The organism is Nostoc sp., assembly GCF_036917935.1.
In the GTDB taxonomy this organism is placed as follows: domain Bacteria; phylum Cyanobacteriota; class Cyanobacteriia; order Cyanobacteriales; family Nostocaceae; genus Nostoc.
Map to the genome: position 1 here is coordinate 57,672 of NZ_JBALEL010000040.1, position 83,455 is coordinate 141,126.

At 42.5% G+C, this 83,455-nt stretch carries 60 protein-coding genes; 34 read left to right on the forward strand and 26 right to left on the reverse strand.

What is annotated here, in order from left to right:
* Window positions 1-68 precede the first annotated feature (68 nt).
* Both V7K62_RS18580 and V7K62_RS18585 read right to left on the reverse strand, forming a co-directional pair.
* Window positions 69-815 (reverse strand): hypothetical protein, encoded by a 747-nt coding sequence (locus V7K62_RS18580; RefSeq protein WP_334866513.1) that lies wholly within the window; start codon window positions 813-815, stop codon window positions 69-71.
* Window positions 816-1,287: 472 nt separating this feature from the next.
* On the reverse strand, window positions 1,288-3,213 hold the full coding sequence (locus tag V7K62_RS18585) for an alpha-amylase family glycosyl hydrolase (RefSeq protein WP_334866516.1): 1,926 nt from the start codon (window positions 3,211-3,213) through the stop codon (window positions 1,288-1,290).
* 883 nt (window positions 3,214-4,096) lie between these two features.
* Between V7K62_RS18585 and V7K62_RS18590 the strand changes: the two genes are divergently transcribed.
* The 4 genes from V7K62_RS18590 to V7K62_RS18605 all read left to right on the forward strand — a co-directional run bounded on the left by V7K62_RS18590 (window position 4,097) and on the right by V7K62_RS18605 (window position 8,331).
* Window positions 4,097-5,146: a hypothetical protein gene (locus V7K62_RS18590; protein ID WP_334866518.1), complete on the forward strand. Its 1,050-nt coding sequence runs from the start codon at window positions 4,097-4,099 to the stop codon at window positions 5,144-5,146.
* Window positions 5,147-5,179: 33 nt separating this feature from the next.
* Window positions 5,180-5,428: a hypothetical protein gene (locus V7K62_RS18595; RefSeq protein ID WP_334866520.1), complete on the forward strand. Its 249-nt coding sequence runs from the start codon at window positions 5,180-5,182 to the stop codon at window positions 5,426-5,428.
* A 468-nt stretch (window positions 5,429-5,896) separates the two neighbouring features.
* The gene (locus tag V7K62_RS18600; RefSeq protein WP_334866522.1) at window positions 5,897-7,726 is read left to right on the forward strand and encodes a protein kinase domain-containing protein; all 1,830 of its coding nucleotides are present in this window, start codon (window positions 5,897-5,899) and stop codon (window positions 7,724-7,726) included.
* Between the two features lie 386 nt (window positions 7,727-8,112).
* Window positions 8,113-8,331 carry a hypothetical protein gene (locus tag V7K62_RS18605; RefSeq protein ID WP_163937100.1) on the forward strand — a complete coding sequence of 73 codons (219 nt, stop codon included), beginning with the start codon at window positions 8,113-8,115 and terminating at the stop codon, window positions 8,329-8,331.
* 39 nt (window positions 8,332-8,370) lie between these two features.
* Here the strand turns inward: V7K62_RS18605 and ribD are convergent, their stop codons facing one another.
* Complete coding sequence (ribD, locus tag V7K62_RS18610) at window positions 8,371-9,612, reverse strand: bifunctional diaminohydroxyphosphoribosylaminopyrimidine deaminase/5-amino-6-(5-phosphoribosylamino)uracil reductase RibD (protein WP_334866524.1); 1,242 nt, start codon at window positions 9,610-9,612, stop codon at window positions 8,371-8,373.
* A gap of 289 nt (window positions 9,613-9,901) precedes the next feature.
* Window positions 9,902-10,600, reverse strand: coding sequence for an HAD family hydrolase (locus tag V7K62_RS18615; RefSeq protein WP_334866526.1), 699 nt, complete (start codon window positions 10,598-10,600; stop codon window positions 9,902-9,904).
* 213 nt (window positions 10,601-10,813) lie between these two features.
* On the opposite strand from V7K62_RS18615, the gene V7K62_RS18620 reads away from it, so the two are divergent.
* Complete coding sequence (locus V7K62_RS18620; RefSeq protein ID WP_334866528.1) at window positions 10,814-11,593, forward strand: glucosamine-6-phosphate deaminase; 780 nt, start codon at window positions 10,814-10,816, stop codon at window positions 11,591-11,593.
* A gap of 13 nt (window positions 11,594-11,606) precedes the next feature.
* Here V7K62_RS18620 and V7K62_RS18625 read toward each other — a convergent pair whose 3' ends face one another.
* Entirely contained in the window at window positions 11,607-11,759 is a 153-nt protein-coding gene (locus V7K62_RS18625) for a hypothetical protein (RefSeq protein ID WP_334866530.1), read from the reverse strand.
* A gap of 153 nt (window positions 11,760-11,912) precedes the next feature.
* Entirely contained in the window at window positions 11,913-12,404 is a 492-nt protein-coding gene (locus tag V7K62_RS18630) for an orange carotenoid protein N-terminal domain-containing protein (RefSeq protein WP_334866532.1), read from the reverse strand.
* A gap of 991 nt (window positions 12,405-13,395) precedes the next feature.
* Here V7K62_RS18630 and infC point away from each other — a divergent pair.
* The 4 genes from infC (at window position 13,396) to V7K62_RS18650 (ending at window position 19,126) form a co-directional block, all read left to right on the forward strand.
* Complete coding sequence (infC, locus tag V7K62_RS18635; protein WP_334866534.1) at window positions 13,396-13,929, forward strand: translation initiation factor IF-3; 534 nt, start codon at window positions 13,396-13,398, stop codon at window positions 13,927-13,929.
* A 469-nt stretch (window positions 13,930-14,398) separates the two neighbouring features.
* Entirely contained in the window at window positions 14,399-17,404 is a 3,006-nt protein-coding gene (locus tag V7K62_RS18640) for an MFS transporter (RefSeq protein ID WP_334866537.1), read from the forward strand.
* 224 nt (window positions 17,405-17,628) lie between these two features.
* Window positions 17,629-18,306, forward strand: coding sequence for a potassium channel family protein (locus V7K62_RS18645; protein WP_334866539.1), 678 nt, complete (start codon window positions 17,629-17,631; stop codon window positions 18,304-18,306).
* A gap of 265 nt (window positions 18,307-18,571) precedes the next feature.
* The gene (locus V7K62_RS18650; RefSeq protein ID WP_334866541.1) at window positions 18,572-19,126 is read left to right on the forward strand and encodes a DUF3124 domain-containing protein; all 555 of its coding nucleotides are present in this window, start codon (window positions 18,572-18,574) and stop codon (window positions 19,124-19,126) included.
* 189 nt (window positions 19,127-19,315) lie between these two features.
* Here the strand turns inward: V7K62_RS18650 and V7K62_RS18655 are convergent, their stop codons facing one another.
* Together V7K62_RS18655 and V7K62_RS18660 are read right to left on the reverse strand one after the other, a co-directional pair.
* A complete protein-coding gene (locus V7K62_RS18655) occupies window positions 19,316-19,552 on the reverse strand; it encodes a hypothetical protein (protein ID WP_334866543.1) in 237 nt (78 codons plus the stop codon).
* A 51-nt stretch (window positions 19,553-19,603) separates the two neighbouring features.
* Window positions 19,604-21,157 carry a cation:proton antiporter gene (locus tag V7K62_RS18660; RefSeq protein WP_334866621.1) on the reverse strand — a complete coding sequence of 518 codons (1,554 nt, stop codon included), beginning with the start codon at window positions 21,155-21,157 and terminating at the stop codon, window positions 19,604-19,606.
* A gap of 537 nt (window positions 21,158-21,694) precedes the next feature.
* Here V7K62_RS18660 and V7K62_RS18665 point away from each other — a divergent pair.
* The 6 genes from V7K62_RS18665 to V7K62_RS18690 all read left to right on the forward strand — a co-directional run bounded on the left by V7K62_RS18665 (window position 21,695) and on the right by V7K62_RS18690 (window position 29,064).
* The gene (locus tag V7K62_RS18665; protein WP_334866545.1) at window positions 21,695-23,011 is read left to right on the forward strand and encodes a recombinase family protein; all 1,317 of its coding nucleotides are present in this window, start codon (window positions 21,695-21,697) and stop codon (window positions 23,009-23,011) included.
* Window positions 23,012-23,467: 456 nt separating this feature from the next.
* Entirely contained in the window at window positions 23,468-25,087 is a 1,620-nt protein-coding gene (locus tag V7K62_RS18670; protein ID WP_334866547.1) for an ArnT family glycosyltransferase, read from the forward strand.
* Between the two features lie 379 nt (window positions 25,088-25,466).
* On the forward strand, window positions 25,467-26,816 hold the full coding sequence (locus tag V7K62_RS18675; protein ID WP_334866549.1) for a PAS domain-containing sensor histidine kinase: 1,350 nt from the start codon (window positions 25,467-25,469) through the stop codon (window positions 26,814-26,816).
* 364 nt (window positions 26,817-27,180) lie between these two features.
* Window positions 27,181-27,618 (forward strand): RrF2 family transcriptional regulator, encoded by a 438-nt coding sequence (locus V7K62_RS18680; RefSeq protein ID WP_334866551.1) that lies wholly within the window; start codon window positions 27,181-27,183, stop codon window positions 27,616-27,618.
* A gap of 220 nt (window positions 27,619-27,838) precedes the next feature.
* Window positions 27,839-28,327 (forward strand): DUF2243 domain-containing protein, encoded by a 489-nt coding sequence (locus tag V7K62_RS18685; RefSeq protein WP_334866552.1) that lies wholly within the window; start codon window positions 27,839-27,841, stop codon window positions 28,325-28,327.
* Window positions 28,328-28,455: 128 nt separating this feature from the next.
* Window positions 28,456-29,064, forward strand: a complete 609-nt coding sequence (locus tag V7K62_RS18690; RefSeq protein WP_334866553.1) for a DUF4129 domain-containing protein — start codon at window positions 28,456-28,458, stop codon at window positions 29,062-29,064.
* A gap of 77 nt (window positions 29,065-29,141) precedes the next feature.
* Here V7K62_RS18690 and V7K62_RS18695 read toward each other — a convergent pair whose 3' ends face one another.
* Both V7K62_RS18695 and V7K62_RS18700 read right to left on the reverse strand, forming a co-directional pair.
* Window positions 29,142-30,422, reverse strand: a complete 1,281-nt coding sequence (locus tag V7K62_RS18695) for an aspartate aminotransferase family protein (RefSeq protein ID WP_334866554.1) — start codon at window positions 30,420-30,422, stop codon at window positions 29,142-29,144.
* A 1,097-nt stretch (window positions 30,423-31,519) separates the two neighbouring features.
* Entirely contained in the window at window positions 31,520-33,307 is a 1,788-nt protein-coding gene (locus tag V7K62_RS18700; protein ID WP_334866555.1) for an ABC transporter substrate-binding protein, read from the reverse strand.
* Between the two features lie 695 nt (window positions 33,308-34,002).
* Between V7K62_RS18700 and V7K62_RS18705 the strand changes: the two genes are divergently transcribed.
* Both V7K62_RS18705 and V7K62_RS18710 read left to right on the forward strand, forming a co-directional pair.
* Window positions 34,003-35,019, forward strand: a complete 1,017-nt coding sequence (locus V7K62_RS18705) for a potassium channel family protein (protein ID WP_334866557.1) — start codon at window positions 34,003-34,005, stop codon at window positions 35,017-35,019.
* An 89-nt stretch (window positions 35,020-35,108) separates the two neighbouring features.
* Window positions 35,109-35,936 (forward strand): leucine-rich repeat domain-containing protein, encoded by an 828-nt coding sequence (locus V7K62_RS18710; protein WP_334866559.1) that lies wholly within the window; start codon window positions 35,109-35,111, stop codon window positions 35,934-35,936.
* Window positions 35,937-36,035: 99 nt separating this feature from the next.
* Here the strand turns inward: V7K62_RS18710 and V7K62_RS18715 are convergent, their stop codons facing one another.
* Window positions 36,036-36,593: a methylmalonic aciduria and homocystinuria type D protein gene (locus V7K62_RS18715; RefSeq protein ID WP_334866561.1), complete on the reverse strand. Its 558-nt coding sequence runs from the start codon at window positions 36,591-36,593 to the stop codon at window positions 36,036-36,038.
* A 477-nt stretch (window positions 36,594-37,070) separates the two neighbouring features.
* Window positions 37,071-37,277, reverse strand: coding sequence for a glycogen debranching protein (locus V7K62_RS18720; protein WP_229498956.1), 207 nt, complete (start codon window positions 37,275-37,277; stop codon window positions 37,071-37,073).
* A 214-nt stretch (window positions 37,278-37,491) separates the two neighbouring features.
* On the opposite strand from V7K62_RS18720, the gene V7K62_RS18725 reads away from it, so the two are divergent.
* Window positions 37,492-37,716, forward strand: coding sequence for a DUF6887 family protein (locus V7K62_RS18725; protein ID WP_334866564.1), 225 nt, complete (start codon window positions 37,492-37,494; stop codon window positions 37,714-37,716).
* Between the two features lie 13 nt (window positions 37,717-37,729).
* Here the strand turns inward: V7K62_RS18725 and rsmH are convergent, their stop codons facing one another.
* A complete protein-coding gene (gene rsmH, locus V7K62_RS18730; RefSeq protein ID WP_334866566.1) occupies window positions 37,730-38,614 on the reverse strand; it encodes a 16S rRNA (cytosine(1402)-N(4))-methyltransferase RsmH in 885 nt (294 codons plus the stop codon).
* Between the two features lie 172 nt (window positions 38,615-38,786).
* Window positions 38,787-40,703: a M48 family metallopeptidase gene (locus V7K62_RS18735; protein WP_334866568.1), complete on the reverse strand. Its 1,917-nt coding sequence runs from the start codon at window positions 40,701-40,703 to the stop codon at window positions 38,787-38,789.
* Between the two features lie 284 nt (window positions 40,704-40,987).
* On the opposite strand from V7K62_RS18735, the gene V7K62_RS18740 reads away from it, so the two are divergent.
* The 7 genes from V7K62_RS18740 to V7K62_RS18770 all read left to right on the forward strand — a co-directional run bounded on the left by V7K62_RS18740 (window position 40,988) and on the right by V7K62_RS18770 (window position 52,347).
* On the forward strand, window positions 40,988-42,172 hold the full coding sequence (locus V7K62_RS18740; protein WP_334866569.1) for an NAD(P)H-quinone oxidoreductase subunit H: 1,185 nt from the start codon (window positions 40,988-40,990) through the stop codon (window positions 42,170-42,172).
* A 214-nt stretch (window positions 42,173-42,386) separates the two neighbouring features.
* Window positions 42,387-45,821, forward strand: coding sequence for a helicase-related protein (locus V7K62_RS18745; protein ID WP_334866571.1), 3,435 nt, complete (start codon window positions 42,387-42,389; stop codon window positions 45,819-45,821).
* A 730-nt stretch (window positions 45,822-46,551) separates the two neighbouring features.
* A complete protein-coding gene (locus V7K62_RS18750; RefSeq protein ID WP_334866573.1) occupies window positions 46,552-50,049 on the forward strand; it encodes an Eco57I restriction-modification methylase domain-containing protein in 3,498 nt (1,165 codons plus the stop codon).
* 350 nt (window positions 50,050-50,399) lie between these two features.
* On the forward strand, window positions 50,400-50,942 hold the full coding sequence (locus V7K62_RS18755) for a GAF domain-containing protein (protein WP_442937307.1): 543 nt from the start codon (window positions 50,400-50,402) through the stop codon (window positions 50,940-50,942).
* A 97-nt stretch (window positions 50,943-51,039) separates the two neighbouring features.
* Entirely contained in the window at window positions 51,040-51,429 is a 390-nt protein-coding gene (locus V7K62_RS18760) for a VOC family protein (RefSeq protein WP_334866575.1), read from the forward strand.
* 361 nt (window positions 51,430-51,790) lie between these two features.
* The gene (locus tag V7K62_RS18765; RefSeq protein ID WP_334866577.1) at window positions 51,791-51,937 is read left to right on the forward strand and encodes a hypothetical protein; all 147 of its coding nucleotides are present in this window, start codon (window positions 51,791-51,793) and stop codon (window positions 51,935-51,937) included.
* A gap of 59 nt (window positions 51,938-51,996) precedes the next feature.
* Window positions 51,997-52,347 (forward strand): hypothetical protein, encoded by a 351-nt coding sequence (locus tag V7K62_RS18770; protein WP_334866579.1) that lies wholly within the window; start codon window positions 51,997-51,999, stop codon window positions 52,345-52,347.
* A 464-nt stretch (window positions 52,348-52,811) separates the two neighbouring features.
* Here V7K62_RS18770 and V7K62_RS18775 read toward each other — a convergent pair whose 3' ends face one another.
* Window positions 52,812-52,997, reverse strand: coding sequence for a hypothetical protein (locus V7K62_RS18775; protein WP_334866581.1), 186 nt, complete (start codon window positions 52,995-52,997; stop codon window positions 52,812-52,814).
* A 3-nt stretch (window positions 52,998-53,000) separates the two neighbouring features.
* Window positions 53,001-53,216, reverse strand: coding sequence for a hypothetical protein (locus V7K62_RS18780; protein ID WP_334866583.1), 216 nt, complete (start codon window positions 53,214-53,216; stop codon window positions 53,001-53,003).
* Window positions 53,217-53,458: 242 nt separating this feature from the next.
* Here V7K62_RS18780 and V7K62_RS18785 point away from each other — a divergent pair, with 242 nt between their 5' ends.
* The gene (locus V7K62_RS18785) at window positions 53,459-54,718 is read left to right on the forward strand and encodes a class I SAM-dependent methyltransferase (RefSeq protein WP_334866585.1); all 1,260 of its coding nucleotides are present in this window, start codon (window positions 53,459-53,461) and stop codon (window positions 54,716-54,718) included.
* A 436-nt stretch (window positions 54,719-55,154) separates the two neighbouring features.
* Window positions 55,155-56,033 (forward strand): NAD(P)-dependent oxidoreductase, encoded by an 879-nt coding sequence (locus tag V7K62_RS18790; RefSeq protein WP_334866587.1) that lies wholly within the window; start codon window positions 55,155-55,157, stop codon window positions 56,031-56,033.
* 373 nt (window positions 56,034-56,406) lie between these two features.
* Here V7K62_RS18790 and V7K62_RS18795 read toward each other — a convergent pair whose 3' ends face one another.
* On the reverse strand, window positions 56,407-58,488 hold the full coding sequence (locus tag V7K62_RS18795; RefSeq protein WP_334866589.1) for a chromosome segregation ATPase: 2,082 nt from the start codon (window positions 58,486-58,488) through the stop codon (window positions 56,407-56,409).
* A 154-nt stretch (window positions 58,489-58,642) separates the two neighbouring features.
* Window positions 58,643-59,548 carry an Hsp33 family molecular chaperone HslO gene (gene hslO / locus V7K62_RS18800; protein WP_334866590.1) on the reverse strand — a complete coding sequence of 302 codons (906 nt, stop codon included), beginning with the start codon at window positions 59,546-59,548 and terminating at the stop codon, window positions 58,643-58,645.
* A 139-nt stretch (window positions 59,549-59,687) separates the two neighbouring features.
* Here hslO and V7K62_RS18805 point away from each other — a divergent pair, with 139 nt between their 5' ends.
* Entirely contained in the window at window positions 59,688-60,074 is a 387-nt protein-coding gene (locus V7K62_RS18805; RefSeq protein WP_334866592.1) for a hypothetical protein, read from the forward strand.
* 228 nt (window positions 60,075-60,302) lie between these two features.
* Here the strand turns inward: V7K62_RS18805 and V7K62_RS18810 are convergent, their stop codons facing one another.
* The 3 genes from V7K62_RS18810 to hisD all read right to left on the reverse strand — a co-directional run bounded on the left by V7K62_RS18810 (window position 60,303) and on the right by hisD (window position 62,987).
* Complete coding sequence (locus V7K62_RS18810) at window positions 60,303-60,890, reverse strand: Uma2 family endonuclease (RefSeq protein ID WP_334866594.1); 588 nt, start codon at window positions 60,888-60,890, stop codon at window positions 60,303-60,305.
* Window positions 60,891-60,909: 19 nt separating this feature from the next.
* Window positions 60,910-61,335: a universal stress protein gene (locus V7K62_RS18815; RefSeq protein WP_334866596.1), complete on the reverse strand. Its 426-nt coding sequence runs from the start codon at window positions 61,333-61,335 to the stop codon at window positions 60,910-60,912.
* 350 nt (window positions 61,336-61,685) lie between these two features.
* Entirely contained in the window at window positions 61,686-62,987 is a 1,302-nt protein-coding gene (gene hisD, locus V7K62_RS18820) for a histidinol dehydrogenase (RefSeq protein ID WP_334866598.1), read from the reverse strand.
* A 724-nt stretch (window positions 62,988-63,711) separates the two neighbouring features.
* On the opposite strand from hisD, the gene rpsT reads away from it, so the two are divergent.
* The 5 genes from rpsT (at window position 63,712) to V7K62_RS18845 (ending at window position 75,166) form a co-directional block, all read left to right on the forward strand.
* Complete coding sequence (rpsT, locus tag V7K62_RS18825; RefSeq protein WP_334866600.1) at window positions 63,712-64,008, forward strand: 30S ribosomal protein S20; 297 nt, start codon at window positions 63,712-63,714, stop codon at window positions 64,006-64,008.
* Window positions 64,009-64,092: 84 nt separating this feature from the next.
* A complete protein-coding gene (locus tag V7K62_RS18830; protein ID WP_334866602.1) occupies window positions 64,093-64,890 on the forward strand; it encodes a TatD family hydrolase in 798 nt (265 codons plus the stop codon).
* 826 nt (window positions 64,891-65,716) lie between these two features.
* The gene (rpoB, locus tag V7K62_RS18835) at window positions 65,717-69,016 is read left to right on the forward strand and encodes a DNA-directed RNA polymerase subunit beta (RefSeq protein ID WP_334866604.1); all 3,300 of its coding nucleotides are present in this window, start codon (window positions 65,717-65,719) and stop codon (window positions 69,014-69,016) included.
* Window positions 69,017-69,139: 123 nt separating this feature from the next.
* Entirely contained in the window at window positions 69,140-71,017 is a 1,878-nt protein-coding gene (locus tag V7K62_RS18840; protein ID WP_334866606.1) for a DNA-directed RNA polymerase subunit gamma, read from the forward strand.
* 102 nt (window positions 71,018-71,119) lie between these two features.
* Window positions 71,120-75,166, forward strand: a complete 4,047-nt coding sequence (locus tag V7K62_RS18845; protein WP_334866608.1) for a DNA-directed RNA polymerase subunit beta'' — start codon at window positions 71,120-71,122, stop codon at window positions 75,164-75,166.
* An 862-nt stretch (window positions 75,167-76,028) separates the two neighbouring features.
* Here V7K62_RS18845 and V7K62_RS18850 read toward each other — a convergent pair.
* The gene (locus V7K62_RS18850; RefSeq protein WP_334866610.1) at window positions 76,029-76,709 is read right to left on the reverse strand and encodes a uracil-DNA glycosylase; all 681 of its coding nucleotides are present in this window, start codon (window positions 76,707-76,709) and stop codon (window positions 76,029-76,031) included.
* 191 nt (window positions 76,710-76,900) lie between these two features.
* On the opposite strand from V7K62_RS18850, the gene V7K62_RS18855 reads away from it, so the two are divergent.
* Complete coding sequence (locus V7K62_RS18855) at window positions 76,901-77,599, forward strand: phosphoribosyltransferase (protein WP_334866612.1); 699 nt, start codon at window positions 76,901-76,903, stop codon at window positions 77,597-77,599.
* Window positions 77,600-77,626: 27 nt separating this feature from the next.
* Here V7K62_RS18855 and V7K62_RS18860 read toward each other — a convergent pair whose 3' ends face one another.
* From V7K62_RS18860 to glyQ, 4 genes are all read right to left on the reverse strand, one after another.
* The gene (locus V7K62_RS18860) at window positions 77,627-78,652 is read right to left on the reverse strand and encodes a tetratricopeptide repeat protein (RefSeq protein WP_442937308.1); all 1,026 of its coding nucleotides are present in this window, start codon (window positions 78,650-78,652) and stop codon (window positions 77,627-77,629) included.
* 619 nt (window positions 78,653-79,271) lie between these two features.
* On the reverse strand, window positions 79,272-79,742 hold the full coding sequence (locus tag V7K62_RS18865; protein ID WP_334866614.1) for an NADAR family protein: 471 nt from the start codon (window positions 79,740-79,742) through the stop codon (window positions 79,272-79,274).
* Window positions 79,743-79,786: 44 nt separating this feature from the next.
* Window positions 79,787-82,141 carry a ComEC/Rec2 family competence protein gene (locus tag V7K62_RS18870; RefSeq protein ID WP_334866615.1) on the reverse strand — a complete coding sequence of 785 codons (2,355 nt, stop codon included), beginning with the start codon at window positions 82,139-82,141 and terminating at the stop codon, window positions 79,787-79,789.
* 507 nt (window positions 82,142-82,648) lie between these two features.
* A partial coding sequence (gene glyQ / locus V7K62_RS18875) for a glycine--tRNA ligase subunit alpha (protein WP_334866617.1) occupies window positions 82,649-83,455 on the reverse strand: 807 nt, incomplete at its 5' end.

Below are 83,455 nucleotides of genomic sequence, written 5' to 3' on the forward strand. Positions count from 1 at the left end.
TACCTAGTGAGTTTCAGCAGTCTAACTTACAGGAATTCCGGATTAAGAACTTGTTCGCTAGTGAACAATTATTGCCTCCTCACAGCAATTGTGTAACTAGGTAGATGTGAGGCATCTGCTTGAGTTTTCACAAGTCGCCAGTCATTATCTATATATAAATGTTGAAACACTTGAGAAGTTGCTAAGGATGTTTTTTGAAATTCATTAGGATCATTTATCTCTAGATTTTCTGAGTTGAGAGCTTTAGGCAAAGCCACTTTTGATGCATTCAGTTTGACTTTAGTATTAACTACATTACTAAACCAGTTGTAGACTGATTCTAAAGTTAGAGGAATTTCTCTATTTTTAAAAGCCTGAAATCTATCAATGTTTTGAAGATACCATTTACCATTTTGAATTCCATATTTTTGGATTACCATGAAATCATAAGCTGGTAATTGTGATTGAAAGTTCTGGGATAAAGACGACTCTTTTCCCAGTATGTAGCGAGCTATACTGGCACAGTAACCATCTTGCTGGAAAATTTGGAAGGATTGCTCTTGTATTCTTTTTGGTAAACTTTCATGGAACGATATAGTAGACCAGATTGGTGTCCAAACACCCACTAAAAGCCTTAATTGCTCTGTAACACTGAAAATAGGATTTTGTTGGCTCAACTTGATAAAATAGGGAAGTAATTCAGTTTTATAAAATTTTATTTCGGCATTTAAAGGTTGTGGGTTTCGATCTTGAAGCCGTGCCAAAATTTCATTTTTAAATTTTAGTTTTTTGGGAGCGCTTAATTCATTTTTTAGTAAGAGTTCGAGCATTACCATTTACCTTTATTCTCATTTTTTTAGATGATTTGGTAAGAATTAAAAACTGGTGAGTTTAGCGTTCATAAAGGTATCATGCATTCTTTTCTCCTGTAAAAGGTAGAGCCTTTTAGCTCCTCATTCTGACAATTATTAAGTGTTTATCTGCTTGATATTATCTATCTTCAATCCCAAAATGGTGTGATCCAGATCACTGTAAACTAAAATATATTGCTCTACTTAATTATTCTTAAACAACGAGATCCCCGACTTCTCTAAGAAGTCGGGGATCTGAGGCTTGTGATTTGAGAAGAAGCATTTAGGAATCAGAGTATTGCATACATAGAGGTGTAGGGGCTACTCTACGAGTTCTCAAAACCTGAAACCTCGATCCCCCCTAACCCCCCTTAAAAAAGGGGGGATCTAAAAAGCCCCCAATTTATCGGGGGTTGGGGGATCTCTTATGCGTAAGTCCGATGTTTATCTGAAATTTCTAAGATTCTCTTCCCGATGCCCAGCTATCACGCCATTTAACGATGCCTTCTTTCGCAATCACCCAACGGCGATTTACGAGATTTTCACGCAGAGGCGATCGCCCTTCTCGCCACATAGCATATTTATAAGCAATCAGCTTACCGACACTCTCATCAAAGGGAATCTCAGCAGACCAGGTATTTGAGTTGATGTACTCTAAAGGATATGCTTTATTGATATCCCAGTTACCCAACTCTGGGCAATCTCCTGTCACCACAATGATTTCACCGGGTTTGGTATCGACGCCATTGAGTTGGACGCGGACAATTGTCTGTGCTTTGATCCGTTCGCCAACGTGACTGAAAACAAGCACTCCCCGTTCTTCTAGTAGCAAGTTATAAATCTTGCCGTCTTTCACCTCATACTTGTTGCGAGTCACCACGCAGGTATGTTCCCCATCGGGCAATTCTGTTTCTACTTCTGGCAGAGTAACTTCTCCTCCCCGGTTTAAAGCTACAAAACACAAAGAGTCACGATAGCGACGCACATAACAGTAAATGTCGGGGGTGAGATATTTTTGCCAGTGGCTACCCATTGATACGGCTGGATTCAGTCGCCGTAAGCCAGACAGCAGCCGAATGCAGCGATAAATCTCACTCTCAGTATCCCAATTTTCCATCATCGGGCGGTTATATGGGTCGTTACCGCCGTCGGTGTCGTCATGCAGATATTGTTCTGTACCGTAGTAAATGCAGGGAATACCGCGAGATGTCATAATTAAGGCGATCGCAACCTTCAACATCGCTGGATCGGGATTCAGCGATTGGAAGCGACACATATCATGATTATCGATGAAGGTAACTAACTCTGTTGCCCCGTTGTAGCGATAATCCTGATCGAAAATATATTGAATTGTTTGGAATCCCATTTCTGAACCTTGCCCTAGTGCGGCTCGAATTGCCACACACAAGCCAAAGTCTAGAAGTGTCATGCCTGAGTGGTTAACAAATTCCACTGAGCGATCGTCAGTAGGATTACTATAAATCCATTCACCAAAAATGAATACATCTGGTTTGTGATTGGTCATCTCGCCAGTGAATTCTTGCCAAAACCAAATCGGCATGTGCTTGACAGTATCCACCCGCAGTGCATCTACACCCCGATCTAGCCATTGTTTAATGGCTGACTTGATATACTCACGATATTCACTATTGTTTTCATTGAAGGTTGCTAAACCAGATAGTTCACAGTTCTGAACTTGCCAATCGTCTTCCCAGTTTTGCACTTCGCCATAGTGGTGATACCAACTATTGACATCATCATTGAAGTCAGCAATTTTCACTCCATCATTATACAATTCACCCTTACTACCGCTGGTATCAGGGCTGCTATGGTTGCAGACAATATCTAGCACCAGCTTCATATTGCGCTTGTGCAGTTCTGTAATTAAGCGATCAAAGGTCGTATTTTTTTCTTCTTGCGTAGCGTTTAAAGAAGGATTTTCCCCATCAGCAATGTAGCGAGGATTGAGCCGCTTAAAGTCTTTTGTCCAATAGCCATGTAGCGCTGCATTTCCAACAAATAACTCTTCAACCTGCTCGAAGAGTGGAGTTAGCCAAAGGGCTGTCACTCCCATGTTTTTGAGATAATCTAATTTGTCGATGACACCTTGCAAGTCGCCACCCCAGTACTTACCCCAATCTTTTCTAGTTGGATCGTACAATTCTGAGTTTGCACCTTCGCTGTTATCTGCATCGCCATCATAAAAGCGATCGACCACAAGAAAGTAAATGGTTTCTTGACGAAATTCAATATCTCTAGTGTAAAGAAACTCTAGGTCAATCTCAGCTTCTGGTGGTGTTTCTATAATAGCGTCTACTTTTTCTTGTGCAGAATCAACTTTATATTGATCTGGTGAAAACTGAGATGGAGGGGTTTGTACCATAAAAGAACTCAAAATTTAATGTAATTCATCAAAAAAATGGGTTGGAAACCCCGTGCTTCTAGCACGGCTTTATATTTCCATTACCGCCTTGGAGTTGTTCAATTCGGTGTACTTTTGTAATGTACTTTGAACGGGACAATTACCGTTTCAAATCTCCCAACTCTGTACGCATAATGTTTTGCTCAATTGAGCCTCCCTTACGGGGTAATGTTAGCTTCTCCCAAGGGGAGACGCAAGCGCGAACGACCTGTTATAAGAGCTTGTTGGGCTTGCAACACTGTTCCAGTGACCTTAGAACTGTTTAATCACAAGCGATAGAGCGGAAAACTAGCTACGGATTCTCCGGTATCGTGACTCAAATAACGTTTACTCGTTTTACCGAGTGGTCTGGTCAGAACGGCAAGAAGGATTACTCTTTCAAGCCTCATGCCTTAAGGCTGAGGTTCCTGACACTTGTAGAACCAACAGTACAACATTTCAAGTATTGTGTGTCACTACAAACTTCGGTATTTTGACATCCTGCCCACGGTGTAGGTATCTATCGCTAGCTAGTTTATAATTCTATCGGTAGACATAATTCATCTGCTAGAGGAATATAGCAGGTATTAACGATAATTGATTGATTACAAAAATTTACAATATTTAGTTAAGTTGACCTGGGGTAAATATTGAGCCTAGCTCGTGTTTAAGTGTATATTCGACAACAGATTTTAGAACACCTCAACTCCTGGCAGATTAGCTGTCAGTGTCGTTACATCTGAGCAATACTGAGTAAACCACGTATTAGCCAACTTTTTCTCTAGAAGATTCGCTCCATTGGTAAACTGACCATTGTCACTTTCAATCTGTTATTACTATCAAGGAATTAATTTAGGTAGCAATTATGACAAAATATGACAAGGTTTTTAACTCACCAAAGACATCAGAGGAATCACTAAGTCCAGAGGAAGCGGTGGCGGCGATCGCAACTGTGACTGCGATCGCTGATTCAATGATTGAAGATGTAGATGCAGAAAGTTTAGCGGGTATCCTCTGGGAATTCGAGGTTTTCGAGGAATACTCAGAAGATGAAATCGCCGAAATAGTTGATAGACTTCTAGCGATTGCAGAAGAGGAGGGAATTGGGCCCCTGTTTAATGTCGCTAAAGTATCTCTCTCAGATGAATTAGTGTTGGATGGTTTTGCAGCTGGGGTAATAGTGCTTTTAGACGATGAACTCGCGATCGCCAAATCGAAACAAGTTTACCTCAAAAAGCTACAAGCAGCCTTAGAACTAGAGGATGAAGAAGCAGAGGAAATCATCAAGGAGGTAATTGCAGCCTTTAAAGAAGCAGAAGATGAAGAATATGCAGAGGATGAAGATGAGACGGTAGTCATCGAAGATTTTAGTCAACAGAGCTATGAATCCCCTTTAGGTAATTTTACCGTGCCGATTCCGGTTGATCCGCAGCAGGGCGGTAGAATTCAAAGTCAGGAAGGAGTAGTTGGCTTTTCTGATGATATCGGTACTTTGCTGAGAATCGATTATTATCCTTTCCCCCTGGAACAGTTAGAAGAATTGGAGTCTTTAGGACAAGAAGAATATTTACAAACAATTTTAGTAGACAAGTATATACCTCAAGCGATTTTTGTCAATGTACCAGATGCTTCTGTGGAGTATACCGAATATCTGGAAAATACTTTGCGAGGCGCTTACTACGTCTTAATCGATATGCCCAACGGTTCCACGATTTCTAAGCAAGAAAATAATGGAACTGCAATCAGATTAGATGCGTACCGGGGGCTGCTCACCTTTATCAGTGGTGAATTTTTGTATATAGTTAGTAGTCAGCACAGCTTTATTAACGGCGAAACTCCTGATTCTGTTGAAGAAGAAGCCGAAGACATCAAGGAGAGTATTTTAGAGTTTGTTGAGACTATAGAGTTCACTTAGTACAGCATTTCATTCATTCGTAGCGAATTAAATTTGGCAATACCCTGCAATGCCAATGCGTCGGTTGACAATGCCAATGCGTCGGTTAACAATGCCAATGCGTCGGCTGACAATGCCAATGCGTCGGTTGACAATGCCAATGCGTCGGTTGACAATGCCAATGCGTCGGCTGACAATGCCAATGCGTTCCCTGGTATTAAAAACGTTACGCTTTTAGGCAAAACTGTACTTAATACATATCACCGCAAACAAGAGTCAGAAATAGAGGAAGATACTTTCTAGAAGTCATACCATTTCATTTGAATAATAATACAAATACCTTGGTAGGGGCACAGCATTGCCCATTGGTGTCAACTTAACTAAGACTTACGCATAAGAGATCCCCCCAACCCCCTTAAAAAGGGGGCTTTTAAGATCCCCCCTTCTTAAGGGGGGTTAGGGGGGATCGAGGTTTCAGGTTCTCAATGCGTAAGTACTGTTACCTCGTTCCCAGTCTCCGACTGGGAATGCCTATTTTGAGGCTCCGCCTCCCTGACTGATGCCTAGTACAAGAAATAATGCATCCTTGCTTCAGAGCAAATAAATTTATTTATGGGGTTCTCCCCCTGCTCCCTTTCCTCTTCTTTGGCGTTCTCAATTCAATCTCCATAACTCATCTGATGTACATTTAAAGGGCGATGTCTGATGACAAGCCTGGAGAAGACAGGAAATTTCCGGCTCCGCACTGGGTGTCTACGGTTATAATTTTTCATGACAATAACCCTGCTGAACAATCGCTATCAAGTTATCCAGGTAATCGGCGCTGGTGGGTTTGGCGAAACCTTTCTAGCAGAAGATGTCCATCTGCCTTCTCGCCGTCGCTGTGTAATTAAGCAACTAAAACCGATAACCAATAATGACTCGCAAACCTACCAACTTATCCAACAACGGTTTGAACGGGAAGCAGCAACTTTAGAGTATTTGGGTGAAAGCAGTCATCAAATTCCCAAACTCTACGCCTACTTTTCTGAAAACGGGCAATTTTACCTCGTCCAAGAATGGATTCAGGGCCAAACCCTGACAAAAATTGTCGAAGCCAAAGGATTTGAGAGTGAAACCGCTGTTCGGCAAATTCTCTTGAGTCTGCTATCAGTTTTAGATTATGTCCACAGCAAAGGCATTATTCACCGCGATATCAAGGCAGATAACATCATTCTCCGTTCTGTTGATGGCAAGCCTGTTTTGATTGATTTTGGTGCAGTCAAAGAAACAATCCGTTCTCTGGTGAATTCTCCAGGATACCCCACGCGATCGCTCATCATTGGTACACCTGGATATATGCCTAGCGAACAAGCCGTTGGCCGCCCAGTTTACGCCACTGATATCTACAGCTTAGGTTTAACGGCGATTTATCTGCTGACTGGTAAACACCCGCAAGAACTAGTAACTGATCTCAAAACTGGGGAAATACTTTGGCAAGATCACGCCTCTCATGTCTCTTCCGAATTGGCTTTGGTACTGAATCAAGCAATTAAGCCTCATGCTGGCGATCGCTATAGCACTGCCAGTAAAATGCTATATGCCCTGCAATCAGTTAGTAATATACCTCCTGAGTTAGCTGCAAATACTTCCACAGTCAGTTTTTCTCCCACTGCTACATCGACTCGACAAACCCAGCCATTATATTCTCCGCAAAACAATTCTGCGATTGCAAGGTCTTCCACTCCTGGAAACTGGCAAAAATCTGCTGTGATTATTGGTAGTTTGCTGGTAGGCGGCTTGATTGGGGCAGTAGCAATTCCTAGCATCATTCGTCAGCAACAACCAGAAACAACTATTGCCACAAGTCCCACCCCATCGCCAGAATCTTTGCCGACTCCTGCATCTAGCGAACCGCCCGTTTCTTCCCAAACTTCTCCAGTCCCAGTTGTACCGACATCACGACGACGACAGCGAGTAATTCCTGATCCTTTGCCAACCTCTAATCCCCCAGTTGTACCCATACGACAGCCAGAAAAACAGCCTGTCAGTTCAGATATTCCAGCACCACTAGCAGTATCAACACCACAGCCAGAACCAGAGAATATCGCAGTTCCCACACCAGAAGTCCGTTCCACACCACAAAACAAACCGCGCAGTAAATTAGCTGCCACTACCAGCAGAGAAAGCGTTCCCGCATTCCCTACAGGTACAGCAAGAAACATCGTAGAAGCTACCCTCGGCAAACGAAATAAAGATTTAAGAGGCTCATGGGGCAAGACTCGTGCTGTGGTTTACAAACTAGTACCAGACAAAATTGACCTTGGCTACTTATTTGATAGTAATTCTCAAGTACTGCGTCAAACTGAGGTATCTTTTGCCCAATCGGTAGACCCGCAGGTAATGGAGACTACCTTAAATGGATTGTTAGGAGGGGAAGCCACTGAAGAAATTAAGCAGGGACTTAAACAGGTACAACAGCGCCACTCTGATAATTTTAGTTTTAAGAATGGCTCAGTTAAAGGTCAGATTATCCGCCAAGAATGTGATTTTATTTACATCAGCATTTGGGATGCAGATTTACATAATTTTGTGAGTCCATCGACAGCCAAAAGGTGTTAATTTCCTGAGAAACATCATTCTCAAAAGTTAGATTTTTGTATCATAGAAGACAGATTCAGTCTTGAATATAGTGCTTACAAAACTAGTTTTGTTGGGCTACAATCAAGACAATTTCAGTCTTTTCAAGCACAAAAACCCAATTTTTAGAATTAGCAGATTTGTTTTCTAGGTTTTACAACTAAACCCATGAAAATCTATCTTTCCTATGCCCCATGCCCCATACCCCTTTTCAAACTGAGTTTCAAGTTCTTAATCTTCATAAAGTTATAAATACCATTATTAAGTTTTTAATAATACTTATCTCAGCTTCTACATTCATGTTGTAAAGTGCGATCAAAATTGTGTAATCTGAAAACAGCAAAGCTAAATTATTCAATTGAGGCCTGATGACTCCTACAATTATGCGTCAGCTTTGGTCAGTGGTTGAAACCGCCCAAGCCAAGCTCCTCTTACAACTGGATGATGCAAGCTTGGTGCAGTGGTTAGTGAAACAAACCGAAACGCAAGTGTTGTTAGATTCTAACGAAACTGATTTTCTGTGCCACTACATTCAATCTCGGCTAGCCCTTATACGTGATATTGCCCATGAACGTCAGTGTTCATGATAGCAAAATCACGATGAATTGATTGATAGTCAAGTGTTATTACTGTTGACTATTGTTTTTTTGAGGAAAATAGCCTTCCACTAAGCAGTCAGAGCCTACTACACGCCAACGAACACGTTCTAAAGACAACGCCTCAGTCATGGTAGTAAAACCTAAATCGCCCACTGGTGTGGGAGCAATACTACCACCAATAATTTTCGGGGCAATAAATGCCAAAACTTTTTGCACTGCTCCTTGAGCGATCGCACTAGCAGCTAAGGTACCACCACACTCCCACAACACGCTACAAAAACCCCGTTCATATAAATACGCCATTGCCTTATCCGGTGTAAGTGATGTTAATTCCACCACCTCCACCCCAAGTTTTCGCAACAGTTCTTGAAAATTGGGGTTAGCACCTTTCTGTGTCAACACCAAAGTTGGAGCATCCGCAGTTTGCCACAGATGGGCACTTTCCGGTAAGTTGAGATGGCGACTCATCACCACTCGCAGGGGATTATGTGCCCCTAGCTGATGGCTGGTTAAATAAGGATTATCTTGTCGAACTGTATTACCGCCGACAATTATGGCATCACAAGCCGCCCGCAGTTGATGTACTTCACTGCGGGCATCTTGGCTAGTTACCCAAGCGCTATGACCAGAGGTAGTAGCAATTTTGCCATCTAAAGTCATGGCATACTTTAAAATTCCCAAAGGTCGCTTGTAGAGAATGCGATGCACAAAAGCTTCATTTAGCTGACGACAAGCTGACTCTTCTACTCCTACCAACACTTCGATCCCCGCTGCACGTAAACGGGCGATACCACCTCCAGCTACCAGTGGATTGGGATCAACCATACCCACCACTACTTTTGCTACTCCTGCTTGAATCAATCCTTCCGAACAAGGGGGAGTACGTCCGTAGTGATTGCAAGGTTCGAGGCTGACATAGATTGTTGCACCACGAGCGCGATTCTCTTGGGGAGAGGCTGCGCCAGCACCTGCTGCCCTCAACGCAAACACTTCTGCATGAGGCTCACCTGCACGAGGATGAAACCCTTCGCCGACAATCTCACCATCCTTGACAATCACCGCTCCCACTAAAGGATTTGGCGAAGTACGCCCTAAAGCGCGGCGAGCAAGTTCCAAACACCGCAGCATCATGCGAGAGTCAAAGTCAGTTCCTACCTTTTCCTTCGGTGGTGAATTCGAGCCAACTGCTGACTCCACTAGAAGTATATTTTCCTGAGTGTAATTTGGTGAGGATGCATCTGGTTGAGCGACCACTGGGGAATTATCCATAATTTTAGGCAATACTGTAAATATTCTGCACGCGATCGCGCAGCCTCTCCACAAGAGAATCGCGCTTTGCTCCTGATAATTAAATCATTAATATCCAGGCGCTATTATTGGCTGCCTTAACTTGCATCAGCCTGTAATATTCACATTACAATTCAGGGTAACTGAAAGTTTAGCTTTTAAAACCCTTCACACACATGAAGGGTTAATAACATCAGGTAAAGACAATTATTTTACATAACTTTACACAATTCTGGGAAGAGTAGGTTAACTACCTTACTCATCACGCTAGCTATGGGGTTCTCTTGACTAATGAAGCGATCGCACTTGAATCTTGCTGAATGAGTGAGTTCAGCAATGTCCACAACTGCAAATCAGTAAAATCTGGAATTGCCATAAATGCGCCGACTGACTGCAAAACTTGTGGTTCGTGGGTGGACGCTATACCAATAGTGCGGATATCTGCGCCCACCGCTGAACGAATACCAGAGGGAGAGTCTTCTAAAGCGATCGCTTCTTCTGCTGTAATCCCCAACTTATTCAGGGCAACTTGGTAGGGTGCAGGGTCAGGTTTACCTGCAATACAATCATCAGCTAAAACAACTGTATGGAAAGCTTCTTTTATCCCCAAAACCTCTAGCATAAATTCTGCATTTAATCTAGGGGCATTAGTTACTAAGGCACGTTTTAATTGATGCGTCTCTGTCCATTCTAGTAGTTCAGAAAATCCATTTAGTGGTTTGAGATCCGGGGCGAGTTTGCGGAAAAGCGCTTCTTTTTCGTCTGCAAATTTTTGCCCTTCTGCTGCTGATAATTGTGGCAGAATGTTTTTAACGATTTCTGGATTTAGCCCCCCACTAATTCGGGATTTATAAAATTTTTCGTCAATTTCTATGCTGTAATTTAACAGCATTTCCTGCCAAGCTCGGTAGTGTATCGGGTCAGTGTTGACAATAGTGCCGTCTAGGTCAAAGAGAATTGCAGCCAGCATGATTTTTTGGTAAAATGTAAATAATTGTTAACTTAATTTAAATAGTTTACATTGTTTTTTACTCTGAGTGATTGTTCTTTGGTCAATACAGGGCAAAAAGTCACAAATTAATCTGCTAAATCCTAAAACCTATATTGGATAGAGGATGTAAAAACAGACAGGTAGAGCCTCTCAAAAAACTGCCGTATAATTGATAACCTTCTGTGTAAGCAAATGCTAGCCGCTACAAAATTTTTTCGCGTTGATGATCTACTAGTGCAGATTTATAACTCTGAAGTCGAAATGGCCCAGGATGTTGCCGAAATCGCGCAAAAGCATTTACAGCAAGTTCTCAAGCAACAGGATACAGCTGCTGTATTGTTAGCAACAGGTAACTCCCAACTCAAATTTCTCGATGCTTTGATTGCATTGGGTGGTGTGGATTGGTCACGGATTATTATGTTCCATCTAGATGAATATTTGGGTATTACTGCTGACCATTCTGCCAGTTTCCGGCGTTATATGCGAGAACGTGTAGAGAAGCGGGTTGTTCCTAAGCAATTTCACTATATAGAAGGTGATGCATCGCAACCAGTAGCAGAGTGCGATCGCTACACTAAATTATTGCAAGCACAACCAATTGACTTATGCTGTCTTGGTGTTGGCGAAAATGGACATTTGGCTTTTAACGATCCAGGGGTAGCAAATTTTCAAGATCCTTACAGCGTGAAACTGGTGAAACTGGATATGGTTAACCGTCAGCAACAAGTAAGTACAGGTCACTTTCCGAATCTAGAAGCTGTCCCACAGTATGCTTTTACTGTCACCATCGCAACGATTTGTTCAGCTAAAAAAATTATTTGTCTTGCTCCAGAAAAACGTAAAGCGAATATGGTAAAACAGATGCTACAAGGGTCTATCAGCACAGACTGTCCGGCTTCTATTCTCCGTCAACAACCCCAAGCGACATTGTTTTTGGATGTTAATTCTGCTAGCTTATTAGAAGCAACTTAAATTTATCTACGCCTCAATCTTCCCAGCTAATTATTGCAGCGATCGCTAGAATTGCATCAGTAGTTTCAGTATACAGTAACGCTATAAATATCAGGCGATCGTCTATATCCAAATTCGGAAATTTTGATCCACTTTGTTGTAAAAAATTGATGTTTAGAGAATTCATAAACATCTCGAAGTAATCAACTAAAAATTCCTAAAAACGCCAGTCATCAAAATTTAGCTTTATATTAAGCGACTGGCGGATCTTGCAAGCTTTAAGAGAAGGGTATAAATAACTTAATAGATAGCCTCAAGCAATCTAAAAAGTTCAAAAGTACTAAATTCCAGCACCTTGTTTTGCTTCAGTACCCATTGGCGAAACATAATCACGGAAAAGAGTCATCTGCTGTTCAAACTCTAATCCTTGAATTTTGCCAAATAACACTTTAGCTTCGGAAGGAAGTTGATAATCATCAGGTACAGGAATGATAGTGGCATTTTCCATACCTTGAGATAATCGATACCAAAACAGGAGTTTTGTAGTATCACCCAAAGAGCCATATTCACGAGAAATTTCGCTATCCGCTTTATTAATCAAATCACGCTGAACTTGTAATTGTTGTTCGTGAGATAATTCCTTAACTTGATTAAATAAACCTTCAGCTATTTCTGGAGAAGCAGTGCTGGCACCAGGGGCGGCTGGAGTAATTGAACCACCCATTTCTTTATAGATAAACCAAAACAAAGCAAGTTGTTGATCTACATTTAAATTTTGCCAAGCTTGAACATGTTCGCGAATAGTTGGATCGTTAGTTTGTGTGTATGTCATGATTAACCCCAATTGCAATTATTTATTTATTCTTAACAATGTTATCAAATGTATATTTGGAGTTTTACCCTACTGAAGACAGATGTCTTAAAATCATAATGAAGATCATCTACAGCCAAAATAATACTTGGCAAGTGCCAGATGAAAGAGTTAGCAATTATAAGTCTGCTGCAAAATTGCCAGATTGTCAGAAGGTATTTCTGTAGATAGATGTTAGCTATAATTATGATAGTGGGTAAAAAAGCACTACCCAATTCAGCGAGATTGATTTGTTAATATACAGGTAGGACTAGCCTTTTCAACATGGGTAAAAATGTTGGTCAATAAATTCTTTTTTAACCTCTGCAACTTTGTGTTAACTGCGTCTGTAGTGGTTAAATAAATTACTTTTAAACCGCAGAGGTACATAGAACTTAGGCAAAACTACACGCGGTAGGGGCAATTCATGAATTGCCCCTACTAAAAATCACTCTTTTCGGCTATTGTTAGCGTCAGTCTTGGAACAGAGAGAAAAAAGAGATTTTTCGAGTCGCCTTAAAAGGGCTAATGATTAGGACTTACACACTGTACAAATTAACCATAAGATGTGTTAAGCAAAATTTACATTTCAGGTGCTGACTGTAACCCTGATTTAGTCGCATATTTACTGTTTGGGGTGTTAGAGATGGCTCAAAAGCCCAAGTTTAATATAGTACATTTGTATGATGCCTAAGTCCTTGTGATGTTGCTCAAGGCGATCGCAAAAAATATTGCTAAATAATTGTAATAATATTTAACATAGTCTAGGTTGTGTGATTTAGATTAACTATTGCAAAGAAATTCTCTCAGAGTGAGTAGAATGACAAATACAATAACGCAAGTGTTTTTTGAATTAGCTACCCTAGAAGTGTAGACTATTTTTTCACGTCCTGAGTTATTTCAGTATTTTGCCTCTGAGGCATACCAATTTAGACCACACCAAATCCTTCATTAAGAGCTCCCAGAAATCATAATGGCTGTGATTGAGAAGAAAAGAACTCGCGAACTGCCCCAAATTAACGAGCGAATTCGCTTCCCGAAAATTCGGGTCATTGACACTGACGGTGCCCAACTGGGAATTATGCCCCCACAGGAAGCACTACAACTAGCAGAAGAAAAAGAGCTAGATTTGGTGCTAATCAGTGATAAAGCTGACCCGCCGGTTTGTCGGGTTATGGATTACGGGAAATACAAGTTTGAGCAGGAAAAAAAGGCGCGGGAAGCCCGGAAAAAGCAGCACACGGCTGATGTCAAAGAAGTTAAGATGCGCTACAAAATTGAAGAACACGACTATAACGTGCGTGTTAAACAAGCAGAGCGCTTTTTGAAAGATGGTGATAAAGTCAAAGCTACCGTGATGTTCCGGGGTCGAGAAATTCAACACAGCGACCTAGCAGAAGATTTGCTCAAGCGAATGGCAACAGATTTGGAGCCTTATGGTGAGCTTCAACAAGCGCCTAAAAAAGAAGGACGAAATATGATGATGCTCATCTCGCCCAAAAAATAATTCTCTAACTGTTTAATAGACCAAGTTTGAAAATCCCCTGGCTATAAGTCAGGGGATTTTTTCGTTTGGATGCAACATACGCTTTGGGCGCACAGATGTCATTGGTGTTAACTTAAGCTCAAACACTCAATTAAGCGTCGTTTTAGATCCCCCAACCCCCGATAAATTGGGGGCAAAAGATTCTAGTTCCCCCCCTTTTTTAAGGGGGGTTAGGGGGGATCTAAAATCTAGGTGGTACATCGAAAAATTTACACTCTTGTGATCAGACTAGGCTTTTGTGCGCCCTTACCTCCAAGGTGATTTAAATTTATCTAAAATCGATAGTCCTGAAGGCTGAGTGGGAAACATAATACTCAGTTGCTCAGGACTTTTGCTATTTCCAGGTGACAAAGGGGACAAGGAAGTATTTTCTTCCCCTATTCTCTCATCTTCCCCATTGCGCGGTGATACTACCAGAAAATAAAACTGCATGGAACTGAAAAATCACTGGTTGGCTGCACATAAAGTTGCTTTACCACGACTACTACAGTGGGTGAATCTCCGACCAGAGGAGAGCGAACGAACTCAGATAATGTTTCTTTTTTACACAACTGTATGTGTAGGATTGCGGTGGGCAGAAGACAGTACGGTGGCGCTGTTTTTAGATGAATATGGGACTCACCTACTGCCGTGGATGTATATTGCTAGTGCGGTGATGAGTGCCGGGTTGGTTTTTTTATACTCTTGGCTGCAAAAGATTTTTCCCTTACGCCGGGTGATTGTAGCGATCGCACCTTGCATGTTGATGCCATTAATTTTATTAATTGTATTACGTTGGGGATCGCATTTTTCCTACCTGGCAGTTATTTCGGCATTTCTGCTGCGGCTGTGGGTAGATGCACTTTATGTAGTCAATGACCTCAACACTTCCATCGTCGCCAACCAAATATTTAATATTCGGGAGATTAAGCGGACTTACCCACTGGTGAGTAGTGGTCTTTTGGTGGCAGATGTGATTAGTGGCTTTAGTTTGCCTTGGCTAGTGCAATACACGACGCTGAATAAAATCATCCTTATCGCCTGTATAGTGATTTTATTCGGATCGGGGATTCTATTCTATTTAACTCATCACTATCGAGCAGCTTTTCCAGAAACCCCACAAAGACTAGTTCCGGAACAACAAGCTTCACGAGAGCGTTTCATTAAAAGCCCGCTGAAGCGTTACGTCTTTTCGTTGTTTGCTTTTGTCGGTCTGTTGCAAGTCATTGGGTTGTTAATAGATTTTCAGTATCTGCGCGAACTCCAATCCAATTTGGGCGACCGAGAACTTGCCAGTTTCTTGGGTCTGTTTGGTGGGATGTTAGGACTGTGTGAGTTGTTGTTGCAGTGGTTTATTTCCAGCCGACTCATCGAACGGATGGGGGTGTTTTTCACTGCAACGCTTTTACCAATCACCGTCGGCTTTTCATTACCAGGAGTGCTGGTATTGCTGCATTTAATTCCAGCCATGCAATCGCAAAGCTTTTTTTGGGGTTTGATAATTGTCAAATTCTGCGATGAACTTCTGCGCTACACCTTTGTTATGAGTAGCGGCCCCATTCTGTACCAACCGATTCCAGAGGCAATTCGCAGCAGAATGCAGACTTTATCTGGCGGAACCGCCGAAGCGATCGCTACAGGTTTGACAGGAGCGCTAATTTTTGCAACTCTATTGTTTTGTGGGCGGTTTGTACCCGTACCACTGCAAAAGTGGGTGTTGGTAGCAGAAACAATGCTGATAGCTGGCACCTGTTTAACAGTAATTTGGGAATTGCGATCGCGCTATGTGGAACTGTTAGTCTTGAGTGTGGCGCGGGGTCAGTTGAGTGCAACCAATGTGGGCTTACGATTTTTCAAACAGGGAGTAGTCAAAGCTTTAGCAGAAAAAGGCAGTGAGGCTGATAAACGCTCTTGCATTGAACTTTTAGCCCAAATAGACTCCCAAGGATCTGCGGAAGTTTTAGCACCTCTACTAGTGAAGTTAACCCCAGATTTGCAGCGCCAAAGTTTGGAAGTGATGCTGATGGGAGGTGCAAATCCGATTTATTTAGCCGCCATCCGTCCTTTGTTAGAAGAATCCCAAGAAACTAACCCCGAAGTTTTTGCCTTAGCGCTGCGCTACGTTTGGCTGGCTGAACCAAATCCCAATTTAAGTCTGCTAGAAGGATATTTACATCCTCGCCAAAACTCACTCATCCGCGCTACCGCCGCCGCTTTAGTCTTACGCCAGGGAACGCCCATGCAAAAGGTAGCAGCCACCCAAACCATGCGCCGAATGCTGACTCATAAGAAAGAACGGGAACGCGTGAATGGAGTCAGGGCGCTTAGAGAAGCAGTTTATTTGCAAGCGTTGCGGATTCACATCCCGAATTTATTACAAGATGAGTCTTTACGGGTGCGCTGTGCGGTATTGGAAATGATTGCAGCAACTCATTTAGAAGAGTACTATTCGGCACTGATTGCAGCACTTTATTACAAATCAACCCGCAGCACAGCCATGTTAGCGCTAGTGCGACTAGAAAATGAAGCTTTAGAAATGTTGTTGCGGTTGGCTACTAATATTTATAAACCGGAAGTAGTGCGGATGTATGCTTGGCGCACCATTGCTCAAGTCGGCACCCAGCAAGCATTAGAGATTTTATGGGAAAACTTGGAGACATCTTGGGGTAGTACTAGGGATCATATTCTTCGGAGCTTAGTAAAAATACACAAACAACCAGGAATTACAGGTTTAGTGGATCGGTTTTATGAAAGTCGGGTAGAAAATTTAATTAAGCAGGAATTAAAGTTTTTAGGTGAAATTTACGCCGCATACATTGACTTCCAAACACTAGACCAAAAAGAAAATCATCAATCCAATCAGAGGATTGTGATTGTCTCTGAGTTACTGCAACGCGCCCTTCTAGAATTGGAATTGGATGTCAAAGAGCGGCTGCTACTATTACTGAGACTGCTTTACTCGCCAGAAAAGATGCAAGCAGCATCCTTTAATCTGCGATCGCTCTCAGTGGTAAACTTAGCGCGGGGGTTAGAAATCTTAGAGCATACCGTAACTTTGTCTTCAAAGTCTTTATTGCTGAATATCTTAGATAACCGACCGCAGTCAGAAAAATTGCAATATCTTATCGAAGCCAAGATCGGAGAATATGAGAATATGGTAATTAGCGATCGCCTCCACAGATTGCTGATGTTGGGTAACTTCCTTTCTGACTGGTGCCTAGCTTGCTGTTTTCATTATGCTCAAGTGACACGCATCCGACTCACCAGTTCTGAGATATTAGTGAGTTTGCGTCATCCCACCGGCTTTGTCAGAGAAGCTGCGATCGCATACTTGAATATGGTTTCACATCGCGTTCTCCTGCAAATCCTCCCCCAGTTACAAAAAGATTCACACCCTTTGGTGTCCGCTCAAGTTAAAGAGCTACTCGAAAAATACCAATTCAAAAATTACAATTGAAACCCCCCCCGCTCGAATAATTTTGTTATTTCCATTGCCACAAAATCCAACATTTCATTAAATTCTCCGCGTGCCTCTGCGCTTCCCTCTGCGACCCTCTGCGTTTAAATTTCAACCCTCAATCCACTACGATTTTACCTAATCCCATTTTCAAAAATCTTCACAACATCGCTTTTATTAACCTGTAAACTGAAGTAAAAATTCAAAGAATATCAGGAAGAGTCATGTACGTACTCATAGGTGGAGCAGGCTTAGTAGGCTTGAGTTTAGCGCAAAAACTGGTAGAGCTAGGACATACTGTTGCCGTAATTGACATTGATCCTATCGCTTGCCGCTACGCCCGTGAACAAGTGGGAGCAATGGCTTTTGAAGGTAGTGCTGTGAGTACAGAAGTCTTGCTAGAAGCGGGGATTCGCAAAGCCGGTTCCTTGGCAGCAGTTCTGAGAAGTGATGCCTTAAACTTAGCAATGGTAACTCTTGCTAAACACTACGGTGCCCCCCATATTTTGAGTCGAATGCGCCACCCCGATTTTGCCGTACCACTGCGGATAGCTGGAGCCAACCATATTATCAGTACTGTTGAACTATCAGTTTCAACAATGGTGAACGCCATTGAGTATCCACAAGTAGAATCAATGATGCATTTTGAGCAGGGACAGATTGAGGTTCTGAAACTTTCCATCCCCAACAATTGCTATGTTGCTGGTCGTAGCGTTGCCGAAATTGCTCAAGATCCCCAATTTCCTAGTGGTTCGCTAATTATTGGCTATCAATCCCATCCCCACGAAGATTTGATGATTCCTAACGGTAGTACAATACTGGAACCTCATTCAACTGTGCTGATTGTGACTAAACCAAGATGTTTACATCAAGTCATTGATTTTATTGAACAAAGATGTTGAGCGCAGTTCCTACCTAAACTGGTTATTAGAGGATGTTTTAAAAGTTCTCTGGTCGGTAGCAAAACGTTTTAGATCCCCCTAAATCCCCCTTAAAAAGGGGGACTTTTAGAGACTTTCCCCACTTTTTAAGGGGGACTTTGATTCCGGTTCCCCCCTTTTTAAGGGGGGTTAGGGGGGATCTAGAAGTGCCTAAAATTACAGCCGAACACTTTTAAAACATCCTCTTAGGTAGGGTTAGCTACACATATAAAATTGGTGAGTTTTGATGAAGCCGTATCCATATATTTATTTAGCGATCGCTGTTATTATTCTTGCATCTTGTGAATCACCACCCAAGTCACAACCCGATGCCATTCCAGCAACCCCATTGCAAAAAATCGTGACGCTGGATCAGAATTTTAAGATCGCCAGCGGTCAAACTCTTTATGTTCCGGTCTACTCTCATATCTATCATCACAATCGCCAAGAGATTTTTGAGTTAGCAGTTACGCTCAGTATTCGGAATACAGATTTGACCAATCCGATTATTATTACTTCTGTGCGCTACTATAACTCCGAAGGGAAACTAGTTAAACAGTATTTGGAGCGCCCTATTCAACTTGATGCACTAGCTTCCACAGATTTTTTTATCAATAGAAATGACAGCAGTGGAGGTTTAGGCGCAAACTTTATTGTCGAGTGGGTAGCCCAAACAGAAATATCCGAACCGATAGTAGAAGCAGTCATGATTGGTACTGACTTTCAACAAGGAATTTCTTTTATCAGTCCTGGTAGAGTAATTAAAAGTCAAAATAACTATAAGCGATCGCCTTTAAAATAATTCGTAATTCGTAATGACGCTCTCTACGAGACGCTAAAAGCGTAGCTTGCTTCCCTGAAAGGGTACGATAACTCGCTACCGCTTCGCCAACCTAATTTCCTCGTTCCTATTCCTCGTTCCTATGCTCCGCATGGGAATGCATTCATTGAGTCTCTGACTCAATCTCTTGCTGAAGGCAACAGTCCCTAATCAGCCAAAGCTCAGAGGTTCACTCACAAAGCTCAAAGGTTCATTCACAAAGCTCAAAGGTTCATTCACAAAGCTCAGAGGTTCATTCACGAAGCTCAGAGGTTCATTCACGAAGCTCAGAGGTTCATTCACGAAGCTCAGAGGTTCATTCACAAAGCTCAGAGGTTCATTCACGAAGCTCAAAGGTTCATTCACAAAGCTCAGAGGTTCATTCACAAAGCTCAGAGGTTCATTCACAAAGCTCAGAGGTTCATCAACAAAGCTCAGACTATCCCCAGTCCCCAATCCCTAATCATCTTCTAATTTCAATAATTGTTCATCAAGAGTTTGTATCCGCCCGCGCGCAATTTCTTCCGAGAGAATTCGCTTCCGCATTGCCTCATTGAGCGCTCCTTTTTCTGCCAACAGCAAACGCCGGCGAATGGCTTCAAGTTTACTGCTCTTGCCACTTCTACCTTCCACCTCATCAGGGCGACGATTATAAAGTTCCCGCAGTATCTTTTCTGCACCGGCAATTCGCACCTGATAACCTGAACGCATCTCTTCATAAACGGCTTTTGGTAACACCCCTGATTTCAACAGACTATCTAATTCATCTTGTGCCGCCTTACCCGTTATCAGCTGGGCTTGCAACTCTTCAACTTGTTGTTGAACTTCTGAAAATTTAGATAATTTTAAGCGTTTTACCACCCAAGGCAAACTTAAACCCTGTCCCACTAATGACACCAGCACACAGCCGAAAACTATAGCTATCAAAACTTCTCGCCCTGGTAATGTGGTGGGTAAGCTCAACGCCAGAGCCATTGAGAGAGAACCTTTGATGTTGCCGAAAAATAGTAAATGCTGCCAGCGCAGTGGAATTGGGCGGTCGAACCAACGAACCACAGCTAGCAGTGGATAGACCGTAAGAACTCGCCCGACTTGATAAGCCAAAACTGCAAGTAGAATTGCAGGTAAAGTCCTCCAGAGCGTTACTAGGTCTATTTCTACACCAATCAGCAGAAAAATAAAGGTGTTGACGGTAAAACCGGCATATTCCCAGAAACTCAACAAGGTGATGCGACTAGAAGCAGAAGTATTGCGAGAAAGCCCAAAATTCCCGAAAATTAATCCAGCTACAACTACGGCTACAGCACCTGATACACCGAGAAAATCTCCAGCCTGAAAAGTGCCTAATGCAACTGCTACAGTCAGCAATAGACTGCTAAGGGGATCATCCAAACGGGCAAATACAGGTATGCTCAAGTAGCCTAAGACTAAGCCCACGAGGCCGCCTCCTAGAGAGATAAATAGCGGTTGTTGGATTCCCTCTAGTAACGTGAGTGAACCTGTCGAATAGACTTGCAAAACCAGGTTGAACATAACTAGGGCCGCAGCATCGTTAAATAGGGTTTCTCCTTCAACGATGGTGGAAAGCCGGGAGGGTACTGGTATCTCCTTGAAGACGGCAATCATCGAAACTGTATCCGTGTTTGCCAGAATTACTCCTACAAATAAGGCAGGTATCCAACTCAATCCCAGTCCAAATTTCAACAGGACGGCAATAATACCACTGGAAAGTACAGCCCCTGGCCCAGCTAGAAGGGCAATTGGTTTAAAGGTGCTGCGTAGGCGACTGACATCTGTATTAATTCCAGCTTCAAACAGGAGAATTGGCAGGAAAAGATTCAAAACAAGGGTTGGATTTAAACCAATCGGACGAGATAATAGCTCAGTGATTGGCAAACCTGCTAATACTAAACCCATAACATAAGGGATTCGCAACTGCCGGGACAGCAAAGCCACACCTGTAGCAAGAAGCAAGAGAATAATTGAAACTTTGACTAATTCGGTAACATCCACTATTGCATTTTGGAAAATTAGTTTGACTTGACTGATAGATTCTCTCTTCATTCATGCCAAATTAGCAAGTTCAGCGTCTGGATCGAGGCAGTACCCATTGGTGTCAACTTCAGCTGAAACTCCTTTAAAACCTCGTTTCTAGCCAGAGGCTAGAAATGCTGCTCCTGGCGGCTCTGCCGCCAGTAAGAGAGGCGGAGCCTCAAGGACGAGCATTCCCAGTCTCCGACTGGGAACGAGGGAAGGAGGTAATCTAAAAGCTAGTTCTAGATTTGCTTTGACGTTAAGTTGACACCAATGGCCAGTACCTCGCTACCATAGCTGGGAAATCCCACCAGCCAACCCAAAATCAAGGTATGGCAAAGTTTGATTCTGAACAAGAGTAGGAAAATTTGACATATTTCGAGTCCGGTTTGCTGCGCCGCCCATTACGATAGTGCTGGAGGAAAAATAATCAACGAGGAAATAACTATTGGCGAAGCGATCAATCAGCTAGTAGTTACAACTGATACCATTTCTTTATGAGGCTGCGCCAAACTTTTGAAAATAATTGCCTACTCTTACACCGATCCGCTATTAGAATCTTCTCCCGATCAAGCCGATTGGGGATGGGAGGTGGATCGGGTTTATGAAGATTTGGGCAAGCAAGAGTCCTTTGGACACGCGACGCGAACGCAATTACAACAATTATTTAGCGATTGCCAAGCTGAACCAGCAGATTATCTCCTGATTCGTCGGTTGGAAGAATTGGGGGATACTGTAGAGGAAATTAGCGATCGCCTCAATCAACTCGAAGTCATGGGAATAGCAGTAATCGCCACTGAACAGCCCTACACTTCCGAAAATTACCCTCTGGGCGCTGACTTGCTGAATTTGCTACACGCAATCCAACGTCAGCAACGTAGTCGCCGCATCCGCCAAGGACACGCCCGTAATCGTCTTGATGTTGCACCGCCACCCGGCAAAGTTCCCTACGGCTATCGCAGAGGTAAGGGCAAATATACCATTGACCGCAGTACTTCACCAGTGGTCAAAGATTTTTTTGAACATTTTTTACTCTATGGTTCCCTGCGGGGTTCAGTGCGTTACTTGGCGAAAAAATACGGCAAGAAAATCTCTGTAACTACAGGAAGACGCTGGCTGACTAATCCAGTCTATCGCGGCAATACAGCCTACCAAAATGGTGAAGTTATCTCCAATACCCATATTCCGATCATTTCCAAGGAAGAAGCTGCCCAAGTTGACCGACTTTTACGCCGTAACAGCCGTTTACCATCCAGAACTGCTAGTGCTAAACGTTCTTTAGCTGGGTTGGTTGTCTGTGCTGAGTGTCAGTCACATCTGACAGTTACCCGTGTCACTCAACGCAACCAAGATAAAGAGTATCTTTATTTACGTTCTACTAGCTGTCCCCAAAGCCCCAAGTGTAAAGCTATTCCCTACCAAGAAGTGTTGGAACATACCATTGAAACCGTTTGCCGTGATTTACCTCTGGCGGTAGCAGGAATGAATTTTCCTCAGTTGGATGCAGTCAAGAATAGTTTAGGACAAGCGATCGCGATTCAGCAAGAAATACTTGCTCAGTTACCCGCTTTAATTGAAACTGGAATTTTAGATGCTGAAACAGCAAAGTTAAGGACTTACAAACTCCGCACAGAAATTTCTGCACTCGAAGCAAAGTTGGCAACTCTCCCTCCGGTTAACTTGCGTTCTGTTGCTGAAGCTGTTTCCATACCACAATTTTGGTTAGATTTGTCGGAAACAGAACGGCGATTTTACTTTCGAGAATTTATCAGGCAAATTGAGATTATTTTTCCGAATAAAGAATTACAACTCCGAGTTATTTTTATTTTTTAATTGAATGGAAACGCGATTGTAAGTGCCGCATCAACAAATGGATATCTCAAACCAGAGCCAGATGATTAACATTAGCTGTCATCCAACAATTTTTTCAACCCGCCATTTAAACACTGTAGCAATTAGTTACTAAATTTTGAATTTAGCTAATTTACAATTAAGTAGATAAAAATTCGACTCAGCGTCAAGTTAAAAATAAAATACAAGTTCATTTACGGACTAACAAACAGGTAAAAAATAATTAATCGCTTGTATTATTTTGCTCATTTATCGGATGAAATGTTATTTAAATAACCAATATAAATTTTAAAAAAATAGCGCTAATTAGAAAAAATTGAGTTAATCTTGGAAACTAGCAATTGTTAAGAATATACGTTGCTACTGGGTGTCAACATTGGAGATTCGCTAGATGTCTCTATGTAATCAAACCAGCAAGTAAAATGATTAACATAGAATATGCAAGAAGGAAGCTTTATTTGGAGTCATCTGGAAAGACAGCATCGCACGGTTGGGAAATGGATTGATTGGGTATGGCTAATAGTGTTGCTGTTGGCAGCAGTGTTACTATTTAGCATCAATCTGGGAGGCTTGCCGCTGCGAGATTGGGATGAAGGTACTGTGGCACAGGTTGCTCGTGAAATTTGGCACGCCCCAGCAGGTTCAATGCATTGGCTTTACCCAACGTTAGGAGGCGAACCATATCATGACAAGCCGCCTTTGATGCATTTGCTAATTGCTTGGGCTTATTCTCTAGGAGGCGAAAATGAGTTGACAACGCGTCTACCTGGAGCAATTTTAACAGCCACATCTGTGCCTTTACTGTATTGCATTGCTCGAGAGATATTTCGCCAACGTTGGGCGGCGATTTATAGCGCTTTGATTTACCTAACAATGCTACCCGTGGTACGTCATGGGCGGTTAGCAATGTTGGATGGGGCGATGGTAAGTTTTTTGATGGTGATGATGTTGTGCGTGTTGCGATCGCGCCGGGATTTACGTTATTGTCTCGGTGTTGGCATTAGTTTTGGGTTAATTTGCTTAACTCAAGGACTGCTAGGCATATTACTAGGTGCGATCGCCATTGTATTTCTATTTTGGGATACGCCACGACTGCTCACCTGTTACTATCTCTGGATCGCAATCTTAATTGGCATTCTACCTGTAGCTGGTTGGTATATTGCCCAACTAATTCACTATGGTTATACTGTTGCTGAAATTGGCCTGGCAAACCCATCATTAGGCCGAATTAGCTCAGTTGTAGAAGCGGATTCTGAACCACCTTGGTACTATGTGATTGAACTTCTCAAATACACATGGCCGTGGTTATTATTCTTACCACAAACTGTCCGCTTAACCTGGGAAAATCGTAACCTTAGCTGGGCAAAACTAGTAATGGCGTGGAGTGGTGTTTATCTACTGGTAATTTCTTTCATGATTACCAAAGTTCCCTGGTATCTATTCCCGATTTACCCTAGTTTAGCCTTAGCTTTTGGTATCCAGTTATCAGAAACGGAAAATTCGCCTTTACTCTCATCTTATCCCCGTGCTTGGGTTGCTGGTTTGGCAATACTTGCTGTGGCTGCTTCTGCTGGTAGCATTTATTTCAGTTCGGGTACAACACCGAAAGCAGACTTACAACTGATTTTTGCCGCAGTAGCTTTAACTATGACTTTAGCAGCTATTTTGGCAGAACGAGGCGACGGGCAATTTCTGAAGATTTTGTTTTGGGGAAGTTATATTTCGCTGCTGCTGTTAATGAAATCTGACTACTGGGTTTGGGAATTATCTGAAGCCTATCCAGTTAAACCAGTCGCCGCCATGATTGTGCGGGCAAATCCAGCTACGAGGAAGATTTACACCTCTTTTCCCTACCATCGTCCCTCGTTGGATTATTATAGCGATCGCACCATCATTCCCGCTTCTGTTGGTGAACTGGAATATTATTGGCACTACAACGGCCAACCCTACTTTCTGCTTCATGCATCTGCTTTCAACAATCTGGAACTAGAATCGATGAAGCTACTTGACCAAGCTGAAGGTTGGAAGTTAGTCACAAAAGATATTAGTCGATTGTAAATGTAATCTGGGGCATTTCTATTGAGCATTAGGGATTATTATTCTTCTCCTGCCCCTCTGCCTTGCCTGTGTTTAGGACTGTCATAGGTTTAATGTTGCAAAAAAATTGCTTTGTTGGGTGGAGGCTTTGCCTAACCCAACAAAAGTCTAATGCACTATTTTGCCTAGACAGTCCACTAGGTGCATTTCAAAAATCAAATACTAGTCTTATAACAGGGAACTCTTAACAGGCTTGAAAGTCTCTTGGTGTCAGTGTTTTCTGATTAGCTGATGTCAACCGCTACCTGGCAACTGCTATAACTGCTAAACTCCAAAAGCTAAGATCGTCCAAGTAGGGAATCTAAAACAAAACCCAACTTTAGAAATTAGGAGCAAGAGGGTGAATTTGGACGATTTAGCCTTGCAGATAGAGAATATACGTAAGCGTGTCGCCCTTTTGCAACGTCAGAGTGAACAGCAAAAAGTAAAGGAAGATATTGAACTCGTCACCGCAGTATTCAAAGAAATTCACCTAGCTTTGGAAGAACTCCGACTAGCGAATGAAGATTTAAAGCAGCAGAATGAAAAATTATCCAACACTCAACAGGACTTGGTAGCACAAAGTCAACGCTACCAAGAACTATTTGAGGAAGTACCAGACGCTTATTTTGTGACTGATACAAAAGGAGTAATTCAGGAAGCCAACTCAGCCGCCACCTCTCTGCTCAACATTTCTAAAAGTTTGTTGTTGGGCAAATCACTAGGGATTTTTGCGCTTGAGAAAGAAATAATTGCTTTTTATTTGAAACTGACTCATCTGCGCGATCGCGCCCAATTCCCAGACTGGAAAATGCAAGAGTGGGAAGTAAATCTGCGACCGCGTGACAAAACAGCTATTATTGCTGCGGTTAAGGTGGTTGCTATCCGTAATCAATATAGTGAGTTAGTTAGTCTGCGCTGGCTATTACGGGACATTAGCGAAAGTAAGCGAACCCAAGCCAAGCTGCAATGGGCAGAAGAGGCGATGCGACAAGCGCTTGCAAAAGAAAGGCAGTTTAGTGAACTTAAATCCCGCTTGCTCACCATCACCTCCCATGAGTTTCGCACCCCTTTAACTACCATCCACTCTTCTGCGGAACTACTAGAATATTATCGCCACCTCTGGAGCGAAGAGCGACAACAGACCCACCTACGTCGCATTCAAACATCAGTTATGCATATAACCCAGTTGTTGAATGATGTACTGTTCGTGAGTCAGGATGAAACAGCCAAGTTAAAGTTTAATCCAACACCCATAGATTTGGTGGAATTTTGCGGCGATCTTGTAGAAGAATTACAACAAAGCGATCGCTCACAACACGCGATCGCTTTTAGCAGTGAGTGCCTATGCATAAGAGCTAACTTAGACGCGAAACTACTGCGGCAAATCTTGAGTAATTTATTCTCGAATTGTCTAAAATACTCTCCCATTGGTAGTACAGTTAAGTTTTCTGTAACCACTGCCAACGATCAAGCTATATTTCAGACTCAAGACTCTGGAATTGGCATTCCTGCTTCTGACATGGAACACATCTTTGAACCCTTCCATCGCGCCACTAATACAGCCAATATCCCCGGAATGGGATTAGGGATGTCCATCGTCAAGCAAGCTGTAGATTTGCATGGTGGCGAAATTACGGTCGAAAGTGCGATCGGCGTGGGAACAACCTTTACAGTCATTCTGCCATTTTCGATAAATTTGCATGTATAGCGGCTTGCACTAATGCTGCTTTTATCTCTCATTGCTTTCCAATGGATGTGTAAACGCCCCAACGGGTTATCGTCAGACATCGCAATTTCAGGCTAACAAACTGTAAGAATCACTGCCAAAATTAGGTTGAAAGCTAGACATACTAAATTTTTAAGTGACTTTCCACTGAGAAAGACTGTACAACAATCAATCACTTCTATTTATTGAATTTAAAAAAAAAAGTAATTGCTTCTATCCTAAAAGGTCTTTAAAGTAGAGTTAGCCGGTCAACAATAAGTTGATTGTAAAGTTTTCTTAGCATTAGCTTAAGTAAACAGACTCCAAGACTTTGTATTTTTAGGTGTGAGTTGAAAATATTACGCCTGTGGTAATCTCTAATAAATCAGAATACGCGCTTCTAGCCCTGTTAGAGTTGGCAACCTGCTACCCTAACGGTGAAGCCCTGCAAATTCGAGAAATAGCAGTATTGCAAGATATACCGAACCGCTATTTGGAACAACTTTTAGCAACATTAAGGCGTGGAGGCTTAATTAAGAGTATACGCGGAGCCAAAGGTGGCTATGTTCTGGCACGAGATCCCGGAAAGATTACCGTGTTTGATGCTTTTAGCTGTATGGAAGGGTCAGATATTGTTGTTTCTCCTTGTGAGCCGACTCCCAACACGGTAGAAGGTGAGCTAATTCAGGAAGTCTGGCAGGAAGCGCGTCAGGCTGCTAACTCTGTTTTGGAAAAATATACACTCCAAGACCTTTGTGAACGAAGAGCAATCCGAGAACAGAAGGAACTAATGTATTACATTTAGGAAGAATGGCCAAATAATTACTAATTTTTAATCGCTGTCAAAGCAGCGAACCTGGAAAAAGCAGACTATAATCGCAGCACCCATTTTCCCCAAGATTTCGACCCATTAAATTTGAAGATTGATTAATTTAAGTTAAACGATCGTACTTGCCTCAAGATAGAAGATATTTCTCCTAAAAGAGTTGTATTTTGGTAAAAAAGCCTATCTTATGAGGTTGACAATGGAGGCGAAAAGTGAAACCCTCAACCGACGCGCACCCCTGATTACTGCTGGAATTTTTCTAGGTGTGGGTCTTGGAGGGTTTATTGATGGAATTTTACTGCATCAGATCCTCCAGTGGCATCACATGCTCAGTAACATTCGACCTCTGACCAACATGGCGAATATAGATTTGAACATGGTATGGGATGGATTATTTCATACCTTAAATTGGGTATTTACCGTGATAGGGGTTGTCTTGCTATGGCGTGCCGCAGGGCGTGATGATGTTCCTTGGTCATCACAGACTTTTATTGCGTCAATAGTGATTGGGACTGGTTTGTTTGACTTGGTTGAAGGTTTAATTGACCATCAAATTCTCGGTGTTCATCATGTGAAATCAGGCCCAAATCAGTTAGCTTGGGATTTAGGATTTCTTGCATTCGGTGCGCTACTTATTGTTATTGGCTGGATAATGATAAAAAAAGAGTCAGTAGTCAATAGTCAATAGTCATCGGGCAATTCAATTTTAGATTTTGGATTGACGATTTTAGATTAAATTTGAATCTAAAATCCAAAATCCAAAATCTAAAATTCTTACTCCCCTGCTCCCCCACTCCCCACTCGCCCCTCCCACCTATGCCTACAGATACTTTTGAAAAAACTAGCTGGAGTTGGCAGTTGTCTCAATTCCAACAACAAGCGGGTGAATGGTGGGAATACCAGTTTTACCGCTTTGAACAGGCAATGCCTGAATGGCCTACTCGCTGGTCGATTAACCCAAGGCTTGGTGAATTGCTGAAATTCCTGTTTTGGCTGGTAATAGGCTTATTTATAGCGTGGGTAGGTTGGCGATTATGGCGAGAATTCAGCCCTTATATTTATTCTTGGCTAAATAGAAGTGGCAATCTCACTGATTTTCGCGTAAAAAGTCGCTCTAGTGAGTCATCCATTGCCCTTTTGTTGGAGCGATCGCAAAAATTTTACCGTCAAGGTAATTATCGTGAGGCTTGTCGTTGTGTTTATTTAGCAATGTTGCAGCAGTTGGATCAAAAAGCGATTGCACCTCACAAACTCAGCCGTACAGATGGAGAATATCTGCAATTACTGCGATCGTCTGTGACTCCCATACAGCCTTATGAAACTTTAATTACCACTCACGAACAATTATGTTTTGGTAATGCCGAGATTTTGCCAGAAAATTATGAGCAGTGTCGGCAAGCTTATCGGGAAATTTCCCCAGAATGAAAAAGAGACGTTGCATTGCAACGTCTCTACACAAAACAAACAATATTATTCTATTTGGTGAGAATTGCGTAGACGACCTACGGCTTGTCGTTAGACATCGCCTGATCCACAGCTTGCAATGCAGTGTTTACTTCCGCCTCTGTGACAATCAGCGGTGGCACAAATCGGACTACTTTTGGCCCGGCTGGTACAAGCAATACGCCTTCGTTGATGGCAGCATTGACGACATCGGCTGCGGTTAGTTGAATATCGGCTCGCAACTCCAAACCGTTGATTAAACCCCAACCCCGAACTTCGCCAATGTGCTGAGGATATTTTGCTGCGATCGCCTTTAATCCAGATCGCAACTGTTCACCCCTGTCTTGCACATTCTGCAAAATATTTTCCCGTTCCAATGTCTGGCAAACACTGAGTGCTACACCACACACAAAAGGATTTCCGCCAAAGGTACTAGCGTGTTCCCCCGGTTGAAAAACATCGCAGAATTTCTTACTCATCATTGCACCGATGGGGATACCACCACCTAAGCCTTTGGCGCTGGTGAAAATATCCGGTTCAACGCCGAGATGCTCATAACCCCATAATTTGCCGCTACGCCCCATGCCAACTTGCACTTCGTCGAAAATTAACAAAACGCCAGTTTCATCGCAAATCTGCCGTAGCTTTTTGAAATAGGCAACATCTCCAGGACGCACACCGCCTTCTCCCTGCAATGGCTCGATCAGAATTGCTGCTACACGAAAATCGCCTTCATCCAACTCGCTAATTGCCACTTCCACAGCGTTAATATCGTTGTAATTTATGTAGTGGAAGCCAGGAACCAAGGGATCAAAGTACTTTTGATACTTCGGCTGTGCCGTGGCGGTAATCGTTGCCAAAGTTCGTCCGTGGAAACTGGCATGGGCGGTTAAAATAATCGGTTTTTCAATGTCTAATACTGTGTGGGCATATTTCCGCGCCAGTTTAATTGCGGCTTCGTTAGCTTCAGCTCCAGAGTTGCAGAAAAATACGCGATCGGCACACGAATGATCGACAAGCCATTTTGCCAATTCACCTTGCTCAGGAATGTAGTACAAATTAGATACATGGTGCAGCTTCTGGATTTGGCGTGTCACCGCTTCTACCATAGCTGGGTGGGCGTGTCCTAAAGTACAAGTGGCAATTCCCGCCACAAAGTCCAGATATTCTCGCCCCTGTGTATCCCAAACCCGGCATCCAGCACCCCGTTCTAGGGCTAAGGGAAACCGCGCGTAGGTGGACATGACAGCTTCATTAAAGCTATCTGCATCAAAGGGACTAGATGCTGACCCTGAATCTGGGGGGATGGTGGCTTGGTCAACGAGAGTTTGTAGGCTCACTACCGCTCCTCCTGAAAGTTTTTCATCAAAAAAATGGGTTGGAAACCCCGTGCTTCTAGCACGGCTTTATATTTCCATTACCGCCTTGGAGTTGTTCAATTCGGTGTACTTTTGTAATGTACTTTGAACGGGACAATTACCGTTTCAAATCTCCCAACTCTGTACGCATAATGTTTTGCTCAATTGAGCCTCCCTTACGGGGTAATGTTAGCTTCTCCCAAGGGGAGACGCAAGCGCGAACGACCTGTTATAAGAGCTTGTTGGGCTTGCAACACTGTTCCAGTGACCTTAGAACTGTTTAATCACAAGCGATAGAGCGGAAAACTAGCTACGGATTCTCCGGTATCGTGACTCAAATAACGTTTACTCGTTTTACCGAGTGGTCTGGTCAGAACGGCAAGAAGGATTACTCTTTCAAGCCTCATGCCTTAAGGCTGAGGTTCCTGACTATATAGTTATTTACTAGTTTCCTAGAAATCCCTAAAAAATACTTCTTCTTAGGCTAACGCTTATATAACCTCAAACGCTTGGCGGTGGTGAAAAAAAACTTTGTACTCAACACTTGAGCAAAAATATGAGTGACTGGCAATTTTCTTAACGTGAGTTCGACGACTTATGTGGTGTTCGCCTAATTAGCTTAAATATTGAAACCTCTCCCTGATTTTACTACGCAAAACCTTCCCTCTCCGAGTCGGAGAGGGACAGACTTGAACTTTAGTTTAAGTCAGGGAGAGGTTCATCGGATTCACGTTTGCTTAGGTGCAGCCCAATCTAGGCATCGCAAGTCTTGGGTAGAGTCCAGGGGTTTTCTCACTAGACTTCTTGCATAAATCAAAAATAAGAACCCGACCCCGCCAAAGCTACGCTTTGTCTCCCCTCCCCGCTTGCGGGGAGGGGACTTTTGCAAGAGGTCTACTGATGTTCAAGCCTGACTCGTCAAATGCTAGCCTGCGGTTTTGACGGCGCTAGGACAGATGACGAAATTCCCCTTGCTGTGTGCGGGAATACTGCAACGGAGCTAAGAGAGTTGGAAGTTATTGACGGTGATCTATACGAATTATAAATTTAGTTATGATGCCTTAAATCTCTGGTTGGAATTATTTTTCTGTGATTTTCAGTTCATCAATATTCCAAAAAGCTGACCCCAAGGCAGAAAACTTGATGGGATTGACACGTTCACGCACCGCCTGAAACGAGATTGGATTCACAAGGCAGAATATCGGCAACTGTTCAGCAACGATTTGCTGAAATCTGTCATAAATTGCCTTGCGCTTGCTCTGGTCTAGTTCTTTGAATCCGGCGCCAAAAAGACTGTCAATTTCTCTCTCCCATTCAGAAACTACCCATCCTTGGAATGGGGGTTTTCCTGGTAGAGCACCTTGGTTGAACTGATGAAATGAGCCTTGACTAGTCCAAAATAAAGATAGAAGATTAGGTTCAACATCTGCACCGGGAACACCAAACGCACCGACATAACAATCCCAATCTCGACGAGAGAGAAGCTTTTGCAATACTATGTTAAAACTGACTACCTCCATATCTGCTTTGATACCAATTTGACTGAAGTCTTGTTGGATTTGAACTGCGGCATCGATTCTTGATTGATCTTCCGATTTCACCAAGAGATTGAATTGCACCCGATTTCCATCTTGGTCTAACAGTTCTTTTTGGGAGTTGTACCTAAAACCAGCCTTTAACAACATCTGCCTAGCTCTCTGGGGATTATAATCATAAACTTTTAACCCTGCTGCTGGGGACAAGTAATAGGGACTTTGAATAGCAATTGACGAATGTTGTATTTCACCTAAACCGCGATAGATATTAGTTTTAATTCGGTTGCGGTCAATTGCATAGGCGACTGCTTGCCTAAAAACTAAGTTATTAAACCATCGAGATTTAATTGGGTCTATAAAAGGCTTACCTTTGGAATTACGAGCTCGGTTGAGATTGAAACCCATAAAGCTAAAACCCGCAGTAGGTCCACCATTGTAAATAATGAATTTTCCTCGCTTTTCCTCTTTCTTGAGTAACCCAAATACTGCTGGTGTTACATTCAAAGTATCCAGTTCGCCTGAGCGAAATCTTTGTAACTGATTTTCTGTAGAAGAAATAATTTGCCAGACAATCCGTTGAATATAAGGCTGAGGATGTTTTTGAACATCTTTGCGCCAGTAATAGGGGTTGCGTCGTAAAATTACCCGTTCAGCAGGAGTATAGCTTTCTATTTGGTAAGGTCCATTGGAGATAATTTTTTGCGGATCAGTATTGGTTCCCCACATTGAGAGAAACTGAGGATTACCATTGGCATCATTAGATAGTACAGAAGAACGCAAGGCATGAGATGGCAAAATTGCTAGTTTTTCAGCGTATCTCAAAAAAGGGGCAAAAGGTTCCACAAAAGTAAACTCAACTCGCCGCTCATCTAGTTTCTGCACTGACGGGAAAGTTTCTGTGTTGCCAATACGCAAAAAATCTCTATATAAAGTGGGAATTTTTTTATTCAGATAAATGTCCCGATAGGTAAAGACTACATCATCTGCCGTGAGAGGTTCACCATCTGACCATTTTAATCCTGTTTTTAAGGTAAAAATAATTCGCTTTTTATCAGCAGATATTGACCAAGATTCTGCCAGTCCCGGCTCCAACTTGGTAGTCATAACATTCTCATCGATCAATCCTTTGTAAATTAAAGAAAAAACACTGTATGGAGAGTCATTAATGGCATAGTTAAAAGTAGTCGGGTCATTTAGCGAAACTAGAACTAATTGAGCTACCTGAGATACTTTGCTTTTCATCTGTGTCGGGTGACAGCTTGTAAGCAAGAAACAACAAGATAGCAGCAAACCAATTACCAAATTCAGGGGTCGAATAACAGCAGTAATCATCTCTAGTTATCTACCTGGCAGCTACTATCTACACAGTACAGTATGGCGATTCATCAGTACTAGAACAATGTCAGTAGACCGAAAAATTCTGCGTTAGCGTTCGCGTTCGCGAAGCGTCTCCGTCAGGAGAAGCGTCTCCGTCAGGAGAAGCGTCTCGTAGAGAAGCTCACCGTTGGCGTAGCCTCTCCTAGAGAAGGTATAGCCTACGGTGAGCGCTCCACGCCATCGCTTTGGTGTCGTGACCTTTGATATCTGATTTTTACCCAAAAAACCGTATTGCTTAATACAGTTTTTTGATAATTACCTTGGGCTTGTATCATCAGTAAAGCTAATAAATTTAGGACTTACGCAAAACTACATACGGTAGGGGCAATTCATGAATTGCCCCTACCTGAAAATTAGGGTTTCGGCTATTGTTTGCGTAAGTACTGAAATTAATGGAACAAGCAATACCAACACTCTCTCCAAAAAAAGCTTCTGGCCATTAGAGCTTCATGTAAAGTTAAAGATGAATATTTTTAAGTCTTAGGAGTATTGAGTTTGGACTATTAGTTTAGATAACTTGTAGTTTAAATGTACTAAAAAGGACGAATGCTATAAAGTTAGTAGAAAACTAGAAAAATTAGGTTCAAAGTACTATTGTTACCTCATTTTCAACACTTGAGCAAAAATATCAACGTATCCAAAAGGAGTTAATGGCTGGGGCGATCGCTCTTGGCGGTGTTTTCTTCATTGGCACTTTGTGGTATTGGCTAGTGGAGGGCTGGTCATGGGAAGACGCAGCTTACATGACAGTGATCACTTTAGCGACTGTGGGATATGGAGAGATCCACCCACTGGGTAGCCGAGGACGGTTGTTTACAATTGCCCTGATTTTGTTGGGTGTAGTCAATATCGGTTACATTGTCAACAGATTTACAGAAGCGATCATTCAAGGCTACTTTCAAGAAGGAATTCGGCTACAGCAGCAGAGGCGGTTAATGGAATCCCTATCAGAACATTACATCATCTGTGGATTTAGTCGGACTGGTCGTCAAATTGCCAAGGAATTTCAGGCAGAAGGTGTACTTTTTGTGGTGATTGATTCGGAGATGGAATCTGTGCAAAGGGCGCAGATGGAAGGTTACACGGCATACCAAGGTGACGCTACCCTAGATGACACACTTTTAAAAGTTGGTATTGAAAGAGCGACTTGTATCGTTGCAGCACTTCCTTCAGATGCCGAAAATTTATATATTGTTTTATCAGCAAAAACACTGAATACGGGAATTCGAGCGATCGCACGGGCAAGTACAGAAGAAGCTTTGCAGAAGTTACGACGTGGTGGTGCAGATGAGGTGATATCCCCCTATATTACTGGTGGGAAGCGGATGGCTGCTGCGGCTCTCAGACCCCAAGTTTTGGACTTTGTAGACGGGATTTTGACAGGTGCAGACCGTCAGTTGTATATGGAAGAATTTTTACTCGACCCGGCTTTTTGTCCTTTTGTGGGTCAGAGTTTGCAAAAGGCTCGATTGCGATCGCAATCTGGGGCATTAGTTCTGGCAATTCGCCGCGTTGATGGCACTCTCATCGGTGGCCCCACTGGCGATACGGTGTTAATGCCAGGAGATCGGTTAATTGGTATGGGTACAGCTGAACAACTGCGGAGCCTTAACCAAATTCTCGGCCCAATTAATTCCAAGGAACTGCGGCGACCGAAAAATGGCTGATTTTATTTTTCTTTAATTACTTTTTTATACCAAACTTAGGTAATTTTTGCATAGTGTAATTCCATAAGTGGATAGTATAAGATTATGCAATGAAACTTACTTTAGCGATCGCCACAATATTTACTTTTACTTTGGGATTTTACACCACACAGACTATTGCTGCTCCTCTGGCAACTCCCACAAGCTTTACAGATTGGTGTCAGCAGAAATCAACTTTACCTCCACAGACAAAACATACTGTTGAGGTACTGTTAAAAATCGCCCAGACTCAAAATTGCAAGCAGGCTAACCAAAAGCTGACTAATTTGACTAAACTCTTCCTTGAATCAAATAAAATCAGCGATATCAAGCCTTTGTCCGCTCTTGCTAATTTAACTTCTCTGAATCTTAAATCAAATGAAATCAGCGATATCAAGCCTTTATCTGCTCTGACTAATTTGACTGAACTGTCCCTTCAATCAAATAAAATCAGCGATATCAAGCCTTTGTCCACTCTGACTAATTTGACTATTCTCTTGCTCGGCTCAAATAAAATCAGCGATATCAAGCCTTTGTCCGCTCTGACTAATTTGACTGGTCTCGGCCTCTACTTAAATGAAATCAGCGATATCAAGCCTTTGTCCGTTCTGACTAATTTGACTATTCTCTTGGTCAGCTCAAATGAAATCAGCGATATCAAGCCTTTGTCTGTTCTGACTAATTTGACTGAACTCTCCCTTAACTCAAATAAAATCAGCGATATCAAGCCTTTATCTGTTCTGACTAATTTGACTGAACTCTCCCTCAGATCAAATAAAATCAGCGATATCAAGCCTTTGTCTGTTCTGACTAATTTGACTATTCTTAATATTAAAAGTAACCCGATCGCACCCAAAATATGTCCTGTAAAACCAGAATCTATCTGTAAATTTGATTAGCCTCAGAATTGACAGCCGTCAGATTAACTCTGAAATAATAACCCAAATATAAAGGAAAGCGATCGCAATTAATTATCAAACGAGCGATCCAATGTCCAATTAATAATCAATTTCTTTCCACCCATGCATGGATGCTATACCTTTTGTAACCCATTCGATCACAATTGGGGGAGCTTCTGATATCAAAATGCTAGGGTAAACTGCTGCACCCCAATCGGGATGCACTAATACACGGCATTGATTTTTAATCACTGGATAGTTGAGCAAAGCTTTGACAACTGCTGTGTCATCGTGAGGGATTGCTCCGGGATGAGACAGTAAAGGATAACCTGTGCGAGGGTCGATTAAGTCTGTTAAATAGCCGCGATCGCGCAGATTAAATGCCAAATCGCAGCCAAATCTCATGAACTTTTCTCGCAACCGTTCTTTCTCTGTCTCCACTTCTGCCGTCTTTTCGACTAATTGATAACGCGATTGCTGTAAGACAATCACGACTCGTAAAAATGGCTGCCGCTTCCAATCTGGTAATATCCGTTCGCAGTTGGCACAGATATATTGACTGGGAGCATGAATCGAAATTTGAACTGCTTGTCCGGTTTCGCCAACTAAATTAATGGGACAGCCTTGCTCCGAAATGTAAACTTTGGGATAGTTCACTACATTTGTTCGGTTTTTGCAAAATTTCTAATTTAATATCCCGTATAGATGATAACTCTTAAAAGTTCCCAAAAATCATCAAAATTCTATAATATGTGACTTTTTTTGGAAGTAGTTGTTAATAATTTAATAATTTTAATCCGAATTTTATCCTTTATTAACCTGTTTTAATGGGATTTGCTGCGATCGCTGTAGACGTTGGCATATATGCAGTATCTGGTAGACAAGCGATGCCTATGGCGGGCTACGCCTACGCTCCTGAAATATCTTCGATCAAAATCCCAAAAAATGACCTCCATCTCAGAAAATTTGCAGTCAAAACCAAAATGGTGTAGCCTGTCACCAAAGCTTGATTAAACAGGTATCTGCTCAAGTAAAGCGCGTTAAAGTTTCGCCAAAGGCAAGTAGAAAAAACAAAGGTAATCGTGTCTGCTAGGAGATGGTTAAGCTATGCAGCATACTTTCCATAGCACCCAATTAATTGAGTTTTAAAGAATTCACCGGCACTTCATCCCAAGAATCGACTGTCCGCAATTGCGCTACCCAACCTGCTGCCTTTTGCGTCTCAGTCAAATTATTCTCAAAGGAATCATGACAATCTTTGGCTTGAGATTCATTACAAGTGGCAATACAGGCATGAATCATTCCAGACGGATCAATTTGCTCATTTACCCAAATAGTCATAGAGTATTCCCTCAAGAACTTTAACGAAAAAAGCTATTCGTCATTTTAGAATACTATTAGAGTCAAAAATTATAGAGCAAAATCGGTAACAAATAGTGAACTAATCCCAATTACCGATTACTAATTTACAATTACCCACTTCCGCTTCATAATGTACCACTACGCCATCTCCCTTTTATGAGATATACCCTAACGGTAAATGGAGATACATAGGATGAGCAAGCCTAATTTTCATGCAATGAGTCAGAAAGAGTTACATGATTACGTTCTTGCTCATCGGGAAGATCGGGAAGCCTTCTATGCTTATGTCGATAAGCTGCATCTCGAAGGTAATTGGATTGAAATGCCACCGTTACAGTCAGAACAGGATTTAGAAAATTATCCTAAGTTCATTGAGCGGATTCGCAGCAGTTCTGAGCCACGAGATGGAGCAGTTTAAGGCTGCATTGCAGTTACAGCAGCTTTTGGGCTATCCTCAGTTTGGCCGATCGCGATCGCATATTCCTCTGAATTTCCTCTTCTTGTGCAATAATCGGCTTTTTTGTCAAGACCTTTAATAAAGGTGAATTTCTTAAACCATGTTTCACCGGGCGATCTTCTAAACTGTGAAAACTGATAATCACAATTCTGCCACCAGGGACAAGAGCATTTGGTGCTTTATCCAAAAAGGTTTCTAAAGATTTTAACTCGTCGTTGACGACAATTCGCAGAGCTTGAAAAACACGGGTAGCGGGGTGAATTCTCCCATAACGGTATTTAGGGGGAACTGAAGAAGCGATCGCTTCAGCCAATTCTGTAGTTGTGTGCAACGGCCGCCGTTCTACAATGCGACGAGCAATGCGCCGCGATAATCTCTCTTCACCGTACTTAAAGAAAATATCTGCTAAATCTGCCTCATCCCAATTATTAATCACATCGGCAGCAGTTAGCGATCGCCCTCGATCCATTCGCATATCCAAATTTGCAGCTTGGCGAAAGCTGAAACCCCTTTCTGCTTGGTCTAAATGGTAAGAACTTACCCCCAAATCGGCGAGAATACCATCGAAAGTATTAGGGGGAAATTCGTAGTCAGCAAAATTGCTGTAAATGAATTGTACGCGATCGCCAAACTCTGCTAATTCTTTCCTCGCTGCTGCTAAAGCATCTTCATCTTGGTCAACAGCCGTTACTCGCACATCTGGCGCAGCTGCTAAAATCAAACGGCTGTGACCTCCACCGCCTACCGTCGTATCAAGATAATGACCTCCTGGAGATACCGCTAGACCTGCGATCGTTTCCTGCGGTAAAACTGGTAGATGGGAAAATATCGGTTCTTCAATAGCTAGCTGACGATTCATGAGACTTAGGCAAAAAACCAGAGATAAACTTTAATTATGTATTCTTTTCTTTGTGTCTTTGCGGGTTTATAGCTAAAAAATAGTTTTTAAACTACAAAGACACAAAAGGAAAATATCATAAATTCCACACCCAGCGTCAGCCTTGGATGTTGAGCTTTAAGCATCTGTGGTGCTATTTTTTACCTTTTTTCTGGTAAATCATCGAATTTGATATCCGTTTTAATTTTTTCTCCATACTTAAATTGCTATTTAAAATAAAAATGAATACATTATCGGTAAATTCATTTTCCTTTAATAAGCTCTGAACAATTTTAGAGTTATCAGTTTCATAAATACGACTACCTTCCCAAAAACTAAATCCACGCTTCACAGCTAGAACATAAAGTGGTTTTTCAGGAAAAGATTGCAGATTTTTTTGAACTAAATAAGCAGTTATTATCTGCGGATAATGAGATAACTGCTGACGAAGCTTATTTACCTCTATATCCGAAATATTATGAATTTTCAATTTATCATCTATTTTCAAATTAGAGCGCTCTTGCTGCGATTTTAAAATTAATTTACTATGATTGTCTGCACGTTCTTGATAAAACTTTGCTTCATTGTTTTTTCCTTGGTTTTTAAGAAAATGGCAAATCATCTGACAACCTCCTATGACTATACTTGAGTCTTGCTCTATTGCCATTTCAATGTATTTTATTCCAGTTGCATCTTGTTTTTTTAATAATATTTTACCTAGTAAATACTTAGCTGATGCAAGGTAAGTATCACGATGAATAATTTCTTGTAATAGAGGTATAACAGAGTCTTCACTCTCAAATTCTAATGTCAAAAGTGCTTGCTGAATAGCTTCTTCTAGGGTTAACTGTTGTTTTTGCGATTTGGGATTTAAATCTTTTAATTTAGCTATTTGTTTTTGAAATTCACCATATTTTTGTCTCCAAGATGTTGCTATTTTTTCTCGCCAATCTTGACTAAAACAATCAATAACTTTTTCTAATGTATCTCCTAAAAATTCTTGGGCAGCGCTAATTTCAATTGGTGCAAATATAGCTAATTCTTTCGGAACATCGGGGATATATCCCAAGGCTTTTAATCTATCTGTCAAGCAAGGGTGAGTATCAGTATTATTGGTTTTTTCTGTTAATGCTTCAATTAAATAAGTTCTTGTAATTTCCTGATTAAGTCTCTGGCTTAAAGCCTGTTGCATAGCCATATAAGTCATTTTTGGTGGTTCAATTTCTGTCTCTACCTGTTTATAGATACTAGACCAAAAATATCTTTCTAAAAATCTTGCTTTCACCTTTGTATTTATCAAAGCTTTAGCAGTATTATGTTCTCCCGTTAAATCAACAGCACATCTATCTGCTTCATATTCATTCATGCGTGCTAATACAAAAGAATAGGCATTAAAAAATGGGATGTACCATATCAAAAACAGTTGAAAAACTAACGATAATATTTCATGTCCACTTTGTCGGAGTCCTGTAACAATGCGATACCAAGTTTCGCGTTGGCGATAAATCCAACCACTAAAACGGCTGTGATTTCCTGATAAATGTCCCAGTTCATGGGCTAAGACGGGACGAAATTGTTCGGGTGGCAGTGCTAGCATGAGCGGTAGACCGACAATTAAGTAATTTTGCTGCCATCCCAGCAAACCTAAGCGTGGTCTCTGGACAACCCATGCATTAAAATCGTTGGTCAGGAAGATGTGGTGAAACTGTGGGGCTTGTAACTTCGATGAGATTTCGTTAATTAAAGAATAGAGATTGGGTACATCCTTGGGTTGTAGTGGTAAACCTGTAGGTGGAGGAAAAGAAACCCATAGCGATCGCAGTAATACGAATGCTAACGTCAGCAAAAACAAAAGACCTGTCAAAGATAAGTTAGAAATTGACTGAGCATTAACTATCCCAAAGATAATACCTACTAACAAAGTCAACGTTACAGCTAGAAACAAAAATATATATGCATAGCCCAAAGTAGCCAAAAAAGCAACATGCAATTTATAAAGATGCGGTTGTTTATTAGCAAAAACTTCTAACTTCTGAATTAGCTTATCAAAACGCTCTTGATTGAAAGTCATAGATATGTATCAGGGTCATAAAACTGTAATATAGCTGACACAATATCTCTATGACTTACGTAAAAACTCAGAAATTATTGGGCATTATGCATTGGGCATTGTCCCTTTGTTTGAGCACAATGAGGTGAAAAAAATCCGATGCCTCAATTAAGTAGATATCGAGCTTCCATATAATAGTTGAAGAAGTGCAACAAACTGAAACATTCTGGTTGGCATCTTGGCGGTTCAATTCAAAATTTTGGCTTCGGTACGCGACACCAACACAACAGGAGAACACGAAATCTATGACCAGACTAGAAACCCGCACTGAACCAATGGTGCTAAACATGGGGCCACACCACCCCTCAATGCACGGGGTTCTGCGGCTAATCATGACTTTGGATGGCGAGGATGTCGTTGACTGTGAACCAGTTATCGGCTACCTGCACCGGGGAATGGAAAAAATTGCTGAGAACCGCACTAATGTAATGTACGTCCCCTACGTTAGTCGCTGGGACTACGCTGCGGGAATGTTCAACGAAGCCGTGACTGTCAACGCCCCAGAAAAGCTTGCAGGTATCGCTGTCCCCAAACGTGCTAGCTACATCCGCGTCATCATGCTGGAGTTGAACCGCATCGCTAACCACTTGCTGTGGTTTGGCCCCTTCTTAGCTGACGTGGGCGCTCAAACTCCCTTCTTCTACCAGTTCCGGGAACGGGAGATGATTTATGATTTGTGGGAAGCCGCCACAGGCTATCGGATGGTAAATAACAACTACTTCCGTGTTGGTGGAGTAGCAGCCGATTTGCCCTATGGTTGGGTAGATAAATGTCTAGAATTCTGCGACTACTTAATACCCAAAGTTGATGAGTACGAACGCTTAGTAACCGATAACCCCATCTTCCGGCGACGTGTTGAGGGTATTGGTACTATCACCCGTGAAGAAGCAATTAACTGGGGACTTTCTGGCCCAATGTTACGCGCATCTGGTGTGCAATGGGATTTGCGGAAAGTTGATCATTACGAATGCTACGACGATTTTGACTGGGATGTACAGTGGGAAACTGCCGGTGATTGCTTTGCCCGTTATGTAGTGCGGATGCGGGAAATGCGCGAATCTGTGAAGATTCTTCGCCAAGCAATTAAAGGACTTCCTGGCGGCCCTTACGAAAATCTGGAAGCCAAGCGTTTAGCCGCAGGTAAAAAATCCGAGTGGGATGCATTTGATTATCAATTCATCGGCAAAAAAGTTTCCCCCACTTTCAAGATTCCCAAGGGTGAAATCTACTCTCGTGTAGAAAGTGGCAAAGGTGAATTGGGAATTTATTTGGTTGGCGATGATAACGTCTTTCCTTTACGGTGGAAGATTCGTCCAGCGGACTTCAACAACCTCCAGATTGTTCCACATTTACTGCGCGGAATGAAGGTTGCAGATATTGTGGTTATTCTCGGCAGTGTTGACGTAATTATGGGATCTGTAGATAGGTAGAAAATATCTATCTAAGTACTTTTTAGAGCAGTTGTATTATGCAACTGCTCTTTTTTTTTATAATTTTTGAAGACGCGATAAATCGCTACGAAAGACTAATTATTGTACAGACGGCGATTTATCGCGTCTCTTGTCTTGCACCCTTCACTAATCTGGCTGGAAAAATTTTTTACTCATATAACAGATGTACGAAATATTTATAGAGTTTTAAATAATGCCCCGGATATTTGACAACATTGATTTACAACTGCTACCGATTTTACGAGAAACTCTCAAAGTCTCTTATCGAGCAGATTTTTGTGTTGGTTACTTCAACCTCAGAGGTTGGCGAAGAATTGATGATTTAATTGAACAGTATGTTGGTAGTGAAAAGGCTTGTTGCCGTTTGCTAATAGGGATGCAAAGTTTGCCGAGTGATGAAGTTCATGCGGCATTTACCCTTAGTAGTGGTGATGGACGGATTGACAATAGTGCCATCGTGCGGTTGAAAAAACGTATGGCGGCGGAATTTCGTAAGCAGTTAACTATTGGTGCGCCGACTAATCAGGATGAAGCGGGGTTGCGGCGGTTAAGTCATCAGCTAAAAACTCAGAAACTAATTATTAAACTGTTTTTGCGCCATTCTCTCCACGCCAAGTTATATCTTGTGCATCGGAATGACCCGAATACTCCAACTGTGGGATTCTTGGGTAGTAGTAATTTAACTCTTCCCGGACTGGCGAAACAAGGGGAGTTAAATGTCGATATTTTAGATCACGATGCTTGCCATAAACTGCAAAAATGGTTTAGCGATCGCTGGCAAGATTACGGTTGTGTAGATATTTCTCAAGAACTAGCCGAAATTATCGATCAGAGTTGGGCTAGGGAGGAGTTAGTTTTACCTTACTACATCTACCTCAAGATAGCTTACCACTTATCCCATGAAGCGATCGCCGGACTTTCAGAATTTCGCATCCCTCGCGAATTTAATAACTTATTTGAGTTCCAAAAAGCCGCCGTGCAGCTAGCAGCACGTCATGTAACTAGGCGTGGTGGTGTGTTAGTGGGGGATGTGGTTGGTTTGGGTAAAACTTTAGTTGGAACCGCCCTAGCTAAGATATTACAAGAAGATTGTTATTTAGAAACATTGATTCTTTGCCCGAAAAATTTAGTACCAATGTGGCAAGAATATGTAAATAATTATCGGCTACTTGCCGAAGTTATGTCAATTAGTCAAGTAAAAAATAAGCTACCAAAACTCCGCCGTTACCGAGTTGTGTTAATTGATGAAAGTCACAACTTACGTAACCGCGAAGGTAAACGTTATCGAGCAATTACAGAATATATTGCTGCTAACGAAAGTAAATGTATCTTATTATCTGCGACTCCTTACAATAAAAGTTATCTTGACCTTTCTGCCCAACTCCGGCTATTTGTGTCAGAAGACGAAGATTTAGGGTTAAGACCAGAAGCTTTAATTAATGAACTGGGTGGCAGTTCTGTAGGAGAATTAGAGTTTATTAGAAAGCATCAATGTTCAGTACGTTCTTTAGCTGCCTTTGAGAAAAGCGAACACCCTGATGACTGGCGAGAATTGATGAAGCGTTACATGGTGCGACGGACTCGCTCTTTTATTAAAGATAATTATGCCCACACAGATGAAACAGGGCGGAAATATTTAGAATTTTCTGATGGCAGACATTCTTATTTTCCCCAGCGCATACCTCGGAGTCTCAAGTTTCCTTTACAAGCTTCTAACACAGACTTTTATGCTCGTCTTTACTCTGAGTTAGTCGTAGAAGTAATTAATCAACTGAACTTACCTCGCTATGGGCTAGGAAATTACATTATTGCTCAATCCAAACAGCCGCCTACAGACACCGAACAACGTTTTATTAATAGTTTATTTCGTGGTGGTAGGAGGTTAATGGGTTTTTCTCGGACTAATTTGTTTAAACGTTTAGAAAGTAGTGGTGTTGTTTTTATTCAATCAATTGAACGCCACATTTTACGGAATTTCATTTATTTATATGCTTTAGAGCAAGGGCTTGATATTCCGATTGGAACTCAAGATGCTGAGTTATTAGATACAAGTAATAATGATGAAGATGCCGATTCTGTGGCAGCAGCTTTGTTTGATACAGAAACGGAAGAAGATGATTCTACTGTTTTGCTACAAGTAGACAGCGAAGGAGAAGTAACTCTTTTTTCTAAGGAGGATGAGAAAGCATCTAAAACCGAAAAAGTTTTTCGTCAAAGAGCAGAATCAATTTACCAAGAATATACAACCCGATATCAACGAAGATTTAAATGGCTGCGTTCTACACTTTTTGACATTAAAAAACTCAAACGGGATTTACTAGAGGATGCAAAAGCACTGATTAATGTGCTGCAACAGTGTGGCGAGTGGAATCCTCAAAAAGATGAAAAACTTGCTGCCTTAATTGAACTGTTAACAAAAACTCACCCCAAAGATAAAGTACTAATTTTCACCCAGTTTGCCGATACAGTCCGTTACCTTGCAGACAATTTGCAGTTGAGCAATATTATTAATGTCGCAGGGGTCACAGGTCAATCTAAAGACCCGACAGTAATGACGGGAAGATTTAGCCCTGTGAGTAATGGAAAACGTGAGCAAATTTCATCATCAGATGAGTTGCGGATTTTAATAGCTACCGATATTTTGAGTGAAGGTCATAATTTGCAAGACTGTGCAATTATCGTTAATTGGGATTTACCTTGGGCGATTATTCGCTTAATTCAACGCGCCGGACGGGTAGACCGCATTGGACAAAATGCTGACAAAATTATCTGTTATTCTTTTTTACCAGCCGAGGGAGTAGAACGGATTATCAATTTGCGGGGACGACTCCGCAAACGATTGCAAGAAAATGCGGAAGTGGTGGGAACTGATGAAGCTTTTTTTGAAGATGATGATGCACAAGTGATTCTCGACCTTTACAACGAGAAATCTGGAGTTTTAGATGGCGAAGAAGATACAGAAGTTGATTTAACCTCAGAAGCGTTTCAAATTTGGAAAAAAGCCACTGATGGTAATCCAGTTTTGAAAAAAACGATTGAAGAAATGGAAAATGTGGTTTATTCTACCCGCGCCCATACTCCTCAACCTGTGCAACCAGAAGGGGTATTGCTTTATATGAAAACCAGCGAGGGAAATGATTCCTTGATTTATGTTGACCGCGATGGAAATAGCGTTACTCAATCACAATTAGCGGTTCTTCGGGTGGCGGCGTGCGAAGAATCTACCCCAGCGATACCTAGAGACGAACAGCATCACGAGTTAGTTAAAAAGGGTGCTGAATTAATTGCTGAAGAAGAGAAAAATGCAGGTGGCCAATTGGGACGACCATCAGGTGCAAGGTTCCGCACCTATGAACGACTTAAGGGTTATGTTGAAGATATGAAAGGAACAGTATTTGTTAGTGAAGAAATTTTAAAAGCAATTGATGAGATTTACCGTTATCCTTTGCGACAGTCAGCCATTGATACTCTCAACCGCCAACTGAGAAGCGGTATTAATAATCAGCAGTTGGCTGAGTTAGTGGTGGCGTTACGGATGGATGACCGTTTGTGTATTGTGACAGAAGAACTGGAGAAACGAGAACCTGAGATTATTTGTTCTTTAGGATTATTCGACGAGTCAACTTAACATTAAATCAGCGGTTAGAAACCGTATCTACACAAACAAAACCAACCTCCGTGGGTTTCAAACCCTCAACACCTCGTTCCCAGTCTCTGACTGGGAATGCCTATTTTGGGGCTGCCGCCTCCTTGACTCGCGGCAGAGCCGCAATGAGGTGCATTTCCAGCCAGAGGCTAGAAACGAGGTTTTAAAAGGGTTTTTTACCTCGTTCCCAGTCTCTGACTGGGAATGCCTATTTTGAGGCTCCGCCTCCTTGACTCGCGGCAGAGCCGCAATGAGGTGCATTTCCAGCCAGAGGCTAGAAACGAGGTTTTAAAGGGGTTTTAGCTTAAATCTTGTAGTTTGATTTATTCTCGCCGACTTATCTACTAAGAATGAGAAAGTCAAATGCCATTTTGAGTAAGTAAAAGGTCATTTTGTGAAAGCATTTCAGTATTTTATGAAAGTAATTAGGTGTTTTGATAAAGTAATCAGCAAATATACCTGACAATTAAAATCACGGTTACATAAATAAAGCCGACGCTTTGACAAACCCATAACTTTTCAGTAATATCTCTGAGCCTTAATTAAAGATAATAGATTTATAAAGGATCAAAAGCATGGTTAGAAATTTAACTCGTATAAATAGGGTTTCTTAAAGTCTGCACTGGCGGACTTTATTTTTAGAGTCACAGATTTATTTTCTGAGTGACATAAATTACCATGCTTGGGTTTTATTCTCCAAGCATGGTAATTTATGTCACTTAATTTTAAACGGACACGCGATTTACTTTATAACTTCCAATTTAGTGATTTGTTTATAGAAGAATTAGGTTGGTCTAAACCTTCAAGCCGAAAAGCTATAACCTTAAAGATTGAGAACAACACGTATAAATATCAGAGAATTGCTGAACTTTCAGGTGTTGCAATTTTTGAAGTCACCGCAACCGATGCAAAAATACCAGACGCTAAAGTTAGAGTTGCTATTCATCAAGAAATTACTAAACTGATAGCTGAAAATCTCATAATTTTTATTGCTCAAGAACGCACACGTAGTCTTTGGTATTGGGTGAAACGAGAAGGAAGTAAAAGCTTCGTTCGTGACCATTTATATGTGAAGGGTCAACCAGGAGACTTATTTTTAAGCAAACTTGGTTCTTTAGTTATTGATATTACTGAATTAGAACATAGGGAACCGACTGTTGTTGAAATTGCTTATAAACTACAACATGGGTTTGATGTTGAGCCAGTAACTAAGAAGTTTTACAAGGAATTTCAAGAACAACACCAGAAGTTTTTGCTGTTTGTTAAAGGAATTGATAATGAAACAGATAGACGTTGGTATACATCGGTAATTCTCAATCGCCTGATGTTTGTTTATTTTCTCCAGCGTAAGGGTTTTATTGATAACGAGGATTTAAATTATCTTCAAAATAAGCTTAAACAAAGCAAACAAAAAGCTGAAAATCATTTTTATGCTGAATTTCTCAAGGCTTTGTTTTTTGAAAGCTTTGCAAAACCTGAGTTTGAACGCGATTTATCTGTACAAAAATTGGTAGGAAAGGTTAAATACCTGAATGGTGGACTATTTCTCAAGCACCAGATTGAAGATAAATATGATATTTCTATAGTTGATGAGGCGTTTGAGCAAGTTCTAGATTTATTTGGGCGTTATTCTTGGAATCTGGATGATACGCCTGAAGGAAAAGACAATGAAATGAATTGTAGTATTTTAGGTTACATTTTTGAAAAATACATTAATCAAAAAGCTTTTGGAGCCTATTATACAAGACCAGAGATTACAGAATATCTTTGTGATAGAACTATCCACAAGTTAATTGTAGACCGTGTAAATGATGCGCTATCTGATAAATATAAACCATTTGAAGATATTAATGAACTTCTCATAAAGTTGGATACAAATGTTTGTCGTCTACTAATGGAAGATATTCTTCCTAATTTATCTATCCTTGACCCAGCTTGTGGTTCTGGTGCGTTTCTCGTGGCGGCGATGAAGACGTTGATTTTTATATATGCCGCTATTATTGGAACAATTGAATTGCAGGGAGATCAAAAATTAAAGGACTGGTTAATAAGTGAGAAAACCGAGCATCTTTCTATAGAATATTTTATCAAAAAGCGGATTATTAGAGATAATCTCTATGGTATAGACATCATGGAGGAAGCAACGGAAATTGCTAAACTGCGTCTTTTCTTAGCGTTGGTTTCTTCTGCTAAAGATGTCGATGAATTAGAACCGTTGCCGAATATTGATTTTAATATTATGGCGGGTAATTCCTTGATTGGACTGATTAAGGTAGATGATACCGCTTTTGATACAGTAGGAAATACTAAACAAGGTAATCTATTACAGCGTCTCACAGCAGATAATTACAAGGCTATTTTAGAAGAAAAAAATAAATCTATTGAACTTTACAAAAAACACGTTTTTATTCCTGGTGATGAAAAGCTTCCTGGTGGAGAAGTAGGAACGCATCAAGATAGTAGGTTGTTGAACCTACGCAAATCTATTAATAACCTTAATAAAGAATCACAAAAAAAGTTAAATCTTTTATTATTGGATGAGTTTAGTCAAAAGCTGGGTATTAAGTATGAGGAGGTTCAGCTAACTGGGAAATCACAGAAGCGTGTTTTGAAGGTTGAGGATATTGCAGCTTTAAAGCCGTTTCACTGGGGTTATCATTTTGACACGGTTTTAGAACGCGGCGGTTTTGATGCAATTATCACTAATCCACCGTGGGAAATATTTAAGCCACAAGCTAAAGAGTTCTTTGCACAGCATAATGAACTGGTGACGAAGAACAAAATGGATATCAAGGATTTTGAGAAAGAACAGAATAAACTATTACAAAATCCCATAATTGCAAGTACTTGGTTAGAATATCAAAGTCAATATCCTTATGTCAGCGCTTATTATCGTTCATCTGAACAGTATAAAAATCAGATTTCTGTAGTAAATGGTAAAAAAGCAGGTACAGATATTAATCTCTATAAGCTGTTTACAGAACAATGTTTTAATCTTTTGCGTTCAGGCGGTGAGTGTGGAATTGTAATTCCTAGTGGGATTTACACAGATTTGGGGACTAAGCAATTGCGGGAGATGTTGTTTAGTCAAACTAAAGTTACTGGTTTATTCTGCTTTGAGAACCGGAAGACAATTTTTGAAGAGGTTGATAGCCGTTTTAAGTTTGTTGTCCTAACTTTTGTTAAAGATAGTACAACAATAGAATTTCCATCTGCATTTATGCGTCATAATGTGCAGGAGCTTCAAAGGTTTCCTAGTGATCATAGTTTGCAGATTAATATTAATATGGTTCGTCAACTATCGCCTGATTCGCTGTCTGTGATGGAGTTGAAGAATAGTATTGAATATAGCATTGCTAATAAAGTGGCAAGTCATCCTCAGCTAGATAACAAGAGTTCTGTATTTGAACATATAAGATTTTCTCGTGAGTTAGCTCCTGACTCAAAATCTAATTTATTACAAAACTATACTGAAAAGGATTTTTTTCCTCTTTTTGAAGGAAGAATGATTCATCAATTTACACATAAATACTCGACAATATATAGATATTGGATCAAAGAAGTAGATGCAAGAAAAATAATTTTAGGAAAAGCTCAAGATAAAGGACAAAAACTCGATTATCAAACTTATCGCCTTGCCTTTCGTAAAATTGCCCGGAATACAGATGAGCGAACAATGATTGCAACGATTATTCCTCCATCTTTATGTATAGAGAATTTACAAACAGTACAAATGCTTGATGATAGAGGTAATCAATTTGTTTCCTACCATACAATTTTTTATTTATGCGCTGTTTTTAATAGCCTTACCTATGATTCATTGATTAGATTAAAAGTAACAGCAAATATCAACTATTTTTTTGTATACAGTACCCAAGTCCCACGTTTAACAAAAAACGATCGCTACTTCAACGATATTGTACAACGCGCCGCCAAACTCATCTGCACGACACCAGAATTTGACGAACTCGCGCAAGAAGTCGGTCTAGTTTCCCATGAACAAGGCGTTACCGATGAAACAGAACGCGCCAAGTTACGCGCCGAACTCGATGGGATGATAGCACACCTTTACGGCTTAACTGAAGATGAATTTAGCTACATCCTCACGACATTTCCGATTGTTAATGCAACTGTTAAGGAAGCAGCTTTGTCAGCTTACCGTAACTTTGTGCCAATGTTTGGAGACTCAAAAATATTAGCATCTATCTAATAGCAGAAGAAAACCTCACCCTGGTTATGCTACTCAAAACCTGTCCCTCTCCTTACTAAGGAGAGGGATGTTTGTTAGGACGGGGTGAGGTTCAATATTGCGTAGGTTTTGCCTATAAAATAAAAATGTGTAGGTTGGCTTGAGGCTTTGGGAAACCCAACAAACCACGCAAAATGTTGGGTTTCGTTCCTCAAGCCAACCTACGAATATTCTTAAGCAAGCAGTATTGGGGTGAGGTTTTAATGTTATGTTAGAAAAAATGAATTGCTGGTATAAATGCAAGAATGTGTTTATATAAGGTCTAATAAATTACTATATAAATTCAGCAGTATTTACTTAGTTGTAATTATATGACTGTGCAAATTAATTATCACTCAGATTTTAACCAGAGCCGCGATCGCCGCGAACAGGGTTTGCAAAATTTGCTCGATCGCCTTGTTAAAACAATGCAGCGCGATGAGTTAGTGCGGCAAACAACTAATCAACTCCGAGAATCGCTTCAGGTTGATCGGGTGGTACTGTATTATTTTTACGGGCAGTGGCAAGGACAGGTGACTTTTGAATCTTTGAGTTCTAAAGAATTCTCAATACTTGGCTCAACTGGCCCAGATGATTGTTTTAACAACGAGTATGCTGCTTTATACTTAGCAGGACGGGTAAAGGCGATCGCCAATATTGAATTAGAGCCAATCGAACCTTGTCACCGAGATTTTCTCCGCAATATGCAGGTTCGTGCCAACCTGGTTGTACCAATTTTGATTAAGAGAGGATTATGGGGATTGCTAGCGGCACATCACTGCCAAGGGCCTCATTATTGGTCGCCATCAGATATAGAAATGATGCAAACAGGGGCACAAACTCTAGCAACAGATCGAAACATTCTGGAGAGTTAGTTAACAAGGCGGTTAGAAACCGCGTCTAGATAGCCCAAACCCACCTCCGTGGGTTTAAAAGTCTCAATTTTATTTTTCTAGATAAGGAGAAAAAACTATGAAATTTGGTTACACGGTCATCTGGGTAGAGGATGTAGTTAAAACAGTTGAGTTTTACGAAAAAGCCTTTGGTCTAGTTCGTCGCACTCTCCAGGATAAAGGGCAATTTCTCTGGGCCGAAATCGAAACCGGAAACACCACACTAGCTTTCTCCTCTAGTAACGAAGCGCAAAAGTTATTCCCTGGAGGCTTCCATGCCAACGACGCCACACAACCACCGGCATTAATTCAGATATCATTTATCACTCCTGATGTTGGCAGCGCTTACATGAGAGCGATCGGGGCTGGTGCAAAAGCATTAGATGCCCCTAAAGCCCAGCCTGGGGGACAAAGTATTGCTCGTGTCCGCGATCCCAATGGTGTGCTGGTGTCGTTGGTAAGTGGCTAGATAGCAAATTGTTTTTTAACACGGTGGTTCAACAGGAAGCTGAAAAGTGTTTTAACCCTATGGGGTGCGCGATCGCTTTTTAGCAAGACGCAACCCACAAGGATAAATTACGATGCTGCGTTTCTTGGCTGACGCATTACGAATTAGTAATTATTTGTTGATTAGGGCATCAAACAAGCAAAGCTATAATTACCGTAGCCTCTAGCCACGTTACATTCTTCTATGACCCACCTTCTGACACTGGAACTGAACTGATCAGATTTTTACCGCGATTCAGCGACGGGCTGAGGCAATTGGCGTTCCTCCTGAACGGCTAGCTACAACGCTCCTAGAGCAACGGTTTGGGGAAGTTTTTAAATCGTTGCTGTCTGAAGCAGAAAAGGAGACAGCACGAGCCAGATTTGAACGCCATTTTGGGGCACTTAATCTTGAACACGTCATTGATTTGAACAATGAGAGCATTGATGCAGATTTGGTGAGAGAGTATGCCAGTAAAGTAGTTGGATAGTTAAACTGAGAATTTTGTAGGTATAAGTCAGATCTCCGACCAGTTAATTATACTAAGAGATGTCGAAGATTTTTGAGTTAACAGGACAGCAAAAAGCTCTGATTGCTGACTATAGAAAGAAGTGGTATTCAATGGCAATTTCAACTCAGCCAGTTGATCAACCAAGAGCTTTTTCCGCAATCGAGGCAGTTTACAACAAAATATCAAAAGCAGAAATACCTGAAATATACTATTTTGAAAGTCCGCGTAGTGTGGCTAACCTCAGCTTTATAAGCCGTATTTATGCGACTGCAAACTTATCCAACCAACATAAGCTGAACAACATAATTAGAAAAGTTAAACATCAATTAATCAAGCAGGGATTACTCCGTAATTCTTTTGCTCACCATATTGTTTTTCCTCTAATTTAAATTGTTGGACAGCAGTTTGATATTGAGCTATGGAACATTTTACAGAAGCAATTAACATTCTTTTCACCGCTCGGTGGTCTGATACCTGGAAGCCTACGCGATAGTGAAAAATCATCTTTAATCTGGAAATCAGGTAAACCCAATCAGCAAAGGGAAATAGAGCAACTTTGGTTCTATTTGGCAACAGGTTTAGTCTCACCAGATAACGAATGTAGTATTTGTGGATTGTTAGACTTCTGCACCTCTGAGCTAGGATGCTTTATAGAAGAAGACTTATGGAACACTCTAAGAACATACGTTTCTGAGTGTGGTTGGACATTCTTTTTTCAAGATTTCTGTTTCACCTGTCAACGTCCACATAAAGTGCTGCTTGATGAGCAAAATCGACTTCATGCAGAGAATTTTTAGATGGTTTTAGCGTATTTGCTAAGAATGGTAGGCTACTACTAAAAGTTACCCAATAATTAAGCGGCTTGTTGTTTTTTCAATTCTTGTATCAATGCTTGACATTGCTTACTAGCATCTCTGGCTTGTCGCATTAAATCAAGTCCTTGTTTCCGGTTTACTTTTGATACTTCTACGGATTGACGGCTTAACTCGGCTGCTCGTTTACCCAATTCCTTGATTTTGGCTTTGAGTTCTTCCATCATCTTTTAACCCTCTAGCTCTGAGATTACAGCATCCAAATTTTCCATTTGTTCATACAGTATATCCGCTCTAGTTTGGAGTAAACTAGCGTCATCAAAATCTTCTAACTCTAACTCAATTTCGGCAAGGTCGTATAATTCTCTTGTTATCACTTCGAGTTTTTCATACAGTCGTTTCAATGAGTTAAGCGTCGTTTGTTTCAACTCGGTACTACCTGACATTGTAAAAATTATTCCCACAGGTAGATTTTATATCGTGTAGATTATAAAAATCTTTCTGAAAAATACGACGGATTAGGCATTGAACCTGGAGACAGTATTTTACTCTTTATGTGATGCGTTGAGTTTTGTGCTAATGCGTCAGCGCGGGATTACAGAGGCATTGTCTACTGATCGGCATTTCGAGCAAGAAGAGTTTATCCGCTGACTGCGACCAGCAGGCTAATACGACAATGAAAAATTTTATGGATTCCAATGCTTTACTGTGTGCAGCGATCGCAAATCACATTACCACCACTCCTCAACAGCGAATTACTTTTGCTGAATTCATGGATATGGTATTGTACCACCCTGAATATGGCTACTATTCCAGCGATGCTGTCAAAATTGGCTTTCAGGGTGGTGATTTTTTTACCTCTCCAAACCTCTGTGCTGACTTTGGCGAGTTACTAGCAGAACAATTTTTGCAAATGTGGGAGATTTTAGGAAAACCTGTACCCTTTTCTCTGGTAGAAATGGGAGCAGGTCAAGGATTGCTAGCATTGCATATCCTTAAATATTATCAACTGCACTACCCAGATTTTTTTACGGCGCTGGAGTACATCATTGTTGAAAAGTCCCCAACTTTAAGACAAGAACAGCAGCAACGCTTACAAGATTTACCCGTGCGTTGGTGCAATTTAGAGGATATACCACCAAATGCGATCGCAGGTTGCTTTTTCTCTAACGAGTTAGTTGATGCCTTCCCAGTGCATCAATTCATCCTAGAAATGGGAGAACTACGAGAAATTTATGTGACAACACCACAAAACCTAACCCTCCAACCTCCTTCGGGTGAGTCCTCCTCCTCTCCCCGCACTTTGTGCCGCTACGCGAACATCGGGGAGGGGTTGGGGGAGAGGTCAAATTTGGCATTTATGGAAGTCACAGGGGAACCTTCAACGCCCCAACTAGCTGAATATTTGGATTTAGTCGGAATCGACTTGACCCAAAGTACATATCCAGATGACTACCGTAGTGAAATTAATTTAGCTGCTCTAGACTGGTTGAGTATAGTAGCAGACCGCTTGCAGCGCGGCTATGTGTTAACAATTGATTATGGCTACCCCGCCAATCGTTACTACAACCCCAGGCGATCGCAAGGAACGCTACAGTGTTATTATCATCATCGTTTCCATGACAACCCCTATATCAATATTGGAAGGCAAGATATAACTGCTCATGTTGACTTTACCGCCTTGGAACGCTGGGGCCAGAAGTGCAATTTAAAGAATGTTGGTTTTATTCAGCAGGGATTATTTTTGATGGCGTTGGGCTTAGGCGATCGTATTGCTGCCCTTTCTGATCAACAGCAACCCCTCTCGCAGTTACTACAGCGACGGGACGCACTACACCAACTTCTAAATCCCACAGGATTGGGCGGCTTTGGAGTCCTAGTTCAGAGTAAAGGTCTGGATAAGAAAGAAATTTCTCAACCACTAAAAGGATTGACCCTGCCAGAGTAAACGTAAAGAAAGAAAAGTTAAAACTCTATTTAAGAATGCAGTATCAGTCTTATTTAGACTAGCATAACAGTGATTACTGTAAAGTTAAACACACTACCAAAGCAATAATTATGTCTACTCATGACCTGCTAATGTTAGTAACACTACTTACTCCAGGTATTTTACTTTCAGTGATAATTATGGTTACTTTTGCTGCTGGTGGTTGATTGCCAGAGTTAGAGAGTAGGGAAACTGGAATTTGAGATTTAAGATCCAATCTCAAATAACTACTTCCCAATTAATTTGAATCAAACAATGCAAACGTGATGTCCACGATGGGCTGTGAGGCTCGTTCGCCCTTGCCGTCTACCTTTGGGAGATGACTTGCTCTAAGCGAAGCCATGCCGAAGGCTTTACGTTGCGCTATCGGTGACGTTGTATTAAAGGAACGTGAAAAATGAAGGTGGCATTTCTGGGAACTGGACTGATGGGACTACCAATGGCTCAAAGGTTATTAGCCGCAGATATGCAGCTAATTGCCTACAATCGCACCCCAGAAAAATTAGCACCACTACAAGCTGCTGGGGCTGAAATTGTCACACATCCCCGCCATGCCATTCGTGCTGCTGAGTGCGTAATTCTCATGCTTACTAATGCTCCGGCTATTTATAATGTGTTGCTTTCAGATACTGCTTGGCAAACTCTGGAAGGGCGCACGATCATCCAAATGGGAACAATTACGCCCACAGAAAGCCAGGAAATTAGAGATGCAGTTGTTGCGGGTGGTGGTGAATATTTAGAAGCGCCCGTATTAGGGAGTATCCCGGAAGCAAAAGCTGGCAAGTTGAGTGTTATGGTAGGTGCCCAGCCAGAACAATATGAACGCCACTTGAAGTTACTCCAAAATTTTGGGACAGAACCTTTACTTATAGGGCCAGTGGGATCGGCTGCGGCGCTCAAATTGGCACTAAATCAATTAATAGCTTCCCTAACAACTAGCTTTGCCCTGAGTCTAGCTTTTATCCAGCGTCAGGGTGTCGATGTGGATGTGTTTATGCAAATATTGCGCGACAGTCCACTCTACGCACCTACCTTTGACAAAAAGCTACAACGGATGTTGGATGGCAATTATGCTGATCCGAATTTCCCCACAAAACACTTGCTTAAAGATACAGAATTGTTTATCTCGGAAGCGAAATCTCTGAGTTTGGATCTCAGCAGTATTAAAGGTGTGCGGCAAATCTTGCAAACAGCCGTAAAAATGTCATTTGCTGATGATGATTACTCATCACTATTTTCTGTAATTAAGGAATGGGGAGAAGCGATCGGGGAATAAAGTTTTGTAGGGGCGCACATCTATGCCTTGGTGTCAACTTAAGTTAAAACCCTTTTCAAACCTCGTTTTCAGCTAGAGGCTGGAAATGCTGCTCATTGCGATGCTGCCGCGAGTAAGGGAGGCGGCAGCCCCCGCATTAGGAGTTAGAGACTAGGAACGAGGCAATCTCTAAAAGCTGGTTCTAGAGTGGTTTTTACGTTATGTTGACACCAATAACATCTGTGTACCCCTAACCTGTAGTTTATTTACTTGAAAAACGTTGTAAATTGAGACACATTAAGGTAAGTTTTTCCCTACACCTCGGCATCCCTGATATGCTCCTCAAAAATGCTGAATCAAAAGGTTTTAACTGAATGAATCGTTAATAACGATATTACTGCCCATTAATAGTAGTTGATGGAGGAAATGGCAGAGATTCAGGCTGAGGCTGAGGCTGAGGCTGAGGTTCAGGTTGAGGATTGAGAAATTCTTGCCAAGTCTTAATTTGCTCTTGTGCTGAACTGTAAGCAGCACTACCGCGTGGAACCGATTTGGCAATGTCAATGCCTCTAGCAATATCAGACTGACCTTGAGTGCGTGCTATTTCTAACAATTGCTGACTCCATTGGTCAATAGCCTGATTCGCATCCATACGTAAGATGCTATTGTTTGAAACCCGATCCGCTAGCCGTATTGCTTCAACCAAGGCTTCTGGCGTGCCAGTCGCCCCCACTTCCTGGGCTTTTTTCCAGTTTTCTTTGGTGCGGATTTGCCCTTCCCACTCATTTACCGCAGCTTGTGCATCTGGAGCAAGCGCCCTTCCCGACGAGGCAATTTGTTGAGCTGTGCTAATGGCGGCGGTGAGATTTCCACTCTGGGCTAGTTCTTGTGCTTGATCCAAGTAGGGTTGGTCTTGTATTCGCTGAATCTTTCCTACCCAAGTACGAATTTTTTTCCGCGCTTCTGGATATAATGCACGACCTCTACGAATTTCGCTGGCCTGGGCGATCGCAGCTTGCAAGGAGTTAATATCGTCAAATATTGCTATCTGTTCGGCGCGGTCTAAGTAAGGTTGGTCTTCAATTGTCTCGACTTGGGCACTCCAGCGACCGATCTCTTGCCTAGCTTCTGTGCCCCTGGGATTACTCGCAGGGATGAGTTGCACTTGGGCGATCGCTGCTGTTAAATTAGGGACTGTTCCCTGACTAGCCAATATTCTCGCTTTTTCCAGATTCGCAACATCTTCAATTTCCAACTGCCAACGAGCAATTAGTTGCTGTGCTTCGTTATACACTGGTCTGGAAGGATCAATTTGTTGTGCTTGAGCGATCGCTGCCTCTAAACCAGAAACATTACCTATCCAAGCACTCCTTTTGGCGTCAGCTATGGCGATAAAGTCATCGGTTTCGCCTTGTAGTTTCGTAATTTCGGGAATTTGTCTAGCAATATCTAGTGCTTCATCCGCATCCTTCTTGTCTAGTTTTGCCTGTGCCAATTCCAGCATTTTACGTCCAAATGCGGGAATCGCTTGTTGAGCTTTTTGGTAAAGGTAACTTTCCTGCCCAATGGACTCGGCTAACTTGATCGCTTCTAATAAATTATCGACAACTTTGCTGTTTGCTAAACTTTCGGCTTTTCCTAACTTATCGCCATCTTCCCGCGCTGTAGCAATTAGACGATTCAATTGGTCGTATTTAATACCCGCCCAGTATTGATTGTCTACGCGCAGCATTTTAGCGGATAACATGAACGCCGATTGCCAGCGCCGTTCCTTTACTTCAGCGATCGCACCATTGTATGTGGCTTCAGCTTTTGACCAAATTGTTTGCCATTTGTCAACTTGTTCATTTACTAATTTATAAGCTGCCACATCTTCGGGTATCTTACGAGCAGTAGCGATCGCTTCCTCTAAATTCCCAGTTTGGAAACTTTGATCAGCTAGCTTCAAAATATCCCGCGACCATTCTTCGATGAAACGATCAATTTCTCCATGCAACGGGTGATTTTGTGGTAGTTGCTTCACCAGAGCGATCGCTTGCAATAGGTCGTTCACTGTCTGTTTAGACGCCGCCAACTGAGCGCAGTGTAGCCGCACAGAAGCACTAGCTAGGGGCCAGAAAATCGAGGGGCAATTAGGGGCAGCTGGCAACTTTAGCAGCATTGCCATTGCCAAGAATCCTACACTGCCGGGAATCAACATTAGTAGTACTAGCCACAATGTCCAGCTTTTCATCCAGCGTGGCCATTTCCTCGAAGTACTACTGAGTTGGGCAGTTTCTTCTGAATTACTATTTATAGGTAATCCTTTCGTATGGTTTTTTTTTCGCCGCTTCACTGACTTGGAGGTAGAACCAGTAGCTGGGATGTCAAATGGCTGAGTTTCACCGAATTGTTCTGTTCGGGATAATCTTTTGTTTTGATCTGGCTCTCTTCCACTGGCTGAAGACCAACTGTCTGGAATATCCCGCTCTGTCATCTCTCACACCAAAATAATTGAATAGCGCTCTGTTTTAGGTTGATAATTCCATTGTTGACATATTAGCTTTCTCATGATTAAAAAGCTACTTTTTTGATTATCTCTCTCCACAGAGTACCATTATCAATCTAAAAAATCAGTGTTATTTTATACTTTATTCTGAAACAGCAGATTCAGCTTGCAAATCGGCAATTAGTTGAGCTAACTGATCGCTACTTGCCTGGTAGACGTTGCCGCAAAAGTCGCAAGTTGCTTCTGCACCATCATCTTTAACAATCATATCTTGCAGTTCAGCCTCTCCCAAAATCTTCAGTGCCCCCAAAACACGATCAAAAGAACAACCACAATGGAAACGCAGCATTTGGCGTTCGGGAAAAATTTCCAGCCCCATGTCTCCCAACAAGTCGCCAAAGATTTCAGGTAACGTCTTCCCAGCTTGCAACAACGGCGTAAATCCTGCTAGACCAGCAACCCGTGATTCCAACGTTTCTACTAGGGCTTCGTCTCTGGCAGCTTTGGGCAATATTTGTACCAGTAATCCTCCAGCAGCAGTTACTCCCCCTGCTCCCACGAACACACCTAAAACTAAAGCCGAAGGTGTTTGTTCGGAATTTACCAGATAATGAGCCACATCATCACCAATTTCGCCAGAAACTAGTTCTACCGTACTAGAGTAAGGATAACCATAACCGATATCCCGCACAACGTAGAGGTAGCCGCCACCCACCGCAGCACCAACATCTAGCTTACCTTTGGCATTGGGAGGCAATTCTACAGATGGATTTCCGACATATCCGCGTACCGTACCATCTAAGCCTGCATCTACCAATATTCCACCTAAAGGCCCATCGCCCTTTACCCGGACATTGACCCTCGATCCAGTTCGCTTCATACTAGAAGCCATTAACAAGCCGGCCGCCATAGTCCGACCCAGTGCTGCCGTTGCCACATAGGAAAGCTTGTGGCGTTGCCGTGTTTCTTCTGTTAAACGTGTGGCGATCACACCTACGGCACGAATTCCACCTTCGGCTGCTGTTGCACGAATTAACTGATCCGCCATGAATAACCTTACATTTCTTAACAAGTTCACTTTTTATATTCTAAGTTCTCTGCTGCGAGAAAAGTGACGTAGTAATAATCAGTGATTGATTTGCAATATTAGAAATAGCGATGTCTCATCTTTAGGTAATCCGAGAAAAATGCTGGGTAATTTTCAACAAAGCCAACTGCGGATCGAAATCGAAGCATCAACAGATGCAATTCGTGACAGTCTGCTGCATCCGATGCAACTACAAAAATGGCTCTTAGGGCAGCGTTTTGCGCCAGGAATGCCAGAAGAACTGCTTCCCGGATTCCAGTTTACGACCTGGACTGGGCCAGTGGCGATTCATCATCAAGTAAACGTTGTCAAATCCAACTGTCTCCGCTTGGTACTTAGCGGAGGTATTGACGGGTTCCACGAATGGTACTGGGGAGAAGGTTGGGTACAGTCACGCTTGGAAGGAGTTTCAATTTTGCCCTTGAATTTGGGTCAAACGCTGAGTTTGTTGAGCTTACGTCAGTTTCTGGCAACTCAAGAACGTTGAATCTACTGAACGTAGAAGGGAAATTTTCCTTGTCTCTATGGCTAGCCCTTTCAAGATGACTCGAAAAATCTCTTTTTTTCTCTCTCTGCAACGGACACTTTGCTCAAGTTGGGAAACCCGCCCATGCAAGTGTCCTCCTCTGTGCCTCTGCGGTTTTAGAGTAATTTATCTAACCACTCCAAACGCAGAGAACACAGAATTGCATAGGTTAAAATCCTTAAATTATTTTTAATTGTCGGCTGTTAACACTTGTTCAACTGTCAATTCTAACTGCGGAAAAGTTGGAGATTGAATATGTTCAGAACCCAAAAACTCTACTGGTTCGTATAATTCTTCAATCAAGGTGAAAACAGTCACTTTGTTGGTTAACGGATCGACAATCCAATACTCTGGAATATTTAAAACGTTATACTCAACTCGCTTGGCTCGATAATCTACAATCTTTGTTGACTCACTGACGACTTCCACTACTAATAAGGGGGGTGGTTCGTTGAGTTCAATAACTGCCTCTCGGTTTCTCAACTCTCGCCACTGAGGTAACGGAATCACAACTACATCTGGAATTCTCGATGTATCCCATCTGCCAGCACGGGGGGAACGAACACCAATAACCATTTGTTTAGAAGTCCAATCCCACTTTAGTCGGAGAATTTCTGCTCGGAAAGCAACATTTAGAAATTCTGTTAATGCCCCATGTTGCCCACTTCCCAGACTCATGGGAATTAGTTCTCCATTCACCAATTCATAGCGCGTATCAGTACCATCATCATATTTCAGGTATTCCTCAAAGGTTAGTTTTGGGGTAGTTATAGTCATTGCTTCCCCTTGCAAATTTTTACTTTGGTTTTACTACCAACACTGAACAATTAGCCTCTTCTACAACTTGACTGCTAACAGAACCCTGAACAATTCGCTTCATCCCCATCAACCCCCGACTGCCAATTATTATCAAGTCGGTTTTATAAATATTCGCAAGACGAATAATTTCTTCGGCAGCATCACCAGTTACTAGTTCTAACTCACAAGTGATTGATAAGTTTTCCTGATACGATTGCAGTTGTTTTTCAATCTGAAAATAAGAAAATGTTGGCGACTCTGGCTGAGGACGATCAGCGGGTACTTCCATCTCTGACTCTGGCGTGGGAAACACATGACAAAGAATAACCTTGGCATCTTTTGACAATGCCAAATTATCTAAAGTCTGAATTACTCGTTCTGAAATTTCCGAACCGTCCAGAGCTACCAAAACACTATTTAGCACCGCTCTCGTCTCCTAAAGAGTAGACCCCTTACATAAGTATCTAGCAAAATTCGTCGGTAGCGACACTAAACCAATTTTTTATTTGCCAATTATATATATTTGAGGCTGTGCCTTATGTCAGTTTCACGCCGCTTTCATGCTAATGCGTTGTAGCTAATGGTCTGGAAAAGTTTTTCACGAGTTTCTTGGAGAGGGTTTTTCTCTCCAAGAAACTATCCTCGGCAATGCCCGACTTGTGGATGCTTAAAATATGGCTGAAGGCAGGATAGCAAATGGCGTGCGTTAGCGTAGCTTACCGTAGGTATCGCTATCCAAAGTTTGAGTTATAAGAAAAAATTAAGCATTCCAAATCACTCTTCTTGCTGAATTCGGCGTCGTACTGAATCAGCATGAGAAGGTAAACCCTCTGCTGTTGCTAGCACATCAATAGCACCAGCCACATTTTGCAGTGCGGTTTGGGAGTATTGAACAATACTGGAGTGCTTGAGGAAAGTTTCAACCCCTAATGCCGAAGCATAGCGGGCAGCACCAGAAGTTGGCAAGGTATGGTTAGGGCCTGCCAAATAGTCTCCTACGGCTTCTGGTGTTGAGTAACCTAAAAAGATTGCCCCAGCGTGGCGAATCTGTGGTAGTAATGCCCAAGGGTCTTTGATTTCTAATTCCAGATGTTCGGGGGCGAATTCATTTGAGAGTTCTGCTGCTGCTTCGAGCGATTCCACAACGACAATCAAGCCGTAATGAGCGATCGCTTTTTCTGTGTCTATTCGCCGTGGGTGATCCACTAGCTGTCTTTCCAAGGCTAATTGGACGTTTTTCGCCAAAGCAGCATCTGTCGTCAGCAAAATCGCTGCCGCCATTGGATCGTGTTCGGCTTGGGCTAGCAAGTCAGCAGCTACATGCACTGGATTTGCGGTTTCATCGGCAATCACCAGCACTTCGCTGGGGCCTGCCAAGGAATCAATACCGACGGTACCATAGACAAGTTTTTTCGCAAGGGTGACATAAATGTTACCAGGCCCAGTAATTACATTCACTTTCGGAATCGTTTCTGTACCATAGGCTAAAGCGGCGATCGCTTGTGCGCCCCCAATCCGATAAATTTCTTGCACCCCTGCTTCTTGGGCAGCTACTAAGACTGCTGGATTAATAGCACCCCCTGGGCCTGGTGGTGTCACCATCACCACGTGGGGTACAGCAGCAACACGAGCCGGAATTGCATTCATCAGCACTGTACTGGGATAGGCGGCACGGCCACCAGGCACATACAACCCGGCTCGGTCTACGGGGGTGTAGCGTTTGCCCAGCACTACTTCATCGTCGCCAAAGTGTACCCAGCTTTTCGGTACTCGCTGACGATGAAACGCTTCAATTTTGCGGCAAGCTAGCCGAATCGCATCAAGCAATTCCTTTGACACCTGTTGATAGGCTGCATCTAGTTCCGAGCCTGTAACTCGGAGTTCTTCTGCTTTCAGGGTTTGTTTGTCAAATTCGGCTGTGTAATGCAATACAGCTTTGTCGCCTTGGCGCTTCACTGCTTGCAAAACTTCCCGCACCGTTGCTTCTTTGTGAAGCACTTGTTCGTCATGGGTGCGATCGCAGATCCGTTGTAGTTCTGCTCTAACGTCTGCCTGCTGAGTAATGATTCGCAGCATGGAGTAAGGACAATGCCAAAATTATAATATTGCCACCTGAGATTTAGTATTGCTCTTGACCCACTGGGGTGTGCAAGCTGACTCTAATTCTCTTCTCTAGCTTAACCTGGATTTTTTTGATACTCTCAAGGCTACCAGCGTATAGTTTGCTTGAGAAGGCGACTTAATTTCTCAATCCTATAAGCCTTGACAGGCTAGCGGTAGGAAGCAGGCGTGCCATTTCCCGTTCCCTTACGCCCTTCCCCTCACTCTTGGCGGGGTGCAGATGGTGTGTTTACACATCCAATCTCCCGAATTTACAGCGGGTAGGGTCTGAGTAGAATTTTTACTTATTTCCCTAACTTTTACTCTTTCATGTGTGTACAGACACGATATATCGGTTCTATACTTAAAAATTCCTGATATTTAGCTCTTTACGCTTCCTGCCTTTAACAATACATCCGCCTTATAGTACAGATTATATTTATTGGCAATCACATTGCTGAATCAGGCTGTGGTGAGTTAGGGTGACAGTTTTATTTGATGTACTTTATTTTAACGCATTTCCTAAATTGAGGAAATACTGAATTTGGGAGTAGGAGTAGGGAACTATTGATCTTTATCCATACCCAATACCCAATCTCATAATTTTTTTAGGAAATTATAACATTGGCAATTTGGATGCTATATTAGTAAGTCTAGTAGTGTGTGTACATAATTAATAATAGTATTTTTGGAATTGACTGTGGCGAATACAAAGTCTGCTCTCAAGCGTGCCGAAATCGCAGAACGTAACCGACTGCGTAATAAAGCTTACAAATCAGCAGTGAAGACGCTGATGAAGAACTACTTTAATGCTGTAGCTGCCTATACAGCTAATCCTACCCCAGAATTAAAACAAGAAGTACAGACTCGGTTATCCGAGGCTTACGGCAAAATCGATAAAGCGATCAAACGGGGTGTCCTTCACCCCAACAATGGGGCAAGGAAAAAGTCAAGATTGGCTCACAGACTAAAACCCCTCGCCCAAACGGCTGAGTAGTCATTGGTCATTTGTCCTTAGTCATTAGTCATTGGTAACAAAACAAACGACAAATGAGAAAGGACAAACAACAAAGGACAAAAGATGCAACTGATAGACACGCACGTACATCTCAACTTTGATAGTTTCCAGTCGGATTTAGCAACAGTGCGATCGCGGTGGCAAGAAGCAGGTGTAGTGCGTCTAGTACATTCCTGTGTTCACCCAGAGGAGTTTTCCAGTATTCAATCCATCGCCCAAGAGTTTCCCGAAATCAGCTTTGCTGTGGGATTACATCCTTTAGATGCTGAGAAATGGAATACCGAGACAGCCGAGAAAATCAAAACTTTAGCGAGTTCTGACTCGAATGTGGTAGCAATTGGGGAAATGGGGCTGGATTTTTACAAAGCTGATAACTATGAGCAACAGTATATGGTGTTCGAGTCACAGCTGGCGATCGCATCTGAACTAAACTTACCAGTGATTATCCACTGCCGTGATGCTGCTGTGGCAACCAGAGAAGTGTTGCAAAAATGGCGGGAACTCAAAGGAGAAAGAGTGCGGGGTGTCATGCATTGCTGGGGAGGAACACCAGAAGAAACTCAATGGTTTCTCGATTTAGGCTTCTATATCAGCTTTAGCGGAACGGTAACGTTCAAAAACGCCAAAGCGATCCAATCCTCAGCTGCGATGGTGAGTAGCGATCGCCTACTGATTGAAACAGACTGTCCATTTCTGGCTCCAGTTCCGAAACGGGGCGAGAGGCGCAACGAGCCTGCCTACGTACTGTATGTCGCCGAGCAAGTAGCTAAACTGCGCCAGGAAACGGTAGAGGCGATCGCTCAGCAAACCACCCAAAATGCCTGTGACTTATTCGGTCTGTCAATATCAAGCGTGTCCTAGTGTGTTTTGTTAAGTTGTGCTAAAAAAAATAAAACTATAGGGGGACAAAAATATGCTAATATTATTCCCTCAAAAACATTTTGCTTGCGCCATAATGATAAAGGAAGGAGCCTAAAACTTCTCATCTGAATTTTCCATGCTGTTATGGCTTGGCCATCCTCCAAATCTCTACAAGCGGATGCTCTCCACACATGACTAACCGTGCCAACCCAAATTGAGCTAGACTTTTGCACAAGATCGGTTTGGTGTGTATTGAACCTATTCAAAATCGTTAAACAAAATTGCCTTGTGAGTACAATCCAGCAAAATGAAGTGATTCTGATTCAAAATCGACAAGATGCGGATCATTCCCTCAGTCTTAGGATATGTAAGATATCACTGAGAGTATAAACAGCGGGGTGGATTTAAGACACACTGTGTGGAGCGGCGTCAGCAAATTAACGCGCTTTTTGGAGGGGAAGTGAGGAAAGTAGATCAAATTCAGGAATATTTCAACTGGATATTCTTTTTGAAATGGGGTACGGGGCATGGAGTATGGAGCATGGAGTATTGGGTGCAGAGTGGAAAGACTTTCAACAACTTCTTTCCTCCTCTGCTCCGGCACCCCCTATTACCCAGTACCCATTATTTAATTCCGATTAAGGGCGATTTCCCCTTATCAAAATTGCTCATTGCAGCCAGCTTTAATCGCTACGTTTGCCCACACCTGTAAATAGCAAGTGTGTAAGAAAAAGTTCCCAAACAGCTAAGGACACTGGCTAGCAGTGGGAAGCGTCAAACAGCAGTGTCCAAGGGAAAATTTAACCAGGTTGACAAAGGTAGAGGCATGACTAAAGAAACATATATGGAACCCGCCTTTCTGTTGCCCGACTTGATTGAAATCCAGCGGTCAAGCTTTCGCTGGTTTTTGGAAGAAGGGCTGATAGAAGAACTTAACTCCTTTAGTCCTATCACAGATTATACGGGTAAATTAGAACTGCACTTTTTGGGTCATAACTACAAACTCAAGGAGCCAAAGTACAGCGTCGAAGAAGCCAAACGGCGGGATAGTACTTATGCTGTGCAAATGTATGTTCCCACACGCCTGATTAATAAAGAAACCGGGGAAATCAAAGAGCAAGAGGTATTCATTGGGGATTTGCCTTTGATGACCGATCGCGGCACGTTTATTATTAATGGAGCCGAGCGGGTAATTGTCAATCAAATAGTGCGATCGCCAGGAGTCTACTACAAATCAGAAATAGACAAAAACGGGCGACGTACTTATTCCGCTAGCTTAATTCCCAACCGGGGAGCATGGCTGAAATTTGAAACAGACCGTAACGATTTAGTTTGGGTACGCATCGACAAAACCCGCAAACTATCAGCCCAGGTACTTTTAAAAGCTTTAGGCTTATCAGACAACGAAATCTTTGACGCCTTACGCCACCCAGAATATTTCCAAAAAACCATTGAAAAAGAAGGGCAGTTTTCTGAAGAGGAAGCCCTGATGGAGTTATATCGCAAACTGCGTCCTGGTGAACCACCCACAGTTTTAGGTGGGCAACAACTCCTAGACTCTCGTTTCTTTGACCCGAAACGTTATGACCTTGGTCGCGTTGGACGGTACAAGCTCAACAAGAAATTGCGCCTTTCTGTCCCAGACACAATGCGCGTGTTGACTGCTGGTGATATCTTGGCAGCTGTAGATTACCTGATCAACCTGGAATATGATATTGGTAACATCGACGACATCGATCACCTAGGTAATCGTCGGGTGAGAAGCGTCGGTGAATTGCTGCAAAACCAAGTGCGAGTTGGCTTAAACCGCCTAGAGAGAATCATTCGAGAACGGATGACCGTATCCGATGCTGAAGTGCTAACTCCCGCTTCCTTGGTGAACCCCAAACCATTAGTAGCAGCAATTAAAGAATTCTTTGGTTCCAGCCAGTTAAGTCAGTTCATGGATCAAACAAATCCCTTAGCAGAACTGACCCACAAACGCCGTCTGAGTGCCCTTGGCCCTGGTGGTTTAACCCGCGAACGCGCTGGGTTTGCCGTGCGGGATATTCATCCTAGTCACTATGGACGCATTTGCCCCATTGAGACACCAGAAGGCCCCAACGCTGGATTGATTGGCTCCTTAGCAACCCATGCGCGGGTAAACCTGTACGGCTTCCTAGAAACACCATTTAGACCTGTAGAAAATGGTCGGGTCAGATTTGACCTGCCTCCAGCCTACATGACAGCCGATGAAGAAGATGACCTGCGGGTTGCTCCGGGAGATATTCCTGTAGATGAAACCGGGCACATTATTGGGCCACTAGTGCCGGTACGTTATCGCCAAGAATTTTCCACCACAACACCAGAACAGGTGGACTACGTAGCAGTATCTCCCGTACAGATTGTGTCGGTAGCGACCAGCATGATTCCCTTCTTGGAGCATGATGACGCTAACCGAGCGCTGATGGGATCGAACATGCAACGGCAAGCAGTACCGCTGCTCAAGCCAGAACGTCCTCTGGTAGGTACAGGTTTGGAAGCACAAGGGGCAAGAGACTCCGGGATGGTGGTTGTATCGCGTACCGATGGCGATGTCACATACGTGGATGCCACAGAAATTCGTGTCCGTCCGAAACCAGCAACCCCCGAAATTAAGTACACCCTTTCCAAGTACCAACGCTCAAACCAAGACACCTGTTTAAATCAGAAACCTCTCGTCCGCATTGGTGAACGTGTTGTTGCTGGTCAGGTGCTAGCTGATGGCTCCTCCACTGAAGGCGGTGAATTGGCGCTAGGACAAAATATCGTAGTTGCCTATATGCCTTGGGAAGGCTACAACTACGAAGACGCAATTTTAATTTCTGAAAGACTGGTGCAGGATGATGTCTACACCTCAATTCACATTGAAAAATATGAAATTGAAGCCAGACAGACGAAGTTGGGGCCAGAAGAAATCACCAGAGAAATTCCCAATGTTGGGGAAGATGCCTTGCGTCAGTTGGATGAACAGGGAATCATTCGCATTGGGGCATGGGTAGAAGCTGGTGATATCTTGGTAGGAAAAGTCACACCCAAGGGTGAATCTGACCAACCGCCAGAAGAAAAACTGTTGCGGGCTATTTTTGGTGAAAAAGCACGAGATGTGCGGGACAATTCCCTGCGAGTACCAAATGGTGAAAAAGGTCGTGTAGTTGATGTGCGCTTGTTTACTCGTGAACAAGGCGATGAACTGCCACCAGGAGCCAATATGGTAGTTCGGGTGTATGTTGCCCAAAAACGCAAAATCCAAGTTGGTGACAAAATGGCAGGACGCCACGGTAATAAAGGGATTATTTCTCGGATATTACCAGCGGAAGATATGCCTTATTTGCCCGATGGTTCACCAGTGGACATTGTACTTAACCCCTTGGGTGTACCCAGTCGGATGAACGTCGGACAAGTATTTGAGTGCCTCTTGGGTTGGGCTGGTCAGACCTTGGGAGTACGATTTAAGATTACTCCTTTTGATGAAATGTACGGTGAAGAGACATCCCGCCGAATCGTGCATGGCAAATTGCAAGAAGCAAGGGACGAAACAGGGAAAGACTGGGTATATAACCCAGATAACCCAGGCAAAATCATGGTGTATGACGGTCGTACAGGCGAACCCTTTGACCGAGCAATCACTATCGGTGTGGCTTACATGCTGAAACTCGTGCATTTGGTGGATGATAAGATCCACGCCCGTTCCACAGGCCCATACTCACTGGTGACTCAGCAACCCTTGGGTGGTAAAGCACAACAAGGTGGTCAGCGGTTTGGGGAAATGGAAGTGTGGGCATTGGAAGCCTTTGGTGCGGCTTACACCTTACAGGAATTGCTCACAGTTAAATCTGACGATATGCAAGGACGAAATGAAGCCCTAAATGCGATCGTTAAAGGTAAGGCAATTCCTCGTCCTGGAACCCCAGAGTCCTTTAAGGTGCTAATGCGCGAGTTGCAATCATTGGGGTTAGACATTGCCGTACACAAGGTAGAAACCCAAGCAGACGGCAGTTCCCTAGATGTGGAAGTCGATTTGATGGCAGACCAATCAGCTCGTCGCACACCTCCTCGACCAACTTATGAATCTCTTTCCCGCGAATCGCTGGAAGACGACGAATAATTCGTAATTGATAATTCGTAATTCGTAATTGAATAATTAATTGCGAATTACGAATTAGAAATTGTTAATTACGAATTAGAAATTGTTAATTACGAATTAGAAATTGTTAATTACGAATTAAGTATGAGACCTGCCCAAACTAATCAGTTTGACTACGTAAAAATCGGCTTGGCTTCCCCTGAACGCATTCGGCAGTGGGGCGAGAGAACATTGCCCAATGGTCAAGTAGTCGGTGAAGTTACCAAGCCAGAGACGATTAACTACCGAACTCTCAAGCCAGAGATGGATGGCTTATTTTGTGAGCGCATCTTTGGCCCCGCGAAAGATTGGGAATGCCATTGTGGCAAGTATAAAAGAGTCCGTCACAGAGGTATTGTCTGTGAGCGCTGTGGGGTAGAAGTCACCGAGTCACGGGTGCGTCGCCACCGCATGGGTTATATTAAGCTCGCTGCACCAGTAGCTCACGTTTGGTATCTCAAAGGCATTCCTAGCTATATTTCCATCCTGTTGGATATGCCCTTACGGGATGTCGAGCAGATTGTCTATTTCAACTCTTATGTTGTCCTGAGTCCAGGTAATGCTGAAACTTTAACTTACAAACAGCTACTGAGTGAAGATCAGTGGTTGGAAATAGAAGACCAAATTTATAGCGAAGATTCTCTACTGCAAGGCGTAGAGGTAGGTATTGGTGCTGAAGCACTGTTGCGGTTGCTTGCCGATATCAATTTAGAACAAGAAGCGGAAAGCCTACGAGAAGAAATTGGCAACGCCAAGGGACAAAAGAGAGCCAAGTTAATTAAGCGACTGCGGGTAATTGACAACTTTATCGCCACAGGTTCCAAACCAGAGTGGATGGTAATGGCAGTTATTCCCGTAATTCCCCCCGACTTGCGCCCAATGGTGCAACTAGATGGCGGACGGTTTGCCACGAGCGATTTAAATGATTTGTATCGGCGGGTAATTAACCGCAACAATCGTTTAGCACGCTTGCAAGAAATTTTGGCACCAGAGATTATTGTGCGGAACGAAAAGCGGATGCTGCAAGAAGCAGTGGATGCTTTGATTGACAATGGTCGTCGGGGACGCACTGTGGTAGGAGCAAATAACCGACCACTGAAATCTTTGTCCGACATTATTGAGGGTAAGCAAGGACGTTTCCGACAAAACTTGTTAGGTAAACGGGTTGACTATTCTGGACGTTCTGTAATTGTTGTCGGGCCAAAGCTGAAAATTCACCAGTGCGGTTTGCCTAGAGAAATGGCAATTGAGCTATTTCAACCATTTGTGATTAACCGCCTCATTCGTAGCGGCATGGTGAATAACATCAAAGCTGCGAAAAAGCTGATATCTCGTAATGATCCTAGTGTTTGGGATGTGCTGGAAGAGGTGATTGAAGGACACCCTGTAATGCTAAACCGGGCACCAACGTTGCACCGTTTGGGTATTCAGTCTTTTGAACCGATTTTAGTAGAAGGTAGAGCGATTCAACTGCATCCTCTGGTGTGTCCAGCGTTTAACGCCGACTTTGACGGCGACCAAATGGCGGTACATGTCCCTCTTTCTTTAGAAAGTCAGGCTGAAGCGCGGTTGTTAATGTTGGCTTCTAACAATATTTTGTCACCAGCCACAGGTAAACCGATCATCACGCCTAGCCAAGATATGGTATTGGGAGCCTATTATTTAACGGCAGAAAATCCCGGTGCGACAAAAGGTGCAGGAAATTACTTTTCTTCGCTAGAGGATGTAATTATGGCTTTCCAGCAAGATCAAATTGACTTGCACGCCTATATTTACGTAAGGTTTGACGGTGAAATAGAATCAGACCAACCGGATACAGAACCGGTGAAAGTGACGGAAAACGAGGATGGTACGCGCACATTACTCTATAAGTTCCGTCGAGTCAGACAAGACGCTAAAGGCAATGTACTTTCGCAGTATATATACACGACTCCTGGCCGCGTTATTTACAACAATGCCATTCAGGAAGCACTAGCAAGTTAATTCGTAATTTCTAATTCGTAATTCGTAATTGAAGAATTAATTACGAACTACGAACTACGAATTACGAATTATTAATTATTGATGACTCAGGACTAATGATTAATGACTAACGAAAAAATGATTTTTCGCAATCGTGTGGTTGACAAAGGTCAACTGAGAAATTTAATTTCTTGGGCCTTTACAAATTATGGTACAGCGCGAACCGCAGTGATGGCGGACAAATTGAAAGATTTGGGATTTCGCTACGCTACCAAAGCAGGGGTTTCCATCAGTGTAGATGACCTGATGATACCACCAACTAAGCGATTGCTCTTAGAAGCAGCTGAGGAAGAAATTCGCGCTACTGAAACCCGTTATCAACGGGGAGAAATCACTGAAGTAGAACGTTTCCAAAAGGTAATCGATACCTGGAATGGTACCAGTGAAGCCTTGAAAGATGAAGTAGTTGTTCACTTCAAGAAGACTAATCCCCTAAATTCCGTATATATGATGGCATTCTCCGGGGCACGGGGTAACATCTCCCAAGTCCGGCAATTAGTGGGGATGCGGGGACTGATGGCAGATCCTCAAGGGGAAATTATCGATTTGCCCATCAAAACCAACTTCCGTGAAGGACTAACTGTGACGGAATACATTATTTCGTCTTACGGTGCCAGAAAAGGATTGGTGGATACTGCCTTGCGGACGGCTGACTCTGGTTATCTCACCCGCAGGTTGGTGGATGTATCGCAGGATGTGATTATTCGGGAATTTGACTGCGGCACTACGAGAGGCCTTACTGTCGGACCAATGACAGAAGGTGCCAAAACCTTGATTCCTCTAGCAACCCGCTTGATGGGACGGGTCATTGGCGAAGATGTGGTGCATCCGGTAACAAAAGAAGTGATTGCACCACGCAATTCCCCAATTTCTGAGGACTTGGCCAAGAAAATTGAAAAATCTGGGGTGGCAGCAGTTGTGTTGCGATCGCCCCTAACTTGTGAAGCTGCACGTTCTGTCTGTCAACACTGCTACGGTTGGAGTTTAGCCCACGCTAAGATGGTGGACTTGGGCGAAGCTGTGGGGATTATTGCCGCCCAAAGTATCGGCGAACCTGGTACCCAGTTAACTATGCGGACATTCCACACGGGTGGTGTGTTTACTGGGGAAGTGGCGCAACAAGTTCGTTCTAAAATTGATGGGACTGTCAAGCTTCCCCGCAAACTGAAGACTAGAACGTATCGTACCCGCCACGGAGAAGATGCTCTCTATGTTGAGGCTAATGGCATCCTGCTTTTGGAGCCGAAAAAAGAAGGTGATGTTACCCCAGAGAACCAGGAGGTTCATCTGACTCAAGGTTCAACACTATATGTATTTGATGGCAATAAGGTAAAACAAGGTCAGTTGTTGGCAGAGGTTGCCCTCGGTGGACGCACAACTCGGACTAATACAGAAAAAGCCGTTAAAGATGTTGCCTCTGACTTGGCAGGAGAAGTGCAATTTGCCGAAGTAGTTCCAGAACAAAAAACCGACCGTCAGGGTAATACCACAACCACAGCCGCACGCGGTGGTTTGATTTGGATTTTGTCTGGGGAAGTTTACAACTTGCCGCCTGGTGCAGAATTGATTGTCAAAAATGGTGATGCGATCGCCTCTAATGGAGTTTTAGCAGAAACCAAGTTAAGCAGTTTGCACGGTGGTGTGGTGCGCTTGCCCGAGGCTACCCCAGGTAAGAGTACCAGAGAAATTGAGATTATCACCGCTTCTGTGGTCTTAGACCAAGCAACGGTGACAGTCCAAAGTTCCCAAGGTCGTAATAACTACTTAGTTTCCACTGGCAACAACCAGGTATTTAACCTCCGGGCTACACCAGGCACAAAAGTGCAAAATGGTCAAGTGGTAGCTGAGTTGATTGATGACCGCTATCGCACAACCACTGGTGGATTCCTAAAATTCGCGGGTGTCGAAGTCCAGAAAAAAGGCAAAGCCAAGCTGGGTTATGAAGTCGTGCAGGGAGGTACCCTGTTGTGGATTCCCGAAGAAAGCCACGAAGTTAATAAAGATATCTCCTTGCTGTTGGTGGAAGACGGTCAGTTTGTAGAAGCTGGCACTGAGGTAGTGAAGGATATCTTCTGCCAAAACAGCGGTGTGGTAGAAGTGACCCAGAAAAATGACATCCTGCGGGAAGTTGTCGTTAAGCCAGGGGAACTGCTGATGGTGGACGATCCAGAATCAGTTATCGGGCGAGATAACACCTTCATCCAACCAGGTGAGGAATTCCAAGGCAACGTCGCCACGGAATTGCGTTATATCCAGTATGTGGAGACACCAGAAGGGCCCGCCCTATTGAGCCGTCCAGTAGTTGAGTTTGCCGTCCCTGACAATCCAGATGTGCCATCAACTACATCGATAAGTCAACAAACCGGGCGATCGATTCAGTTGCGGGCTGTGCAGCGACTACCTTACAAAGATTCAGAACGCGTCAAATCTGTTGAAGGTGTGGAATTGCTGCGAACCCAGCTAGTGCTGGAAATTGAGCAAGAAGGGGAACAAGACCACAATGCTTCACCCCTTGCAGCAGATATTGAATTGGTACAGGATACTGAAGACCCAGAAGTTCAGCGTTTGCAACTGGTGATTTTGGAATCCTTGGTAATTCGTCGAGACATTACCGCCGATGCCACCCAAGGTAGTACCCAGACGACACTTGAGGTACACGATGGGCTAACCATCGCCCCCGGTTCTGTAGTCGCACGTACCCAAATCTTGTGTAAAGAAGGCGGGGAAGTGCGGGGCGTCCAAAAAGGAACCGAAAACGTGCGTCGCTGCTTGGTGTTGCGCGACGTTGACAGGCTCACCATTAATACTAGTACTCAGCCAAAGGTGAAAGTGGGTGACTTGCTAGTAGAAGGTACAGAAGTTGCTCCTGGAGTTTTTGCCCCAGAATCAGGACAGGTAGTAGATATTAAAAGTGCCGCTGCTGCATCTGGTGGGGAATCAGCTCTGAGTACTAAAAACTACATTATTACTAGCCGCATAGGTCGCCCTTATCGAGTCAGCCCTGGTGCTGTGTTGCAGATAGAAGACGGTGATTTGGTACAACGGGGTGATAACTTGGTGTTGCTAGTCTTTGAACGTGCCAAAACCGGAGATATCATTCAAGGTTTGCCCCGGATTGAGGAACTGCTTGAAGCTCGTAAACCGAAAGAAGCGTGCATTTTATGTCGGCGGGCGGGTGAAGTTAAGGTAGTTTACGGCGATGGTGATGAAGCGATCGCCATCAAGGTCGTAGAATCAAATGGCGTGGTGACAGATTATCCTCTGGGACCAGGACAAAATTTGATTGTGCCAGATGGAGCAACAGTATTAGCGGGACAACCGTTGACTGATGGCCCATCCAATCCCCACGAAATTTTGGAAATCTTCTTTAGCCTGGGTTCCGAAGATGGAATCTATGCTTGTGCTAGTCTTGCCTTGCAAAAGGTACAGACATTCTTGGTGAATGAAGTGCAAATGGTGTATCAGTCTCAAGGAATTGATATTTCCGATAAGCACATTGAAGTGATAGTTCGTCAAATGACCAACAAAGTCAGGATTGATGATGGTGGTGACACCACAATGCTTCCCGGCGAATTGGTGGAACTGCGCCAAGTTGAGCAGGTGAACGAAGCTATGGCAATTACAGGCGGTGCTAGGGCACAATATACCCCAGTATTGTTGGGGATCACCAAAGCATCATTGAACACCGACAGCTTTATTTCCGCCGCATCCTTCCAAGAGACAACACGGGTACTTACCGAAGCAGCTATCGAAGGTAAATCTGACTGGTTGCGCGGATTAAAAGAAAACGTGATTATCGGGCGATTGATTCCAGCGGGTACTGGGTACAATACCTATGATGAACCAGGAGCGATCGATGACTATGCTGCTGAAATTACCAGTAGTGTCTTAGATGAAGTTGATGACCCCCTAGATATGGTCTTAGATGACCGCACAGCCCGCACTTATAATTTAGATTCTCCTACTCTTGGGGAATCTGGCTTTGGCAGCAGACGTGCAGAAAGGTCAGTTCTAGATGAGGAAGATGAATTAATCGCCGATGAAGTAGCAGACGACGACGATTACGAGGAAGAAGAGGAAGACGACGAAGATGATTTCGACGACGAATAGAGACTTGAAATTTCGCGTCTCTATTAAAAGGTAAAAGGTAATATCAAGTCTGCTCAATTACCCATAACCAAACTACCTCACCCGCGCGACTGTAGCCCCTTGCCAAGAGTAAGGGGCTACAGTTGTAAACACAAGTCTGAAATAACTTATTAATTGAGGTTTTAGCGTCAGTTTCACCCCTCCCCAACCCTCCCCAATGCGTTGGGCAGGGAATTCAATTTCATGTTTATCCCCTTGCTATTTCATTCCCTAAAACACGTAAAATTGCAAGTGTTGAGAGAATAAAAATCATGGGTGCAAATCTGATTTAACATCTGCGGCAAAAAACTTGTCAATTAATTATTAATAGTGGTAATAATTATTGTTTTTGCTGTTAAAGACAATAGTCATTAGGGACTGACAAATAAAAAAATATCCCAAAACTGACGCAAAAATCCTCTCTATTTCTCTTCTCTCTGTGTTCTCTGCGTCTGGAGTGGTAGCCTGCGGCAAGCCGCTTCTCTGCGAGAGGCTTCGCCAATGCGTCTACGTTTCTTTGGATAATTTATTTCTTGGAAGTCCCTTACCAGCTGGTCAGATTAAACAAATTGCGGGTTTTCAGGAGTCAGTAAGTCGTCATATTGCGACAGAAAAAACTAGAACTAGCTTCCACTTCAATTAAAATAAGCGATCGCAATTAGTGGAGTGAAATTTTCTCTTTCACAGAGTCTAGTCATCTACATCGCTTAAAATCTTGTATTTAGTCCTCTTGAGAAGACTTTAGCTATTAGCTTTGGAATTTATTCCCAACCGGGATAGCAACCAAGCGAGTAATTGAAAAGATGTGAGTAATAACAAGCCTTAAAAAAGAGGGAATTAAGCATTAGCTATTATTTTGAATTTCGTTTAACTTCGCACGCACTGCCTGGATATCCTGCCACATCAACCATTTCGGCGCACCTTTTTCCTTAGAAGGGTTACGTAGCAAGTAGGAAGGATGAAAAATTGGCATACATAAACGCCCTTCCCACTCCAGCCACTGCCCGCGAATTTTCGTAATCCCCCGCTTATCGCCAGTAATACCTTTGACAGCAGTCGCACCTGTTAACAGGATTATTTTGGGATCAACTAGGCGAATTTGTTCTAGTAGGTAGGGTAGACAAGCCGCCACTTCCACAGGAGTGGGAACTCTATTATCTGGTGGGCGACATTTATTGATATTGGCAATATATACATCATGCTCAGTAGTCAGATTCACCGAGGCCAAAATTTTCTCCAGCAATTGCCCCGATCTACCCACAAATGGTAAACCCGTTTCATCTTCATTTTGACCTGGCGCTTCTCCTACAACCATAATTGGTGCTTTGAGATTGCCACGTCCGACAACAGCATGAGTGCGAGTGTCTCCCAATGGACAACGGTGACAGCGATCGCAATGCTGTGTCAACTCCGTAATATCAGAATAAGTTCCGGGAGCGATCGGAATTTTCGCGTCTGTAGGAATCAGTTCTCGTTGGTTAAAAGTTGAGTCGTCGAAGAGGCTGAGTTGGGTTTCGCTGCTCATGAAAATCAGGATTTTGGCATCAGCGCCAGCTGTTATATCTGAGTTAAATAGCCCTCTGGCTGGATATTGATCAGAACAATAAACTTTTGCTGAATACTTAATTATTTATACAAATCTTATTGTATCAGTTAATTTGAGACAAAATTCAGTCATGATAAAAGCAGTGCCGTTCTAAGATGCTGGGGGAAACCATGTCACATACCCCACTTTTCGCCGATCGTACCCATGCGGGTGAAGTATTGGCGCGAGTGATTCATGATGTTTTGACTCAGCAAACAATTGATTCTGGGGTAAAGCCTGTACCAATTGTTTATGCTTTGCCAAGAGGGGGTGTACCAGTAGCGGCACCAATAGCACGTCTTTTAGATTGTCCGTTGACAATTGTTGTGGCAAAAAAGATTAGCCATCCAGAAAACCCAGAGTTAGCAATTGGTGCAGTGACTACTTCTGGAAATGTTCTTTGGGCTGATCAAAAGCTATTTCGCCCTAAACATGATGCGCGGTGGCGAGAAGTGGCTTTAAATAAAGCGATAAACCTAGCTAAGTCTCTTGAGGCTCAATTAATTCCTGCTTGTCCGCAGTTTAATGCAGAGGATGCTACGCTGATCTTAGTTGATGATGGTATTGCTACAGGTATGACAATAGCGGTAGCGGCAACTGCCATGAAAGTGCTTTCTCCAGCAGCAGTTTGGCTATGTACTCCGGTCGCGCCACAAAAATTGCTACCTTGGTTAGAACAGTGGGGCGATCGCACAATAGTTTTGGAAACACCCGAACCCTTCTGGAGTGTGAGTAACTTTTACGCAGAATTTCCCCAAGTAGATACATTGGAAGTTCTCGTACATCTCCAACAACAAAATACAATGGGGGGAATTGATCAGTGCGAGTAATTTTGAATTGTTTCCCAGTGTTACTTTTTAACTATTTGGAGATGTTCCCTGCTGATATTGCATAGCTTTGGCATAATCACCCAAAGCGTAGCAAGCGACTTTCAAACTGGCAAGAGCTTGTTCTTCACTGCGATGATCTTTGATATTCCTAGCTAAGAGCAAACGTTCTTCATAATATGTAATTGCTTTATTATAGTCACCCAAAGCTTCACAAGCAACTGCTAAACTACTTAAAGACTGTTCCTCGCTACGCTTGTCTTGAATTTCTTTGGCTAATTGCAACCGATCTTCATAATACTTAATGGCTTTGGTATAATCACCTAAAGCATAACAAGCATTGCCTAGATTCTTCAGCACCTGAGAAGCACTGCGAACATTTTTTAAGGAGCGTGATAGTACTACACACTGCTCATAATAAGCGATCGCTTTTGGGTAATTGTTCAAAGCATACCAAGCATTACCTAAATTTTTGAGTACCTGTTCTTCGCCCCAATTGTCTTTGAGTTCCCGCACAATTTCTAGGCTTTGCTGCTGATACTCAATGGCTTGTGTAAAGTTGCCTAAAGCTTTATACACCAATCCTAAATTATTTAGTGCTGCTACTTGACTCCGTTTATCTTGCAGTTGTTGCGTTATTTTCAAACATTTTTCTAGAAACTCAATAGCCTTTTTATGGTCATTCAGGTGACGATATGCATTGCCTAAATGAGAAAGTGCTTGCATTTGCAATGCTAAATCTGAGGTGTTATTGAGCAAAGACAGACACTGTTGGGAGTAGGAGATAGCACCTTTGTAGTCTCCAGCGCTGTAAGTTAACAATCCTAAAAAAGAAAGTATCTGTGCCTGTTTTTCCAAATCCCCAACTGCCTGAAACAGCCCCAAGGATTGTTGTAAATACTTCATAGCCGTTATTAATTCACCAGCTTGCTGCTGTTGAATTCCTTGTCGTAGTAGCTTGGCCGCTTCCGACAAATGGTCATCATTTTCCTGTGGAGGTATTATTTCTGCTTGTGAACCAGAGTCAAATTCATGGGTAATTGTATTACGCTTCACTGGTTTTAGGTATGTTATGGGTAATTGCAGGGTAACTGTATTTTTCGATCTGTTATTCTATTCGCCTTTAGACATCAACTCCTTCCTGTGAAGTCTGGTGCTAAATCTAGTGTTCCCAAAACCAGGATGCATCTTTCATCAGAGTGGTTTGATTAAAAAACTATTTTTCACAACTTATTTAGGATTGCGATAGTTGTTACTTAGCCACTAGACAACTTTAAAATATAAATACGTCTTTAGAAACAAAGTGTTAATCCTTTGAAGAAGAGACCTCTTGCATAAATCAAAAATAAAGAACCCCACGTCGATGCTTTGGGGAGGGGTTGGGGTTGGGGTGTTAGGGACTTTTGCAAGAGGTCTAATTACTGCTTTCTAGAATAGGATTTATATAAAACTACACGTAGTAGATACAATTCAGGAATTGCTCGTACTACAGATGAAAATCAGGGCTTCGACTCTTATTTGTGTAAGTCCTGTAGGAAATATAAATTTTTTTTAAGGCAATATACTACTATAAATTTAAGCCGAGTAATCTGAATCTCACGCCTTTAATTGCTTTTTTATCCTTCAACTCCAATTCTACGAGTCGATACTGGGGCAAGCATTCATAGCAACAAGATTATTTAACAGTTTTATTCTCAATATCTTTGCTGTGTGTAAGGTGCAGGATCTCCCGCACCTCCATTAAAATTTTTCCTAGCATATTTTTACCACTCCCATCGGCTCCGCAACCCCAGTAAAAATCGATAGGCGAGTTTTCAACAATTTCTGTATTGCCTGTAGAAAGTAAGATATCCCTGATATCTGTATGAGTTTGAAATTTACATAGCACAGCTTGTCGCATGATATCGTCTTTAACTTGTTCCCAATTTTGACGTAGGGGACGCGTTCTCTCACGCCCCATTCTTGCTGCATCTTTAGGTGTTTTAACTAGGCGGATTTGTTCTACATGAGGTGTACCCACAAACTTTTGCGCTTGAAAGTAGTGTTCGCTAGTTGACCAATACAATCCATCTAATTCAAAGCCGTGGGGCGAAAAGTTAGAGAAACAGCCATATTCTTCGCGAGTACTATAAAAATAGATTGTCATAGATTTGATACAACTTTTTTTAATTCACTGAATTTGTGAGTTTTTTATAAAACAGATGATTTGTTTTCTGTTGATTCAATAAACGCCTCAAATTGACCATTAGGCGTCCATTGAATAGCTCCATCTCGTCCTGTAAAAAATAGCTTAGTTTGGCTTTGATTGAGTTCAGATACAGTTTTTGGATCAAGGTTGGCAGAAGAAGCGATCGCTACTTCTGGTTGCAGAGCAAGAACTAAATCTTTCAAGGACTCAGGGGCACACCAAAGTACTTGCGGGCGAGGCAAACTTCCATTTTTAACTAGTTGTTGTACCTCTTTAGATTTAACATTACCTACTAATAACCAATTCTGATCTAAAATTTGCAATTGTAAAATAGGTAATTGGTCGTTGATTAATTGCGCTACTATCGAACCAGCCTTCACAGCTTGACCAACTGCCAAAGATTGATAAATTCCTTGATGTTTTTGTAGTTCCTGTTGAATTGCCTGACTTGTAATGGAATTATCTGCTTTTGAGGAATATTCATAAAAGTTATTGATTGGTAAACGTTGCATTAATTCAAACCAAGCATTACTTTCATTGCCTTGAAAATCAGTTGCGATCGCCCAATTTATTTGATTTACACCCTGCTGTTGCAAAAACGGTAGGATTGTAAAGCGCCCTGTACCCTCATCGCCACTATTAATTACAGTTACAGTACCTCTATCTTGAACAACTACAATTGGTTCCGTACCAGATTCTAATACCGTTATCCTAAACAATGTATTTGTAGAATGCCAAAGGGGGATGAATACTAAACCAATGGCAATCACATTAGCAAACCACCACCGCCGCTGCCACCAAGGCACTAGCCAAACTAGTATAATTAGTAAATAAATTGCCAAAAGCTGCCAACTAGATATGCTACCTACAGCAACAGAATTTCCTGGCAGCTTGCTAAAAAATTCCACTAGTTTAATTAGCCAATCAGTAGGGTAATGCAACACCGCAGCTAAAAAACTTCCAGCCTGAGTCCAAATTAAACCTACTAAAGCACTGATGATTCCACCTATACTAATAATTGAAATTAATGGAGTACTAACCACATTCAGGAAAAAACTATAAGATGGTACAACCCCAAATACAAAAAGTTGCACAGGTAAAGTCCAAATAGTAGCGGCTAAGGGAACGGCAATCAAAGCAGCGATCGCAGGTGGCAGCCATGCTAGTCCGTTGACTAATGCAGGTACTGTTACGACTAATCCCAGTGTTGCTAAAAAACTCAATTGAAAGCCTAAATCCCAAATCCATAGAGGATTAAACACTAATAACAAAGTTGCTGCTAATAGTAATGATCCGAACTGTTTTACCTTCCTTTTTAATAGCAAACCAACTAATGCCGCAAAACCCATAATTACGGCTCTGAGAACCGCAGGTTGAAAACCTGTTAAACTCAGAAAAATTATTAAAGCCAAAAAGCCAAGGATAAATTGCGTTCCTTTTTTTGCCCGCCTCGTTAACTGTAAGATCACACTCAAAATCAAGGAAGTTTGGAACCCAGAAGCTGCTAAAGCATGAGCTAATCCGGCTTGTACAAACAAGTCGCGGATATCGTAGGGTAAATCAACAGCTTTGCTGCCTAAAACCATTGCACTGACCAGAGGTCCTTCAGGAATACCCAACCAACGAACTTGCGATCGCACAATTCTCTCGCGAATCTGCCACCATCCCCATTTCCGTTCCTGATCCAAAACATTTATTTGTCGCCCAATCAAACCAGCAAACGTTCCTTCTTGCTTGAGAAACTTCTGAAAGTCGAAACCACCAGGATTGGAAGCCGCCTTTGGTTTGTATAAAATCCCAGTCACAGCAATTTCTTGACTAGGGTATAATCCAGTAGCTTGAAGTATAGGCACTGTCACATACAATTTGCCTGTAACCCCTTTTGGGACACCTGCTGAACCTTTATCATTTTTGACCTCATCTAACTGAGTCGTTTCCAGCCAAAATTGTCCTCTCTGACTGCGAGTCAAGCGGGGATTACTGGCTACTTTGCCGCGAATAATCACAAGTTGTTCTTGATTACTGCTGTTTCCAGTTGGGACGAACTGACTAATATCTTTTGCACCCGGTTGCGGCACTCGCCATTGAAAATATAGAGTTGCCAATAATCCCACCAAGCCAGCAGCTAGCCATATTCGAGGATGCGGATTAGTTTGCCAAGTGTTAGGCACTGCCTTATTTTTGCTTCCAGCATTTTCTGGTTTCTGAGCAAATTGTCGTAGTGTGGTGCCTCTTCTAAAAAGAATTGCTCCCACTATCCCCAGAAACAAAATCCACACACCACCCCAAGGAACTGCTGTAAACAGCAACCCGAAAATATAGCCAAGACAAATAATTACACCATTGGTTTGAATCATAAGATTTTTGTAAAAGCACCTGACAACCCGAATTTGCAGCTGACTTAAAAATAGCTAGGGCAGCAATAGATAAAAATCGGCAATGCCGAATTTGGTTATGAAATTCAAAAATCAAATATTCCAAACTCTTATTATCTGCGCTTGGAGCGCCTCTGCGTGAGTTTTTCATCTCTACTAATCAGCAACAGCGAAAAATTTTTATCCTTGTGGTGAAATATAGTCCATCAAGTTTATACAAACAAAGCCCGCACAGGCGGGCCTTATCCTTGTAGCTTTAATGTTTTAGACTCAATATTTAACCGTATTTCTGTCCTTTAGCAAAAGCCGCATCATAAAGATATACCTAGCTTAAACCTCAGCGCAGCATCGATAAACAGAAAATAAAGTCGTAGCGAATTAAACTTGGCAAAACTCTGCGTACCTTTCCGTTTATTTTGCGTTCCTCTGCGTTTCAAAAACCTTACGATTTTACACAAAGGCTGTACTTAGTTCGTGTAACCGCACCCTTTAGGATATTGAGCTTTTTGTTGAACTCACAGTATCTTTGAGCAACGGAAAACCCAACTTCTCCCTTTGCTCAACATATAAATGAGCTACCTTCCTAGCCAAATGCCGAATCCTGGCAATATAGCGAGTTCTCTCCGTCACCGAAATCACACCTCTAGCATCTAGCAGATTGAACGTATGCGAACACTTCATTACATAATCTAAGCTCGGCAAGACCAACCTTCGCTCCGTCAATTGGGTAGCTTCCTGCTCATACAAATTAAATAGTGTCAGTAGCAACTCAGGATTTGACGCTTCAAAGTTGTATGTACACTGCTCAATCTCTCCCTGAAGGTAAACATCGCCATAAGTAATATTATCCGTCCACTGGATCTTTGTAAATGCTTCTACTTGCTGGAGATACATTGTCAGCCGCTCTAACCCGTATGTAATCTCAATCGACACCGGACGGCAATCAATTCCTCCACACTGTTGGAAGTAGGTAAATTGAGTAACTTCCATCCCATCTAACCATACTTCCCACCCAGTGCCCCAAGCTCCCACCGTCGCATCTTCCCAGTTATCCTCTACAAACCGAATATCATGGTTTTCAGGACGAATACCTAAAGCCCTTAATGAATCAAGATATATATCCTGGATATTATCTGGTGACGGCTTAATCAAAACTTGGTACTGATAATAGTGTTGGAAGCGGTTGGGGTTCTCACCGTAACGTCCATCAGTCGGGCGACGACAGGGTTCAACATAGGCAACAGCCCAGGGTTCTGGTCCCAAAGCTCTTAAAAAGGTCTGTGGATTCTTAGTACC

What these genes read in the sequence shown, in the direction of transcription:
- V7K62_RS18780 (WP_334866583.1), bottom strand. Translation starts at nt 53,216, where the DNA reads ATGTCAGGTAGTACCGAGTTGAAACAAACGACGCTTAACTCATTGAAA.
- V7K62_RS18805 (WP_334866592.1), top strand. Translation starts at nt 59,688, where the DNA reads ATGCTGGGTAATTTTCAACAAAGCCAACTGCGGATCGAAATCGAAGCA.
- V7K62_RS18870 (WP_334866615.1), bottom strand. Translation starts at nt 82,141, where the DNA reads ATGATTCAAACCAATGGTGTAATTATTTGTCTTGGCTATATTTTCGGG.
- V7K62_RS18845 (WP_334866608.1), top strand. Translation starts at nt 71,120, where the DNA reads ATGACTAACGAAAAAATGATTTTTCGCAATCGTGTGGTTGACAAAGGT.
- infC (WP_334866534.1), top strand. Translation starts at nt 13,396, where the DNA reads ATGGCTGTGATTGAGAAGAAAAGAACTCGCGAACTGCCCCAAATTAAC.
- V7K62_RS18700 (WP_334866555.1), bottom strand. Translation starts at nt 33,307, where the DNA reads ATGATTACTGCTGTTATTCGACCCCTGAATTTGGTAATTGGTTTGCTG.
- V7K62_RS18615 (WP_334866526.1), bottom strand. Translation starts at nt 10,600, where the DNA reads ATGCTGGCTGCAATTCTCTTTGACCTAGACGGCACTATTGTCAACACT.
- V7K62_RS18755 (WP_442937307.1), top strand. Translation starts at nt 50,400, where the DNA reads ATGACTGTGCAAATTAATTATCACTCAGATTTTAACCAGAGCCGCGAT.
- V7K62_RS18585 (WP_334866516.1), bottom strand. Translation starts at nt 3,213, where the DNA reads ATGGTACAAACCCCTCCATCTCAGTTTTCACCAGATCAATATAAAGTT.
- V7K62_RS18590 (WP_334866518.1), top strand. Translation starts at nt 4,097, where the DNA reads ATGACAAAATATGACAAGGTTTTTAACTCACCAAAGACATCAGAGGAA.
- V7K62_RS18580 (WP_334866513.1), bottom strand. Translation starts at nt 815, where the DNA reads ATGGTAATGCTCGAACTCTTACTAAAAAATGAATTAAGCGCTCCCAAA.
- V7K62_RS18705 (WP_334866557.1), top strand. Translation starts at nt 34,003, where the DNA reads ATGGCTGGGGCGATCGCTCTTGGCGGTGTTTTCTTCATTGGCACTTTG.
- V7K62_RS18745 (WP_334866571.1), top strand. Translation starts at nt 42,387, where the DNA reads ATGCCCCGGATATTTGACAACATTGATTTACAACTGCTACCGATTTTA.
- V7K62_RS18830 (WP_334866602.1), top strand. Translation starts at nt 64,093, where the DNA reads ATGCAACTGATAGACACGCACGTACATCTCAACTTTGATAGTTTCCAG.
- V7K62_RS18750 (WP_334866573.1), top strand. Translation starts at nt 46,552, where the DNA reads ATGTCACTTAATTTTAAACGGACACGCGATTTACTTTATAACTTCCAA.
- V7K62_RS18640 (WP_334866537.1), top strand. Translation starts at nt 14,399, where the DNA reads ATGGAACTGAAAAATCACTGGTTGGCTGCACATAAAGTTGCTTTACCA.
- hslO (WP_334866590.1), bottom strand. Translation starts at nt 59,548, where the DNA reads ATGGCGGATCAGTTAATTCGTGCAACAGCAGCCGAAGGTGGAATTCGT.
- V7K62_RS18690 (WP_334866553.1), top strand. Translation starts at nt 28,456, where the DNA reads ATGCCTACAGATACTTTTGAAAAAACTAGCTGGAGTTGGCAGTTGTCT.
- V7K62_RS18620 (WP_334866528.1), top strand. Translation starts at nt 10,814, where the DNA reads ATGCTAGCCGCTACAAAATTTTTTCGCGTTGATGATCTACTAGTGCAG.
- V7K62_RS18775 (WP_334866581.1), bottom strand. Translation starts at nt 52,997, where the DNA reads ATGATGGAAGAACTCAAAGCCAAAATCAAGGAATTGGGTAAACGAGCA.
- V7K62_RS18735 (WP_334866568.1), bottom strand. Translation starts at nt 40,703, where the DNA reads ATGACTTTCAATCAAGAGCGTTTTGATAAGCTAATTCAGAAGTTAGAA.
- V7K62_RS18760 (WP_334866575.1), top strand. Translation starts at nt 51,040, where the DNA reads ATGAAATTTGGTTACACGGTCATCTGGGTAGAGGATGTAGTTAAAACA.
- rsmH (WP_334866566.1), bottom strand. Translation starts at nt 38,614, where the DNA reads ATGAATCGTCAGCTAGCTATTGAAGAACCGATATTTTCCCATCTACCA.
- V7K62_RS18785 (WP_334866585.1), top strand. Translation starts at nt 53,459, where the DNA reads ATGGATTCCAATGCTTTACTGTGTGCAGCGATCGCAAATCACATTACC.
- V7K62_RS18710 (WP_334866559.1), top strand. Translation starts at nt 35,109, where the DNA reads ATGAAACTTACTTTAGCGATCGCCACAATATTTACTTTTACTTTGGGA.
- hisD (WP_334866598.1), bottom strand. Translation starts at nt 62,987, where the DNA reads ATGCTGCGAATCATTACTCAGCAGGCAGACGTTAGAGCAGAACTACAA.
- V7K62_RS18855 (WP_334866612.1), top strand. Translation starts at nt 76,901, where the DNA reads ATGTCACATACCCCACTTTTCGCCGATCGTACCCATGCGGGTGAAGTA.
- V7K62_RS18605 (WP_163937100.1), top strand. Translation starts at nt 8,113, where the DNA reads ATGACTCCTACAATTATGCGTCAGCTTTGGTCAGTGGTTGAAACCGCC.
- V7K62_RS18645 (WP_334866539.1), top strand. Translation starts at nt 17,629, where the DNA reads ATGTACGTACTCATAGGTGGAGCAGGCTTAGTAGGCTTGAGTTTAGCG.
- V7K62_RS18795 (WP_334866589.1), bottom strand. Translation starts at nt 58,488, where the DNA reads ATGACAGAGCGGGATATTCCAGACAGTTGGTCTTCAGCCAGTGGAAGA.
- V7K62_RS18630 (WP_334866532.1), bottom strand. Translation starts at nt 12,404, where the DNA reads ATGACATACACACAAACTAACGATCCAACTATTCGCGAACATGTTCAA.
- V7K62_RS18625 (WP_334866530.1), bottom strand. Translation starts at nt 11,759, where the DNA reads ATGAATTCTCTAAACATCAATTTTTTACAACAAAGTGGATCAAAATTT.
- V7K62_RS18810 (WP_334866594.1), bottom strand. Translation starts at nt 60,890, where the DNA reads ATGACTATAACTACCCCAAAACTAACCTTTGAGGAATACCTGAAATAT.
- V7K62_RS18770 (WP_334866579.1), top strand. Translation starts at nt 51,997, where the DNA reads ATGTCGAAGATTTTTGAGTTAACAGGACAGCAAAAAGCTCTGATTGCT.
- rpoB (WP_334866604.1), top strand. Translation starts at nt 65,717, where the DNA reads ATGACTAAAGAAACATATATGGAACCCGCCTTTCTGTTGCCCGACTTG.
- V7K62_RS18790 (WP_334866587.1), top strand. Translation starts at nt 55,155, where the DNA reads ATGAAGGTGGCATTTCTGGGAACTGGACTGATGGGACTACCAATGGCT.
- V7K62_RS18720 (WP_229498956.1), bottom strand. Translation starts at nt 37,277, where the DNA reads ATGACTATTTGGGTAAATGAGCAAATTGATCCGTCTGGAATGATTCAT.
- V7K62_RS18685 (WP_334866552.1), top strand. Translation starts at nt 27,839, where the DNA reads ATGGAGGCGAAAAGTGAAACCCTCAACCGACGCGCACCCCTGATTACT.
- V7K62_RS18850 (WP_334866610.1), bottom strand. Translation starts at nt 76,709, where the DNA reads ATGAGCAGCGAAACCCAACTCAGCCTCTTCGACGACTCAACTTTTAAC.
- V7K62_RS18600 (WP_334866522.1), top strand. Translation starts at nt 5,897, where the DNA reads ATGACAATAACCCTGCTGAACAATCGCTATCAAGTTATCCAGGTAATC.
- V7K62_RS18740 (WP_334866569.1), top strand. Translation starts at nt 40,988, where the DNA reads ATGACCAGACTAGAAACCCGCACTGAACCAATGGTGCTAAACATGGGG.
- V7K62_RS18725 (WP_334866564.1), top strand. Translation starts at nt 37,492, where the DNA reads ATGAGCAAGCCTAATTTTCATGCAATGAGTCAGAAAGAGTTACATGAT.
- V7K62_RS18865 (WP_334866614.1), bottom strand. Translation starts at nt 79,742, where the DNA reads ATGACAATCTATTTTTATAGTACTCGCGAAGAATATGGCTGTTTCTCT.
- V7K62_RS18670 (WP_334866547.1), top strand. Translation starts at nt 23,468, where the DNA reads ATGCAAGAAGGAAGCTTTATTTGGAGTCATCTGGAAAGACAGCATCGC.
- V7K62_RS18840 (WP_334866606.1), top strand. Translation starts at nt 69,140, where the DNA reads ATGAGACCTGCCCAAACTAATCAGTTTGACTACGTAAAAATCGGCTTG.
- ribD (WP_334866524.1), bottom strand. Translation starts at nt 9,612, where the DNA reads ATGGATAATTCCCCAGTGGTCGCTCAACCAGATGCATCCTCACCAAAT.
- V7K62_RS18650 (WP_334866541.1), top strand. Translation starts at nt 18,572, where the DNA reads ATGAAGCCGTATCCATATATTTATTTAGCGATCGCTGTTATTATTCTT.